This window comes from Oscillibacter hominis (genome assembly GCF_014334055.1).
GTDB lineage: Bacteria > Bacillota > Clostridia > Oscillospirales > Oscillospiraceae > Oscillibacter > Oscillibacter hominis.
Genome location: NZ_CP060490.1, coordinates 391,946 through 507,288, shown reverse-complemented (window position 1 = coordinate 507,288; position 115,343 = coordinate 391,946). Strand labels below are relative to the sequence as shown.

General features: G+C 53.7%; 124 protein-coding genes and 7 tRNA genes (2 of these 131 running past the window's edge). 30 read left to right on the top strand and 101 right to left on the bottom strand.

Translation table 11 applies throughout. The features are described from left to right. The 4 genes in view from H8790_RS02655 to H8790_RS02640 are tightly spaced (at most 17 nt apart) and all read left to right on the top strand, a layout consistent with a single transcriptional unit that may run on beyond the window. A protein-coding gene (locus H8790_RS02655; protein WP_187333480.1) for an MBL fold metallo-hydrolase crosses the window boundary here: on the top strand, positions 1–146 show its final stretch. The gene continues 649 nt to the left of window position 1, outside the view; only the last 146 of its 795 coding nucleotides appear in the window; the start codon falls outside the window, past its left edge; it ends in the stop codon at positions 144–146. Then, complete coding sequence (gene rlmH, locus H8790_RS02650) at positions 134–616, top strand: 23S rRNA (pseudouridine(1915)-N(3))-methyltransferase RlmH (protein ID WP_187333479.1); 483 nt, start codon at positions 134–136, stop codon at positions 614–616. The genes H8790_RS02655 and rlmH overlap by 13 nt, the downstream gene beginning before the upstream one ends. 15 nt (positions 617–631) lie before the next feature. Next, positions 632–940 (top strand): hypothetical protein, encoded by a 309-nt coding sequence (locus H8790_RS02645; RefSeq protein WP_187333478.1) that lies wholly within the window; start codon positions 632–634, stop codon positions 938–940. A 17-nt stretch (positions 941–957) separates the two neighbouring features. Then, a complete protein-coding gene (locus H8790_RS02640; protein WP_187333477.1) occupies positions 958–2,685 on the top strand; it encodes a phospho-sugar mutase in 1,728 nt (575 codons plus the stop codon). A gap of 89 nt (positions 2,686–2,774) precedes the next feature. On the opposite strand, the gene H8790_RS02635 is transcribed toward H8790_RS02640, so the two are convergent. Further along, positions 2,775–3,452, bottom strand: coding sequence for a manganese catalase family protein (locus H8790_RS02635; RefSeq protein WP_187333476.1), 678 nt, complete (start codon positions 3,450–3,452; stop codon positions 2,775–2,777). A gap of 98 nt (positions 3,453–3,550) precedes the next feature. Between H8790_RS02635 and H8790_RS02630 the strand changes: the two genes are divergently transcribed. Continuing rightward, on the top strand, positions 3,551–4,975 hold the full coding sequence (locus H8790_RS02630) for an FAD-dependent oxidoreductase (RefSeq protein ID WP_187333475.1): 1,425 nt from the start codon (positions 3,551–3,553) through the stop codon (positions 4,973–4,975). 38 nt (positions 4,976–5,013) lie between these two features. Here the strand turns inward: H8790_RS02630 and H8790_RS02625 are convergent, their stop codons facing one another. Then, positions 5,014–5,196 carry a hypothetical protein gene (locus tag H8790_RS02625; protein ID WP_187333474.1) on the bottom strand — a complete coding sequence of 61 codons (183 nt, stop codon included), beginning with the start codon at positions 5,194–5,196 and terminating at the stop codon, positions 5,014–5,016. A 72-nt stretch (positions 5,197–5,268) separates the two neighbouring features. On the opposite strand from H8790_RS02625, the gene H8790_RS02620 reads away from it, so the two are divergent. Beyond that, positions 5,269–5,436 (top strand): hypothetical protein, encoded by a 168-nt coding sequence (locus H8790_RS02620; RefSeq protein WP_187333473.1) that lies wholly within the window; start codon positions 5,269–5,271, stop codon positions 5,434–5,436. A gap of 136 nt (positions 5,437–5,572) precedes the next feature. On the opposite strand, the gene H8790_RS02615 is transcribed toward H8790_RS02620, so the two are convergent. After that, on the bottom strand, positions 5,573–7,075 hold the full coding sequence (locus H8790_RS02615; RefSeq protein ID WP_187333472.1) for an IMP dehydrogenase: 1,503 nt from the start codon (positions 7,073–7,075) through the stop codon (positions 5,573–5,575). Positions 7,076–7,300: 225 nt separating this feature from the next. Between H8790_RS02615 and H8790_RS02610 the strand changes: the two genes are divergently transcribed. The 9 genes from H8790_RS02610 to H8790_RS02570 all read left to right on the top strand — a co-directional run bounded on the left by H8790_RS02610 (position 7,301) and on the right by H8790_RS02570 (position 14,705). After that, complete coding sequence (locus H8790_RS02610) at positions 7,301–7,945, top strand: superoxide dismutase (protein WP_187333471.1); 645 nt, start codon at positions 7,301–7,303, stop codon at positions 7,943–7,945. Positions 7,946–8,073: 128 nt separating this feature from the next. Further along, on the top strand, positions 8,074–9,336 hold the full coding sequence (locus tag H8790_RS02605) for a dihydroorotase (RefSeq protein ID WP_187333470.1): 1,263 nt from the start codon (positions 8,074–8,076) through the stop codon (positions 9,334–9,336). Then, positions 9,333–10,067, top strand: a complete 735-nt coding sequence (locus tag H8790_RS02600) for a dihydroorotate dehydrogenase electron transfer subunit (protein WP_187333469.1) — start codon at positions 9,333–9,335, stop codon at positions 10,065–10,067. Before H8790_RS02605 ends, H8790_RS02600 begins: the two co-directional genes overlap by 4 nt. Next, entirely contained in the window at positions 10,061–10,972 is a 912-nt protein-coding gene (locus tag H8790_RS02595) for a dihydroorotate dehydrogenase (RefSeq protein WP_187333468.1), read from the top strand. The genes H8790_RS02600 and H8790_RS02595 overlap by 7 nt, the downstream gene beginning before the upstream one ends. Before the next feature lie 30 nt (positions 10,973–11,002). Beyond that, positions 11,003–11,704: an orotidine-5'-phosphate decarboxylase gene (gene pyrF / locus H8790_RS02590; RefSeq protein ID WP_187333467.1), complete on the top strand. Its 702-nt coding sequence runs from the start codon at positions 11,003–11,005 to the stop codon at positions 11,702–11,704. 32 nt (positions 11,705–11,736) lie between these two features. After that, on the top strand, positions 11,737–12,372 hold the full coding sequence (gene pyrE, locus H8790_RS02585) for an orotate phosphoribosyltransferase (RefSeq protein ID WP_318646867.1): 636 nt from the start codon (positions 11,737–11,739) through the stop codon (positions 12,370–12,372). Positions 12,373–12,385: 13 nt separating this feature from the next. Then, positions 12,386–13,303 (top strand): aspartate carbamoyltransferase, encoded by a 918-nt coding sequence (gene pyrB / locus H8790_RS02580; RefSeq protein ID WP_187333466.1) that lies wholly within the window; start codon positions 12,386–12,388, stop codon positions 13,301–13,303. Between the two features lie 16 nt (positions 13,304–13,319). Beyond that, on the top strand, positions 13,320–13,745 hold the full coding sequence (locus tag H8790_RS02575; RefSeq protein ID WP_187333465.1) for an aspartate carbamoyltransferase regulatory subunit: 426 nt from the start codon (positions 13,320–13,322) through the stop codon (positions 13,743–13,745). Positions 13,746–13,790: 45 nt separating this feature from the next. Then, positions 13,791–14,705 carry a DMT family transporter gene (locus tag H8790_RS02570; protein WP_243208546.1) on the top strand — a complete coding sequence of 305 codons (915 nt, stop codon included), beginning with the start codon at positions 13,791–13,793 and terminating at the stop codon, positions 14,703–14,705. Positions 14,706–14,729: 24 nt separating this feature from the next. On the opposite strand, the gene H8790_RS02565 is transcribed toward H8790_RS02570, so the two are convergent. The 4 genes from H8790_RS02565 to H8790_RS02550 form a co-directional block, all read right to left on the bottom strand. Next, a complete protein-coding gene (locus tag H8790_RS02565) occupies positions 14,730–15,599 on the bottom strand; it encodes a radical SAM protein (protein ID WP_187333464.1) in 870 nt (289 codons plus the stop codon). A gap of 2 nt (positions 15,600–15,601) precedes the next feature. Continuing rightward, complete coding sequence (locus H8790_RS02560) at positions 15,602–16,876, bottom strand: aminotransferase class I/II-fold pyridoxal phosphate-dependent enzyme (RefSeq protein ID WP_187333463.1); 1,275 nt, start codon at positions 16,874–16,876, stop codon at positions 15,602–15,604. Between the two features lie 178 nt (positions 16,877–17,054). After that, on the bottom strand, positions 17,055–17,639 hold the full coding sequence (locus H8790_RS02555; protein ID WP_187333462.1) for an HdeD family acid-resistance protein: 585 nt from the start codon (positions 17,637–17,639) through the stop codon (positions 17,055–17,057). 111 nt (positions 17,640–17,750) lie between these two features. Then, entirely contained in the window at positions 17,751–18,311 is a 561-nt protein-coding gene (locus tag H8790_RS02550) for a TetR/AcrR family transcriptional regulator (RefSeq protein WP_187333461.1), read from the bottom strand. Between the two features lie 310 nt (positions 18,312–18,621). On the opposite strand from H8790_RS02550, the gene H8790_RS02545 reads away from it, so the two are divergent. Beyond that, positions 18,622–18,963, top strand: a complete 342-nt coding sequence (locus tag H8790_RS02545) for an Hpt domain-containing protein (RefSeq protein ID WP_187333460.1) — start codon at positions 18,622–18,624, stop codon at positions 18,961–18,963. A gap of 55 nt (positions 18,964–19,018) precedes the next feature. Here the strand turns inward: H8790_RS02545 and H8790_RS02540 are convergent, their stop codons facing one another. Further along, complete coding sequence (locus tag H8790_RS02540; RefSeq protein ID WP_187333459.1) at positions 19,019–19,366, bottom strand: arsenate reductase family protein; 348 nt, start codon at positions 19,364–19,366, stop codon at positions 19,019–19,021. Positions 19,367–19,446: 80 nt separating this feature from the next. Between H8790_RS02540 and H8790_RS02535 the strand changes: the two genes are divergently transcribed. From H8790_RS02535 to H8790_RS02525, 3 genes are all read left to right on the top strand, one after another. After that, entirely contained in the window at positions 19,447–20,253 is an 807-nt protein-coding gene (locus H8790_RS02535) for a DNA-3-methyladenine glycosylase family protein (RefSeq protein WP_187333458.1), read from the top strand. Beyond that, a complete protein-coding gene (locus H8790_RS02530) occupies positions 20,250–21,368 on the top strand; it encodes a DUF362 domain-containing protein (RefSeq protein WP_187333457.1) in 1,119 nt (372 codons plus the stop codon). The genes H8790_RS02535 and H8790_RS02530 overlap by 4 nt, the downstream gene beginning before the upstream one ends. A gap of 219 nt (positions 21,369–21,587) precedes the next feature. Continuing rightward, positions 21,588–22,469 (top strand): DUF362 domain-containing protein, encoded by an 882-nt coding sequence (locus H8790_RS02525; RefSeq protein WP_187333456.1) that lies wholly within the window; start codon positions 21,588–21,590, stop codon positions 22,467–22,469. Between the two features lie 342 nt (positions 22,470–22,811). On the opposite strand, the gene H8790_RS02520 is transcribed toward H8790_RS02525, so the two are convergent. From H8790_RS02520 to H8790_RS02470, 11 genes are all read right to left on the bottom strand, one after another. Continuing rightward, positions 22,812–23,501: a hypothetical protein gene (locus H8790_RS02520; protein WP_187333455.1), complete on the bottom strand. Its 690-nt coding sequence runs from the start codon at positions 23,499–23,501 to the stop codon at positions 22,812–22,814. A gap of 396 nt (positions 23,502–23,897) precedes the next feature. Continuing rightward, positions 23,898–24,587, bottom strand: coding sequence for a hypothetical protein (locus H8790_RS02515; RefSeq protein WP_187333454.1), 690 nt, complete (start codon positions 24,585–24,587; stop codon positions 23,898–23,900). Between the two features lie 396 nt (positions 24,588–24,983). Next, the gene (locus tag H8790_RS02510; protein WP_187333453.1) at positions 24,984–25,673 is read right to left on the bottom strand and encodes a hypothetical protein; all 690 of its coding nucleotides are present in this window, start codon (positions 25,671–25,673) and stop codon (positions 24,984–24,986) included. A 471-nt stretch (positions 25,674–26,144) separates the two neighbouring features. Further along, positions 26,145–26,903: a hypothetical protein gene (locus H8790_RS02505; protein ID WP_187333452.1), complete on the bottom strand. Its 759-nt coding sequence runs from the start codon at positions 26,901–26,903 to the stop codon at positions 26,145–26,147. A 4-nt stretch (positions 26,904–26,907) separates the two neighbouring features. Then, positions 26,908–28,536: a peptidoglycan-binding domain-containing protein gene (locus H8790_RS02500; protein WP_243208545.1), complete on the bottom strand. Its 1,629-nt coding sequence runs from the start codon at positions 28,534–28,536 to the stop codon at positions 26,908–26,910. Between the two features lie 195 nt (positions 28,537–28,731). After that, positions 28,732–28,807: transfer RNA gene (locus tag H8790_RS02495), tRNA-Lys, on the bottom strand. A gap of 39 nt (positions 28,808–28,846) precedes the next feature. Beyond that, positions 28,847–28,921: transfer RNA gene (locus tag H8790_RS02490), tRNA-Gln, on the bottom strand. Between the two features lie 52 nt (positions 28,922–28,973). Further along, positions 28,974–29,050 (bottom strand) — tRNA-His (locus tag H8790_RS02485). Positions 29,051–29,108: 58 nt separating this feature from the next. Then, positions 29,109–29,185: transfer RNA gene (locus H8790_RS02480), tRNA-Arg, on the bottom strand. A gap of 10 nt (positions 29,186–29,195) precedes the next feature. After that, positions 29,196–29,270, bottom strand: a tRNA-Gly gene (locus H8790_RS02475). A 110-nt stretch (positions 29,271–29,380) separates the two neighbouring features. Then, the gene (locus H8790_RS02470) at positions 29,381–29,725 is read right to left on the bottom strand and encodes a Smr/MutS family protein (RefSeq protein WP_187333451.1); all 345 of its coding nucleotides are present in this window, start codon (positions 29,723–29,725) and stop codon (positions 29,381–29,383) included. Positions 29,726–30,428: 703 nt separating this feature from the next. Here H8790_RS02470 and H8790_RS02465 point away from each other — a divergent pair. Then, positions 30,429–30,522: transfer RNA gene (locus tag H8790_RS02465), tRNA-Ser, on the top strand. A 40-nt stretch (positions 30,523–30,562) separates the two neighbouring features. Here the strand turns inward: H8790_RS02465 and H8790_RS02460 are convergent. From H8790_RS02460 to H8790_RS02320, 29 genes are all read right to left on the bottom strand, one after another. After that, positions 30,563–31,849 (bottom strand): tyrosine-type recombinase/integrase, encoded by a 1,287-nt coding sequence (locus tag H8790_RS02460; RefSeq protein ID WP_025543821.1) that lies wholly within the window; start codon positions 31,847–31,849, stop codon positions 30,563–30,565. A 147-nt stretch (positions 31,850–31,996) separates the two neighbouring features. Next, positions 31,997–32,239, bottom strand: a complete 243-nt coding sequence (locus H8790_RS02455; RefSeq protein WP_006354177.1) for a helix-turn-helix domain-containing protein — start codon at positions 32,237–32,239, stop codon at positions 31,997–31,999. Further along, positions 32,232–32,609: a type II toxin-antitoxin system PemK/MazF family toxin gene (locus tag H8790_RS02450; protein ID WP_006354176.1), complete on the bottom strand. Its 378-nt coding sequence runs from the start codon at positions 32,607–32,609 to the stop codon at positions 32,232–32,234. The genes H8790_RS02455 and H8790_RS02450 overlap by 8 nt, the downstream gene beginning before the upstream one ends. 580 nt (positions 32,610–33,189) lie before the next feature. Next, on the bottom strand, positions 33,190–33,699 hold the full coding sequence (locus tag H8790_RS02445; protein WP_025543820.1) for an RNA polymerase sigma factor: 510 nt from the start codon (positions 33,697–33,699) through the stop codon (positions 33,190–33,192). A gap of 467 nt (positions 33,700–34,166) precedes the next feature. Further along, positions 34,167–34,664: a helix-turn-helix domain-containing protein gene (locus H8790_RS02440; protein WP_025543819.1), complete on the bottom strand. Its 498-nt coding sequence runs from the start codon at positions 34,662–34,664 to the stop codon at positions 34,167–34,169. A 215-nt stretch (positions 34,665–34,879) separates the two neighbouring features. Then, positions 34,880–35,587, bottom strand: coding sequence for a hypothetical protein (locus H8790_RS02435; protein WP_187333450.1), 708 nt, complete (start codon positions 35,585–35,587; stop codon positions 34,880–34,882). 13 nt (positions 35,588–35,600) lie between these two features. Next, positions 35,601–40,034, bottom strand: coding sequence for a suppressor of fused domain protein (locus H8790_RS02430; protein ID WP_055180722.1), 4,434 nt, complete (start codon positions 40,032–40,034; stop codon positions 35,601–35,603). Between the two features lie 41 nt (positions 40,035–40,075). Beyond that, positions 40,076–40,645 (bottom strand): hypothetical protein, encoded by a 570-nt coding sequence (locus H8790_RS02425; protein WP_005928002.1) that lies wholly within the window; start codon positions 40,643–40,645, stop codon positions 40,076–40,078. Positions 40,646–40,659: 14 nt separating this feature from the next. Then, on the bottom strand, positions 40,660–41,619 hold the full coding sequence (locus H8790_RS02420) for an NTF2 fold immunity protein (protein WP_025543817.1): 960 nt from the start codon (positions 41,617–41,619) through the stop codon (positions 40,660–40,662). Between the two features lie 57 nt (positions 41,620–41,676). Beyond that, positions 41,677–41,925, bottom strand: coding sequence for a hypothetical protein (locus H8790_RS02415; RefSeq protein ID WP_006354168.1), 249 nt, complete (start codon positions 41,923–41,925; stop codon positions 41,677–41,679). Between the two features lie 102 nt (positions 41,926–42,027). Beyond that, a complete protein-coding gene (locus H8790_RS02410) occupies positions 42,028–42,765 on the bottom strand; it encodes an SMI1/KNR4 family protein (protein WP_008394714.1) in 738 nt (245 codons plus the stop codon). A 5-nt stretch (positions 42,766–42,770) separates the two neighbouring features. Continuing rightward, positions 42,771–43,775, bottom strand: coding sequence for a hypothetical protein (locus tag H8790_RS02405; protein WP_055180721.1), 1,005 nt, complete (start codon positions 43,773–43,775; stop codon positions 42,771–42,773). Between the two features lie 13 nt (positions 43,776–43,788). Further along, the gene (locus tag H8790_RS02400) at positions 43,789–44,064 is read right to left on the bottom strand and encodes a hypothetical protein (protein WP_025543815.1); all 276 of its coding nucleotides are present in this window, start codon (positions 44,062–44,064) and stop codon (positions 43,789–43,791) included. A gap of 14 nt (positions 44,065–44,078) precedes the next feature. Continuing rightward, the gene (locus tag H8790_RS02395; protein ID WP_025543814.1) at positions 44,079–44,780 is read right to left on the bottom strand and encodes a hypothetical protein; all 702 of its coding nucleotides are present in this window, start codon (positions 44,778–44,780) and stop codon (positions 44,079–44,081) included. A 46-nt stretch (positions 44,781–44,826) separates the two neighbouring features. Further along, positions 44,827–45,207 carry a hypothetical protein gene (locus H8790_RS02390; RefSeq protein WP_036627025.1) on the bottom strand — a complete coding sequence of 127 codons (381 nt, stop codon included), beginning with the start codon at positions 45,205–45,207 and terminating at the stop codon, positions 44,827–44,829. A gap of 6 nt (positions 45,208–45,213) precedes the next feature. Next, complete coding sequence (locus H8790_RS02385) at positions 45,214–46,074, bottom strand: NADAR family protein (protein WP_025543812.1); 861 nt, start codon at positions 46,072–46,074, stop codon at positions 45,214–45,216. A gap of 41 nt (positions 46,075–46,115) precedes the next feature. Then, entirely contained in the window at positions 46,116–46,739 is a 624-nt protein-coding gene (locus H8790_RS02380) for a hypothetical protein (RefSeq protein WP_025543811.1), read from the bottom strand. Positions 46,740–46,754: 15 nt separating this feature from the next. After that, complete coding sequence (locus tag H8790_RS02375; protein ID WP_025543810.1) at positions 46,755–47,780, bottom strand: hypothetical protein; 1,026 nt, start codon at positions 47,778–47,780, stop codon at positions 46,755–46,757. Positions 47,781–47,789: 9 nt separating this feature from the next. Beyond that, positions 47,790–50,222 (bottom strand): DUF6892 domain-containing protein, encoded by a 2,433-nt coding sequence (locus tag H8790_RS02370; RefSeq protein WP_187333449.1) that lies wholly within the window; start codon positions 50,220–50,222, stop codon positions 47,790–47,792. Positions 50,223–50,243: 21 nt separating this feature from the next. Then, positions 50,244–50,699 carry a hypothetical protein gene (locus tag H8790_RS02365; protein ID WP_087384885.1) on the bottom strand — a complete coding sequence of 152 codons (456 nt, stop codon included), beginning with the start codon at positions 50,697–50,699 and terminating at the stop codon, positions 50,244–50,246. 24 nt (positions 50,700–50,723) lie between these two features. After that, positions 50,724–51,479, bottom strand: a complete 756-nt coding sequence (locus tag H8790_RS02360; RefSeq protein WP_015544605.1) for a hypothetical protein — start codon at positions 51,477–51,479, stop codon at positions 50,724–50,726. Positions 51,480–51,500: 21 nt separating this feature from the next. After that, positions 51,501–52,157: a suppressor of fused domain protein gene (locus tag H8790_RS02355; RefSeq protein ID WP_008394719.1), complete on the bottom strand. Its 657-nt coding sequence runs from the start codon at positions 52,155–52,157 to the stop codon at positions 51,501–51,503. Between the two features lie 84 nt (positions 52,158–52,241). Then, positions 52,242–53,075: a hypothetical protein gene (locus tag H8790_RS13820; RefSeq protein ID WP_008394720.1), complete on the bottom strand. Its 834-nt coding sequence runs from the start codon at positions 53,073–53,075 to the stop codon at positions 52,242–52,244. A 17-nt stretch (positions 53,076–53,092) separates the two neighbouring features. Further along, complete coding sequence (locus tag H8790_RS02345) at positions 53,093–53,443, bottom strand: hypothetical protein (protein ID WP_242959426.1); 351 nt, start codon at positions 53,441–53,443, stop codon at positions 53,093–53,095. A 64-nt stretch (positions 53,444–53,507) separates the two neighbouring features. Next, positions 53,508–54,599, bottom strand: a complete 1,092-nt coding sequence (locus H8790_RS02340; RefSeq protein WP_055180713.1) for an ankyrin repeat domain-containing protein — start codon at positions 54,597–54,599, stop codon at positions 53,508–53,510. Between the two features lie 18 nt (positions 54,600–54,617). After that, on the bottom strand, positions 54,618–56,000 hold the full coding sequence (locus H8790_RS02335; RefSeq protein WP_187333448.1) for a DUF6138 family protein: 1,383 nt from the start codon (positions 55,998–56,000) through the stop codon (positions 54,618–54,620). Continuing rightward, positions 55,997–57,466, bottom strand: a complete 1,470-nt coding sequence (locus tag H8790_RS02330; protein WP_243208544.1) for a DUF6138 family protein — start codon at positions 57,464–57,466, stop codon at positions 55,997–55,999. The genes H8790_RS02335 and H8790_RS02330 overlap by 4 nt, the downstream gene beginning before the upstream one ends. Positions 57,467–57,659: 193 nt before the next feature. Continuing rightward, on the bottom strand, positions 57,660–58,280 hold the full coding sequence (locus H8790_RS02325; RefSeq protein WP_025543803.1) for a TetR/AcrR family transcriptional regulator: 621 nt from the start codon (positions 58,278–58,280) through the stop codon (positions 57,660–57,662). 118 nt (positions 58,281–58,398) lie between these two features. Continuing rightward, a complete protein-coding gene (locus H8790_RS02320; protein ID WP_187333447.1) occupies positions 58,399–58,941 on the bottom strand; it encodes an SLOG family protein in 543 nt (180 codons plus the stop codon). Between the two features lie 142 nt (positions 58,942–59,083). On the opposite strand from H8790_RS02320, the gene H8790_RS02315 reads away from it, so the two are divergent. After that, positions 59,084–59,398 carry a helix-turn-helix transcriptional regulator gene (locus tag H8790_RS02315; protein WP_006354155.1) on the top strand — a complete coding sequence of 105 codons (315 nt, stop codon included), beginning with the start codon at positions 59,084–59,086 and terminating at the stop codon, positions 59,396–59,398. Positions 59,399–59,494: 96 nt separating this feature from the next. Here H8790_RS02315 and H8790_RS02310 read toward each other — a convergent pair whose 3' ends face one another. From H8790_RS02310 to H8790_RS02045, 53 genes are all read right to left on the bottom strand, one after another. After that, positions 59,495–60,025, bottom strand: a complete 531-nt coding sequence (locus H8790_RS02310) for a helix-turn-helix domain-containing protein (protein ID WP_006354154.1) — start codon at positions 60,023–60,025, stop codon at positions 59,495–59,497. 29 nt (positions 60,026–60,054) lie between these two features. Then, positions 60,055–61,086 carry a hypothetical protein gene (locus H8790_RS02305; RefSeq protein ID WP_025543802.1) on the bottom strand — a complete coding sequence of 344 codons (1,032 nt, stop codon included), beginning with the start codon at positions 61,084–61,086 and terminating at the stop codon, positions 60,055–60,057. Beyond that, a complete protein-coding gene (locus H8790_RS02300) occupies positions 61,064–61,213 on the bottom strand; it encodes a hypothetical protein (protein WP_006354152.1) in 150 nt (49 codons plus the stop codon). The genes H8790_RS02305 and H8790_RS02300 overlap by 23 nt, the downstream gene beginning before the upstream one ends. Positions 61,214–61,224: 11 nt before the next feature. After that, positions 61,225–62,049, bottom strand: a complete 825-nt coding sequence (locus H8790_RS02295; protein WP_118747067.1) for a C39 family peptidase — start codon at positions 62,047–62,049, stop codon at positions 61,225–61,227. A 16-nt stretch (positions 62,050–62,065) separates the two neighbouring features. Continuing rightward, positions 62,066–62,545: a hypothetical protein gene (locus tag H8790_RS02290; protein WP_006354150.1), complete on the bottom strand. Its 480-nt coding sequence runs from the start codon at positions 62,543–62,545 to the stop codon at positions 62,066–62,068. Between the two features lie 60 nt (positions 62,546–62,605). Then, positions 62,606–64,432 (bottom strand): VirB4 family type IV secretion system protein, encoded by a 1,827-nt coding sequence (locus H8790_RS02285; RefSeq protein WP_025543800.1) that lies wholly within the window; start codon positions 64,430–64,432, stop codon positions 62,606–62,608. Continuing rightward, a complete protein-coding gene (locus H8790_RS02280; protein WP_025543799.1) occupies positions 64,426–65,391 on the bottom strand; it encodes a phosphoadenosine phosphosulfate reductase family protein in 966 nt (321 codons plus the stop codon). The genes H8790_RS02285 and H8790_RS02280 overlap by 7 nt, the downstream gene beginning before the upstream one ends. A 2-nt stretch (positions 65,392–65,393) precedes the next feature. Next, positions 65,394–66,092: a hypothetical protein gene (locus H8790_RS02275; protein ID WP_025543798.1), complete on the bottom strand. Its 699-nt coding sequence runs from the start codon at positions 66,090–66,092 to the stop codon at positions 65,394–65,396. A 60-nt stretch (positions 66,093–66,152) separates the two neighbouring features. Further along, on the bottom strand, positions 66,153–66,515 hold the full coding sequence (locus H8790_RS02270) for a hypothetical protein (protein WP_025543797.1): 363 nt from the start codon (positions 66,513–66,515) through the stop codon (positions 66,153–66,155). Next, on the bottom strand, positions 66,512–66,949 hold the full coding sequence (locus tag H8790_RS02265; protein ID WP_025543796.1) for a DUF3846 domain-containing protein: 438 nt from the start codon (positions 66,947–66,949) through the stop codon (positions 66,512–66,514). The genes H8790_RS02270 and H8790_RS02265 overlap by 4 nt, the downstream gene beginning before the upstream one ends. A gap of 17 nt (positions 66,950–66,966) precedes the next feature. Beyond that, a complete protein-coding gene (locus H8790_RS02260) occupies positions 66,967–68,664 on the bottom strand; it encodes a hypothetical protein (protein WP_187333446.1) in 1,698 nt (565 codons plus the stop codon). Between the two features lie 75 nt (positions 68,665–68,739). Next, positions 68,740–69,285: a DUF6550 family protein gene (locus tag H8790_RS02255; RefSeq protein WP_025543794.1), complete on the bottom strand. Its 546-nt coding sequence runs from the start codon at positions 69,283–69,285 to the stop codon at positions 68,740–68,742. 152 nt (positions 69,286–69,437) lie between these two features. Continuing rightward, positions 69,438–69,983, bottom strand: a complete 546-nt coding sequence (locus tag H8790_RS02250; protein WP_187334210.1) for a hypothetical protein — start codon at positions 69,981–69,983, stop codon at positions 69,438–69,440. Next, the gene (locus H8790_RS02245; protein ID WP_025543793.1) at positions 69,980–70,375 is read right to left on the bottom strand and encodes a DUF4320 family protein; all 396 of its coding nucleotides are present in this window, start codon (positions 70,373–70,375) and stop codon (positions 69,980–69,982) included. Before H8790_RS02245 ends, H8790_RS02250 begins: the two co-directional genes overlap by 4 nt. A 16-nt stretch (positions 70,376–70,391) precedes the next feature. Then, positions 70,392–71,264 (bottom strand): type II secretion system F family protein, encoded by an 873-nt coding sequence (locus tag H8790_RS02240; RefSeq protein WP_025543792.1) that lies wholly within the window; start codon positions 71,262–71,264, stop codon positions 70,392–70,394. Between the two features lie 8 nt (positions 71,265–71,272). Beyond that, positions 71,273–71,713 (bottom strand): XF1762 family protein, encoded by a 441-nt coding sequence (locus tag H8790_RS02235; RefSeq protein WP_006354138.1) that lies wholly within the window; start codon positions 71,711–71,713, stop codon positions 71,273–71,275. Between the two features lie 27 nt (positions 71,714–71,740). Beyond that, positions 71,741–72,670: a type II secretion system F family protein gene (locus H8790_RS02230; protein ID WP_087377539.1), complete on the bottom strand. Its 930-nt coding sequence runs from the start codon at positions 72,668–72,670 to the stop codon at positions 71,741–71,743. Continuing rightward, entirely contained in the window at positions 72,667–74,043 is a 1,377-nt protein-coding gene (locus H8790_RS02225) for a CpaF/VirB11 family protein (protein ID WP_006354136.1), read from the bottom strand. Before H8790_RS02225 ends, H8790_RS02230 begins: the two co-directional genes overlap by 4 nt. After that, positions 74,033–74,788 (bottom strand): AAA family ATPase, encoded by a 756-nt coding sequence (locus H8790_RS02220; RefSeq protein WP_025544398.1) that lies wholly within the window; start codon positions 74,786–74,788, stop codon positions 74,033–74,035. The genes H8790_RS02225 and H8790_RS02220 overlap by 11 nt, the downstream gene beginning before the upstream one ends. After that, a complete protein-coding gene (gene cpaB, locus H8790_RS02215) occupies positions 74,778–75,653 on the bottom strand; it encodes a Flp pilus assembly protein CpaB (protein ID WP_118747066.1) in 876 nt (291 codons plus the stop codon). Before cpaB ends, H8790_RS02220 begins: the two co-directional genes overlap by 11 nt. Positions 75,654–75,671: 18 nt before the next feature. Then, positions 75,672–76,118 (bottom strand): prepilin peptidase, encoded by a 447-nt coding sequence (locus H8790_RS02210; RefSeq protein WP_006354133.1) that lies wholly within the window; start codon positions 76,116–76,118, stop codon positions 75,672–75,674. Continuing rightward, a complete protein-coding gene (locus tag H8790_RS13815) occupies positions 76,115–76,450 on the bottom strand; it encodes a DUF3848 domain-containing protein (RefSeq protein ID WP_256404952.1) in 336 nt (111 codons plus the stop codon). The genes H8790_RS02210 and H8790_RS13815 overlap by 4 nt, the downstream gene beginning before the upstream one ends. Then, a complete protein-coding gene (locus tag H8790_RS13810; RefSeq protein WP_243208542.1) occupies positions 76,451–76,834 on the bottom strand; it encodes a hypothetical protein in 384 nt (127 codons plus the stop codon). A gap of 106 nt (positions 76,835–76,940) precedes the next feature. Beyond that, positions 76,941–78,398 (bottom strand): DNA (cytosine-5-)-methyltransferase, encoded by a 1,458-nt coding sequence (gene dcm, locus H8790_RS02200; protein ID WP_118747064.1) that lies wholly within the window; start codon positions 78,396–78,398, stop codon positions 76,941–76,943. A gap of 8 nt (positions 78,399–78,406) precedes the next feature. Beyond that, complete coding sequence (locus H8790_RS02195) at positions 78,407–78,889, bottom strand: DUF3849 domain-containing protein (protein WP_025544401.1); 483 nt, start codon at positions 78,887–78,889, stop codon at positions 78,407–78,409. Continuing rightward, the gene (locus H8790_RS02190; protein ID WP_006354129.1) at positions 78,889–79,212 is read right to left on the bottom strand and encodes a hypothetical protein; all 324 of its coding nucleotides are present in this window, start codon (positions 79,210–79,212) and stop codon (positions 78,889–78,891) included. The genes H8790_RS02195 and H8790_RS02190 overlap by 1 nt, the downstream gene beginning before the upstream one ends. 12 nt (positions 79,213–79,224) lie before the next feature. Continuing rightward, the gene (locus tag H8790_RS02185) at positions 79,225–79,434 is read right to left on the bottom strand and encodes a hypothetical protein (RefSeq protein WP_025544402.1); all 210 of its coding nucleotides are present in this window, start codon (positions 79,432–79,434) and stop codon (positions 79,225–79,227) included. A gap of 11 nt (positions 79,435–79,445) precedes the next feature. Beyond that, positions 79,446–80,282 (bottom strand): conjugal transfer protein TrbL family protein, encoded by an 837-nt coding sequence (locus H8790_RS02180; RefSeq protein ID WP_025544403.1) that lies wholly within the window; start codon positions 80,280–80,282, stop codon positions 79,446–79,448. 69 nt (positions 80,283–80,351) lie between these two features. After that, complete coding sequence (locus H8790_RS02175; protein ID WP_055180693.1) at positions 80,352–80,630, bottom strand: SpoVG family protein; 279 nt, start codon at positions 80,628–80,630, stop codon at positions 80,352–80,354. 60 nt (positions 80,631–80,690) lie between these two features. Next, positions 80,691–80,954, bottom strand: a complete 264-nt coding sequence (locus tag H8790_RS02170; protein ID WP_025544405.1) for a DUF6133 family protein — start codon at positions 80,952–80,954, stop codon at positions 80,691–80,693. Between the two features lie 77 nt (positions 80,955–81,031). Beyond that, positions 81,032–81,394, bottom strand: a complete 363-nt coding sequence (locus H8790_RS02165; protein ID WP_025544406.1) for an Mbov_0395 family pilin-like conjugal transfer protein — start codon at positions 81,392–81,394, stop codon at positions 81,032–81,034. Between the two features lie 17 nt (positions 81,395–81,411). Beyond that, complete coding sequence (locus H8790_RS02160; RefSeq protein WP_118747063.1) at positions 81,412–82,977, bottom strand: VirD4-like conjugal transfer protein, CD1115 family; 1,566 nt, start codon at positions 82,975–82,977, stop codon at positions 81,412–81,414. 12 nt (positions 82,978–82,989) lie between these two features. Then, complete coding sequence (locus H8790_RS02155) at positions 82,990–83,439, bottom strand: TRAG family protein (RefSeq protein ID WP_118747062.1); 450 nt, start codon at positions 83,437–83,439, stop codon at positions 82,990–82,992. Then, the gene (locus H8790_RS02150; protein ID WP_256404400.1) at positions 83,436–84,485 is read right to left on the bottom strand and encodes a DUF7768 domain-containing protein; all 1,050 of its coding nucleotides are present in this window, start codon (positions 84,483–84,485) and stop codon (positions 83,436–83,438) included. Before H8790_RS02150 ends, H8790_RS02155 begins: the two co-directional genes overlap by 4 nt. 110 nt (positions 84,486–84,595) lie before the next feature. Then, complete coding sequence (locus tag H8790_RS02145; protein WP_118747060.1) at positions 84,596–85,210, bottom strand: hypothetical protein; 615 nt, start codon at positions 85,208–85,210, stop codon at positions 84,596–84,598. Positions 85,211–85,219: 9 nt separating this feature from the next. Further along, complete coding sequence (locus H8790_RS02140; protein ID WP_006354119.1) at positions 85,220–85,588, bottom strand: hypothetical protein; 369 nt, start codon at positions 85,586–85,588, stop codon at positions 85,220–85,222. After that, positions 85,581–85,865, bottom strand: a complete 285-nt coding sequence (locus tag H8790_RS02135; RefSeq protein ID WP_117484268.1) for an aldo-keto reductase family protein — start codon at positions 85,863–85,865, stop codon at positions 85,581–85,583. Before H8790_RS02135 ends, H8790_RS02140 begins: the two co-directional genes overlap by 8 nt. Before the next feature lie 5 nt (positions 85,866–85,870). Beyond that, entirely contained in the window at positions 85,871–86,554 is a 684-nt protein-coding gene (locus tag H8790_RS02130) for a hypothetical protein (RefSeq protein ID WP_055180676.1), read from the bottom strand. Then, a complete protein-coding gene (locus H8790_RS02125; protein WP_118426526.1) occupies positions 86,544–86,894 on the bottom strand; it encodes a hypothetical protein in 351 nt (116 codons plus the stop codon). Before H8790_RS02125 ends, H8790_RS02130 begins: the two co-directional genes overlap by 11 nt. Positions 86,895–87,091: 197 nt before the next feature. Beyond that, a complete protein-coding gene (gene mobP3, locus H8790_RS02120) occupies positions 87,092–88,327 on the bottom strand; it encodes a MobP3 family relaxase (RefSeq protein ID WP_243208541.1) in 1,236 nt (411 codons plus the stop codon). Continuing rightward, positions 88,308–88,790: a ribbon-helix-helix domain-containing protein gene (locus tag H8790_RS02115; protein ID WP_006354114.1), complete on the bottom strand. Its 483-nt coding sequence runs from the start codon at positions 88,788–88,790 to the stop codon at positions 88,308–88,310. The genes mobP3 and H8790_RS02115 overlap by 20 nt, the downstream gene beginning before the upstream one ends. Before the next feature lie 328 nt (positions 88,791–89,118). Beyond that, positions 89,119–90,015, bottom strand: a complete 897-nt coding sequence (locus tag H8790_RS02110; protein WP_055180672.1) for a hypothetical protein — start codon at positions 90,013–90,015, stop codon at positions 89,119–89,121. A 2-nt stretch (positions 90,016–90,017) separates the two neighbouring features. After that, a complete protein-coding gene (locus H8790_RS02105; RefSeq protein ID WP_025544417.1) occupies positions 90,018–91,076 on the bottom strand; it encodes a DUF3991 domain-containing protein in 1,059 nt (352 codons plus the stop codon). A gap of 11 nt (positions 91,077–91,087) precedes the next feature. After that, positions 91,088–91,678 (bottom strand): DUF4314 domain-containing protein, encoded by a 591-nt coding sequence (locus tag H8790_RS13805; protein WP_058963986.1) that lies wholly within the window; start codon positions 91,676–91,678, stop codon positions 91,088–91,090. Continuing rightward, positions 91,662–92,180, bottom strand: a complete 519-nt coding sequence (locus tag H8790_RS02095) for a hypothetical protein (protein ID WP_058964233.1) — start codon at positions 92,178–92,180, stop codon at positions 91,662–91,664. Before H8790_RS02095 ends, H8790_RS13805 begins: the two co-directional genes overlap by 17 nt. 55 nt (positions 92,181–92,235) lie before the next feature. Further along, a complete protein-coding gene (locus H8790_RS02090) occupies positions 92,236–93,129 on the bottom strand; it encodes a hypothetical protein (RefSeq protein ID WP_055180670.1) in 894 nt (297 codons plus the stop codon). Between the two features lie 154 nt (positions 93,130–93,283). Then, on the bottom strand, positions 93,284–94,378 hold the full coding sequence (locus tag H8790_RS02085) for a hypothetical protein (protein WP_187333444.1): 1,095 nt from the start codon (positions 94,376–94,378) through the stop codon (positions 93,284–93,286). Between the two features lie 16 nt (positions 94,379–94,394). Further along, on the bottom strand, positions 94,395–94,664 hold the full coding sequence (locus H8790_RS02080) for a hypothetical protein (protein ID WP_154024564.1): 270 nt from the start codon (positions 94,662–94,664) through the stop codon (positions 94,395–94,397). After that, the gene (locus H8790_RS02075; protein WP_449866953.1) at positions 94,606–103,050 is read right to left on the bottom strand and encodes a GNAT family N-acetyltransferase; all 8,445 of its coding nucleotides are present in this window, start codon (positions 103,048–103,050) and stop codon (positions 94,606–94,608) included. The genes H8790_RS02080 and H8790_RS02075 overlap by 59 nt, the downstream gene beginning before the upstream one ends. Before the next feature lie 40 nt (positions 103,051–103,090). Further along, positions 103,091–104,131: a ParB N-terminal domain-containing protein gene (locus tag H8790_RS02060; RefSeq protein WP_187333442.1), complete on the bottom strand. Its 1,041-nt coding sequence runs from the start codon at positions 104,129–104,131 to the stop codon at positions 103,091–103,093. Next, positions 104,124–104,906 (bottom strand): ParA family protein, encoded by a 783-nt coding sequence (locus H8790_RS02055; protein WP_187333441.1) that lies wholly within the window; start codon positions 104,904–104,906, stop codon positions 104,124–104,126. Before H8790_RS02055 ends, H8790_RS02060 begins: the two co-directional genes overlap by 8 nt. Next, positions 104,888–105,463: a helix-turn-helix domain-containing protein gene (locus H8790_RS02050; protein ID WP_006354099.1), complete on the bottom strand. Its 576-nt coding sequence runs from the start codon at positions 105,461–105,463 to the stop codon at positions 104,888–104,890. Before H8790_RS02050 ends, H8790_RS02055 begins: the two co-directional genes overlap by 19 nt. Position 105,464: 1 nt before the next feature. After that, a complete protein-coding gene (locus tag H8790_RS02045; RefSeq protein ID WP_025544194.1) occupies positions 105,465–105,995 on the bottom strand; it encodes a helix-turn-helix domain-containing protein in 531 nt (176 codons plus the stop codon). Between the two features lie 286 nt (positions 105,996–106,281). On the opposite strand from H8790_RS02045, the gene H8790_RS02040 reads away from it, so the two are divergent. From H8790_RS02040 to H8790_RS02000, 9 genes are all read left to right on the top strand, one after another. Further along, positions 106,282–106,409 (top strand) — tRNA-Ser (locus H8790_RS02040). Positions 106,410–106,606: 197 nt separating this feature from the next. Beyond that, a complete protein-coding gene (locus tag H8790_RS02035) occupies positions 106,607–107,524 on the top strand; it encodes a helix-turn-helix transcriptional regulator (RefSeq protein ID WP_187333440.1) in 918 nt (305 codons plus the stop codon). Between the two features lie 58 nt (positions 107,525–107,582). Then, on the top strand, positions 107,583–107,843 hold the full coding sequence (locus tag H8790_RS02030; RefSeq protein WP_187333439.1) for a zinc ribbon domain-containing protein: 261 nt from the start codon (positions 107,583–107,585) through the stop codon (positions 107,841–107,843). A gap of 31 nt (positions 107,844–107,874) precedes the next feature. Further along, on the top strand, positions 107,875–108,300 hold the full coding sequence (locus tag H8790_RS02025) for a DUF3788 domain-containing protein (protein ID WP_187333438.1): 426 nt from the start codon (positions 107,875–107,877) through the stop codon (positions 108,298–108,300). Between the two features lie 91 nt (positions 108,301–108,391). Continuing rightward, entirely contained in the window at positions 108,392–109,045 is a 654-nt protein-coding gene (locus tag H8790_RS02020) for a superoxide dismutase (protein ID WP_187333437.1), read from the top strand. A 252-nt stretch (positions 109,046–109,297) separates the two neighbouring features. Then, positions 109,298–111,220, top strand: a complete 1,923-nt coding sequence (locus H8790_RS02015) for a site-specific DNA-methyltransferase (RefSeq protein WP_187333436.1) — start codon at positions 109,298–109,300, stop codon at positions 111,218–111,220. A 12-nt stretch (positions 111,221–111,232) separates the two neighbouring features. After that, positions 111,233–113,845, top strand: a complete 2,613-nt coding sequence (locus tag H8790_RS02010; RefSeq protein ID WP_187333435.1) for a DEAD/DEAH box helicase family protein — start codon at positions 111,233–111,235, stop codon at positions 113,843–113,845. Positions 113,846–114,208: 363 nt separating this feature from the next. Further along, positions 114,209–114,847, top strand: coding sequence for a nucleotidyltransferase domain-containing protein (locus H8790_RS02005; RefSeq protein WP_187333434.1), 639 nt, complete (start codon positions 114,209–114,211; stop codon positions 114,845–114,847). Positions 114,848–114,887: 40 nt separating this feature from the next. Then, on the top strand, positions 114,888–115,343 hold the 5' portion of the coding sequence (locus H8790_RS02000) for a VOC family protein (protein WP_187333433.1). It continues 24 nt past the right edge of the window; the window shows 456 of its 480 coding nt (coding positions 1–456); the start codon lies at positions 114,888–114,890; the stop codon falls past the right edge of the window.

The window sequence follows — 115,343 nt, the reverse complement described above, 5'->3', positions numbered from 1 at the left end:
TGAGTGAGGAGAATAACACGCCCGCCATGGCCCGCAGCGCCGTGGAACGCAGCCTGGCCGCCGCCGGGTTTTCGCCCCGCCTCACCGTGGCGCCCCGCAGCGCCCTGAGCGAGTGCCATGTGGTCGGTGCGGGATGCAGAAGATAACGCTGCTGTGCGTGGGCAAGCTGAAGGAGAAATTTTACGCCGAGGCGGCGGCGGAGTATGTCAAGCGGCTGCGGCGGTACTGTGATTTGACCATCCTGGAGCTGCCGGAGGAACGGCTGCCGGAGAATCCCTCCCAGGCCCAGATCGACGCGGCCCTTTTGAAGGAGGCAGGAGCCATCCGGGAGAAGCTGCCCCCCTCCTCCAGCGTCATCGCGCTGTGCATTGAGGGCCGGATGCGCTCCAGCGAAGAGCTTGCACAGCTGATGGCCACCTGGGCCAACCGGGGGGAAAAGCAGCTGGTCTTCCTGATCGGCGGCTCCTTTGGACTGCACCCCTCCATCAAAGCCCAGGCCTGGGCGCAGCTTTCCATGTCGCCCATGACCTTTCCCCACCACCTGGCCCGGGTCATGCTCCTGGAGCAGATCTATCGGGCCTATCAGATCCAAGCCAAGACAAAATACCATAAGTAAAGGAGTTGACACGCCATGAACGATCCCAGCACCTGGGGCCGCGCCGAGGGCGGCCTCTATGACCGCTGGCCCAAAGAGGAGGGCGGTCTGCCGGAACAGGCGGCTTTCCTTGTCGATCTGCCGGACAGCGGAGGCATTGCGGATATGACGGTGGCTCAGCTGGAGGCCTACGGCATCCCCGTGATGAAGCGCTACGAAAAAGACGGCGGCCTGGGCCGTGTCATCCTGGGCTTTTCCGGCTATGGCGCCAGTTTGTATGTGCCCGCCTCCCGGTTGGAGGAAGCAAAGGGCCTGTTGGAGGCGGCGGACCCTGAGGAAGAGTAAAAAAGGAGGAAGCTCAAATGGACTTCATGAAAGAGTATGAAAAATGGCTGGGCAGCGGTGCGCTGAGTGAGGCAGAGACCGAAGAGCTCCAGTCCATCGCCGGCAACCCCAAAGAGATCGAGTCCCGGTTCTACGGCCCCCTGGAGTTCGGCACCGCAGGGCTGCGGGGCACCATGGCCGTGGGACTGCACAACATGAACATCTACGTGATCCGCTGGGCCACCCAGGGCTTTGCCAACGTCATCGCCGCCGAGGGCGAGGACGCAAAACGCCGGGGCGTGGCCATCTGCATGGACTGCCGCCTTCACTCCATGGAGTTTGCCCGGGCGGCGGCGGAGGTCTGTGCAGGCAACCACATCCACGTGCGCATCTTCGAGTCCCTGCGTCCCACGCCGGAGCTGAGCTTCGCCGTCCGGGAGTACCGCTGCCAGGCGGGCATCAACGTCACCGCCAGCCACAATCCCAAGGAGTACAACGGCTACAAAGTCTATTGGGAGGACGGCGCCCAGCTTCCCCCCCACCACGCCGACGCCATAGCGAGGGAACTGGAGAAGATCGACATCTTCACCGGCGTCCGCCGCATGGACTATGATGAGGCGGTCAGCGCCGGGCTCATCGAGGTGCTGGGCGAGGAGACGGACCAGAAGTTCATGGCCAACGTCACCTCTATGATCAACGACCGTGAGACCGTGGCCAAGGTGGCGGACACCTTCAAGATGGTCTATACGCCCTTCCACGGCTGCGGCTACAAGCTGGTTCCCGAGGCGCTGAAGGCCCTGGGGATCAAGCATCTGCTCTGTGAGCCCAGGCAGATGGTCATTGACGGCTCCTTCCCCACTGTGGTCTCCCCCAACCCGGAAAACCCGGAGGGGTTCTACCTGGCCATTGACCTGGCCCGGGAAAACGACGTGGACTTCATCCTGGGCACCGACCCGGACAGCGACCGGGTGGGCATCATGATCCGGGACCGCGGCGGCGAATACCGCCCCGTCACCGGCAATCAGACCGGCGTGCTGCTGCTGGACTATCTGATCGGCGCCATGCGCCGCTCCGGGAAGCTGCCGGAGCACCCGGTGGCCCTGAAGACCATCGTCACCACGGAGATGGCCCGAAAGGTGGCCGAATCCAACGGCGTGGCCTGCTACGACACGTTTACCGGCTTCAAGTTCATGGCTGAGAAAAAAGGCCAGCTGGAGTCCAGCGGACAGGGCAAGGTAATCTTCTCCTATGAGGAATCCTACGGCTACATGTTGGGCGACTATGTCCGGGATAAGGACGCCGTCACCGCCTCCATGCTCCTCACGGAGATGGCGGCCTGGTACGCCGCCCAGGGCATGACGCTTTTCGATGCCCTGGAGGCCCTTTACAAGAAGTACGGCTACTATGCGGAAAAGACCCACAACCTGGTGATGCCCGGCCTGGACGGCCTGACCAGGATGGCGGCGCTGATGAAGCGCCTCCGGGAAGCGCCTCCGGAGGAGATTTCCGGCGTGCGTGTGGCGGTCCGCAAGGACTACGCCGACGGCACGGTCACCGACTGCGCAAGCGGTGCAAAAAGCACCATGGAGCTCTCTGGCTCCAACGTGCTGCGTTTTGAACTGACCGACGGCACCACCATCCTGGTGCGCCCCTCCGGCACGGAGCCCAAGATCAAGGTTTACATCCTGACTCAGGGCGCGGACGCGGAGGACTGTGCCGCCAACCTGGAGCGGTACGGCCGGTGGGTGGCCTCCCTTCAGGACTAAGGGACAAAGCGGGACGGATACTCCGTCCCGCTTGTTTTATGCATGGAGAAAAGCCGGACAGCCCTTTCTAAGGGCTGTCCGGCTTTTTCTTACTTGTTGGGGTTGTTGAAGCTGGGCGCGTCGGCTTTTGTGTCCCCAAAGCCGTTTTTGGGCGAAGGGGTGGACAGGTCAAAATAAATGCGGGAATCCTTTGTCACGCCAAAATCCTTGTTGGAGCCGGTGTCCTGCACCCGGTTGAAGGCCTCCCGGAACATGGCGTTGTGGGCCTCTTCCCGGTTGAGCAGGAAGTCGATGGTCTCCTGCACCTTCTTGTCCTTGATCTGGCGGTACAGGTATTCGTACACCACCTTGGCCCGCTGCTCCGAGGCAATGTTGGACAAAAGGTCCGCGCAGAGGTCGCCGGTGACGGTGACATAGTCCGCGGTCCAGGAATAGCCGGAGGCGTTGATCAGGCCGGGGTTCAGGCCCAGAAGCACGTGGGTCTCCACCTCTCCCGCGCCCACCTTCTCATAGTCCACGTCGTGGCCGTTGAGCAGATTGATGGTGGTGGCCACCATCTCCATGTGGCTCAGCTCCTCCGCGGCAATATCCATGAACAAGTCCTTGATGGCCGGGTCCTTAATGCGGAAGCTCTGGGACATATACTGCATGGCCGCTTTCAGCTCGCCGTTTCCACCGCCTAACTGCTCCTGCAGCAGCGCGGCATACTGGGGGTTGGGCTGTTCCACCTGCACGGGGTGAAACAGCAGTTTTTCATGTTTGAACATAGCGCTCCTCCTTTTTCATTGTATCCGTAGTTTCTCCCGCCTGCTGTGGATGATACGGCGTGGGAGGGACAAACTACAAAAAAAGGAGGCGTTTTTCAATGTCATCTCTCTGGGAACAGACCTCGTCGCTCCCCTCCTTCCCCGCCCTGACAGGAGAGGTCCACGCCGAGGCCGCCGTCATTGGCGGCGGCATGGCCGGGCTCCTCACAGCCTGTCTTTTGCAGCGCGCCGGAGTGCGGGTGGTCGTGTTGGAGCGGGGCCGCATCGGCCGTGGCCAGACCGCAGGCACCACAGCTAAAATCACGGCCCAGCACGGGCTGATCTACCACCGCCTGCTGGATCAGTTGGGCGAGGAACGGGCCCGCCAGTATGCCCAGGCCAACCTCCGCTCCATTGAGGCCTATGCTTCCATGGTGGGAAAACGGCACATAGACTGCGACTTCACCCCATGCACCGCCTTTTTGTTCACGCAGGAGGATCCCAGCCCGCTCCAGGAGGAGTATGAGGCGGCCAAACGTCTGGGCATCGACGCTTTTCTCACCCAGGAGACCGAACTTCCCTTCCCCGTCAACGCCCTGGGGTTCCGGGACCAGGCCCGGTTCCACCCGCTCCGCTTCCTGGGCGCCCTTACACAGGGCCTGACCATCTATGAGAACTCGCCTGTCCTGGAGGTGTCCTCCGATCAGGTGCGCACCCCCCAGGGGCTGGTGCGGGCGGAAAAGCTCATCTTTGCCTGCCACTTCCCCTTTGTGAATGTGCCGGGCTACTATTTCGCCCGCCAGCATCAGGAGCGGAGCTATGTATTGGCCCTGGAGCAGGCCGCCGTCCTTCAGGATGTCTACCTGGGCGTCCCCGGCCTCTCATTCCGCAGCTGGGACAAGTACCTGCTCATCGGCGGCGGCAGCCACCGCACCGGTGAAAACCGGGAGGGCGGGCAATACGCCGCCCTCCGCCAGGCCGCGCGGCGGTACTGGCCTCACTGCCGGGAGGCGGCCTCCTGGTCTGCCCAGGACTGTATGCCCATCGACGGCGTCCCCTATATCGGCCCCTTCTCCTCCGCGGAGCCCAACTGGTTTGTGGCCACAGGGTTCCAAAAGTGGGGCATGACCTCCTCCATGACTGCCGCACGCATTCTCTCCTCCCTGGTGCAGGGCCACAGCGCCGAGGAGGAGGTCTTTTCCCCCGACCGGTTCCGCCCCACCGCCTCAGCGAAGAGGCTTGCCGGGGAGATGGGCCATGCCGTGGGCGGGCTGGGCCGCTTTCTGCTGGAGCCCGGACGGATTCCCGTGGAAAACCTGCCCGCCGGCCACGGCGCCATCGTGGAAGTGGATGGGAAGAAAGCAGGCGTCTTCCGGGATGACCGGGGCCAGGTCTTCGCGGTGGACATCCGCTGTCCCCACCTGGGCTGCCAGCTGGAGTGGAACCCGGAGGAGAAGAGCTGGGACTGCCCCTGCCACGGTTCCCGGTTCGACTATCAGGGCGCTCTTTTGAGTGGGCCGGCCCAGAAGGGCCTCAAGAAGTAGCACCCTTACCGGACATTAAAAAAAGAACGGCCGCCTGTTCAGCGGTCGTTTTCCATCTGTTTGGAAAGGTCCTGCGCCCGGTCCAAAATCCGCTCCAAAAGCGCCTCGGCCCGCTCCGTTTCATTCTCCCTGATCAGCTCGACCGCATCGGAAACCGCGGCGCATAATATCTCATAATTCTGCTGGTAATCCTGCATGGCCGTCTCCATTCTATGCGTCAAAACTGCGTCATTCTTACAAAACATCATAGCATGACACTATGATGATGTCAATATTGAGTCAGAGGTGATGCTGTGAAGGATCCTATGTCCCGCTTTACCCTGCGCGTCAGCAGGGAACTGTTGGAAAAACTTGGATATATTGCCGAATTTGAAGGGCGCACCAAAAACCGGGAGCTGGAACACATGATTCGGCTGCGCATCTCCGCGTTTGAGAAAGAATATGGAAAGATCGAGCTGTAACTCCTTTCTATTTATAAGCTGCTTGATGCGAGAAATCCGTCGAATCCGCGGCTGAATGAGAAAAGGAGGGCCGTCCCAAAAGTGGCGGCCCTCCTTTTTTGAATATGGTTGGCGCAATTGTAACCCCCTCGCCTGCTCAGCGGTTGGTATTCTGATCCTTCACGATCACATCGTGGGCACCGCCCTCCACGATGGAGGTGGCGGAGACCAGCGTCAGCTTTGCCTTGCGCTGGAGTTCCGGGATGCTCAGCGCGCCGCAGTTGCACATGGTGGAGCGGACCTTTGACAAAGTGGTAGTCACGTTGTCGTGCAGGGGCCCGGCGTAGGGCACATAGCAGTCCACACCCTCCACGAAGGAGAGCTTGCGGTCGCCGCCCAGATCATAGCGCTGCCAGTTCCGGGCCCTGGCGCTGCCCTCGCCCCAATACTCCTTCATATAGCTGCCGCCCACCAGCACCTTATCCGTGGGGCTCTCGTCAAAGCGGGAGAAATAGCGCCCCAGCATGCAGAAGTCGCACCCCATGGCCAGAGCCAGGGTGATGTGGTAATCCAGCACAATGCCGCCGTCGGAGCAGACGGGGACATAGATGCCCGTCTCTTCGAAGTACTCGTCCCTGGCCCGGGCCACCTCGATGACTGCCGTAGCCTGTCCCCGGCCGATGCCCTTGGTCTCCCGGGTAATGCAGATGGAGCCTCCGCCGATGCCCACCTTCACAAAGTCGGCCCCGGCCTCGGCCAGGAAACGGAACCCGTCCCGGTCCACCACGTTTCCGGCGCCGATCTTCACCTCATCCCCATACCGGCCGCGCACCCAGGCAAGGGTCCTGCTCTGCCACTGCGTAAACCCTTCAGAGGAATCGATGCAAAGCACATCGGCCCCGGCCTCCACCAGGGCGGGGATGCGCTCTTCATAGTCCCGGGTGCCCACGCCGGCGCCCACCACATACCGCTTTTGGCTGTCCAGCAGCTCGTTGGGGTTCTCTTTGTGCTGGTCATAGTCCTTGCGGAAGACAAAGGAGGAGAGCCGGCCCTCCCCGGTGACAATGGGCAGGGCGTTGAGCTTATGGTCCCAGATGATGTCGTTGGCGTCCTTCAATGAGGTGCCCTCCGGCGCGGTAATCAGCTTTTCCATGGGCGTCATGAACTCCGAAACCCGCTCCTCGCCGCTCATGCGGCTGACCCGGTAGTCCCGGCTGGTCACCAGGCCCAGGAGCTTTCCGGTGCCGGTGCCGTCGTCGGTGACGGCGATGGTGGAATGGCCCAGCCGCTCCTTCAGATTCAGGATGTCCCGCAGGGTCTGATCCGGGCGGATGTTGGAGTCGGACGGCACAAACCCCGCCTTATAGCGCTTGACCCGGCGGACCATCTCCGCCTGCTGGCCGATGGGCTGGGAGCCGTAGAGGAAGGAGACGCCGCCCTCCCGGGCCAGGGCGATGGCCATGCGGTCGTCAGAGACGGACTGCATGACAGCGGAGACCAGGGGGATGTTCATGGACAGCGGCGGCTCTTCCCCCCGGCGGTATTTCACCAACGGCGTCCGCAGCGACACGTTGGATGGGATACACTCCGCGTCCGAATAGCCGGGGATCAGCAGGTATTCACTGAAGGTATGGGACGGTTCCGGATAGTAGTAAGCCATGGCACGCACTCCTTTTGTATCGTCCGAAGCAGTCGGCTCCGGCCAGGATTTTATGAGTCAGTATAGCACAACAGCGGTCAAAATCAACCTATTCACCCGATGTTCCGGATATTGGCCTCATGTTCGCTTGGTTGCTTATCGCATCACCGGAGAATTGGGGTTCTTCCTGAGTCCTATTCTGCCCAAGCGCGCATAAACTGATAACAAACCATAAGGAGGCTGATTATGAACCGACACTATCCCTTTTCTCTTCCTCCCCTTCCCTATGCTTACGACGCGCTGGTCCCCCATCTGGACTCCCGGACCCTGGCCTTCCACCATGACCGCCACTTTGCCGCATACGTGGACAACTTGAACCGACTGCTGACCCCCTATCCCGCCTACCACAACTGGCCGCTGGCCAAGCTCATCATGGACTGGGAATCCCTGCCCGACACCATCCGCCAGGGAGTGCGCAAAAACGCGGGAGGGGTCTATAACCACGAGCTGTATTTCAACATGCTTGCGCCCCTGCCGATCTCCAGTCCCGATGAGCTGCTGGGCGGGTCCATCGTCCGCAGCTTCAGCGGATTTGAACCCTTCCGCGCGGCCATGAAAAAGGCGGCGGCCGATGTGTTCGGCTCCGGCTATGTCTGGCTTTGTGTCAACGCGGACGCGCAGCTCAGCCTGGTGAAGACGCCCAACCAGGATACGCCCCTGCCCCTGTTCCCGCTGCTGTGCACAGACCTTTGGGAACACGCCTACTACTTACAGTACCAAAACCGAAGGGGCGAATACTTCGACAATTGGTTTATGCTGGTCAACTGGCCCGCCGTGTCTGCCCGCATGGCAGCCTACCTGACGGGCAGGCCGCCCTATCCCATGCCGTGACGGACGCGGCCACGGCCGCGCCGTCTCGGACCAGGAAAACTTTTTATACTTTGGCAAAAGTTTCAGTTGACAACACACCTCCTATCCGTTAGAATTTAGATTTAGAAAAAATCTCAGGAGGTGCAAAAATGGGACTCACCCTGAAGGGCGCAAACGTATATTCCGGCTCCTCTTTTCATCCTTTGGACATTGCCATTTCCCACGGCCGTATTGTTTCTGTTTCCGGCAGCGGGGAGGAAGTCCTTCAACTGAATGACCGGTTCCTTGTTCCAGGTTTCGTTGATGTACACGTTCATCTTCGGGAGCCTGGTTTTTCTTATAAGGAGACCATTTCCACCGGGTCAGCGGCAGCCGCGGCGGGCGGCTACACCACCGTGTGCCCCATGCCCAACTTAGACCCTGTGCCGGACTCCCTGGCCAATCTGCGCAGGGAGCTGAGCGCCATCGAACGCGGCGCCGCCATCCATGTGGTCCCCTATGGCGCCATCACCCGGGGCCAGCAGGGCGAAGAGCTGTCGGACATGGAGGACATGGCGCCCTATGTGGTAGCCTTTTCCGACGACGGCCGGGGCGTGCAGTCCGACGAGCGGATGGAGGCGGCCATGCGCTGCGCCAAATCCCTGGACAAGCCCATCGTGGCCCACTGTGAGGTCAACAGCCTGCTCCGGGGCGGCTGCATCCACGACGGGCGCTGGGCTCGGGAGCACGGCTTTCCCGGCATCTCGTCGGAGAGCGAATGGCGCCAGGTGGAGCGGGACATCGGCCTCGTGCGCAGGACAAACTGCCGCTACCACGTGTGCCACATCTCCACCAAAGAGTCAGTGGAGCTCATCCGCCGGGCCAAGGCGGAGGGGCTGCCCGTCACCTGTGAGACGGCGCCTCACTACCTGGTGCTGTGCGAGGACGATTTGCAGGATGAGGGCCGGTTCAAGATGAACCCGCCCCTGCGTTCCGCCGCCGACCGGGAGGCGCTGCGCCAGGGCCTCCTGGACGGCACCATTGACTGCATCGCCACGGACCATGCCCCCCACAGCGCGGAGGAGAAGTCCAGGGGGCTGCGGGGAAGCGCCATGGGCATCGTGGGGCTGGAGACCGCCTTCCCTGTGCTCTACAGCGCCCTGGTGGAGACGGGCGTGATGAAGCTGGAACAGCTCATCGACAAGATGACCGCCGCTCCCCGGCGTATTTTCGGACTGCCGGAGGTGGATTTGAAGCCCGGCAGCGCCGCCGATCTGACCGTTTTGAACCTGAACGCCCCCCATGCCATCGACAGCCGCCGCTTCCGCTCCCTGGGCCGCGCCACGCCCTTTGAAGGCCGGCAGGTCAGCGCGGCGGTGGAAATGACCATCTGCGGCGGGAAAATCGTATACGACGGGAGGAACCAGCTGTGATCCAGACGCCTTTGACCCTCATTCACAAAAAACAGCTGAATCGGGACGTGTGGGAGCTGGCCCTGGCCGGGGACACCTCCGCCATCACAGCGCCGGGCCAGTTCGTCAATCTGCTGTTGGAGGGCCGGTTCCTCCGCCGCCCCATCTCCGTGTGCGACTGGGACAAGGATATTCTGCTCCTCCTGGTCCGGGTGGCCGGCAAGGGCACACAGCAGCTGTGCCGATCCGAGGTGGGCACGTCTTTTGATACCCTGATGGGCCTTGGCAACGGCTTTGACATCTCCCGCTCCGCGGGAAAGAGCGTGCTGGTGGGCGGCGGCATCGGCAGCGCGCCCCTCTACGGCCTTGCAAAGCGCATGGCAAAGGCAGGGAACGCCCCCGCCGTCGCCCTGGGGTTCAACTCGGGGGACGACACCTTCTATCTGAAGGAATTTGCGGAGTTAGGCTGCCAGATTTCCCTGGCCACGGTGGACGGTTCCCTGGGCCGCAAGGGCCTGGTGACGGACCTGCTGCCCCAAACCGGCTGCGACTACGGTTTTGTCTGCGGCCCGGAACCCATGCTCAAGGCAGTCTGGGGCTGTGAGCAGCTGACGGGCGGACAGTTCAGCTTTGAAGAGCGGATGGGCTGCGGCTTCGGCGCCTGCATGGGCTGCACCTGTAAGACCAGGTATGGCTCCAAGCGCATCTGCAAGGACGGCCCCGTCCTAAGTAAGGAGGAGATCGTATGGTAGATCTGAGCGTCTCCCTTGCCGGCGTTTCGCTGAAAAACCCCGTCATTCCCGCCTCCGGCACCTTCGGCTACGGCCGGGAGTTTGCCGAGTGCTATGATCTGAACCTCCTTGGCAGCTTTTCCTTCAAGGGCACCACCGCTGATCCCCGGTTCGGAAACCCCACGCCCCGCATCGCCGAGACACCCTCCGGCATGCTCAACGCGGTTGGTCTTCAAAACCCCGGCATCGACGCGGTGATCGCCCAGGAGCTGCCCAATATGGCAGAGCTGTTTCACGGCCCGCTGATCGCCAACATCGGCGGCTTCTCCGTGGAGGAATACGTGGAAAACTGCCGCAAGATCGACCAGTGCCCTCAGGTGGGCATCATTGAGGTGAACATCAGCTGCCCCAACCTCCACTGCGGAGGAAAGAACTTCGGCTCCGACCCCAAGAGCGCCGCTGAGGTCACGGCGGCTGTCAAGGACGTGACCCACAAGCCGGTATTCATGAAGCTGAGCCCCAACGTGACCGACATTGCGGAGATCGCCAGGGCCTGCGAGGATGCGGGGGCCGACGGGGTCAGCCTCATCAACACCCTGCTTGGCATGCGGATCGACTTAAAGCGCCGCAAGCCCCTGCTGGCCAACAAAACCGGCGGCCTCTCCGGCCCCGCGCTGCTCCCTGTGGCAGTGCGGATGGTCTACGAGGTCTATGAGGCGGTGTCCATCCCCATCATCGGCATGGGCGGCGTCAGCTGCGCCGAGGATGTGTGCGAGCTGATGCTTGCCGGCGCCACCGCTGTGGAGGTGGGCGCGGCCAACCTGCGGGACCCTATGGCCTGCAAAAAGATCGTGGAGGAACTGGGCGGTGTCTGCGAACGGCTCGGCGTCTCCCACATCCGCGCTCTGACCGGCGGCGCCCACTGAATTTAAACAAGAGAGAAAGGTGTTTTTGCCATGCAGAAGGATGTTATCATTGCCCTGGACTTCCCCGGCCGTAAGGAGGCCCTTGCGTTTCTGGATCAGTTCCCCGCCGGGGAAAAGCCCTTTGTGAAGATCGGCATGGAGCTCTTTTACGCCGAGGGGCCGGACATGGTCCGGGAGATCAAGGCCCGGGGCCATCGGATTTTTCTGGATCTAAAGCTTCATGATATCCCCAACACGGTGCGCCGGGCCATGGCCGTGCTCAGCCGCTTGGACGTGGACATGGTGAACCTCCACGCCGCCGGAGCCTCCGAGATGATGAAGGGAGCCCTGGAGGGCCTGACCCGGCCCGACGGGACCCGGCCGATACTTATCGCCGTCACACAGCTGACCTCCACCGACGAATCGGCGCTGAAAAACGAACTGCTCATCGACGTGCCCATGGCGGAAACCGTCATGCGCTATGCCAAAAACGCCGCCGACAGCGGTTTGGACGGCGTGGTCTGCTCTCCCCTGGAGGCCGCGGCGGTGAAGGAATGCTGCGGCGCCGGCTTTATCACCGTCACTCCGGGCATCCGCTTTGCGGACAGCGAGGCAGGCGACCAGAAGCGGATCATGACGCCGGAGCGGGCCGCGCGCAGCGGCTGCGACTTCATCGTGGTGGGCCGCCCCATCACCAAGGCATCCGACCCCGTGGCCGCCTACCGGCGGGCCGTGGCCGATTTTCTGGGATAACTGCTGATTTTACATGAGGAGGAGATCATTTGATGAATATGGAACGTGAAATTGCCAAGGGACTGCTGCGCATCGGCGCGGTGTTCCTCCGCCCCGACGAGCCCTTTACCTGGGCCAGCGGCATCAAAAGCCCCATCTACTGCGACAACCGGCTGACCCTCACCGCCCCCGATGTGCGCACGGCGGTGGAAAACGGCCTGGTGGAGCTGATCCGCACCCACTATCCCGACGTGGAAGTGCTGATGGGCACCTCCACCGCCGGCATCGCCCATGCCGCCATCTGCGGCCATCTGATGGGCCTGCCCATGGGCTATGTCCGCAGCGGGCACAAAGACCACGGCCGGGGCAACCAGATCGAGGGACGGCTGGAGAAGGGCCAGAAAGTGGTGGTGGTGGAAGACCTGATCTCCACCGGAGGCAGCTGCATCGAGGTGGTGGAAGTCCTCCGGGAAGCCGGTGCCCAGGTTTTGGGCATCGTGTCCATCTTCACCTACGGGCTGCAAAAGGGCTTGGACCGCCTGGCCGCAGCCGATGTCACCAACTACAGCCTGAGCAACTTCGACGCCGTGTGCGAGGTGGCCGCGGAGGAAGGCCGCATCCAGCCCTCCGACATCGCACGGCTGAAGAAGTTCCGGGCCAACCCCTCCGACGAAAGCTGGAGAAACTGAGGAAGGAGCCATTATGAGAAACCTGATCGACATCACCGACCTGACCACAGAGGAAATTGACCAGCTGATCGCCACTGCCGAGGACATCATCGACCGGCCGGAAGCATACGCCCAGGTGTGCCGGGGCAAACAGTTGGCAACGCTGTTCTTTGAGCCCTCCACCCGGACCCGCCTCAGCTTTGAATCCGCCATGCTGGCCCTGGGCGGCCAGACCCTGGGCTTTTCCGAGGCAATGAGCTCCTCCACCGCCAAGGGTGAAACCGTGGCCGACACCATCCACACCGTCAGCTGCTATGCCGACATCATCGCCATGCGCCATCCCAAGGAGGGCGCGCCCTTCGCCGCCTCTTTGCGCAGCGAGGTACCCATCATCAACGCCGGTGACGGCGGCCACAACCATCCCACCCAGACCCTGACGGACCTTTTGACCATCCACCGGGAAAAGGGGAGGCTGAACGGCTTTACCATCGGCTTTTGCGGTGACCTGAAGTTCGGCCGTACCGTCCACTCCCTGGTCAATGCCCTCAGCCGGGAAACGGGCATCAAGTTCGTCTTCATCTCCCCGGAGGAGCTGAAGCTGCCGGACTACCTGAAGGAAAACGTCCTGGAGCGCAACGGCCTCCTCTACGAGGAGACCGCCAGCCTGGAAGAGGCCATGCCCCAGCTGGACATCCTCTACATGACCCGCGTCCAGAAGGAGCGCTTCTTCAATGAGGCAGACTACATCCGTTTGAAGGACACCTATGTCCTGGATCCGGAGAAGTTAGTGCCCGCCAAAGAGGACCTGTGCATCCTGCACCCCCTGCCCCGGGTCAATGAGATCACCGTGTCCGTGGACGACGATCCCCGGGCCTGCTATTGGAAGCAGGTGAAAAACGGCAAGTACATCCGCATGGCCCTCATCATGAAGCTGTTGGGCCTGAAGGCATAAGGAAGGGAGCGAGCTAATGAATATCGACAGCATCCAAAACGGCGTTGTGCTGGATCACATCAAGGCCGGCAAAAGCATGGACATCTACAAATACCTGCACCTGGACGAGCTGGACTGCTCCGTGGCCATCATCAAGAATGTCCGCAGCGCCCGGATGGGGAAAAAGGACATCATCAAGATCGACTCCCCCATGGAGGTGGATCTGGACGTATTGGGCTACATCGACCCGGACATCACCGTCAACATCATCCGCGACGGAGTGCGGGTGGAGAAAAAGCACCTGGCCCTGCCTCAGAGGCTGGTCAACGTGATCCACTGCAAGAACCCCCGCTGCATCACCATGGCAGAGCCCCAGCTGGACGCCATTTTCCTCCTCAACGACCCGGACAAGCGGACCTACCGCTGCGCGTACTGCGACGCGGAGAAGCCCCGCAAGATTTGACGGCGCTCAAACGAACCTGATAGAGAAAGAAGAAGGGATCGTCTCTTGAAGAAACTCGACCGGGTCACCCGCGGCATCCTCTGCACCACCCTTGGCGGCGTGTGCTGGGGCATTTCCGGCACCTGCGGGCAGTACCTTTTTTCCACCTACCACGTGTCTTCCCAGTGGTTTACCGCCGTGCGCATGCTGGTATCGGGCCTGTGCTTTTTGCTGTTGGCCCTGAAGAGCAGCCGGCCGGCTCTCTCCGGCATCTGGCGCGACCGCAGGGATGTGCTCCAGCTGGTCGTCTACGGCATCTTTGGCCTCATGCTCTGCCAATATGCCTACATGACCTCCATCTCCTATTCCAACGCCGCCACCACCACGGTGCTCCAGAACCTGAGCCTGGTCATCATCATGGTGCTCTCCTGCCTGCAATTGCGGCGCTGGCCGGGCCGCCGGCAGGTGCTGGCCCTGGCGCTGGCTGCGGCAGGAACCTATCTGGTGGCCACCGGCGGCGACCCCCGGCACATGGTGCTTTCCCGACAGGGGCTCATCTGGGGCCTGCTCACCGCCGCCTCCGTGGCAGCCTACACCCTGATCCCCTCCCGGATCCTGCCCAAGTGGGGCAAAGAGGTGATCTCCGGCTACGGCATGCTCATCGGCGGCGCGGTGCTGTGCCTGGCGAGTCGGCCCTGGCGGCTCTATGTCCCCATCCCTATCCAGGGCTGGCTGGCCGTGGCAGCCGTGATTGTGGTGGGCACCATCTTGTCCTTCTCCCTGTTCATGCAGGGTATCGCGGACATCGGGCCCGTCCGCTCGGCCATGCTGGCCACCACCGAGCCGGTCAGCGCCACCCTCTTTTCCTTCCTCTGCCTTGGAACCCGGTTTTCTGTCACGGACCTCATTGGCTTTGCCTGCATCATCGCCATGATCTTGGTCCTGGCAAAGACCAATGAAGAAAAAACGCCTGCGGCATAAAGCCGCAGGCGTTCTCTTTTCTTGTCACAAGGCGCGGAACCACTCGGGGCGCAGCCTGGATGCATCCGACTTGGCCCGGCGGATTTCCGCAAGCATGGCCTCTTTGTCCTGATTCAGCGTTCCCCGCAGCATCAGATAATTGGAGGCGTGGTTCATCCGGAACACGCTGCCCGGGCTGTCCAAGTGCTCCACCAGCAGCTCCGTCTCCTTCAGGACCTGCTCCGTGGTCAGAAGATGGAAACTGCCCTCATTCACCCACTGCTGGAGAGGCGTCCCCTCCTCCACCATCAGCGTCAGAAGGCCGATATACTCTGGATTCATGGCGCTGAGCGCCTTTGCCGTCTCCACCGCGTGAGGCTCCAAAAGCTCGGGGCCGCCCAGGCCGGAGATGGCCGTCACCGACAGTGCGATGCCGCAGCGGCGCACCTTCTTCCCCGCCTCGATGATCTCCGCGGCAGTGTGGCCCTTGCACATCTTCGTCAGCACCTGGTCGCTGCCGGATTCCAGCCCCATATAGACCATGGCCAGCCCCTTCCGGCGCAGACTGCACAACTCCTCCTCCGTCCGGATTTGGATGCTGGAGGGAGAGGCGTAGCAGGTGACCCGCTCGCACTCTGGGAACAATTCCGCGATCCGGTCCAATATAGCCTCCAGGTCCGCGGCCCGGCGTACCAGCGCATCCCCGTCGGCCAGGAAAATCCGCTTGACCTCCTGATAGGAGCGGCGGGCCATGTCGAAGTCCTCCAGGACCTCCTTTAAGGGCCGCAGGGCAAAGCGCTTTTCCCGGTACATGTCGCAGAAGGCGCAGGTGTTGTGGCTGCATCCATAGGTGACCTGGACGATCAGGCTGTAGGCCTCGGAGGGCGGGCGAAAAACTTTACCGTAATAACGCATGCTTATGCCATCAGCTTTTCCAGCGTGGCCATGCGCAGGCACACGCAAAATACCTCAAGGGCCTGCTCCAGTTCGGAGACCGGGGGCAAGGAGGGCGCGATGCGGATGTTGCTGTCCTCCGGGTCCTTGCCATAGGGGTAGGTGGCGCCGGCGCCGGTCATGGTGACTCCCGCCTGCTTACAGAGCTCCAGCGTCCGCCGGGCGGTGCCGGGCATGGCGTAAAAGCTGACAAAGTAGCCGCCCTTGGGGCGCTTCCACTGGGCGATCTCCAGCGGGGCGATCTTCTCATCCAGGGTATCCAGCACGGCCTTGAACTTGGGGCCCATGATGGCGGCGTGGCGCTTCATCAGCTCCAGCGTATGCTCCTTGTCCTTGAGATACTTCACGTGGCGCAGCTGGTTCACCTTGTCATAGCTGATGATCTGGATGCCGATCAGCTTGGAGAGATAGCTGATGTTGGCCTCGCTGGCCGCCATGACGGACATACCCGCGCCGGGCAGGGTGATCTTGGAGGTGGAGGCAAATTCAAACACCATATCGGCGTTGCCCGCTTTTTCGCACTCCTCCAAAATGTTCAGGAAGGGGACAAACTCCCCGAAGAACTCGTGGACGCAGTAGGCGTTGTCCCACATGAGAAGGAAGTCGGGGGCCGCGGGCTTCAGCGCGGCAATGCGGCGGACGGTGGCGTCGGAGTAGATGACGCCGTCGGGGTTGGAGTACTTGGGCACGTTCCACATGCCCTTGACAGCCGGATCCTTCACCAGTTCCTCCACCCGGTCCATATCGGGGCCTTCGTCGGTCATGGGGACGGAGATCATCTCAAAGCCGAAGGACTCGGTGACCTTGAAGTGGCGGTCATAACCGGGCACGGGGCACAGCCACTTGATCTTCTCCTCCCGGCACCAGGGGCGCTGGGAATGCAGCAGGCCGTGGGTATACGCCTTGGAAATCAGGTCGTACATCAGCTGCAGGCTGGCGTTGCCGCCCACAAAGGTCTGCTCCGGCCGCACGCCCAGCATATCTGCCCAGTAGCTTCGGGCGGCGCTCAAGCCCTCCAGATTCCCGTAGTTGCGGGCGTCCACGCCGTCGATGATGAAGTCCTCGGGCTTGCGCACCACGTCGAAAATATCGCTGACCATATCCAACTGGGCCTTGCTGGGTTTGCCCCGGGCCATATTCAGCTTCAGGCCTTTTTCGCACAGGACGGAAAATTCAGAGCTGACCGCCTCGTATTCCCTCTTCAGCTCTTCCTTACTCAATTTTTTGTATGCAGTCACAGAAAAACTCCCTTTCTTGCCCGGCACCGCGCCGGTTTTTCTATGTTTTTCAGCTGCACTCAGTATAGCGAATTCCCGTTCAACTTGCAACCGTCTCTTCTCTCCGCATTGCTGGAAATTCTCTTCATTTAGCCGCGGATTCGGTCATTTTCCCGAAAAACGTCACAAAAAGCACGGTTCAAAACAGGTGATACCCCTCCTGGTCTTCTTCGTTGATGGGGGAAAACCGTTTGACCAGCCGGATGGTGTACATCGCCACCAGGAGGTTTTGAAGCCCGTCGGCCATCAGGGCCAGGCCCAGAAGGGCTGTCAGTGCCAGTGCACCGTTCAGCGGGTTGCAGATCAGAAGGATGCCCAGGATGGCCGTCACGGTGCCCAGGATCAGGATCGCCCACCAGCGCTCCAGGCCGAACTGCCTGGCCTCCTTGGCCGTCTGGAGCTTGAAGGTGGATTCCGCCAGCAGGAAAAGGCCGAAGATCACATTGACAAACGCCAGCAGACGCTGGGGCCGCATCAGCAGGATGATTCCCACCGCCACAGCAAAAATCCCCAGGGCAAAATCAAACTGGAACGCCAGCCCGTAGGTATCATTGACAAAATAGCCGCACAGCTTCACCACACCGCAGACCACCGTCACCGCCCCGGCCAGGGAGCACATGGTCACGGCGGAGAGCTCCGGCGCAAACAAAAGCGCCGCGCCCAGCAGAATCAGAGCAATGGAGTAAAACATATAGACCCGCTTGATCCGTTTTACGGATTGCATCTTATCGCCTCCTTATCCAGTTCACAGCTTACTCCCCCGGCCTCTTCTTTTCCATGGACAAAAAGGATGGGATGTGCAAAGTTTGCACATCCCATCCTTTTTGTTTGAACTTTATCGTTCCTCCACCGTCTTGGAAAGGACGGCGCGGATGTTTCCGTCCAGGAGCTTCCCCAACCGCTGGATTTTCTCTGTGGGATCCTCCTTCATGCCCCGCTGGAGCCAGTTCAGAATCATCCCCACCAGCGCGTATTTGTAGAGGTCCACCACCATGCACACGTCCTCCTCCTGAACCGGCAGGTCCGCCGTGAGGCCCCGGACAATCTTGTCCATCAGGTCTCCGGTGATGTCATAGAGATACTGCTCCAACTGCTCCCGGCTCAGGGAGTGGTAGACGTGGAAAATGGCCCGCCGGTTCTCCAGAGCAAAAGACACCGTGTCCAGAAAGCCCTCTTCCCAGCTGGTATAGGCCTTGCCGCTGTTCAGCCGTTTGTCCGTCTCCTGGCGGAACACTTCTTCCAGCAGGGCGTAAATATCCTCAAAGTAATAGTAGAAGGTGCTCCTGGTGACGCCGCAGTCGTCCACAATATCCCGGACCGTAATCTTATCCAGAGGAGACTGGTTCAGCAGCTTCAAAAACGACTGGATGATGGCGCGTCTGGTGATTTGAGACATGGCAGTTCCTCACTCAACAACTGATTTCGATACATTATATCATTTTTTTCGACAAAAAGCAACTTTTTCACCCGAAGGGGCTGCCTTCCTCCCTGTACGATGATTCTATTCAGCCGCCGCCTGTAAATTCACAGGCCCTGACGCCGAAGGCGCTTTATTTCCCCTTGAACCTGCCGTAAACGGAATAGAGCAGCTGTAAGGCCGCCCAAGTCAAAAAGGCCGCCGCTTGCCAAAATGGGCGGGAGATGGTATACTTACATGGAAAAAGGCCGCGAAGGGCGGTCATTCTGCTTGGATCGGGGAGGGTCTCATGGATCGGAAGAGATTGGCCGCCGGGGGAATCGATTACGACTCTGGTGCGGCGCGCTGCGGCAGCGAATCGCTGTATGAAAGCCTGTTGTCCCAATATGGATCCTGCGTCGCCTCACCGGAAGCCATCCGCTCCCTCTGGGAAGCCGCGGATTATGAGCAGCTGAAAATGGTGGTGCACAACCTGAAGGGCACCAGCGGCAACCTGAGCATCCAAACGGTGTTCCGCCTCTCCGCCCGGGCCATGGAACTGCTCCGCGCGCAGGACTATACCGCCCTTTCCCAGGTGATCCCAGACCTGGAACAGGCTCAGGCCGCGGCGTTGAGCGCCATTGGGGGATAAAACAGCGCGCCGGTTCCGCGTCGTGCGGAACCGGCGCTATCGTTTATCCGCCAGCTCAGATCACGCTTTCCCACTCTTTTGGGCGAAAACCCGCCATCACAAAACTGTCTCCCACCAGCAGAGGGCGTTTGACCAGCATGCCGTCCTGAGACAGCAGCTCCAGCTGCTCTTCCTCGCTCATGTCCGGCAGAGTGTCCTTCAGGTTTTTGGCCTTGTACACAAGACCGCTGGTGTTGAAAAAGCGCTTGAGGGGCATGCCGCTGCGGGCATACCAGGCGCGCAGCTCCTCTTTGGAGGGCCGCTCCTCCCGAATGTCGCGCAGCTCGTAGGAAACGCCCCGCTCATCCAGCCACGCCTTGGCGCGCTGGCAGGTGGTGCACTTGGGATACCAAAGAAACAGCATATGCTCTCTCCTTTCTTTTTCTCAATATATACCATTATTTCGACATACGCAAGTCTTTCCGGACTTACTTTAGGAGCGCCATGATCGAACGTACGCTGACACAATTGAATCTGGCCCAGATCGCCGACAGCGGGCAGTGCTTCCGCCTGCTCCAACGCGGCCCCGGCCGGTTCCGCCTCATCGCGGCCGGCCGGGTGCTGGACCTTGCCCAGGAGGGCCGCCGGGTCTCTTTCCACTGTACGGAGGAGGAGTTTCAGACGATATGGGTCCCCTACTTTGACCTGGACACCGACTACGGGGCTTTTCTGCGCAGCATCCCGGCGGACGACGTCTTTTTGACTCAGGCGGCCCGGTTCGGCGAAGGCGTCCGCATTCTGCGCCAGGACCCCTGGGAGATGCTCATCACCTTCCTCATCTCCCAGCAAAAGCAGATTCCCGCCATCCGCGGCTGCGTGGAGACGCTCTCCCGGCGCTACGGCACGCCCATCGGAGAGACCGGCGAATACGCCTTCCCCAGCCCGGAGGCCCTGGCCTCGTGCTCCCTGGAGGAGCTCAGGTCCTGCGCTTTGGGCTACCGCGCCCCCTATCTTTACGCTGCCGCCCGCTCGGCGGGGGACCTCAGCCAGTGGTCGTCCCTTTCCGACCAGGACCTCCTGGACCATCTCACCGGGCTTTCCGGCGTGGGGCCAAAGGTAGCCAACTGCATCATGCTGTTCGGTTTTCACCGCATTGCCGCCTTTCCCCGGGACGTGTGGATCAACCGGGTCATTGACCGGCACTATGGCGGGAACTTCCCCCTTGAGCGCTACGACGGCTTTGCCGGTGTCATCCAGCAGTATCTGTTTTACTACGCCCGCAGCGGGCCGAAAGGAGGAGATGCGGAATGAGGCAGGTTTATGCCGTGCGCTGCCCCTCTTACGACCAGGCCCGCCAGCAGATGGAACGGCTCCTCTCCCTGTGCGGCGGCATGGCGCAATTCGCCCAGCCCGGCGAGGATATAGTGGTGAAGGTCAATCTGCTGCGCCCGGCGCCCCCGGAAAAGGCCGTCAGCACCCACCCGGCGGTGGCCGGGGCCGTGTCCGCCCTGATCGCGGCACAGGGTGCCAGGGCGGTCCTGTGCGACAGCCCCGGCTCGGGCTACCCCTATACCGAATCCACGCTGCGCAGCCTCTACCGCCAGTGCGGTATGGAGGAGGCGGCGGAGCGCTCCGGTGCCTCGCTGAACTTTGACCTCTCCTCCCGGGAGGTCGCTCTCCCCCAGGGCCGGCTGATCCGCCGGGCCGAGGTGATTTCCCCGGTTTTGGACGCCGACGGGGTTATCAACGTCTGCAAGCTGAAGACCCATGTCTTTATGGGCATGACCGGCGCGGTAAAAAACCACTTCGGCATCATCCCCGGCCTGGGCAAGGTGGGCTTCCACGCCAAGCTCCGGGACCGGGAGCTGTTCGCCCGGATGCTGCTGGACCTGTGCGGCTTTGTCTCGGCGCGGCTGCATGTTATGGACGCCGTTGTGGCCATGGAGGGCGACGGCCCAGGGGAATCCGGCCGGCCGCGCCCCGTGGGCTGGCTGCTGGCCTCGGAGGATGCCGTGGCGCTGGATTACGTGGCCTGCCGGATGATCGGCCAGGAGGACAGCCCCGTGCTCCGCGCCGCCGAATCGTTTTGGGGGTTCGATCCCCTAAAGGTGGAGTTAGTGGGTGCATCCATGGAGGAGCTCTTTGTCCCCAATTTTCTCCTGCCCTGCCGGCGGGAGGGGATGCTGGGCAAAGCCACGGGCCTGGGCGCGCCGGTGCAGCGGCTGCTGGCCTCCGCCCTGAGCAGTGCGCCGCGAATCGACCACCGGCGCTGCGTGGGCTGCGGCATCTGTGAAAGGTCTTGCCCCCAGGGCGCCATTTCCCTTGCCGGCGGCAGGGCGGCGGTCGACCGCTCCCGCTGTATCCGATGCTACTGCTGCCACGAGCTCTGTCCCCAGGCGGCGGTGCTCCTGCGCCACGAAAAATAAACAGCGAGCCGCAGGACGAAAATTTCGTCCTGCGGCTCTTTGCTGTGGAGATGGGCCAGATCAACGCCCAGTGCAGACGGAGGCCCGCCGTCGCCCGGGACCATCTCCGAAACGTTTATTTTCCTCTTGACATGGAGTTCACTCCAGGTGATAAGGTTGAAAAAACAGCCAGGCTCTCTCGCAGCCTGACGCGCTTTCCAAACAACAAGGAGGATCACTATGGAACGTTCAACCGTTTACTTTACCAGAGACATCAGCCCAGCGGGCCTCTTGAGGGCTTACGAAGCCTTAGGCGCTGCGCTCAAGGGCAAGGTGGCCGTCAAGCTCTCCACCGGAGAACCCGGAGGCCACAACTTTTTGTCCCCGGACCTGATCCGCGGCCTGGTGTCCCGGCTGCACGGCACCATCGTGGAGTGCAACACCGCCTACCCCGGACGTCGGGACACCACCCAGGCCCACTGGCAGACCATGGAGGAGCACGGCTTCCGGGCCATCGCCCCCTGCGACATCATGGATGAGGAGGGCGACATGGCCATCCCAGTCCGTGAAGGACGCCACCTGAAGGAAAACTATGTGGGCGCCCATTTGGCCAACTACGACTCCATGCTGATCCTTTCCCACTTTAAGGGTCACGCCATGGGCGGTTTCGGCGGCGCGCTGAAAAATATGTCCATCGGCGTCGCCTCCTCCCGGGGCAAGGGCCACATCCACTGCTCCGGCGGCTCCTTTGCGCACTTTGAGGACATGTTCACCGCAGACCACGACTCCTTCCTGGAGTCCATGGCTGAGGCGGACAGCGCCGTCATGGACTATTTGGGCAGGGAAAACATCGTCTATGTCAGCGTGGCCAACAAGCTCAGCGTGGACTGCGACTGCGACGCCCATCCCCATGACCCGGAGATGGCGGACCTTGGCATCTTTGCCTCCTTAGACCCGGTGGCTCTGGACCAGGCCTGTGTGGACGCCGTCTACCGCTCCCCGGACCCGGGCAAGGCGGCTCTGATCGAGCGGATGGAAAGCCGAAACGGCATCCACACCGTGGAGACCGCCGCCCAAATGGGGCTGGGCAGCCGGGACTATACTTTGGTGAATCTGGATTGAGCACACATAAATGTGGGCGCAATGCTGAGCTTTACAACTCTGACGTCCTCGCCCACATTATCTCTTATTTTGTATTGGACATAAGTGTCTGTTCACAATGAAAAAAATGCAGGCTTCCATCCGGCGGCCATTCCATCCCCGGTGCTGGCAGCGAACGATTCGATTCCCGTACGTCGGCTTGTGGAACCCACGACGGATTTACTGTGATAGCCAACTTCACATGAAAATCAAGATAGGAAATCACATAGTCCGCTAAGGGGTGTACTACACTTAAATGCGCAATGACAGCCTGAGGCCTTTTTCAATGGAAAGCCCAAACACCTCAGATATTTTCCGAAGGGGTTAGAACCCGGGCGGATTTTGGAATAAAATGTTGTGTTCCTTACAAACCGCTGCGACAATTTCCTGCAGCGCCGTCACATCCACTGTTTTGGGGTTCAGCGTTACATATAAGGCGCAGGGACCCCACTCGCTCAAGTCAAACCAGACATCATATTGCCCGCTGGCCACGATCTCCGCAGCACTTTTTGCATCAGAAAAACAAAGGCTCTCTGAAAGAACGTAGAAGTCAAAGAAGCAGCCATCAACGGTGCTGATATCCTGACTGGCCCAAAAAGCAGCGGGGTCAAAGCCTGTTTCCAGAAGCAGAAGCGTTCTTTCATTCGGTGCGTCAATAGAAAAAGAAGCGCCGATGTGTTCCAGAAAACGACGGTACCGAACCGGAAAACATTCTGGCCAATGCTTCTCTTTTTTTGACGGTTCTTCGCTGGAATAGATCCGCGTCAGAACCTGTCTGGAACCACAAAAGCGTTTCATAATCTCCATACTCAATGGTATGATCCGACGGTCATCCTCGCCTATGTTGGAGAAAAACTCATATTGTATACACGGCGCTGGAACGCGTGATTGTGCCTCTTCTGTGCATTTTATAAAATGCAGACTGCCGTCCGGCGGCCAGTCGTCCGGCGCCGGCGTAGATTCGTGATGTCGATGGAAATAATAACTATCCCATAACGATTTAATCAGCCCCATGTCCAATCCTCCTCACAAGTAATATCTACAACCCACTTTCCCAACGCATCGCCGCCAAAGGCGCCGCCGATTCCGACCACAAAGCCTAACACCGGGACAGCAATCGGCGCACAGGTTCAACAGGGATTCACACTCGCGGCTGTGACGGCAGGATGTGCCTGCCATCCTGCTGACATCATATAGAACCCGCACCTGTTTTGCAAGAGCAGTTCGTGCGCTGGCTTCGATTTTCTGAATCCGCTTTTCATTTTTCCGCAGGTCCTTATAAATTCCTTCCACCGCTCCGGCGGCACGATCTCCAATTTCCTTCCAATAAAAAGGCCTCAGGCTGTCCAATGATAACCTGAGGCCTTTTTCGATGGAAAGCCCAAACACCTTAGACATTTTCCGAAGGGATTAGAACCCGGGCGGATTTTGGAATAAAATGTTGTGTTCCTTACAAACCGCTGCGACAATTTCCTGCAGCGCCGTCACATCCACTGTTTTGGGGTTCAGCGTAACATATAAGGCGCAGGGACCCCACTCGCTCAAGTCAAACCAGACATCATATTGCCCGCTGGCCACGATCTCCGCAGCACTTTTTGCATCAGAAAAACAAAGGCTCTCTGAAAGAACGTAGAAGTCAAAGAAACATCCATCAACGGTACTGATATCCTGACTGGCCCAAAAAGCAGCGGGGTTAAAGCCTGTTTCCAGAAGCAGAAGCGTTCTTTCATTCGGTGCGTCAATAGAAAAAGAAGCGCCGATGTGTTCCAGAAAACGACGGTACCGAACCGGAAAACATTCTGGCCAATGCTTCTCTTTTTTTGACGGTTCTTCGCTGGAATAGATCCGCGTCAGAACCTGTCTGGAACCACAAAAGCGTTTCATAATCTCCATACTCAATGGTATGATCCGACGGTCATCCTCGCCTATGTTGGAGAAAAACTCATATTGAATACACGGCGCTGGAACGCGTGATTGTGCCTCTTCTGTGCATTTTATAAAATGCAGACTGCCGTCCGGCGGCCAGTCGTCCGGCGCCGGCGTAGATTCGTGATGTCGATGGAAATAATAAATATCCCATAACGATTTAATCAGCCCCATGTCCAATCCTCCTCACAAGTAATATCTACAACCCACTCTCCCAACGCATCGCCGCCAAAGGCGCCGCCGATTCCGACCACAAAGCCTAACACCGGGACAGCAATCGGCGCACAGGTTCAACAGGGATTCACACTCGCGGCTGTGACGGCAGGATGTGCCTGCCATCCTGCTGATATCATATAGAACCCGCACCTGTTTTGCAAGAGCAGTTCGTGCGCTGGATTCGATTTTCTGAATCCGCTTTTCATTTTTCCGCAGGTCCTTATAAACTTTTTTCACCGCTCCGGCGGCACGATCTCCAATTTCCTTCCAATAAAAAGGCCTCAGGCTGTCCAATGACAACCTGAGGCCTTTTTCGATGGAACGCCCAAACACCTTAGACATTTTCCGAAGGGATTAGAACCCGGGCGGATTTTGGAATAAAATGTTGTGTTCCTTACAAACCGCTGCGACAATTTCCTGCAGCGCCGTCACATCCACTGTTTTGGGGTTCAGCGTTACATATAAGGCGCAGGGACCACATTCACTCAAGACAAACCAGACATCGTATTGCCCGCTGGCCGCGATCTCCGCAGCACTTTTTGCATCAGAAAAACAAAGGCTCTCTGAAAGAACGTAGAAGTCAAAGAAACATCCATCAACGGTACTGATATCCTGACTGGCCCAAAAAGCAGCGGGGTTAAAGCCTGTTTCCAGAAGCAGAAGCGTTCTTTCATTCGGTGCGTCAATAGAGACCGAAGCGCCGATGTGTTCCAGAAATCGACAGTACCGAACCGGAAAGTGTTCCGGTGGATACTTCTCTTTTTTTGACGTCTCTCCGTTGGAATATATCCGCGTCAAAACCTGTCTGGAACCACAAAAACGTTCTATAATCTCCATACTCAATGGAATGATCCGACTGTCATCCTCACCCACGTTGGAGGAAAACTCATATTGAACAAAGGAATCTGGAATATGCCATTGTGTGTATTTTGTATAGTCAATGAGGTGCAGACTGCCGTCCGGCGGCCAGTCGTCCGGCGCCAGCGTAGATTCGTGATGTCGATGGAAATAATAACTATCCCATAGCGATTTAATCAGCCCCATGTCCAATCCTCCTCACAAGTAATATCTACAATCCACTTTCCCAACGCATCGCCGCCAAAGGCGCCGCCGATTCCGACCACAAGGCCTAACACCGGGACAGCAATCGACGCACAGGTTCAATAGGGATTCACGCTCGCCGCTGTGACGGCAAGATGTGCCTGCCATCCTACTGATATCATATAAAGCCCGCACCTGTTTTGCAAGGGCAGTTCGTGCGCTGGATTCGATTTTCTGAATCCGTTTTTCGTTTTTCCGCAGGTCCTCATAAATCTCTTCCACCGCTCCGGCGGCACGATCTCCAATTTCCTTCCAATAAAAAGGCCTCAGGCTGTCCAATGATAACCTGAGGCCTTTTCGATGTTGACGGAGACTCAACCTCCGGAAACGCCACCCTATAATCCTCGTACCCCATCAAACATAAAAAGAGCCGGATTTCATCGTCTCTCTTTCTATGATGCGGGCTTGGTACTCCTATCTCAGCGCCGGATCCTCCGGCCACATCACACAGAGCCGTTTCCCGTTTGCCTCGCAAAATGCACGCAGCTTGCTCAACATCTGTTCTTCGCTGAATTGGCCGTGTTCAAGAATCATATGCAACGTTTTCATGTTGTAATTTAATGTAAAAAAGCAGTCTGAGCTTTCACAGTATTTCTCTATATCCGCATAGTCAGACGGCGAAGTTCCCAGCAACTCCTTACTATATGCGGTTTGGGATAAGCAAATGCTTCCACAATTTCCCGGCGTGGTGCAAAATGGCTCCACTACTCCTCGATTCATACCATCCGTTAGCGTCAGCATGGCCTCCTTTCCATCGTAATATACCCGCTCTCCCTCTCTTGGGCTACTATTGGAAAATCGCACATACGCCGGCACAAACCTCTGAGGCACCAGACGATAGTTTGCCATCTCCTCAATTAACAGGGGGTCTATCGGCCTGTCCTGAACGGATGTAACCACAGCGAATCCTTCCAGCAAATATTGCATCAACCGAAATATAAACATAGGCGTATGGAGACTGTAGTCGTCCTTAAATTCTTTTTTCGCCTCCAGGAAATACGCATCAGCGCCAGCTATAGGAAAATGCGTTTCCTCCAGAATATAAAGGTCTTCGAATTCATCGTCTTCCTCCAACTCCGTTTGGTAGAGATGGGACGTCAAGTATGACAAAAATGTATTGTTGCGGTTCCCATGCCGCTGATTCTCTTTCAGTTCCTTTTTCCTGTTCCACATAATGTCAGTCCTCTACATATGTGATGTCCACGATTTCCCGTGCAAGCCAATCCCCGGCTGCGGACCCGATCATACCGCCCAGCAAACTGAGTACCGGAACCGCTACAGGCGCTGCGGGGCCGGTCATTCCACCGGCAATCGCGCCAATCTTTGCCCACAGTGCCGCGCCGGCCCAGCTCCCGCCTATGCTGGCCGCCGCGGACAGTGTCTTTTTGCCGATCTTCCGGTCCGCGTCCTTCAAGTCTGCATCAATGGTTGTCCCCAATTCCAGCGCATCCAACGCAATTCCCGCAACCAACAGCACCTTTCCTGCAACGCGAACTTTTTTACCAGTTGCTTTCAGATCTTTTAACGCGTTATATGCGTCACCAGACAGCTCATGATGATTGAATCTACTTTGGAGCTGATTGTAAATCCAATTGCTGTTGGGAACCTTGTCAAGATTAATGTGAGGATAGTTAATCGTCGTTTTTACTCCACGTATCCACACTGTTTCTGTCCCGGTCGGTTTCGGATCGATTCTGATATATGGATGCGTACCCGCCATCAACGCATCATGAAAACCATATTTTTTCCCATATTTTGCACTGCCAATTTTAATCCCTGTCAGTTTGCTTTGCAGCGGGTCAATCCAAGTGAGAGTCGGCACGGTGCCGTGTTCCAGTCTACTTAAAAACTTTTCCCACGCTGCCAGCGTTTTCTTCCCATAGACTCCATCCTCGGTGAGATGTTCCCCCACACCTAACTGGTTCAGCTTTTGTTGCAGCTGCCGGATTTTTGCCGGGTCGCCGCCCACGAACCACGCAAGCCTCTCGATCTTGCCGCCCAGTGAACCGATCCCCGCGCCGCAGCGCCCCAGTTCGACCGCAGCAAGCTTCAGCGCCTGTTCGGTTTCATCGGTGATGTAATTGTTCTCACGCTCATTGCGCTCCAAATCCCGCTCCAGCTGGCGGGCGATGGATTCCAGCTCATCTTTCAGTAAGCCGGCGTAATCAGGGCTTCCCCAGCGGGCGCTGTGCGCCGCCGGAAGTTCCTTCACAAATACCTCCCGCTCCATGTGGGTCAGGCACTCGCTCCCGCCTATGGCATGACCGCAGCTGCCCCGCGCCTCCGGCTCTTCGCCGCTTTCATATGCCTCGATCACCTCTTCAAAAAAGCCCGTCTCCTGTCCCTGGGATATCTCCTCTAAGAACGCACGCTTTTTCCCGCTTCCGCCCGCGGCATAGCCAATCCCCCACTCCGCCGCGCGTTTGATGAGGTCCATGCACTCGCCGGTGGAAAACTCCGGATGGTTCCTGGCCCTCCAGACGGCCGCCTGTACCGCGCGCTCATTGCCAAAGGGATTGCTCCACACAAGAAAACCGGACAGGTTCAATAGGGATTCGCACTCGCCGCTGTGACTGCAGGATGTGCCAGCCATCCTACTGACATCATATAAAGCCCGCACCTGTTTTGCAAGGGCAGTTCGTGCGCTGGCTTCGATTTTCTGAATCCGTTTTTCGTTTTTCCGCAGATCCTCATAAATTTCTTCCACCGCTCCAGCGGCACGATCTCCAATTTCCTTCAGCGTCTCCCAATAAGCTGTCTCCGATGGCTGCCGCATCAGGCCGCCGAACCATGTGTCCCGGTTCACCCGGCTCCAATATTCCCCGCTGCCTAAAATTGCCCCGTTCCCGCCTATGGCCTCCCTGCTCATCCGCACTCCTCCTAAGAGTAATCTCATAAAAGGCATACTATGGATGGAAGTTGAACGTTTTCGCGCAATCATCCGCTAAAATCACGCAAAAAGGCCTCAGGCTGTACAGTGACAACCTGAGGCCTTTTTCGATGGTGACCCAGCGGAGACTCGAACTCCGGACCCATTGCTTAAAAGGCAATTGCTCTGCCAACTGAGCTACTGGGTCATCTCTTATGCTTCTGTAAACGCTTCCTGAAAAAGGTATTGGCTGGGATGGCTGGATTCGAACCAGCGAGTGAGGGAGTCAAAGTCCCTTGCCTTACCACTTGGCTACACCCCAATATGAGGAGTGAGCAGGGGATCGGGATTTCTCCCGATCCCCATTCTCGGTCTGGGGTGGGTAAAGGGACTCGAACCCTCGACACCCGGAACCACAATCCGGTGCTCTAACCAACTGAGCTACACCCACCACATATACGGAATTTCACACGGGAAGCGGCTGATTGATCTATATTCCAGAGAGGAGTTGGTACGCCAGAAGGGATTCGAACCCCTGGCCTACTGCTTAGAAGGCAGTTGCTCTATCCAACTGAGCTACTGGCGCAAATGGAATTTGGAGCAGGTGACGAGAATCGAACTCGCATCCCCAGCTTGGAAGGCTGGTGCCCTGACCATTGTGCTACACCTGCATGCGCCCTCCGAAGAAATCGTCAGCTTTGTAAGAATACCACGAAACATCTATCCTGTCAAGGAGAAATCCGATTTTTTCAGGGGTAAATTGGGAAAATATCACGCCGCGCTACAGGACAATGAAGGTCACGCCGTTGTTGTAGCGGTCCAGGTCCCGGTCCTGCCGCAGTTCCGCGCAGCGGAGAAACGCTTCCCGCGTCACCGGGTCAAAAATGGAGAACGTTTCGCCGGGGATGTAGGCGCGGATTTCCCCTCTCCCATGCATCTCCTCCAGCCGCCGGCGGACCGCCGTGCGGATCTTTCCGCCGGTCCCGGAGGACCCATATCCGTGAATCACCTTCAAAACCGACGCATGGATGGTCCGGGCCGTCTGAATCTCCAGCGCCAGCTTACGAATGGCCTGATCCACATAGGGCATCCCAATCTCCAGATTGGTCTGGCGCATTGACGCCATACCGCCCACCTCCTCTTTGATTTTCTCCAAACTTCATCTGACCATAATGCCGTCTGTGATTCACCTGCGTTTCTATGGGCAGGCAGGGTCCGCATCATCAGAAATTCAACTTGCCAGAAGGGAAAAAATGTGGCATAATACTTAAGTCAGTTCTGCTCAGAGGTGCATGATTTATTGTAACAGCTCTTCTATCCTTTTTCCAGTTTTTTTGCACTCCCTTCTTGAGCAGGCAAAAATCCATGCAGCGGTATCGAAGTGGTCATAACGGGGCTGACTCGAAATCATGTTTCCACTTTGGAAGTCCAAACTGCCGAAAAGCCAGTAACCATGCGGGTTTGCGGGCAAGTTCAAATTGTGAATTGGGGTCTGTTCTATCCTGTTGTTCTTCCCAATTTCCACGGCTTGAATTTTGCGGGAAAATGGCTATAATGAGAGCAGCCATCTGACAGCCACTTTGAGAGGTATGTTTTGGGGTTCCGTAGTTACCGCTATCGTCCCTGATTTACCGTCATCATCCAAGTTGGTGTAATGATTCGAAATCAGGTTTCCTATGCGGAGTGCCAAACGGCTGAAACCCTTGGAACCATGCGGGTTCCAGCCGAGTTCAAATTGAATAATGTTGCTTGTTCTATCCTGTTGTTCTTCCCGATTTCCACCGGCTGAATTGGTCGGCGGGTCGGGACCAGGGATATAACATAAATTTGGAGATGTACCCAAGCGGTTGAAGGGTCCGCACTCGAAATGCGGTAGGTCGGCTCAAAACCGGCGCGAGAGTTCGAATCTCTCCATCTCCGCCATGAGGTCTGCCAGCGAAAAGCTGGTAGACCTCTTTCCTTTTTATGGAGAAACCGCCGATAGGTTTTGCAGCATGGGCGCCACAATGTCCTGCTCAATGGCTGCGGCGGATTGTTTTTTCGTGGCATATTGCAGATGCCCGTAAATATCCACCGTTGTTGAAATCTCACTGTGTCCCAGCCATTCTTTTACCTGTTCCATCGGAACACCGTTGGCCAGCAAAAGCGAGGCACAGGTATGGCGAAGATCGTGGAAACGAATGTGCCGTAAATTGTTCTTGGCAAGCAACTTCCCAAAGGTCGAGGACACATAGTTGGGTTTAATGAGATTGCCAATCACATCGACACAGACATATCCCAGATATTCTTTGTTGTAGGCGCGCCCGCACAGCTTGCGATTTTCTTCCTGCTGTTTCTTGGCCTCCAGCAACCGTTCTTTCAAAAAAGGAATCAATGGATAAGTCCGCAGACTGGATTTGTTCTTTGCCTTGTCCTTCTTAATCGTGACCCGCTCTCCCTTTACATTGCAGGTTGTTACCGTATGCCGAATGGAGAAGCAGTTATGGTTGAAGTCAAAGGCACTCCATTTCAAACCGATAACCTCACTGCGGCGCAGGCCGTAAAAAGCAGTCAGTAGAACTACCAGCTCGATCTTATGCCCCTTGATAACTTCAAACAGATTCAGGACTTCCGAATCCAGGTAGTAGTCACCCTTGAAGGGTTCAGGCTTGGAAATGATAATCCGGTCAGCCGGATTGCTTGGAATCAGATTTTTGTCAACCGCATAATTCAACGCCCCATGAATCAGAGCGTGGTAATGTTTAACGGTGGTCGGCTTGACCCGTTCCAATTCTTTCTCATAAAAAGCGAGAATATCTTGTTTGGTAAGGTCACAAAGGGCGACAGGATGCTCTCGGAAATACGGGGCGATGGGGTTGTTAAGCTGTTGTTCGTATCCCGAATAGGTCGAGAGTTCAATGGGCTTGCTGTCCATCACCCGTCCGGTAGCAGACTTGTACTTGTACTCAAGCCACTGGTACAGGAAATCCACAAAGGAAATCGCTGCGGATGACGGGCCAGACGGAGAAGCCGACTGCTGTGAGGCCGTAGCCTCCTGAAGCAGCTTTTCCGTCCATTCTTTTCGGATGGTGGGAAGCATATTGTTTGCCCAGGTCTTATTGCCCTTGACTTTCTTATGGGTGGGAATCCATTTGGGCTTTCTCTTACCGTTCTCATCGGTAAGGTTTAGAACCCAATAGAGATACCCTTTTTTCTCGGCCACATGGCCGGAGATTAGTTTGCTGTTTTCTTGCAGGTGTACCGCTGGCATACTGATCTGTTCCTCCTTTTGCGGTATTGAGTTCACCTACCAATGACACCTTTATTGTATCATCGGACAGAACAAAACTCCAGGTAAATCCGCGTCAGAATTGTTAACTTTCTGCGTCTATCCGGTGAAGATCGACACCATAGCCTGCTACTCCGCAAAAGTGGAGCAGGTGATTTTCAAATAACGAAGAATGTGGGCTTTGGGGATGCGGTAAGCCCGTCCAATTTTAAGGTACTCAATTTTCCCATCTTTAAGTAACTTGTACCCGGTTTTTGTACTGACGCCAAGCGCCTCACACATTTGACCAATGTCCATCACATCCGGGTAGTCTTTTAACATCAATCGGTAGGCATCTCTGGGAGAGAGTAGGCCGCCGTCATTTTCATACATTGTGAGTCCTCCTTTCGTTGGGGTATCCTATGCCGATGCTGATTGCCAGGGCTGCATCTACCTCCAGCATTTTTTCTTTACTGATACGCCCAATGTAACCACGGAGCCGCTTCCGGTCTATTGTCCGCAGTTGTTCCAACAGAAGCAGAGAGGTAGGCGCAAGCCCCGGCACATTCTCAAGTAGGATATGGGTAGGCAGACTGTTCTTCGCTTTTCTGCTGGTGATGGCTGCTGCAACAACGGTAGGACTAAAGTGATTCCCCACATCATTTTGGATAACAAGGACAGGGCGGATGCCGCCTTGCTCGGAGCCGACCACCGGGTTCAGGTCTGCATAGAACAGATCGCCACGCCGGATAGCCTTTCGCATAAACTGACCTCCTGAATATTAAGTAAGCCGGAAAACGGGGCAGGCCATAAGACCTGCCCCATTTCCGGCGAAATACAAAATCCGATTTGTTTTCTTGTTATGTGCCATTTGTCCTTGACACCCCGCACATATTGGGAAGTCATCAGTGACCGGCAGCGAACCGGCCCACGGGAATCTCACCCCTCCGAGGATCTCTCCGAGCTGCCCCCATTGCGTGATCCTGCAACCAGATGGTTTCCAAATGTTATGGACTACTCTGATCTTAAGCAGGGCTGTGGCTGGACAGGAGTACCATTATGCCCCTTTCCGGTCATGGCCGCGCCGGGTGCTGCCCGGTTTTTACAGGCTGCCGTTACTCGCTCATACAGGACAGGATTGTATGCAAGACCAATTATGATAATCAGGTGGGATCTGCTCATCATGTCCGTATATCATGGCGCGGCCCCTGAATCGGCTTTAGCTCTTCGAGCTGGAAAGGGGGGATGTTACTGATGAATGAGTATGCGGTTGTCAAGGTACAGGTGAAAGAAGAACACTCGAAAGAATGCCTTTCACCTATCGTCCTGAAACCGCAGGGGTGTCAACCCTGTGCCGCAAAATATTTTTTAAGTTTGGCAATCGCCAGGTTTATGGACTTGGCAACGGCTTGATGGCTTGTCCCTTCCATGCGACCGATCTGCCGGGTAGAGAGTCCCTGAAAAACATGAAGCCGGAATCGCCGTTTCTGAACCTCGGTCAAAGCGCCCACTGTAAAAAGCTGCTCCAGGGCTTTCCAGGCATACTTGCGGTTCTGTATGTCAACAACTCGTTCTTCCCATTCTTCATCCAGAGCGCGAGTGGCACAATGCTCCGTTTCCTCCAAACCGTGGATCGAAACATCCTTGCGGGTCTGGGCGCTCTCTGCCCGATCCTGCTCATAGTAAATTTGATCGGACAGGGCTTTCAGCTCTGCAAAGTCATGTTCCGTTTTGTCAGGATTCTCCTTCAGATAATCCTCCAGTGTGATTTCTATGATTTCGTTATGAAAGCGATAAACGATATTTGGGCTGTTTTTGTTTATCGCATAGTCGCTTTTGCGATAATTTTGCACCTCTGTTACCTCCGATTTGTTTTTTGTGGAAAACAAATCGGAAGTGGTGGTGCTCGACACCAGTGACCAAGTAGTCGAGAACAAATCAAAAAGCGGCCGAATCTGTAACTCAGTACAAATTCGACCGCTCCAAGTCGTTTATTAAAAAGTCCGCAGAAAAAGCATCTTTTGGCAGGTGGAGGCTTTTCGCTTTTAGAACAATACTCCCGGCCACCATACTTCCATATAAAGATGATTTTCTTTGTCTTGTAAGCCGTGTGTCGTGGTGCGTAAAGACAGCGGAACAGCATAATGCGCTTCTTGAGGTATTGCATAGTGCATCAGACTCCTGTCCATACAAACGGACGGCACACCGGCAGCATCACTCCCTTTCTTAATTCAAATATATGTATTTCTACCGACAGGTCAATGCTGCCGAGCCGAAATAAACCTATTCAGTTTAAGATCAACTCTGCATTGTCCGGTCATCAGCGATTATTCTTTTTTATGCGGATAAAGTCAGTAATCAGAAGTATCAAACCGATTATTCCAATCGCAACTATTACATAGCTTTCATGTAAAATTCCATGAAAGCCAAGAAAGCCACTAAATCCGGTTAAATGGACACCGTTTCCGGTCATTCCCGAAATAGGAAAACGAACAGAAAGTCGCCATAATACAAATATAATCAGCGCCGATATTCCAAACAAACTTCCTCCAAGCCACGTTCTCCATGACATTCGCTTGTTTCCTTTCAATGCAGATTCTTGTGGTGGGGTCGGCTCGGTAATATTGTCCTTTAACAAATAGTCAGTAGATACCTTAAAACATTCACTTAATGAGACGATTTTTTCCAGTTCAGGGGATGCCAAGCCGTTCTCCCATTTTGTGATGGCCTGCCTTGATACTCCTATTTTTTCTGCGAGTTTCTCCTGGGACAGTCCCATCTTTTTTCGTTCCCTTTGAATCTTTTCGGGTAACTTCATAGTGAACCTCCTCACTTTCATTCTATTTTTTCTGTGGTAGCCACTCTACCACCCCACCTATGTCAATTCGGCAACCAGTGGTAGCAATAAAAAAATTATGAAATATTGCAGAAAAGCTCACCGAAACGGTGAGCTTTTCTGCGATAATCAATATTGTGGGTAGCTGCCTATTTTGGTTCTTCCCACAGATGCCCACACATTTTCATAGAGAGAATCTATCCTTCGTTTTTCCCAATCGCATCCGCTAATTGACCACTGACGGCATCTATGTAGAGATATACCCCGTCCCGATCACAGTGGTACAGGTTAGAGTAGCTTGTGCTCTCATTCGGGCTGATGGGGTTGGGCTCTACCACTTCAGTGGCCTCCAACAGACCGACTCCTGACTTTGCAGCAGCAGAAAGTGCTTTTTTCAGCACAGCAATCTGTCCATTGCTCCAAAGCCCCTCCAGATCTTCAAGGACTTTTGGGTCCTGCTCCATGTCTTTGAGAAGTTGTATAACTTGATCTGGAGACAGATATACACCGGAGCAATAGTTTTCGATGATTCGGTTCTGCATGGGGTTTGGAAAGGAAACAGGAGTGATTTGTTCCCATGAGGTGAAGTACCGCGCATATTCTGGCTTTTGTTCCACCAGGAACGAAAAGGCACTACCTCTGGTGTAATAATAATCTCGGAAAAAACCTTGGATTACTGCAATATAGAAGCCGTGGCTTTTGTCAAACAGCTCGTTAGATTCCGTTTCAGTCCCAACGCGCAAGGTATTCAGATATTTTTCGGCATAGAAATCCTCCATTCCATGCTGCGCGGCAAGGGCCAGCACTTTTTCCTCCTGTCCCTGCTGTATCCAGGTTAAGGGAGTAAAATACCATTCCCGCATTTCCTCTGGTGAAATCGGGTGAAAACTCACATCGTATCCCACAAAAATCCTCCTTTCAATCCCACCAGAAGTACCAAACAGTGGACTGCCGCAGCACATCGGCCAGAGCGCCCACGGTGGCGTCCTCCGGCCCCTGGTCAATCACATCGGGACAGAAGCCATACAGTTCCACTGCTGCATCCATAGCCTTCTCCTCGGGAACGGGAGCCGGGAGCAGGAACTCCAACTCGTCGTGGCTCATGGCAGCGGGCACCGCCCCATGCTGTTCAAACCAGTATTTCGCAACTGCCATTAACTCTGGCGTGTTAGGACATTCATTCCAGCCACCAAAGGGCAGATAGGCAAAAATCTCCCAAGGATTCTTCACGGGGATTTTAGCCAGAATGAGAGGATAGGTCATATTATTATCGGAATTCCAGTAGCTTGAAAAACGACGGTTATCATATCCGCCCTCCATCTCGCCCAGGATCTCCTCATCCCAGTCCATATCGTCATCCTCGGCTTCTTCCTTGCGCTGCCCAATCATTTCCTCCAGGACTGCCTTACTGTTCTCGACAGGGGCGGAGAGCATTTTCTTCCGGTATTCGGCAACTTTGTCCGGGTCGAAAGCAAAGTCGTCCTCGCCATCGCTGTCCGGGTCAGAATTCATAATCAGGCATTCCCACAGGATTTCGTCATCCGCCTTAATCAGAACCGGCACAAAGCCCTCTTTGACACTTTCCCGTTTGGCATAGTTATATGCCGACATGATGGGGTCATCATCCGTCATTGAGGGGAAATAGGTACATTCACAGTCCAGATATTCCATCATGGCTTCCGCAAGGTCTGAAGGCTCCAGAGTGGCCTCATCGAAACTCTGTCCCTGCCAGTTGGCGAACCGCTTTTCCATGACTTTTGCCATAGCCTGATAATAGTTTTCATCAAATGGGATGAACAGATAGGCTTCATCCTGGAACTTATCGGAATAATATTGCTCTGAACCGAAATACTCCAAAGCATAGTTATCAATGTCACTGGGGAAGTACGGGCTATCCGCCTCGCCGTAGTAATATCCAGCAAAGGCTGCGCCCTCCTTGTTGAACAGCGCCCCAAAGAGCTGTCCTTTCAGCTGGTCCCGGATAAAGCCACGCAGATCGGCGCGGCTCAGATCTGCCATAAACGGCTGCACCTGCTCCCAGTACCGCTCCATAAATTCCGCGCTCATCAGATCATGCTCTATGCACCAGCGCAGATAGATTGCCATGTGGTTGTAGGCATTGATCTCATTCACCGGCAAGCCCTTTTCCTGAATGGATTCCAGGTGCCATGCGGCATCGTCCATATCGCCGGTGAATTCTTCCTCTGCAAGCGTTCCTCTGGTGATGGCATTCTGGCGGGTGGGATTAACCACAAAACTGATGCCTGCCATTTTTTTAAGCAGAGCGTCCGCATCATGCTCCATCTTATACTCCATCTCATTCCGATAGAGCGGGATCACCTGATAGAAGTTGACCTCCTCGCCGCTCGGCAAAGTGCAGACTTCACCTCCGTTCCAGACAACATCCTGCGGACCTACCAGAAGTGCGGCGCAGAGTTCCGTATCCTCTGCAAACGGCGATTGCTTATCCATTGTGTGGCCAAAGCCCAGCCAGGTATCGTTGGAAATAGGCAGGCGTGCCAACACTTTCAAGAGACCAATCGGCCAGTACCACCGCTCATCCTTCAGGGATTCCTCATCCAGTTTCCAATCCGGTGGCAGAGCGATAGCCAGCTCTGCTCGCTCCAGCTTGTATTCCGCCAGTTCCTCCGGCACATTCATCCGGTGAGCACCCATGCCCATCGTTACCAGTGTGTAATAGTCCCGCTCATCAGAGGGAGGAACAACGCAGATGTCCACATGGATGTCAGGGGAAACCAGCTCATGGAACACATTCTCAAACTCACCAAAGGTGTTTTTGATGTGCTGCTCTATCGCAGACATCTCATCCTCCGAATAAACCTCCGGCTCGCTGTTTTTTCTTGAGGACCAGAAGGCATCCGCCTTCGTGCCGTCCGGGTTCAGGAAAATCTGAAAATACTGATCGTCTCCCGGCTGTTGATAGACAAGACCAATGCGGCGGGTCTGGTCCACAAACACACCTGTTAGAATGCCCTCTGGTTCTCCTTCAGGGGTGTGGGTTAGCCATTCACCGCTGTCCAGCCGTTCCTTGAGCTGCCGCAGCCAGTCGGTTCCCATCTTGGAGAGTCCAGCTTCGTTCATACGGAAGGAAAGCTCCACAAGATGTTCCTTCACCGGGTATTGGAATTCACAGCAGGGGGAATTTTTCTTATAGCTATACCGCTCTGGGTGGAACAGTTCATAAAATTCGGCAAGTCCCGCTTCGTCCACCCGAATGCAGGCTATGGCGCATTGTTTATCATCCGCATTCTCGTCCAGTCCCCGCTGGAGCGTTTGGTCAGCATCGGGATTGATCCAATGATATTCCATCTGTTCCAGGGTGGCTCCGGCTTTGATCTCTTTTTTTAAGGTCAGGAACTCATAATCTCCCGGTTCCAGTTTTAATCCTTGCTTGACGGCATCCAGCGCACCGGATTTATCGCCAAAATGCGCCCGTAGCTTGCCCAGATGGAGCCAGATCCAGGGGTAGTCCGGCTCCTCCAGAGCGCCCCGCTCCGCATATTCCAGTGCTTCTTCCAGCCTGCCGCAATACATCAACGCCACAGAATACCGGTAGTACCAGGTAGCGCAGCCCGTGGCGTTTTTCTCCGAATCCTTCATCCATTCCGCAGCGCGGTAGTAGTGGATGTAATCGTCCAGGTTAAGGCAGGCAAAGGCATACCAGAGGGCAATCTGTAAATCCTGGTGAGCCTGTTTTTCGCTGAATCGTCCTTCTTCTACGCCGCTTTTGATAAAATTCTCCAGCCAGTCGAGCATTTTCCCAAAGTAAGCGGCAGTTCCTTCGTCAAAGGACTCCAGTATTTCAATATCCTCTGTCGAGAGCAGGGAGCCAGTTTCCTCATGAATATCAGGCTCCGGTTCTTTCTCGTCCAGTAGCGGCACACCGCCCACATCCCGCCGAAATGCGTGGAAGTGAGCATAGGGCAGGTCGCTTCCCTCAAAGAATGCCTGTGCCGCTGTTAGTACAGCGGGCAGATCCCAGGCGATAAAATCCAGATACCCACAATACAGACCAGTGGCCCCACCCAGGAAGGTCACGGCTTCCTCTCCTGCATCCCGTAGGATGGCATCCCGCAGGTTATCCCGGAAATCCAGAATAGCTTTCACTCGTTCCTCACCGGTAAAACCGGACAGCGGGTACAGGAGGAATCCAGCGGCAATGCCATCCTTGTGGTACTCATCCACCATATCACTGCGGGCAGTCAGGTAGTCGTTGATGAGCACCGGCAGGCGGCAGCTTCCAGTATAAACATCCAGCCGCCAGTCAGCCTCCGGGTCCTCCACCGGTTCCAGTTCATAGGCAAGATAACTGTTTTCCAAGTAGTCGCTGCCATCCCGCCAGAGAGAAAGCCCCATGCTTTGCAGCAACTCCGGCAGTTCGGAAAGCAGCTTGGCCGGTTCGTCTTTCGGTTGAGCATAAACATCAAACCCAGCAACAAAGGCGATAGCGGAAACTTCTCCGATGGTTTGATCCACCAGCATAGAGAGTGCCCACCAGACCTTGTCTGTGTCCTCTTTCAAGATCGGGGTCAGCTTTTCACAGTAAAGGACCAGACTTACCTGATGATCCTCTGTTTCCTCTGCCCACATCTGCACATCCTCAGCCCGAACTTCAATCTCTCCAGCTCGCAGCTCGAACCCCTCACAGGGCTGGCGGCCTACCCAGATATTCCAATGCTCAAGCACCGATTCTGGGGCCTGCTTCTGGAAGTACACCAACGGGAACAGGCGGGAGCGAAGCCCCTCTGGACTGAGGATCAATTCATGCTTTTCGCCATTGAAGCCCAGCTCGAAGGAAGTATCACGCAGGGCCGTCTTGAGTGCATTCCCGCATTTTTCAACCAGTTCTTCGCCGCGCTGGTGTGTTTCGTCCGTATCTATGATTTGACGCAGTTCTGCCTCAATCTGAGAAAAGGCTGCCCATGCTTCCTGCGTCCTTTCACGGAAGTTCTTTTCAAAGCGGGGCAGGGACAAACGACGGCGGCAATCGTTTATGTACTCCTGAGTATCTTTGTCTCCGGGGCGGGCTTTCAGGGCCTTTTCAAAGTAACGCAGGGCGGGGCCTTCCTCATCCAGACAGTAATAGGCCAAAGCGATTCGATAATTCCAGCAGTGATCTTCGGCAAAATACTCCTCATGGGGAGCCAGAAGTTCCAGCGCCTTTTCAAAAGGCTCCCGTTCTCCTATATGTGCAACGGCAATATATGCCTTGGCCAATTCGCTGTCCAGTTCCGGGGTGCGCTCCTCGGCAGGAATCGCTTCCAGGGTGTCGATTACCTTCTGCGCTTCATCCTGTTCAAACCATTGCTGGCATTGTTTCAATAAATCCATATCATGATCTCCTTTTCCATCTTCGGTAGGGATAGGTTTCACTAATAAGCAGAGCTTGTAATTTCAAAGCTAAAATTCATATCTGCATTTATGGTGGCTTCTTCATTTGTGGCTGGTTGTATCACAAACTCAAATGTAGGTTCATAGTCCCCGTCCTGCAAGGTTTCTCCACCCAAAATCTCGATATGATACCAGCCATTTGCAAGCTCAATCATCGGCTTCTTATGCACTCTATAGTAAGAAATCAGATCTTTCACCTTTTCAGGCGTAAACTGTTCCAATATTGGCCATGTAAAAAGCATCAGCATATTATGATCTACTTTGAGGGAATAGCCACTTTTTCTAAGCTGCAATCGGTTTCTTTCTTTGCACAGCTCCGGTCTATCACCAGAGAGATTGAACAATATGGTATAGGGATAGTTTTCAATACCGGTCATTGGGATTACAATTCCTTCGGCAAATATCCTGTCGCCGCTTTCGTTTGTGGTAAACTCCATCGCTAAATCATCTGAAAGATGATTTGCCTGCTTCCAGTCCTCCAGCAACAAAATGTCACCAAGGAGAAAATAATTAACAAGATCGTTTAATACTTCCGTAAACCTATATATCATCCATTATGCCTCCCTTACAATCCTGTCCGTTGCCAGCCGTCCAGCCGCTCCTGCACCGCGTCAATCATCCAACCCTCGCCCACGCGCTTCATGAGAAAGCGGCGGTCAAAGCTGGTATTTTTCTCTCTGGTGTAGATGTAGAGCTTGTTCTTAGTGATCTGTTCCGCGTCAAGGAATTCTTCCCCGTTGTAGGTGCCCTGGGCGCTGTATGAGAGGGCCAGAGGCCGGTAGCCCAGACGGGGCTTTTCGCTCACATACTTCTCCCAGATCGCCAGCAGGCGGGGCACAGCCTCGGCATCTTCAAACCCAACCTGCTCCATGTACTGCTCCCATTCTGTCATTTCGGCAAAGAAAGCGGACAACACATTGCGGCATTCCGACGCTGCCTGCTCATCCAGCTGGACGGGCTTTTTGGCCTTTTCCCGCTGGAGCTGGGAGAAGTGTTCCATCTGCTCCTTGGTAAATTGCACATGGGCCACCGGATGGATGTAGTTGTTGCCGGCGACAGCCAGTAGTCCATCATAAGTAACAGCAGTGTGGTCGATCCAGATGTGGGAGAGTTTGGGGATGGAGGCTGCTCGAAGCAGACCGGCATCCTCCAGCCTGGTGTGGTCAAGGGCCAGTAGATCCAGCTTACAGCTTTGCAGGGCGGACAAGCCGCTTCCGTCGATCCCGGCATTCCCGGTCAGCAGCAGATAGCGCAGCTTGGGCATGGCGGAAAAAAAGGGGAAACAGGCGTCGGTGAGGGCGCCGTTCTCCACGCCGAAGTTGACCATACTTTTATGCCCGGCAAAGGGGGCAAGCAGTTCATCCGTCACCGGATACCCTTTCACATGGAAGCCCACCAGGGTGTAACCGGCCAACCGCTCCATGATCTCTGCGGTCAGCTTCGGGACTTCAAATTGTTTCTCTCTATCTAAGGCCAGGACACCATTTTCCCAATCCGCTGTCCGCGCCCGTTTTGGCCATTCCATAGCTTTCCTCCTTACTCCTGTGCTCAATCTGCTAACATTTCATGGGGAAATCTCTTTTCAAATATCCCAGTCTATGAAATCTTCACGGTTCAATACAAAGTGCTGATACAGGCACTTCAAATTTTCCTGTTCATCCCGTGAGAGCTTCGCCCCGTTTTCATACTGTAAAGTGTCGGCATACAGGATAAAGCCATCCACTTTTCCTGATGAAGCCCGAAACTCACCGTTTCCAATAATAGCAACATCGCCACATACAAATGTAACCGAAGAAGAAGTGGTATGGATTTTCATAATTGCTTTGATCATGACTTCCTCCAAAAATCACATCATTGTGTACTTTGCTCATTTGGATTGTCTTTAGCGGGCTCCAATGCCGATGAATCGCACCTGCACAACGCAGCTTCGACCTTACAGATTGCGGATATATGCTTGATCTTCCAGAAACTTTTCCAACGAAATCTGCTGCTTTTCGTACATCAATCCCCAGCGGTCAAGAGAGTTTTCCAGCGGGGCGGTTCCGGTATCAAGACCGGAATAGATCAAGAGCGGCAGTTCTTTCAGCCTGTCTTTTGTCTGCTGAAAGCTGCTGTCGCCAAAATGCTGTTTTAGAAACACCAGAGCCTTTTTGGTGTCGGAAATCCCGGTTACAATCAGGCGGATGTAGTGATAGGGATATGCTGTTTCATATTCCTGCGTTTTGGGTACATCCAAAACGCTTTCGAGAAAATCTTCCAAACAATCAAAGGCAGGCTGAAAGTCCCAAGTTCCGGCGCCATGTTCTGCCCAGAACACGGCTGTATCGTTCCGTCGCAGGTCCAGGCAGTATGGATCACCAGCATCAGACGCAATCACCACAAGATGCTCGTCCCAATCTTTAATTACCTTTTGTTCCACAGGATTATAGGCGTATCCCTCCTGGCCCTTCACAAGGGTATCCAGTCCCCACAGTTCCAGGGCCTCATAGGTATCATTGCTCCACACGGTTCGCAGTCCACAGCAGCGCTCCAACAGCATCCAATAGTCTGCCGGAAGTTCCCAGCGTCTGCGGATCTGGCTCTTATACTGCTTGGACATGGCTTGCTCCATCGCAGGTATATCAATTTGTCTTAATAGCTCGTCCAATAATTGCTCCAATCGGCTTTTCATCAATATCACCTCTCATTTTCGGGTGATACTATTCTCCACCCGGATGTCTGCACCCGGATAACAGGACGGAAAAAGTCATAGTCATTGTGAATCTCATTATCCTCCCGAACCTCCGGTTTACAGTGAGGGGAACAGGGTAAATATCCAAGCAAAGGACCCATGCCACCGCAGACATTGCAGCCGCCGTCGCCGCCGCAGGTGGTCAATGTTTTCCCGTCTACCAACTCCCGCTTATAGGGGTCGTAGGCGATAGACAGGCCAAAGAAGTTGGGCTGCTCCATGTCGTATGGCTTACCCTGATCTTCCCCGTTTTCAAAGTGGTGCAGTTTCATCTTGTGGTCCAGTCCATCCCCCCAGGGAAACAGGGTGCGGCATCCGCCCCCGCACAGATAGGCCCACTCATCCGGCGTGGGAAGGCTGGCTGCCAGCTCCCACAACAGGGACCGCTGAAATTCCGGGTAGGTCATTGGATGGCACAGCCACGCTCGCCAGCTATCACCATTGCGTTCAAAGCGGACAGTTTCGTGTATTTCAAAGCTCTGGCTGTTCTGGCCCGCCCACTTCTGCAAGTTCTCCAGCCAGTCGGGGTGGGCGGTGATGCGTGGATCGTTCATGGGTACGCTTTCCCAGCCAATTTCCTCCAGTTTTCTGCCCACGAACATGGGGGCGATGGTCACCTGGCGTACTGGGGTCATGCCCTGCCTGAGAAATTCCTCCGCAGAGCCCTCATATTCGATTTCCGCAAAAATATCCGCCAGTTCCTCTTGGTTGGCCTTGTCCATTCCTTGGACAAAGCTCTCCCAGCCAAGAATCACGGTATCGCCCGGGACAAAGACAAACTCCCGGCCACCTTTTTCAAATAGGCCGGTGGTGCAGCTTTGTCCCCAGCGGGAAAAGGCGTATAGTTCCTTGAATGTCAAATGATAACGAGTCGCCAGCGTCTGCATCAGCCAGAGCTTATCGGACAGTTTCAATGTATCAAATTGTGGTCGAAATAAATTCTCGTTCATAACAAGACCTCTTTCAATTTGCTCCGGCAGACTGTGATTCCTTTTCCACAAGGCGAACCGCCTCCGTCAACAGCTTGGGAAGCTGATTCCTTTCTGCTGTTTCATACTGCTGGACTGGATGCGTCCAATCAAAATTTTGAATGATAGAAATGATGTATCTGTCCTGATACCAGCCCATATCCAGCAGAAAGCAGTTCGGATATTCTACTTGCAGCATATCTTCTTTTTGCGTGATATCCAAAAAGATAATCTCTCCAGTGCCAAAATCCATCTTTGACCAGACTTGCACGGCAAAATTCCTCCTCACGATTCTCCGAAATGCTCCAGGTACAACTTCCGCACGGAATAGGGACCAACAAGGGTCGTTTCCTTTCGGCCATCCCAAGAATACACATGAATTTCGCCTTCATCCCCAATGTACCGCTGTTCCTCAAAGGGTGCGGGAAAGGGGAAGCTTTCTACAATGCTCCAATCAATCTTGGGCTTCAGCCCATCAAACTCCTCGCGCTTGAGCCTTTTGAAATTGAACACCAAGGCCGCTCCAATTCCATCGAAAAGCAAATCTGCGTATTCTCTGGGGGTAATATTCTCGCTCACATTGGCAGCTTTGATGTCCACATTCAGAACCTTGTCGCCGCAGTTTGTCCATATTTTATTGGGAGAGAACCAGGTAGTCCGATCTTTGCCGCCTGCAAAGTCCTCGCGGAAATAGCTTCTGTTGGCGCTGTCCATCTCGACCCCTTCCCGAAGCAAGCCGTTGTATGAGGAAAGCGGAAAATATCGGTGTTTTGCCGGGTCAAACTGGTCAAACGAAATGTCCAACAGATACCCATGCTTCTCACTACGCATAAGCTTGTGTGGCTTCACAATGTTTTCTTCGATGAAACTCCAAATGTACTCGTCCACATGAATAGATACACGAGGGCGACTGAATAATGTGATTTTGTAGTGATCCTCTCTGTCCATTCTCTCCGTATTGAACCAAATACGATGAATTTTAACCATAGTTATCCCCTCGCGTGATTTCTGCCAACGACACTTCTGTTTCCGCCTAAAAAAGTAGTTCACCGAAAAACAGCCTGAGAGTTACGGCAGATAATGATTCAAGCTGTGGCTTGCTGAGAGGAGTGTAGTGAAGGACGATTTCTCCATACAACTCCGTGTTGATGTGGTGTTCTTCCAGATACCGCAGAACCTTTCGGTTGTTCCGCACGATATTTAGACGAAACCTGGTATTATCAAGGGCATATTCAAAACAGTCCGGGTCAATCAACTGACCATTGGCTGGATCATTCATTTCCAAGCGGAGTGCTTCCGCGCCGGTCTTGCGGGAGAGTGTAAAGTAACCATCCTCCAGTTCAAAGAACAGGCAGGACAGCCCTTCCTCATTGTCCAGCTCCCAAGTCATTCTTTTTGCAAATAATTCCATCATTTTACCTCAGACTGCGTTCCAGTCGCACAACATTTCATTCTGCGTGACCCGGCGCAGTTCGTCCCGTACCTCCATTAGAGCAAAACCCAGCAGGTTTTGCCCCCGCCACTTCATCGGGTCCTGCGCCTCCAGGGAGTTGGCTGAAAGCCGAATGCCCCAGATGTTATCGTAGGGACTGGCCTCCGCCAGCACACTATCTCCGGTGGAGAGGAGAAATTCCCGCAGGTTGCGGTTCTGGCTGAATTTGCACCAGTTGCCATTCAATACAATGGCGTATTTGAACTTGTCCCATACCTTCTGGTCAAACCTCCGCACCTTGCGGCCCAGGGCCTTGATCTGTTTCGGGTCGCTGCATTTCAAAATTTGCTCCCGAATCTCCTGATCGCTGAACAGTTCCGCCTTGCCTGCCATCATATACTGCTCCATACAAAGATAGGTATTGGCAACGGACCAGAAATCCTCCATCCACCACTGGCTGAGACAGCTTTTTGTCAGCTGGCCGTCCTCGGCAGGCTGATGGCCCCAGAACAGACACAGTTCCCGCTTTCTCCCCATGGAAAATTCCTGCTGGAGCCACTGGCGAGTGTACTTAGGGCTTCCTTCCGGCTGCCACGCATTCACCCAGAAGTCCCCATGTTCCAGCACTTCGCTGCTATCTTCGTCATCCCACCAGCCCTTCCAGGTTACCGGCTCGGGAAAGAGGGTGCGGTATTCTGTCTGCTCATCCGGGGAGAGGGTGTCCAGCCAATCGCCAAATCGGTATATGTAATCCTCCCCATAGCCCATGCGCCAGCCAATAGAGTATCTCTCGATCTCCCGGTGGGCCAGCCAAGGGGGAGGCATTATTTTCTTTTCCTGTAATGCCATATCATTTTCCCTCGTCTCACAGCAATTAAGTTCTTGTTTTCCTACCATATAATCAAACTTCCGTCTGTTGGTAAGATTGGAACTCCGTTTTCATTTTCCAGATTCGTTTCATGCGATGCAAATCTTCCACTCCAGCCAAGCACGATATGACCATCCTTGTAAATATCAATGATCCGGCTGAAAAATAGAGGGAACTGAGGAAACCTTTCAAGGAAGTATTGTTCAACCAGCAAATATTGCACCATTCGGCACAACTGAAGATCTATACTGTCAGGAAAGCCATAATCACGAAGGAATCTTTTTTCCACCGAGTTTAGATCGAGGCCATTTGCCTTCAATGCTCTTTTTTCATAAGTGCGCCAACTGGCCTCCACACATGGCATGAATTCATTCTGGTAAAACTTCCACCCAGCCGTTTGCAGAATAAAGGTATCTGCACGACAAATGCCTTCTTTGAACAAATTCGTAAGGCAGACGGTTCCTGAGTAGTTCTTTGTATGCAGCAGTAGTTTTTCTGCTCGTTTTGGGTCCTTTTCCTGAAGATATGGGTAATACGATGGTTTATCATACGGAACTCCACAACAGGAAAACCAGGGTATTTCATCGAAAGAACAAAGGGTTTCATTCATTCCTTCCGTAAATACAATCTTTTTCTTGAAAAGCATACTCAGCCCTCATAACTACTCCAAGGTCATTTCACAAAGAACCAGCTTGTCTTTCTCATCGCTGAGAAATGCCCGATTTCCCCATACATCCAGCACATGGAAGGAAGCGTATCCACGGGGCATGGCAAGGTCGATCAGCACCAAATCCGAAAGGCGCAGCACCTTTTGTTTACCCTTCCAGTCATCATTCTTAAAAATGGGAGATAGGATCAGGCAAGTCCTGTCACCGGAGAATTTTCCGCGCATCCCGTGTTTTCCGGGCAGGCGGCTTAAATTATCTTTGCCCCACAGTTTCTTTTTGAATAGTCCGTTTTCCTCCAGTTCCAGATACCAATAGTAGCCCATGAGAGAAAGACCCGCCGGATTGATGGTGCTGCTTTCCAAAAAGGCATAAAACTGTCCGTTCTGTTCCAGTATGGAGCCAATCATAGGATAGTTGTAGTGAAAGTCTGCCTGGGCAAAATTGCCGCCAGCTCGCTCTACCGCCGCCAAATGGGTCTGTCGGGTTCCTGCTTTGCTGTATACGCAAGAGCCGCTTTCTGCCCAGTGTGCAGTCATGGTTTCAAAGTCTACCGTCAGGCTGGTAAAACTGTTGGTCGCATCAGCGGAGTTGTCCACTCGGCACACAATAGGGAAAACGCCCTGGCTTCCGGTGACTGCCACCGGCTTGGGAATACCCTGGGCACACCAGTTATCCATGGGGATCGGAATCCACTCTCCATCCATCTGCGGCATCCACCAAAGGGATTTACTGGCCGGGCAAACCAACAGTATTCCTCTGTCGCATGAGAGCAAGACAGGATCTTCCCAAACATCTTGCTGCTCTTTCGGCTCCGGGCTGGGAATCCACCTGGAAACTTCGCCTTTGACCCACAAAACGCCGCTGCACTTTTGCACGAGATGATAGGTCCAAAACACAATTTCATCCTCGCTGCGGGCTACCATACCTTTGCATCCAGTCGGGCTGTATTTGAAGGAAGTTCCCGTCAGTTCAAATTCCTCGAACTCCCAGTTCTTTATCACTTTTAGTTTCGCTTTCATGCTTTCACCTCACAGCAAGTCTACCTTGATACCGCACCGTTCCAGAACGGGCAGCACCTGTTCCGGCTTGGAGGACATGAGGGTAATATGTTTGAGATTGGGGAACTGGCGCAGTTCCGCCTCCGTAATGGTATTAAGATCAAAGGCTCCATCCTCGCCATCCCAGAACGGACAGAGCTGGGTATAAATCTCGCTGCCGCCATCCATCTCGATTTCTGTGACCTCCGGGGCCAACCGCTCCGGGACAGGGTATTTCTCCAGCCACTTCCGAATCTCTGGGATGGGTTCATACCCTTCCGCGTCAATGTCGATCTTGCGTCGGCTATACTCTCTGGCAAACTCATGGGCATCCAGTTTAGGAGCCAGTAAGCCTTTCTCGTACATCAGGACTTCCATGACCGCCAGCTTGAAGTTGAAGCTGGTAAAGGTGAGCACTGGTTCAGTCGGCTTGGATAACTTGTATTTCTGCGCTTTCGCTGCCTTTTGCTCTGGCTCTTTCCAGCTGATCTGCACCATGGCGGAGAGGGCCTCCAGCTTTGCTTTCTGCGCTGACTGCTCCTCTGAAACAGGACCCGGCAAGCGGGTATAAACGGTAAAGCCGCCTAATTTGAGGGTATGGGCAAATCCGGCGAAATCCTTCCAACTGGCCTCCCGGTAGTCCTTGGACCCGATCCAAACCGTTCCGTCAAATGTCTGCCGAACCGCATACTCTCCCTGTGCCGCTACCCGGACACCAAGGGTTTTGATGGTCTGCTCATCTTCATCTAACCAGCCCTGGAGTCCAAGCTCGTCCCACAAAGCAAGTGCCTGGGTATAGGGACTCTCTCGGCCTGTAATGGGGCTTTTCCGTGTTCCATTTTGCAGGACAATGCGGGCAGGCCCCAATTTTTCCGCCAGCTGCGACAGGGTAAACGGCGGCGTAAATACCGCCCCCAGGATGGTCAGGCTGTCTTTTTTGAGAATGATTTTTTGCTCTGTGGCCTTGGGCGGTAGGAAGATGGGCAAATTCGGGTACACTTCTTTGTACTCTCGCCATTCCAGCTTTTTGGGCTTGTTTGCCGTCCGCAGGAAGCCCCAGAAGTCGATGGGATAACGAAATACCGGCCCAACCCTATCCCGCCGGGTGACGATGACCACCGTGCCATCGGTGAGTATTCCAATGTGCTGCATGTTCTCCCCGCCGAACATTCCCGGACGGATACGCAGCACTTCACGGGTGTTCCTATTGATGAGCTGGGCAAAGTCATCGGAGAGGATCTCGCCGTTTCCCTGCACCAGCAGCCAGTCCCCGGTAAACCAGCGAAGTTTCAGCCCCTCGCCCATTCCAGGCAGGGGGGCAATTCGGCACCGCCCGGTGTCCATATCCAGTTCCAGCAGGCATTCTTCCATCCGCCCCTTGCCACTGACTGCGTGGATCATGGTAATGCGGCCTGTGCCGGGAACGGGAACGGCCTTGGAGAGATGGTCGTATCCATCCAGTGAGAAGGTGTGTTTTGTTACCTTGCCGTTTTCCCAGCGGTAAATCTGCCCCTTGTACCACTCGTTGGAAAAGTAGACCCGGCCCAGACCGTCTGTCGTAATGCCGCAATGGTATTTGGTGCTCCATCCATCTTCCGGCAGAGTCCAGTTTTTCACATCCTGACAGGTGCCCCGGTCTGTCAGTTCAATCCGTGTAGCGTTGGTGGGATCACCCACCCAGAGGGAATGGTCAGCCCAGCACAGGGTCTGGGGTGGACCGTCATATCCAATGGGGGACGGTTCGGCCCAGTTAAGCGTGGCTGGATTCTTGCTCAATAATGCTCGGCCAATAGTCCCGCTGCCAGCGGCCCTGGACGCGGCATAGAGTCCATTTTCTGCGGAATAAGTGAGGCACCCAAGGTGCGGCAAGCTGTGGGCGCGGGTCACCTGGGGCGGACGCTGGCGCAGATCGGCCACACAGCCGTTTTTCCATTCTTCTGCATCCTGGTTTTTCCATTCGCCCGCCGCAAAATCACCCGCCAGGGAGTTGAAGAAATAATCGTACTCATCCTGAAGTATGTATTCCTCGCAGGGCATTAGCTTTCCAGGGTCCTGCTCCTTGGCATGGTCGCCCCATTTTCGTCCTTGCTGTTTCATCAGGTGACAATATTGCCCCTGCTTTTTGCAGTAGCGTTCCCATTCGCTGCGTTCTTCCTCTGGGATCAAGGCAAACAGATACTCGTCCTCATCGTCCAGGTTATACAGTGCCCAGCCGAAGGCAGACAGCTCCTGCCCCAACGCCGCCGCCCCTTTTTCATGGGATAGTTTCATATATTGAACGCCAACGGCATCAAAGCGTTCATCCAGCAGCGCCGGGACCTGTGCGCCCCATTTCCCTCGAAGTTCCGCCAGAGTGTCCTGTACGGCTCCGTCAAATTTCAAAATGTCCAATGCGTCTGCGATTTGTTCTGCAAAGTTCAACACCAACTGCCCCCCTTATTCCGTTTATTCTTCTATTTCTTCCGCTTCCGACAAGCCATATACATCCGTTGGCGTATCCCCTGAAAACTCAACCATAAGTCCAAATGGCTCCCCCACAGGAAGGGTACAAATCTCAAAGTGCAGGCCCCATTCTGTCTCATCATAAAACAGAAATTGCGGCTGCTCGGCGGGAATCTCCGTTTCAGGGAATGGAGCGCGCTGCAATCCAAACTTCTCAGGGCTTTTACCAATCTGCGCCTGAATCTCATGCTCCGCTTTTGAAAGATACTCCCGCCAGTTTTGAAGCACAGAACGGATAAAATCCAGGTTTGCCGACTGAAGTTCAGATGTGTTCAAAATAATGGAAAACAGGATCTCTGTGTCTGCGATTCTTCCAGTCCAGCAGTGGATGGTCCCTGGTCCTTTCTGAAAGGTCAGTGCTCCCAATCCCAAATCGGAATGTTCAAAAAACTGTTCCATATCATTCTTGCCCCAATCCCCAGGTTACAGCGACAGCCATGTGGTCAAAGCACTAATTTCCTCCCGCAGCAATCCGGATTTCCCAGCGGCGGCAAAGGCTTTTTGGATACTGCCATAGCGCCGCCCGGAGCGGTCTACCAGCTGGAGCGCGGCTGCCTCCAGACCGGGAATTGCCAGCACAGCATCTGCCAGCGCCTGGGCGGAGAGTTTATCCCCGATCAGAGAGGCGGCAAAGTAGCGCAAATGGCTGTGAGAGAGGGCGGACAAATCGCTGAGTTTATGCAGTTCATAGAGTTTCAGGGCATAAAGGGAAGGAAGCCCATCCAGAGCCGGTAGTTTCTGCACAGCTGGTAGTGACTGGAGATAGAGTTTCTGAAGCCGGGTCGCCGGAGTCAGGAAAGGGGTGAGATCTTCCGTTTTCCGCATTTCCTCCAAATGGAGATTGGTAATGCTGGAGAGAAGCGGGGTGATGTCGCCATTCTTTTCCCCACGCAGGTGGAGAACACGCAGGCCGGGGAGAGAAACATTGTCCCAGGAAACAGGGGCCGACAGCCATAGGGACAGTGTATGAAGCTGCTTTAGCTCGGAGAGAACTTCTACACCCTCACATTTTTCCATTAGGGTCAGTTCCTCCAGATTGGGATAATCTCGCAGGAAGGACAGATTCACCTTCCGCTCTCCCGTCACAGACAGACACCGTACCGCATCTGGTTTTAGTCCATTCAGATCAATCTTTTCTCCGCCGCGCCAGAAAACTGCGGTGCAGTATGCCTGTTCCATTTTGCTTCTCTCCTTATTCTGCTAATGTGATTCAAAATTAGTATCCGGTCTTTGGAAATATACAACATGGTCTACATCTTCCATGTATTCCAGCATTTCATCTGTACTATGCTGAATCTTGTATTCCAGTTCATTCTCTGTCAGAGGAATCACCTGATAAAAACCGACCCAACTTCCATCTGAGAGCTTACAGACGGCAGCACCCTCCGGCGCATCCTGTACGCCTAAAAGAACACACCCTGCCAGCAATGTATTGTCTGCGTATGGTGTTCCGTTTTGAATAGAATGCCCATAGCCCAGCCAAGTGCTTTCTATGATTGGAAACCTCGCTAAATAGCGAAGCAACTCTACTGGCCAATTTTCTTGGCTTTCCTTACTTTCAGGGTTCCACTCAGGCGGAAGGCACATCATCAGTTCTATCCGAGAGGGAAGGCCATCCTCTTGGTATTCACTTGGGATCTTCATCGAAAACGCACCCATGCCTGTGGTTACCAAAGTATAATAGTTATGTTCCTCATGGGGCGGAATGATGGAGACATCAACATGAATATCTTCGCTGAAAAACTCATGAACCACTGTTGTGGCTTTTCCAAAATATTTTTCGATATGGTTGTCCAATCGTTCGAGTTCATCGGGACTATATAATGCTGGATTCTCCAAATACTTTCCAGTAATCATTGATCACACACCTTACTTCTTTTCTCGGCTTACATCATCAACACCAGTAATCATCAAATTCTTACCAAAACAGTCCTATTGTACTCATGCCAGTTCCGCATCCAGAATCTGCAACTGTTTTCCTTTATCATTCACATAGTAAAGTGCAATGTAGTCAATGCCGTCCCGTTTGACCTGCTCCCAGGGCATCCGCTCACCGTTAACCAGTTCCACGGTATCAGCCTCGTCTACCTCGAAGCTCTCTTTTTCATCCTCATAGTCGATATTGTAGCCCAGTTCCAGCACCAACTTGGAGGCAGGGATCTCATACCGCTGGAGGGGGCGATGCGCCAGCTGGGCTGGATTGTGTTCATCGCAGAACATATTATCATAACCATGCTGCCCACCGTCGAAGATGACGAACTCCTCGCCGCTCTCTGGGTCGCGGGCTGCCACCAGTCCGGGGGTCTCGCCTCTATCTATGATATAGGATTGGGACTCTCCCTTCACTGTGAGCAATTCTCCGTAATACCACACTTCCAGCAGTTCATTTCCGGCAGAGGAGCAGAGGGTCACGGTGGGCAGGCGCTTTTGTTTTCGTTCTTTGACATGGCCCTCCAGCCAGGTAGGGATTTGGGGAAAGGAATCCCGTTTCTTCTTTTTTCGTGGTGATGCCTGTGTATCGTTCCACGGCTCCATATCCAGAATGATGATCCATCCGCTATAATCGCTGTACTTCATTGTGGTGTGCGCCCGGATATAATCCTCCCCCCAGAGGGCCACATCCGCCTTACTATACCAGGTAGTCTGCGTTACACCATCCTCATTGGTAACATCGCAGCAGAGGTAATCTTCTGCTTTCCCGTTTCTCAACGCTATCATACGAAGAATTTCGGTATCTTCCGGGGTGACTTCACGAAAGTTCATTTTTAATGCCATAGGGGAGCCTCCCTGTATTAAAAGGTGTCGTAGCCAACCTTCGGACTTGGCACGAACTGCTCGTCAAAGGACACATTGAGATAGAGTTCCCCAGCCGGAGAGTCCCCAGTATCGTAGCAGAGGGAAAATGTCCCGTAGCAGCCGGACTTGTCTATCGTGATGTCGGTCAGGGGCAGATCGGGGATGTCCTCATCATCAGGGAATTCTTTCTGTAAGATCTCGTGGGCCTGCCGGTCCAGCTCATCCAGTTCCTGAGCTAATCGCTCCCAGAAGGGCATTGCCAGAATCTCTGCCTCGGTATAATCATTGCAGTTGATATGCAGTTCCTTATCTGCCCGGTGAGCCGTAAAGTAGACCCCGCAACTCATTACCTCCCAGTTATCCGCATTCCATAAAGATAAGAGTTGATCTTTTGTCATTTGTGTTCTCTCCTTATTCCTCAAACTCGCCCTCAATCATTCCATTAAGATATTTTCCGGGATCAGCAATAAATTCCTCCCATTTGGCTAACGGATGAAACTCCTTATGCTCAATGTCCAGATACCAGAGTTTCTTATCTCTGGGACTCCACAGCAGCAAATAGTCGCTGTAATTGTCCATTTTCGCCATAAGGGAGAGCAACTTTTTCCGTTTCCAGGTCATCTCCTGTAAATCCATGTAGGGGTACAGTTCCGCCCATTTCACCAGTTCCCGCTCTGGAAATTCCAGACGCAAGGGGCCGGTCTTTAAGTATTCCACCAGCTTGGCAGGCAGCTTGTAAGGCATGAGTTGACGCGCCTTTTCCTGTTCGTTATGCCATTCCTCCGGCTCCAGAGCTTTTAAGTAGGCGGCCATTTCCTGATTTTTGTTCTGTACTGCCACGGTGTAGGGCCGGTCACCATATTTATCCGGGATGGTGATGTCTGCACCCTGTTCCACAAGCCAGCGCACCATAGAAAAATCGTTGTGCCGTGCAGCTTCAGTGACAGGAGTCGAAGCGTAGGGAAACACCATATCTGGCTTGTGATAGTTGATGTCCGCCCCGTTTTGAATCAGATACTCCACCAGCAGCTGATTTCCATGGCTCGCCATACTGCGCAGGGCTTCACCGCCGTATTGTTTCAAATCCATGCCCATCCTTTTCAAAATGGGGAGTACATTAGGCTCATCCCGATCCACCAAGTGGAGAAACAGCCTGCATATATCCCTTTGCGTTGCGGGGATTCTGACTCCCACATCTACCAAAAAGGAAAACAGGGTCAGGTCTTGACTGCGCAGGGAACCACAAAGCAATTCTTCCGGGTTATGGGTCAAATCTGCTCCGCATTCGATCAGGAGCTGTACCATGTCCATCCGATTTTCCAGTACAGCCAATTCCAGCGGAGAGGCTTCGTCATCCCGCGGCCAATCTCCAATCATTACCTGATAGCATTGTGGCTCATTGGGAGAATGCCCTGCGTGAAGCAGGGAACGAATCGCCTCTATGTCACCACTTTTGATGGCAGCCATCATGGGAGGTACATTTGAATAGCTTACTTCACTCATCCGAGTCCTCCTTATAGTCTATTGAAAAATTTCCTGATACCTTTCTCTCAGTTCCTTCGGAGCCGTCTTAATGACCTTGCTGCCGCCGTTTTCAGAGGCTTGCCCCCAGATGGCCCAGAGTAGGCTCTGCCAAGCGATGGCCCGGAATTTCGGGTCTTCGTTTTCTTCCGGCAGGAGATAAGCGGAAAAGCGTCGCTTGACTTCCAGCAGTGCATCCAGGCTTTCCCCATTGGCTATCAGGCTGCGGAATTCTCTGGCAGGCTCCAGCCACTGCATAGATAATGCGCCCCGCACCAATACCCCCAGCGTCCATGGTTGGAACCCAAACTTTCGGATCAAGGCATGAAGGAATTTCCCTTGCAGGGAGGAGTGCTCGTCATCGCAGAGATCCAGATACTCCGTCACCAGCGGTGCCCACGGTTCTCCCTCCAGCCCCAGGGCAAACACGGCGAAGGTGCCGGGCATCGCACAGGCTTCATCTGAGAGGTTTTGGTACCACTCAAATTCCCGCATAGCCAGACGAGCGTATCGCGCCATAGCCGGATGCAGATTGGGGTGTTGCACAGCACAGGCAAAGAGCTGATTGACGCCCTTTTTGGGCAGACCGGGAATGGGCAGATAGAGTTTTTCCTTCCCACGGAACTCCACCGAGTAACTGCGGGGAAATCCCTCCTGCTCCAACACCGCACACAGGTAATCCAGAATTTCAGCATAGCACTCCTCCGTGGAGTCCCTGGCGGTGATGCGGATGGTAGCAAACACATCATTGGCCGATGCGGTGAAATGCTCCGTCTTACGCCGCTGGATGTCCTTTGGCAATTTGCCGCTGCCAGCTGTTTTCAGCTGCTTCACCATATCCGGGCGAAGCTGGGAAACCAGATCAAGGTAGTGTTCGGTTATAATCGTATTATCGCTGGCCCCATACACCGTATAACAGACCGCCACATAGCAAGTAAAGCGCAGCAGATTCTCGTCCACATCCTCCGGTCGCAGCTCCGGCCATGCGGTACAGAGCGGGAAAGGCGAAAAGTAGTCCTCATTCTCTCCAATCTCAAAAAACCTCTCCTGCACCTGGTGTTTGATGTATTTTCCCAAGGTGTGGCCAATCTCCCTCCAGCCCACCAGCCGCCGCAGGGCATCGCAGAATGTAACAGCTTCCTCATAGGGGAATCCCTTCAAAGGCAGTTTGGACAGATACCGCTCCAGGAGCTGGCTGGGAAGAAAGGGCGTTCCGCTTTGGTTCCGAACGACCACCGGATAGCCGGAATGGTTTTCTTTTGCAGTTCCATCCAACACATCCTGGATGCACTGATCGGCGTGTTCCAGCACTTCGGGGTTCGTATCTGGTTTCTGGATCAAATAATAACGACCTTGTACGCCGTCGCGTTTCGGCAAACTCATAGCAGGCCACCACTTCCTTCCAGGTTCTCCGTTATCGGAATAAAAATCTGTCGGTAAAGTTCCTTCAGTTCCTCCGAAGCTGCTTCCACCACTTTCTGACCACCCTTGGCGCTGGCTTTGCCCCAGATCACATAGCAGACCGTTTCCCATGCGTATTGCAGCACTTCCTCCGGGCTGGCTTCTGTTTCCTCAGCGGGTTCCTCGTCCTCGTCATCATCCTCGTCGGAGGAAAAACCGCTTGGAACGATCTCGGACAGGTGGATTTTTGCCTCCAGCAGAGCGCCCAGGCTTTCTGCATTTGCCATCCACGCGGTATAGTCCTTGGAATACTTCATGTTCTGCATGGACAGCACCCCACGGACAAATACAGGGACGGTATCGGCGGTAAATCCGAACTGTTTCACATACTCCCGGAGGAATTTTTCCTGTAAGTGGGAGTGCTCATCATCGCAGAGATCGAGATAATCCCATACCAGCTGCTGCCACTCTTGCCCCAGCATTCCCAGGGCGAACACGGCAAAACTTCCGGGGAGCGCGCACTGCTCATCGCTGAGATTGGTGTACTGCTCATATTGCCGCATGGCAAGCCGGGCGTACCGTTCCATCAGGGGGTGGAGGCCGGGGTACTGCACGGCACAGGCAAAGAGCTGGTTTACTCCCTTTTTGGGCAGTCCTGTGATGGGAAGATACCTCTTTTCCGGCCCTTTGAACTCCACCGCATAGCTGCGGGGAAAATCCTCCTGCTCCAGAAGCTCACACAGGTAGTTCAGTACTTCATGGCAGCACTCCTCCGTGCTGTTCCTGGCAGTAATACGGATCACAGCAAAGGCATCGTTGGCCGATGCGGTGAAGTGCTCTGTTTTCCGCTTTTGCAGGTTGAGCGGCAACCTGCCGGTCCCATGTTCTTTCAGCTTTTTCACCATATCCGGACGGACTTTCTCCACCAATCCAAAGAGGTAATTGGCGTCCAGATACTGAAAGTCCATACCATATACCTTATAGCTCACCGCCACATAGCAGGCGAAACGCAGCAGCGGCTCCGGGACCTGCTCTGCACGGATACCTGGTTTTAGGGAATACTCCCGATCCCAGAAGTGGTCATCTTCATTGCCTGTCACGATAAAATATTTCTCCTGTAGCTCCCGTTGCAGCATATCAAGTAGATGGTGGTCAATTTCACCCCACCGGCTCTGGCGGCGCAGGTTTTCGCTGAAGGCGATGGCCTTTTCCGCGTCAAGGGTCTCAGCCCGCTGCGCTTCGGTCCATGTCCGAAGCAGTTGCCACACCTCAAAGGGCGCGCCTTCGCTGCTGACCACTACCGGAGGCCAGAGAGAATCAAGCCGCGTGATTCTCCCGTCAATGGCATCCTGGATGCACTGGTCAAAGAGCGGTTGCAGTTCCTCCTGCACCTCGGGCTTCATCCAGTAACAGCGCCCGTCCGCACTATTTCGTTTTGGTAAACTCATATCAGGCCACCTCTTTCCGAACAATAAAAAATGCCCTGCGCCGCACTGCCACAAGGGCAGACGAACGCAGGACATAAAAAGGCCGCGCAAATCTAAAGCCGGTTGCAAAAATCCGACTTGTTCTGGTCTTTGAATGTATTTGTTTGCTCTGTAATCCCACAGAACATGGAAGTTTATCTCTGTGCATCTCGCGTCACCTTATCGCTTCCTTTTTTGCTCGCTGCATTTCATCCAGCAGGGCGTTGATTTGAAATTCTACCATATCATCTGCTACTTCGGGAAACAGGAAAGGCATAGTATCAGGAATAGCTTTATAACTCATCATCATTGTTAAGGACAGATTACCAAATAACCGTGGATCAATGTTGTCCATCGGAACGCCAAAAATTGTAAGTAAGTTGCGATATAAATACAACTGGTCGTTACGAAACGCTTGAAAATTTTCGTTGGAAAGGCAGCGATATACTTGCTGTTCTTCCTCTATTGATAAGACTGCAAACCCAACTTTTTCTCCATAACAACAATTTTTCAAGAAGGTTTTGACGCTTTCTCTCCAACTGAGTTTGGGGTCATTCATCAGTTCTTGTGCATAGCGTAGCAATTTAGGCTGCTGATATCGAAGTGCCTGCATTACAAGTTCTTCTTTTGAAGAAAAAAAGCTGTAAAAGAAAGTTTTAGAAATTCCAACTTTTTCACAAAGAATAGCAATGCTACTATGAACAAGTCCCTGATTTACAATACTTTCAAGAACAGTTATCAGGAGAGCTTCTTTCACTTGTTCGCGTTCCTTATCTGAATAGGATTTTCGTGCCATCGTTCACTGCCACCCTTTCAATAAAATACAAAACAAGGAAATGGTATTTATATTATAAAAGGCAACCAAAAACGATGCAATAGTATATGTGAAAATTTTTTATGAACTAACTAAACCATTAACTTATTTCTACTGTATCAGGATGGAGAAAAATTATACGAAGATTTTGTTTCAAAGCATAATTTACTGTTTGGCCTGTCCCAGATCGTAGTTTACGATTGTTATCATAGACTGCCAGCAAGAAATCTGCATGATCTACCATATAATAATTTCTCTTTTTATAATCGGATGTAGTTCCACTTTGTCCTATAACAATACATTTTGTGGCATTATGAATAATTATCTGCAACCGCTGTTTGCTCATTGCATCCCATTTCGAATCATGCCCTTCAAATGGAAGTGCAACAATTAACTCAATATCTTGATATCCCGGTTGTTCTTTGAGATATAAGAGTTGTTCGGCTGCCCACATATCTACCCCTAATGCACCTCCAACATAAAAGCGGAAAATACCTTCTTCATCATGCAAATGACAAAATGTTTTTAGCATTGCTTTTTTTATCTTTTTGCACAACGAATACCCTTCATTATACTTGAACTTAAATCGAGTTGGACGGTGCCCAGTAATGGCACAAGCGTATGTTTTTTCCAAAAACTTCACCCCACTTCAAATCTCACGCATACAAAAATGAAATAACGCAAATAAAACGGCGTAAATAGGCATATATTCAATATTATAACACATACTATGTTTATAATCCAGGCATTTCATCTGTTATCCTTGTATATAGCGAGGTGAGGATATGGATGAAGAATTTATCCGCAATCGGATCACCGAATTGCGTTTGAAAAAAGGCGCATCAGAATATCAAATGAGTTTGGCTTTAGGACAGAACCGGAGCTATATTCAGGGGATTTCATCCGGTCGATCTCTTCCGTCAATGGCTCAGTTCTTAAAAATTTGTGATTACTTTGAGATTACCCCTTTGCAGTTTTTTGATGCAGAAGCGGTCAATCCACAGTTAATCCGTAAAGCGATGGACGGAATGCGAAAACTCAAGGACGAAGATCTGATTATGCTAATTGGCTTTATTAACCGACTGCAATCCAAGGACTGACGGCGGGGGTTTCGACCCCTGGCCGTCTATTTTTGCAATTTTTGGATTAACTATTACTTTTTTCTTCATCCGTAAGTATCTGTTCACCTGTACGGTTCAAGGGGGTATAAAAATGGACTGCCCCCCAGTCCACATACGAATCGGGCGGCAGAATTGCCGCCCGATTTTGGTTTCAAAGCCATCTGCAAAGGAGTAGGAATCCGCTGTTGGCAAAGTGGCAGACTGTTCCCCAGGTGTGGGATCAGAGGCATTACAGGCATCCGCAGGGGCGCTTTCCGGCTGCACTGCCGGGGATTCATCAGACGCATCATCTTCCAGCACAGGGGCGTTTTCCGGCTCGTCAGGGCAGAGTAAGTCAGAGCATAAAGTATAGAGGTTGCTGGTCTGGCCGCCGTTCTTACGCTCGTCAAACCGGGCCTGTTTGACGATATATCCCGCCTTCACCAGCTCATCCAGCGCTCGCTTTACGGTGGACACCCCATAGCCACACTTGGCGGCTATGGTCTTGATAGAGGGGAAGCACTCGCCCTCTTTGTTGCAATGCAGAACCAGGACTTGCAGCACAAGCCGTGCTCTGGGCTTCAGTTCAGAAGAAAATGCCCGCTGCATATACTCAAACTTTGCCATATTCCAATCCTCCCAATCATGTCATACTGTTACAGGCGCTTTTCTCCTGCAATATACTTCTCCACAAGCGGCCGGTAGATCTGCCCATTGACCCGTTTCGCAAACAGGTCGTGGGATGCCGCCGCAATCTGCACATTTTCCCCAAAGAGTTCCATACAGTATTCCTGAATTTCCTGCGGCACACAGATCGCTACCGGGCGCACCTCCAATGAGCCGCACTCGGACAATGCCTTGTGGAACACCGGAATCTCATAGGGCAGGACACTCCCGCACAGGAGCCGGTGATCCGCGTCACGGAAAATAGAGGTGGGCGTCTGCATCACGCCGCAATCATAGATGATAAACTGATACGCCTTATCCGGCTCGTTGGTCAGGTAGCAGTCGATCCCATCAATGGTGTAATGCTCCCCATCCGGCGCCGCTTCGTAGATGTTCAGCAGGAGCTGCAGGTGGCGGTTCTGATTGACTTCGATATACGCCACCTCCGCACCTCTGGCCGCCAGCCAAGATGCCAGGTTAAAGGCCGTCACTGTCACGCCGCTCCTGCGCTGCGAACCGGCCACGGCAATACGGATATTCCGGGCGTTCCAGCGGTACGGAATAATCTCATCCGGCTCCGGTGCCTTCTCACGCTGAGTAGCTGGCTGTTCGTAGACGGGAGCCTTTACCACATACCGCTGCATCCCATCTTCGGAAAGCGCTTCTGTCAGCTCGTCCAGGGCGTCCTCCATCGTTTCACCCGTAACCAGATTCACAACGCCGATGGACAGTAGCCGTTGTACCTCGCCGTTCACATCCTCGTAGCCGGAGAGGATGACGATGATCCGGGCGGAGAACATCATCTGAAAGGATTGCAGGGCAAGGGTGAAATCATTGCCGCTTTCCTCGATACACGCCGCATCCACCACAAAGAATTTGGCGTTGGCATAATTGCGCATATCTTTGGTAACGAAACTTTTCAGGCTGAACCGGCCGACCAGCTTCTTGGCGGGCAGAGTCATATTCCGCACGGCGGGGTCGATCAGGTTGCTTTTCTGGTTACTCGTCAAGTACAACAGCATAGGATTCACCTCCCATATTTTCAGCACTGGTTTTGTCATCCGCCCCACCGGTCAGCAAGAGGACGATGCCCACCACTACGATCACGATGTAGATAAACAGTTCAATCAGCTTGTTTCGGTTATTCATATCGCACCCCTTTAGTAGATCGCCCACAAGGGACCGCCTGCTGCGGCGCCCTTTCTGGCCTCATCCAGAATGATTGATATATCCCATTCCTGTTCGCTTCGTTTTTTACTGGCAGGATCGGCCACCAGGATTTTTCCTTCAGAGGTCACTCCACGCAGCACCATAAAGTGACCGCTGGATGTGAAGTGGCCTTTTGACATAAGTGCCACAATCAATTTCCCGGATGCCAAAGTATCCACCACGGCCTGCGGGTCATCGGTGCTGATGCTTTCCCATTGAAGCCCAAAGCCCTCCGCAGCCCCCGGTATCAACGAGTGATAGGAACCGTTGCCGGAACACCAATAGCCATTCTGATACGCCCATTCTGCCATTGTGGGGGGATCAACAGTCTGGTCTGTCAGGCTGGATACCACAATCGCCATAGAGGTCGGGCCACATCCATAACCGCCGATATTATCGGTTCCATACGGAAGATCGGCCCAACGCTCATCCAACTGATTGTAGTAGACGACTTCGGTCACCCCATCCGTAAAGATGATGCCCTCATAGCTCTGACCACTACCATCTATATAGTCTTTCTCATAAATGCCGAGCTGCTGGTTGTAACCATATTGCTTCTGAAAATCCTCCACCACGTTTACCTCATCACCAATCAACCATTGGGACAGTACGGAAAAGGGGCTGGTAATGAGGTACAGGATGAAGGCAATTAAAAGCAAAAGCCCCAGAACCGGGGCCAGGATCATAAACAGGATTCTTTTCCGGCTCTCGGAGTCGGTAGCCGCCTGCACAGCTACCTTTGCCAGAATTTTTGCAGTCAACGGATCAACAGCCAAAAAATCACCTCCATAATCAGTCCGGTTCCATACCGGGGGCTTCCATCATCTGCTCCATTTGCAGATTGAACGCCTCCCGCCGTTTACCGGCGCTGTCGTCAATTTCAAACACCTTTTCTCCTTTGTCATTTTTCCGGACAGATACCATGTAGTCCCCATTGGCGATGAAGCAGGCCGTAAAGAGCGCCCGAATCGCCGGGGCAGGCATCCGCGAAATCTCAAAAGGAGTAGCAGCACACTTGCTGTTCCAGGAAAAGAGGTTGCGGGCGGCATCCGCCGTAATCTTCATCCAGTCATATTCAAACTCCTCTTTCCGCATCATCTTGGTAAAGTCGATTCCCTCCGGGCAGAGGTAACGATCCATCTTCTGAAAGAGAGCCGGATGGGAAGCCATCAGGAAAAGGGCGGCATGGTAGGAAGCGTCCAAATCACTGCCCCTCCAACGTATGGCAGCCATCTTGTTGACCAGGTATTCGTATCGTTCCGCATGATTCATCTGAAAACCTCCTGTGTGGAATAAGTAAGGCGACCGGGATTGCTCCCGGCCGCCACCGAATTACCGGCCGCCAGCCTTGCCCATATAGGAAAACTTGTAAGCCGGAATCTCAAAGTTTACATGAAGCCGCTTGGACCCAATGATAAAGAGCGCGTGTCCACGCCGCTTGCTCTCCAACAATTCCTGCTCCGCGTCCGTCAGGTTGTAGAGGTCTTTGGTTTCCTGAAGGTTTTTGCCGTCGCAGCCCATCAGGATTTTATAGCACGGAATATCCAAAAGGGCCTGCCCGTACATTTTGACCTCCGGGGCCAGGAAATCCACCACGGAATGAGAAATGATTGCCAGTCCAGCTTCATACTTTCTTGCCCGCTTCTCCACATTACGCAGGAACACCAGGGATTGCGGGACCTGCGGGTCAATCATCAGATATGCCTCGTCACATACCAGCAGGCAACGCTCATTCCGGTCGCGGCTCATTTCCTCCCAGCACCAGCTCAACAGGTTCAGATACTGCGTGCGTTTGACATTATCCGACGCATTTTGCAGGTCGTGGGTATCCAGGCAAATAAACCGGGAATTAGCCTCCAGCGTGGTGTGGCCGTTCCACAGAAAGCTGTCGCTGCCCGCTGCGGCGTCGTACAGCAGCATTGCCAGATCACGATATACCGGATTCTCCTTGTTGGCCTCCGCTTTCTTTTCCAGCAGGGCGTGAAGGTCGGACAGAATGGGAAAATCCGTGGCCTTGAGCTGCCGAATATCCGTTTCCCAGAAGATGCCGAACTGATTGTAGAGTTCAATGATCGTCTGCTTGAGGATTGCTTTCTGCATATCCGTCAGGCTGGGCAGATACAGGGAAAATTCAATCTCCAGTGTTTTCATGTGCAGCGCCATATCAGACATTCCGTTTCCTTCATCGGTATAGAGTTTGTCGGTTTCATCGTCATCGTCACGGGGCGCCGGTCTGATCTGCAAAAGGTTGGAGCGGCCGTTTTTTCCGCCGCCAGCATTGAGCCAGCTTCCGTTCAGGTTCCGGCACATATCCTTATATTCGGATTCCGGGTCGATGCACAGGATTTTCGTCCCCTTCATGTATTCCGAAAGCATGATGTGCTTCACAACGGTACTCTTGCCGATACCGGCCACACCCATAATCACGAAGCTACTATTGGTGCGGTCGTTTCCGCGCTCCCAGGTATCCAGAATCACCAGGCCGCCGTTGCTGTCCTTTGCAAAATAATAGCCCCGACCATCGTTGTAACCGGAGCTGGCAAACGGGAATCCGCCCACAAAGGTACTCATGGGAATAATACGGGACACAATGCTGTCCACCGTGGAGTTGGCCGGATAGGTGGGAGAAATGCTCTGGAACCCTTCCTTTTGGAGATTGGCGAGGGTGCGCACCTTGCACTTCTGGATGTTGAAGGCGCTCTCCACACGGCGGCAGACCTTTGTGAAGTTGACCTCATCCTGTGCAATCGGCATCACGGTCAGCGACATCATGGCAACCGTTTCGCCCTCTTGGTCGATCCGCTGCATGATTTTCTCGCCGTCCTCGGCGGCTTTCTCGGCGCGCTGCCGGGTCAGCGGGTCTTTGGCACTGTCAGCGGCGCCGCGCTGTTGGACAATGCTTTTGGAGATTGCGGAAATGAGCGAACCATTGTCAATGGGGGTAATCCCCACCGAAACAATGGTGCTGGGGATGTTGGTGATCTTGGAAAGCCACCCCATATCCACCTTCTGCGGATAGCGGACGGCGCCGTACACCTTACCCAGATTTTCACCGATGACCAAACTATTTCGCTTGATTTCCAGCCCCATCGGGGTAATGACATTTAGCAGCGCTTCATTGACGGGAAACGCTTCTTCTTTTTTCTTAGAACCTAACAATGATCCACCTCCAACTGTTGATTGCGGTAAGGCACCCCAATGTAGTCCAGCACAGCGCCGCACCCCAATTTATTGATGCAGTAATCATACTGCTGGGGATGCGTCACCTGCATAAGCTGAAATCGGTTCGGCTCATGCTCCAGATGAACGCCGTACATACAATACATACACCCCGATCTGGAAACACCGGTGGTTTTCAGAATCGGGGTGCCGTTCTTCTTGCGGCTTTCAACAATGTCCCCATAGATGGGGGCATAGGGAATGCCGGTCATTTTCAGATACCGCAAAATATCTTCTTCCAGCCAGAACGCAAGGGGCTGGCTGAGAGGCCGCTGGCGCTCGAAGCCGTTGCAGCCAAACTTGATCCAGGATTGCTCCCGCAGCTTGCTTTCGCAGGCCAGGACACCCGTAATCGGGTGCCGCCCGGACTGCCTTTCAAATTTGTTCAGCGGCGCTTTTTTCATGTGGTAACAACACCTTGCCGAAATCTTGAAGGGAGCGTCCAGAAGGTATTTGTAATTCTCGCAGTTGTAAATCGACTTCTTTCCGTTCTTGTCCAGCAGTTCTCCATTGAGTCGTGCCAGACGGTAAGGTTGTCCCTTTCTTGCGCCGTTGATAACATCCGAAACCTCTTTGGAGATGATCGGATAGCCGTACTTCTCAAGAATCTGAGTGAACGGATAGCGCGGGCGAAGCCAAATAACATTGTCCTTCGTTTTTACGAAATCGCGCAGTTCGGGGTATTCCAACCCCGTGTCAACATACACAGCAGGAATATCAGGGTAGACCCGCCGTGCCAGATCAAGCAGCACGGTGGAGTCTTTACCGCCCGAAAAGCTGATAAAGACCTGCCCATCGTACCGCATATACCATTCCATGATTCTCGTCTGCGTAACTCTGATTTTTCTTTCGAGGCTCCAACCCTGCATGATTTTCAAATCCTGCCGGGTGTGCTTCATACTTAGGCAACACCTACACTTTCCAAAATCGGGATCGCAGCATTGATGCCGGAATCCTCCAAATGCACATAGGCGGGGTTGTTGACCAGGTTGCACAGCCGGACAATATCCTGCTGCTCTAAAATCTCGGTCTGAATGCCGCTGTCCGAAAAATATCCGCCGAGCAGCTTGAGCTTCTGAAGCAGATCGCGCTCAACGCCATCGCTTACCCTATCCCAAATCTTGATGTAGAATTGCCGTTCCACAACCTCGCCGGAAAGAGCAAAGGCGCCCATTTCCACGATTTCCTGCTTCAGCAGTTCCTTTTGCTTCACATCGGAAGAAGAAGTGAGTGTGGCAGATAGCTCCGACAACAGCGGAGAAATATCTACCGGGCGGGATACAGCAAGAAGCTGAAACGGGTACTGTGCGCTGGACAGGCTCACCGTAAGCTGCTTGGCAATCAGCCGCTTTTCGTTTTTGCTGAACAGTTCTGTGCTGATCGGGTAGATCTTCAGATACGCCAGAGCCAGATTGTCACGGGTATAGAGGAAGTTCCCCCGAATATCTTTCACATTCACAAACTCATTGGCGGTGATCTGGGCCAGTTCTTCCTTGTCCTTGTTCTTCGATTTTTTGTGTTTGGCCGACAACTTCAGAAAAATCAGCGTCCCACCGCCCAGCAGCGCACAGACGCAGATCATAATAATCGGCAAAAGCAATTTATCGACCTCGCTTTCTTTGCCATAAAAATAGGCCCTGCTTTTCAGCAGAGCCGTGTCTTATAGTTCCAAATCTTCTTCATCTTCGCTTTCTTCGCCGTACCCAAAATCCAACTCGTCCGATTCAAAAGAAAAGCTGTGGTCTGAGATGCAGTCCAGGGCATCGCTGGCGTCCAGCTCGTCAAAATGCTCTCGGAAGAAAGCCAAATCCTCCTCGTCAGCGCGCACGGTTTCGCCATCTCCATAGAGATAGGTCTGAATTTTCGCTTCGATGGTATCCCCCAGGGGCCATTCGGCAAGAACCTCAGAGATTTCATCACAGTCCAGCAGTTCATCCAGCCCATCAGGGCTACCGGGGACAAAATGCTCCGTCATCAGAGAGTGGGAGGCATCCAGAGTCACCACCGAAAACATTTTGCTCATCGGCTTGCCTCCATATCCTCTCCGGCTCCGGTGTCCATGTCCCATCCCTTGCCGAACATGAGGTTCATAAACTCTTTCATGTCGGCGGCGGACCGTACTTCAAAGGATACCGCTGCGGGGACCGGCTGCGGAAAATACTCCTGATACATGGCAATCTGTTCATCGGTCAAAGAAACGCCCCGTCCTTCCGGGGTATCGCAATAGAGGAAAAAAGTTCCGTGAAGGATATCCGGCCCGTACTGTCGGTTCTCCGGCAGACCTGTCAGTTTCCCGGACGCATTGCAGCAGAGAACCGTTTCGCAGGGCAGAGGAATACACTCAATGTCCCCGCCCACAAGTTCCTGCCGGTGTTCCAGAGAATCCTCCAGCATGGTCGTATAAGGCGCCCGCCCAGGTTCAAACACCATAATCCGAATCATTCTGTTGTCGTTCATATCCATTCTCCTTTTCTTTACGGATTGCCCGGTGCGATATGCCAATCATCATAGAGGGAGCCGCTGATCGTTACATCATCGGTGAGATTCATGGCAAGCATCCCCGCAGGCGTCCAAATATCCATCACATGAGTATTGACTGTGTAGCTCCCGTCCGGGAACCAAACCGGCGAAAAATGCACCCGCTGGTTATAGGTGCTGTAAATGTTTTTGGCAAACTGGAACCGCGCCGTTGTTCCGCTGGTGAGCCGCTCCAACAGCCGCCAGTAGGTTCCATAGCCAAACTCCGGGAAGTAGGATACGGCTGTCTGCCCGTAGGTATAGTGCGATAGCAGGGCAGAGGTGCTGACGGTTGCCGTTACAGTGTTTGTTACGCCATAGCCTGATTTCATCAAATCGCCCGAAGCGGTGGGAACCTTTTCGTCCGGCTCGATTCGGGTGGTGGCGGTCATGCTGGCCGAGTAATTGTCCCGGAAGTAATCATACCATCCATCGTCTACCCAATATCCTGTGTTTTTCCCTGTGCTGTGCCACACCCAATAGGGGTGCCATTTCGCCCACCAGACACTCCATGCTGCATAGGTCTTGGTTTCTCGGCTGGGAATGCTGCTGGCCGACCAGCTTCCCATTGTATCGGTGGCTTTCGGATCGGGCGGGTCGTTGCCGGAGAGATCTACCACCTTTGCGTGAATGGTGCTTTGGCTTAACGAACCTTTGTTAGTGCTGACATAGATGGTAATATCCTGCGGCTCCGACGGTGTATGCCACTTTACCCAGGCAATCTGACTATCTCCCGATGGAATCACAATATTGTTCATCCGGTAGGTGCTGCCGTTGATACTAAAGGATACCGTAGCAGGGCTATCAGGATTGATCTCCGATCCCGCATAAAGCGTTACCGGCGTGATGACATCTGTATCCACACGATACTCGTAGTCATAGTCGGTTGGCTCCGGCTGTTCGGGCGGGTCGGTAAACCATACAATACCCATACCCAGATAGGTGATAATAGTATCGTTGGAACAGGTCTTATTGGTAGCCCCTGTATAGGCCGGAAATCCCATATCCGCATATTCCAGGAACATAGCCAGCGGCAGGTTTTTATGGGTCAAACTCGTCATTGTCTTACGCAAGGACCCGCCTGCCTGATTATCATAGAGCGCGGCTTCATGGGCAGTCATGGCCATCATAATTCCGTTGTGCTTAAAATAGGCGATTGGCTCCAAAAACAGCTTGTACTGTCCGCCAATCAGTTCCTCGTATGCGATTCCGGTCTGCTGCGCCACCAGTTTTACCGCATACTCGGAGCAGAAGTATTTCTTGATTGCTTCAATGCTGGCATTCTGGCTGCCACTGCTGACGATCCTCGGCATAGGGGTTGCGGGGGTGTAGTAGTCGTAATTCCCCGTGGTAGGAGAAATACTTGCCCCATTTGCATATTGAATTTTACTGACTTTCCCAAAATGAATCTTGATAGATGGAGTTTTATTAGTCAGATCAAAAGAGGACGACACAGGCTGACCGGATTCTGCATCAACCACAGTAATTCGTACACCATCCATACCAGGGTTCCAGGAGTTCTGCGAGGTTCCTTGCCCCATATCGCCGCCACCGCCATCCACGTTTCCGCTTCCTCCGGTTTCTGCCAGGGCGCTCATAGGACAGATACCCAACAGCAGCACAAATGTGAGCAGTATCACAAATATCCGCTTCAAAAACGCACCTCCAATCAAATTAGTTGAGAACAAAAAAAGAGTACGGTATCGCTACCGTACTCTCCGGGCTTGTTATCAGCCCATGTTGCCGACCTGTTTATTTATATCTCCATCAGAGTCAATGTTGTGCTGGACGGAGCCGCCGCCCTCGTCGGTGATCCAGCCAAAGCCCTCCAGATAGATGGAACCGCCCTGTGTGTCGCCGGTCTGGGGTTGGTTGCTGTCCGGCTCATGCACAATCGGCTCATCCTTTTCGCTGGCCGCCTGCTGTTCCTCCTGAGAAGGCGCCGGGGGCGGAGTGGTTTCGGGTTTCTTTTCACTGTCGGTCAGGTTAACGTCTACCTGATCTTCTTCCTCCACATTCAAAACAGCATCGGTCTGGTTCTGGCTGTCAGTCGCTTCGGGTTTAGAGGTGTCCGGCACCACTACCAGCGGTTCGCTGGAGCTGCTGTCCGGGGTATTGCTGCTATCCACATCCTCGGCAGATACATCCGAGGGGGTGGATGCCGGATCAACGGTTGTGGTCTGCCCGCCCTTGCCCAGCAGCACTGCGGCAATCACAATTACCACAACGGCGGCTGCGCCAAGAACGGCCAACAGCTTCTTGTTTTTTGCACTCATTTGAAAACCTCCTTGTACGGTGATTTTATATTAAAATTATGGTGATATTTCTCGCCATCATTATACCATTTGCACAAATACGGCGTCCAGGTGTGATTCCTGCCAAATATTTTTTTGCGCTATGGAAAAGCGGCAGGGCGAAATACACAAAATTAAAACCTGGGAACATATTTGGCGTTGAGTTTCATGGTGATCTGCATGGGGGGCAGATGCCCGAACCCAAAGGAAAGCGGCACATCAACAGTGATTGTCCCTGTGACATTGAGCTGCGTAATGCCATCCGGCACAGACGGGGCCAGCGGAGCATTTTCTACATCCAGGTGCAGGTCGTACAGTCGATACTCCAAATTCTCGCCGCTGTACTTTACATACTGCCCGCCCTCGTATTCAATGCCCAAAACATCTTGCAGGCGGGCGTATACATTGCCGCTGGTAACATTCTGTGACCAGGACGAACCGGCAAGTTGATAGCCACCGGAGTAACCCTCACGCAAACCGGCATAGGCTTCATCCCAATTCTCGGTGGCCACATCTACAATGGCGGACTGGACAGAATCACGCACCCCCTGCGCAACGATTATCAAGCGCATATACTCAAAGGTCACACAGGCCAGAATCAGGCAGCAGAGGACAACGGCCAAAATCATCGGTACGCCTTGCCCGGATTTGTTTTTCAGGACTTCTTGAATTTTCTTCACTTCCAATACACCTCCGAAGTCCCGCTGGCCTTTGCCGTCAGAGTGACAGGAAAGGATGCAAACTCACCGAACAGCCCAATATTGACGGTGGTTGTGAGGGTCACTTCCACCTCGTTGCCGAGCTGGATTTTTCCGGTGTCGCTCCATGAGATATTGGGGTCGAGTCCGGTTTGCTCCCGCAAATCCGCTGCTTTTGCGTTTGTGGCAGAGCCAACCTGCCCATTGATTTCTGCTGTCCGAACTAATTCGTCTGCAAAGACATCAAGGTTCTGCTTTGCCACGAATACCGGTGCAATGCGGACCACCAAAGCCAGAACCATTGCAATCGCCAGAACCAGGACACACACATCCACAAAGCCCTCGCCCCGTTTGTCCTTCAGAAGTCGTTTCACGGTTTCTCCACCTCCTTTAGAACAGTTCGCCAAAGGCTTCCAACACCACATAGCCCAGGACACCCAGATACATCAGCAGGAAACAGCCCAGCAGCATAAAGGAATACTTACGCATTTTTCCCGGCTGCTTCATGGCTTCCAGTTTCAGTTTTTGAAGTTCCAACTGCTTAAAGGTCATAGAAAGCATCTGGAAATACATGATACCGTTGTCACCGCGCTTGACCGAGATCAAGCCGCGCACCACATCGGACAGCATGGTACTTCCAATCCGGCTCTCCATGCGGGTGAGTGCGTTTTCCTCGTTGCCGGATGCCATATCCGCAATCGTGATTTCCAGTTCCCGCTTCATGGCATGACCAGCGTTTCTCTGGTAGGATTTCAGGATGTTCAGCACATCACGGGATGCCCTGAGTTCCTGTTCAATGGTGTTTACAAATCTGGGCAGCTCGGCTTCGATTTCTTCCCGGCGCTGTTGAACGATCTCGTCCGCTCGTTTCTGCTCTTTGAAGTAAACTGCCACCGCCAGAAACACAATGACCGGCGCAAGGATCGGGAAAATCAGAAGGGCCGGAATTATCAGCAGAGCAATCAGACCAGCCTTTACCCAGGCCGCCGCAATATAGGTTTCCGGGGACATTTTAATTTCGGCGGATTTCAACTGTGCCTCCAGCTTCTTCCGCTTATAGCCGTCCAGATGTACCAGCGGAGAGAGCCGTGCGGCCATATCGAACAGGACAGCATTGATGCTGCCTTTCTGTGACTTTCCACGGCTCGTCACGGTCAGAACCGCCTTTGTGCTTGCGGAAGTCGGCAGCCGGAGCAGTCCGGCCAACAAAAAGAACGCTCCCAGGCCAAAGAGCGTCCCAAAGCATAGCAAAATGAGATACAAAACTCGCGTCACCTCAATTCTTTGTAATAGAGCCGTTTGGGGCCGGTGTTGCGGCTGTCGGCTCTGGGGCGCCCCGGCACATTCCAGTTCCCGCCGCCTCGCAGTCCCGGCGCACATTGCCAGCCGGAAGCTCGCAGGCTGGCTCCGTTTTCGGTTGCCAGGGTGTAGGTGATGATTTTCTGATAACCCATCAGTTTCGCAATCCGGGCGCACCGGCTGTAAAGGAAGCTGCACCCATTGGCAATACCATCGGTGCAAAGCCGGGTCACTTCCGCTGTTTTCCCATCATCCAGTCGGCGGGCAACGGGGCGCCCAACAATCGCAACTCCATGAACGGCGTCCAAATCATCTACGACAGCCACACAGAATTTGCAGCCGCGCACCTGTCCACTGTGCCGGTGATGCGCCAGAACAAACGCATTGGCGTCCCGCAGGGAGATCGGTAGCACTCTCGATGGTATCACCTCCTAACGGGATCAACGCTTGTATTCTACGGGCTTGGTGAGCCGGATCACCGCCGCAAACGAGATCAGCAGCACCAGCAGACACACCGCCAGAATCCCTTTGCCAAAGCCCGTATTTACAAGCACATCGTACCAGTCTTTATTCAGGAAGTATAACAATGGGATATTGCCAATGAGCAGGAACGCCATTGTGATAAATTCCTTGAAAGGCTCATAAAGCAGGTAGTCCAGTTCCGCCGCAACAATCCGCATATCCGAGAGTTTCCCGATGATCGGGGTGAGCGTGCTTTTCAGGCTCTTATCGTCCTGACAGGCGATAGCGGCATCCACCCATTCCCGAAACACATAGTTGTCCAGCTTGGGCTTCATGTTGGAGAGTGCCTGTTTCACATCGGCGCTTATCATATTGGTTTCGGCCAAGAAGCCCCGGAACACATCTGCCACAGGCGGGTTCAGGTAATGAATGTTTTCTTCCACAGCGGTTATCATGCTCTCGCTGCGCAGATAGGAACTTGTGATGATAGATAGTCCGGTTTCAATCTCGTTGTTCATCAGCTTTTTATAGCTGTGAGAGGTGAACAGGACATACCAGAACGGGAGCAAGCCCATCCCGGCCGCCAAAACCGGCAGCATAAAGTAGTTCTGAATCACAATACAGATCACAGCCCCCATTGCCGCCAGGAACAGAGAGAAAGCACAAATGGCGGCAAACTTCCCACCCTTTCCGGTGAGAATCAACATCTCCCGTGCTTCCAACACGGTTTTACGGATGCCCTTCGGCTCTTTGGGGTGGTTGACCTGCTGGATTCGCTTGGAAATCGGCTGTCGCCGCCCAGAAAGCGGCTTGGTCAGTTCCTCCGCAAATGTAAAGGGGGTCATGCCCAGAATCAAGAAGATGCCGGTCAGCATCCCGACAAAGGCCAGCAAAATCAATACAATCACGCAGTTTCCTCCTTTCCAGTATCCAGTTTTACACCGCCACCAGCGATACGCTCCAGCAGACGGGGCGGCATACCGTTTTCCAAAAGCCGCTTTTGCAGGCTGGCCGAGATCGTGGATACCTTTTGAAACTCGCCATGCACCTTTACCTTGCCATCTTGGATAGAGGTTTCCGACACATGATAGCGGTAGAGGGTGTGGAGCTGCCGGGTGCCGTCCTCCAGAATCTCACATTCAGTGATCTCCATGACGCGGCGGCTGTTGTCCTCCAGCTTCTTCACAAACAGAACGATAGGAAACGCTTCTGTCACCAGGTTATACAGGGTTTTATCGCCCATGTCGTATTTCTGGGTACACAGCGTCACCATACGGTAATAGGTTGCTTTGCAGCTATTGGCATGGGTGGTGGTGATAACTGCGTGGCCGGTGCGGGCCGCCTCCTGTGCGGCGAAAGCCTCGGCCGATTTCATCTCACCGACACACACAATGTCCGGGTTACAGGTCAGGGCAAACTCCAAAAGGCGCTCCTGATCGTAGTTCTGCTTGGGATCGTCAGAAAAACGGGTAACGGTATGGACTACATTGTTGATGACATTTCCTTCGGCGTCCTCTTTCACAAGGTCAAATTCGCGGCACCCATTTTCAATGGTGAAGATTCTCTTTTCGTTGGGAATGGTGGAGAGAATCCAGCTCATCAGCGTGGTTTTACCGCTGCCGGTGGAACCAGTCACACAGATGGACAAACCGAACCGGAGAACTTCGGCCAGAAAGTCCAGCATTTCGGCGGTGGCTGTCCCGTAGCCAATGAAATCATCACGGCTCAACTTCTTGGGATTCACGATACGAATGGATGCAGCCACACCTTTTTCTTTGTCCGTGAGCGGATTGCCCAGAACCGTGATACGGATTTTATTGGAGAGATGGCCCACCACACCCGGCTGACTGTTATCCAGAATCATGCCGGACTTATGAAGGAGTCTGCGGATTACATCAACAGCGTGCTGTGGGGTCTGGAACCGATCTTTGGTGGGAACCACACGCCCGTCCGCATAAGTGATTTTCACATCTTTCCACGAATTGATGTTAATTTCCTCCACATCATTTGCGAAAAGATAGGGCGTCAAGAAGGAGAACTCAGCCATTTCCGTATAGAGTTTGTCGATCAGTTCCTCATGGCTCATGCCCTCAACGCCCAGACTGTAATCGTTGAGATACTTTGCGATGTATGCGGTGATCTGCTGGTGCTGCTCCTCCGGGTTATCGGTAATTAGGGTCGAATACTTGCTGGCGAGATATTCCTGAATCTCCGCAAGCACTTCGGGAAATGTCCGCTTGTTTCTGCTGGTATTGAAGAACAGGTCAATATTACTTGCCATCTCCGAACACCTCCCCGGCAATAGCGGCAATGACCGGCTCATAGGTCTTGGCCTCTTTACCGGAAAGCGGTTCCAGCAGTTTCAGCGTCGCCGCCTGTTCCTCCAACGAAGGAAGATACGGCAGCCGGTATTTCACACCGCCAAAGGAGTTCTCGTATTCGCTGCCACCCTGATAAGGGCGCGTGTTGGACAGCACCTTGATGTGCTGTTCCGGTTTGAACTTTCTGTCGGCAACCAGCGACAGATAGGACGAGAAGTAGGAGATGGCCTTCAGGTCACAGCTGCACACCCGCAGCACATCATCCGCCACCTCCAGTGCGGTGGTCGCCAGCACATTGCCGGTCAAAAGGCTGGTGCAGTCCACAATCACATAGTCTGCGATGTGCCGCAGCAGAACCAGCATATCCACCGCCTTTTCCTTGCTGTACTCCGCATGGGTAAAGACATTTTCACCGGCCTTGTAGCCCAGAAAGCTGATATAGGGGTTTTTCTCACAGGGAACACAGGTCTTGAGAACCTGTTCCTGCGTCATTCCGGGAGCCGCCAGCAGTTCGCCTACGGACACATCCGGCAGTTTCTTCTCGCTGACCACAGCCGGAAGCGTGGGCGCCGTCACATCGGTAAACACCAGCACCACATTTTTCTTCCGCTTGGACAATTCCAGGGCCAGTTTGACCGCAGTTACGGTTTTCCCGCCCCCAGGGCTGCCCCACACGGCAAGCATCTGTTTCTGCTTATTCGCCATCGGTATTCTCAACCTCCTGTTCCTCTGCGGGTTCATTGCCGGCCGCATTATCACTGGTGTTGTCGGCCGCATTGTTATCATCGGATACCTCACCCTGTTCGCCATCCTGAGCTGCGGTATCTTCCTCCGGCTCCACAAAGAACTGATCCTGAGCTGCCAGGAACTTTTCGGCGTTCTCACGGGTTCCACGGTACACAAACGCCAGGTGCAGACTGTTGGATTCCTCCAAATGCGCAAGGAGTTGTGCCTGTTCGGTATTTACCAGCAGGGTAATGGTGGACGGGAGCGATTCTTCGGGATTTTCTTCCTCGTCATCCTGGGGCGCCTGATATTCCTTGTCGGCGCCGGAACTCTGTGTTGCGGCCAGGACCTCTACATACTTGAGTTCCGGGGGCTGGGTGGTTTCCCCTGTGTCCTTATCGGTTGCAAAGAGCATGATGATGTCACCAGCTTCCACCTTGCCGGAACCGCCTTTGGCAAAGGTGGGAATGGTAACGGAGATCGCCACTTTGGAACCGTCCAGCTTGGTCAGGTACTCGTACTGAGTCAGCGGTTCAGAAGAAAGCCAGCCGGTGTTTACATCTGTGTTTTTGCGAAGCTCTACATCGGTATATCGGCCTACTACCTCGTCAAGTGATGTGGCAATGGCGTCAGACATACCGGACGCGCCTCTGGTGTAGACCTCAACCATATCCGCCGTGATATAGGTGCCACGGGGAATCACCTCGGCTTTCACCCGTACCGCTTCGGTCTGGGCCTTCAAACCCGCATTGAAAAGGGGCGTGATGCCAAAGCAAACCAGGACGGCCAGCAGGATACAAACCGCACCGATAATCGTCCGGTTTCTGAAAATATTCTTGTTCAAGTTGATACCTCCATTTGTTCAGATTACAGCGGCCGCAGCCGCCAGCCAATAAGCAGTTACGCCGCCAATGCAGAAGAATGGGGCAAGTGGCAGCCGGATGGAAGAAAAGTCCTGTCTGCGTACTCCAAACAGCATCACTCCTGTAAGCACGGCCAGGATCAGAGATAAAATGCTGTGCAGCAAACCAGGCCACACTCCCAGAACAAAGCCACAAGCCCCCATCAGCTTAATGTCCCCACCGCCAATGGCAAGGGTTTTCCCATGTGTCAGTAATGCAGCCAACAGGTACGGACCTCCCGTAACAAGAAGCCCCGCCACAGAAGCGGCGGGGCGCAGCTCTATCAAGCCACAAACTAAAATCATGGCCGGAATCAGATTGGGAATCTCTCGTTCTTTCATATCCCATAGCGCAGCACAAGCCAACAGCAGGCCAAATACCACGCCTTTTACAATCAGAGGATTCATGGCTCCATATCACCGACCCACTCCAGATCCGGGTTGTCCAGTATCTCGCTATGCAAATCATAGAAATACCGCAGTTCCGCAGGCGGCTCACCATTGACGTCAAACTCATGGTGGCGAAGTTCATTTAACCGTTTTCCCGCTGCTTGCTTTGCCGTGCTTTGGATTCTGTCTATATCCAGATAGGAGTAATCAACTCCCATCCATTCCGTGTAGAGAGCCGCCAAAGGCTGCGGATAAGACAACAGAGCGTCCGTTTCCCACTCGTCCAACCCTTCCTCCAGATGGCAGAGGAAATCTTCTTTGATGATCTTCTCGTAGGCGTGGTCAAGAATTTATTTAGGCGGCAGGGCGGCGAGTTCTTCCATACGGGCATCAAACTCGGCTTTGGCCCGTTCATAGAGCAGATCGCCCCGATACTCGGCGCCTTTGTCCTGAAGGAAGTAGTACACCACTTCGCTGATATTGTTCGGATTCATGCAGAGATCCGGGACGGGGGTATTACGGAATAACCATGCCGATTCCAATACATTTTCCATCGCAAGCAGCATATCCCGCTGAATATCGCACAGCGGTATATTTTCCAGCTCTTCTCGGATTGCGAGCATGGTCTGAAGCTGCTCAAAATACGGATCACCGGAAGAAAGTTCCTCCGGCGGTCGGGCAAAGCGATGGATTTCCATTTCCAGCTTTTCTTTTAATGCGTCAGTTTCCAGCATGAATCACCTCCATCACATGATTTGTCGATAGAATACGGCGATGGCGGTCATTGCGACCGCCATGCCGATAAAAATGGGCCACGGGTTCCAATTTTTCTGAAACATCTTATTCTCCACATTCCAATGCCTTCTGTGCGGCAAGGATTTGTTTCCCAATGGCGTAGATTACAGGAACCGTCACGGAATTACCGGCTTGCCGGTATAGCTGATTGTCGCTATTAACTGCCCGTGCCTTATCAAACATCTCGTCCGTAAAGCCTTGCAGTCGCCAGCACTCACGGGGCGTCAACCTGCGGATCAGGCCGCACCCGGCAAAAGCTGTGCCTTGATTACAAGAGGTTTCCAGCGTCGTGGCAAGGTCTTTGCCGACCCGTCCGCGCCGCGTCTTGCTCTCCGGGAAAGAAAGGTTGATACTGTCGCCGCAGCGGGCAATATCATATCCTTTCTTTGTCGCTTCTCGAATCTGCATCCCGTAGGGACACTCATCGCAGTCTTGAAATAGCACTCCATGCCGATCCTGCGCCGTAATGGTGAAAGACGGCTCCCCGCAGTTCTTGATTCTCCGTCCGTTTTGCCGTTTTTCTTCCCGATCTGGGGTCACGACAGCACGGCAACCATAGAACACCCCGGAACTGCCGCCCCAATTACTGATGGTGCGGTTATAGGCGGAGAGGATGCAACGGGCTTCTCTGGTGAGTTTCGCCTTCCCGGTGCAAATGTCCACAAAGGACAGAACCGCATCCTTGTCCATCCCTGCGGGAGAGATCAGAACACCGGAATTGTCCCCGCCACGGTTGGTAATGCCGCTGTTATACTTGGCCTTGATGCAGCGGGCGTGATCGGTCAGCTTAGGATTACCATTGCAAAGGTCAACGAAATACAGGCCGGTCTTTCCTCCCCAGCCACCAGACTGCGCAGCCATTGTTACGCTGATGCCTGCCGGGTCATAGACGCGCTGCCCCTGCATACCACCTATGAGTTGGATAAGAGCTTTGCCACTGCCTGCGGGGACAGGAAATATTTTGGGTCCGCGTCCGGCTCCAGGATGTCGGCAAGCGACAATGAACACTCGCTCTCGATTTTGAGGGGGGCCGAAATACTTTGTATTGAGCAGTCCGTATTCGATATGGTAGCCGAGTGAGGCCAGCGTATCGAGAACGGTCGCAAAGTCCCATCCTCCATGAATGGATAGGAGATTCTTAACATTTTCAAGGACAATCCATGTGGGTCGATTTTCAGGACTTTGGCCTTTGACGAGTTGAGCAAGTGTAAAAAAGAGTCCACTTCTTGCTCCGTCAAGCCCTCGCTGGCGGCCAGCGACCGAAATATCCTGACACGGGAATCCTCCTGCCCACAGGTCTGCTCTGGGGAGATCTGCGGGGGCGACTTTTGTGATGTCGGCTGCATACCATTCATCCTCCTTTACATCGTGAATGGCTCTGTAACTGCGGTCGGCATACTTATCAATCTCACAATGCCCCACACAGCGCATCCCGCATAGCTCAAAGCCCTTGCGGAAACCGCCGATGCCTGCGAAGAAATCCAGAAATGTCATCTGCTCCATCGGCAGCCTCACAGTTCTGCCGTCATATCCTCGTCAAGCTCATCCTGCTCGATTTCATTCATGTGGTTGGTTTCTTCCTGTTCGTCCTCAAGCTCCATCAGCTTCACAAAGACGGCGTTAACAACGCACGGATCAATCTCCGTGACATATCGGGTGGTCGGGTCTACCTGATGTGCCTCCCTCGGCTCTCTTGTGTCAGGGAAGTCCGTTTTGCCCGCTCGGTCAAGCACGGCCTGATCGAACCGTGCGTCCCAATCGGAAAACTGGATAGTACGGGACAGCACATACATCGCCCGTTCTGTTCCATAACAGCGCACCAATTCTTCGATAAAGGCGTCCAGTTCACGGGTATTGAAGGCAGTCATGGCCTTATCCTGAATGAAGTTGCGGCAGGACATATTGATGTTGTAGCTGTCACACCAGAGAGCCGCTTCATCCTTTCGGGCGGCTTCCTCCAGCGAGGGGTAGTAGACCGGAATGGTTGCGTACATTATTCAAGCCCCCATTCATCCCCGTAACGATACGGGTAGATTTTCTGTCCGCGTAAAAAGCGAATCAGGTTTTGCACCTGATCTACCACGGACAAATTGCTCTGGTCTTTGGTAGTCATCATCACAGAGCCAAAGATACCGGCCAGGGCCAGGATAACGGTGGTTGTCACATTCCCGGTAAAGAGCCAGGCCAGCGCCGCTATGCCGCCCATCACCAGGGACCCCACAATGGATTGAAAAAGCTGTTTTTTCCCAAAGCCAGTAAACAGTTCGGCCTCCGGCTTCACGCCCAGAGGGATGTAGAGTTTCAAATCTTCGTCCATTTGCACCTCCTGTCAGGAATAGTAGTACAGAATCAGATCTTTGATTTGCCAGATGGATTCTGCGATGATGTAGAAGATCACTGTGTTACGGGCGCGCTTTTTATACTGCGCCGCCTGTTCCTCGGCTGCGGTCAAGCGCACCAAGCAGTAGACGAAACGGGCTACCGCACCAACGCGCACAAGCAGGATGATGGCATTTGAAATATCGTCCATTGTCACCATCAGCCATCACCTCACTTTCCCATGCCCTTGACCATCTGCACCAGCCGTACAGAATGGTATGCGTTGTTGACAATGGCGCCGCCGCCACCGCCACCGGTCGTAATGAGGAAGTCCTGAAGGAACTTCGGTGTCCGCACCGCAAGAATCATACAGGCCACGCCCCAGAAAATGTGCATATTCATCATCAGGCCAACCCCCAATTTCGCAAGTGAAACCTGAATTACCACAGAGAGCGCAGACTGGAAGAACTTACTCATGTAGGGCTTGAACACGCCTTTGTCATTGTCAATCAGACCTACGCAGGCCAACGGAATACCTACTCGCAAAATCAGGATTTCAAGCCCGCGCATCAGGAATTGGAAATATAGGATGAAATAGACGATGACAAATACCAAGCCAAAGATGGCTGTCACAAGCCCCATTGATGAAATGCCGGATACCCAGCCCGCCCAATCGTAAGCGGTGGCAAGGCCGATGGCCTCCAGCATTTTATTGCTCATTTCTTCTACAATCGTGGCAAGCCAGTCATACATGGTGGGAAAGCAGATTGCCACAGCCATAGCCTTGAAAAAGTTTGTGAGAATGGCAATAGGCTCCTCGTCGGCGTCCCCGTCTGACCACAGAACATAGGTTTCAAAGCCTTTTTTCAGGAACTTCAGCACAATCAGGGATACGCCAAAGCCGAATACAATGTCGAACAAGGACTGAAACAAATCGACCCCGGCCAAGGTGGACATATACTGCTCTGCGTACAGGGTAAGAGGGATAATCCCTTCCATCAGCCCATCAATATAGGCGATTGCTCCATTCAGCAGGGCCACGATCAGCAGCACTAAGATATATTCCAATCAGCAACCACCTCCTTTCTGGGGGCGGCGCTCGGCCGCCCCCGATAGGGATTGGAATATGGCGGACGATCAGGACACGGCAGCTTCTTCGTTCTGTACGGCGGCCTCATACGCTTCCAGTACAGCGGCGGAGAGCTTTGCCCGCAGTTCCTTCGTCATGGGGAAGCAATGCTCCACCCACTCGCCCTTGACATTCCGGCGGCTGGGCAGGGACACAAACAGCCCCTTTTCGCCCTCGACGACCCGCACATTCTTCACCAGAAAGCAGTCATCCAGGACCACGCTGCACACCGCCCGCAGCTTGTCAGGACCGGTAAAAGTCTTTTTGATTTCCGCTTTGAACTCCATTGAAAAACCTCCTGTCAAAAATTAGGGCGGGGCCGATGGCCCCGCCGCTGCTTGTTCCGATCAGCCGCCGTAGTTGAACATATCCTTGATGCGCTGGGTGATGGTGGGCAGCACGGTGTCGTCCACGATCAGGTACAGACCGGCCAGGATCAGGGCGCCCAGGACAATGGAGATCAGCACAGTAATCGCCACATCCAGCGTACCCTGACCGGTGCGGTCGGTCAGCGCCTCCGCCGTGCGGTCAGCCAGCTCACGGGCCTTCTGCTTGGCAGTCCAGATAGAAGTCATAGCCTTAACCTGAGTGTTGCGGATGAAGTTAGCCATAGTTTTTTCCTCCTGTTAATAAAATGATTTATTTAGTAAGGCGCGGAAATCGCCTGTACTACGGAATGTATCCCGGCTTACTGGTAGTAGCCGAGAATCAGGTTCAGGGTGGCGGAACCGAGTACGGCGCCAATGCAGGACACCACCGCCACCACAATGCGGTTGTTCCACTTTTTCTGATCCATCTCGTCAGCCATGCCGCGCCGGATGCAGAAATAGATGATAAGCAGACCGGCTACCACCGGCGCCAGCACCATCAGCCAGGTTGTCACATCACCGACCAGTTTCTCGGTTCCCTTGACAATCTGACTGTCCTGCACACCAGCGGCATAAGCCGGTGCGGACATAAAAAAAGAGGCGGTAAGTGTGGCAATACCAACACCCACCGCCCGGACAGTCTGTTTCAGCCTGCCCGCCGTCTGGTTGATTTTCTCTTTCATTCAAAACCTCCTATGAGTTAATCATCATCAAGGCCACCGCCCATAGCGCCCTTTTGCTGCGAAAGGCGGCGCATGATGTCCTTCTGGTAGTAAATCCAGATGTTCCACAATGCGATTTCTTGCTTCGTGTCGGTGATGATTGGCCGTTTCTGTTCCCGTTCTTCCCGCAGCCTGCGGTTATGCTCCATATCTCCCAACCCCAACATCTTGTTGAACATCCACTGAGAAAGGTCGGGTGCATACATCATAGCGGGGTGGTCGCGGCTGGTGATGATTTGATGGGGACGCTTGACGCGCCGGACCTCATCCGTATTGAGCAACTTTCTCTCGGTCAGGCTGACGCTCTGGGAGTTAGACGGGGTTGTGTATTTTCCGTTGCTGGCCGAAAGCTGGTAACTGGATGTGGTATAGCTGCCGAGTTTATCGGACATCTCCCGTAGCGTTTCCGGGTCATCGCTTTGCAGGTACGCCCAAACCTGACAGTTGCCCTTGATCGTGTTGGCGATGTTGTCGCTGTACTTTTCTTTCAGTTGGTCAAAGCCCTGCACAAACAGGGCATATCGCATCCCACGGCCAGCCGCCACGGTCAGTTTGTTTGTCATGTCGCTGATGGGAGTAAAGTTGCCATACTCGTCAAGGATGAAGTTGACACGGCGTTCCAAACGCCCGCCGCGCCTGTCTGCCGCCTCTGCCAGAAGCTCATATTGCTGCGACACAATGAGAGAAGCAATGGGATAAAAGGTGGTTTTCTCGTCGGGCAGGATTACAAACAACGCTTGCTTTTTACTGCCCATATCTGCAAGGGTAAAATCGCTGGTATGAGTAATAGCATAGATGGACTTCGAGGTGAACAGCCGCAGGGTGGTCAGGGCAGAGGTGTAGAAGCTGCCTCTGGTACGGGACGGCGCCACATCAGAAATAGACAGAAGCGCCCGTGCCGGGTGGGACGGAGAGAGTTTCTTGACATACTCCAACAGCGGCATCTTATTTCCGATGGTACGGCACATTTCCGAAATGAACCAATACACATTGGTCATGTTCTGAAATTCCGGCCGTTTTTGGTTGTCGCACACCACGCAAAGAATGGCAGCCGCTATGATGGAACATTCACCGTTCGTCCAAATCTTTTCGCCCTCCGGCTTACCAACCAGATTGTTCGTCAAGTCCCAGGCCAGCATTTCTGCACGGTCGGTGTCTCCCTCACTGATGGCGTCAATGATGGGCTGGAGCAGATTGTAGCGCATACTCTTTTCGGGGTTCTTGAAGTCCAGCACCAAAACCTCATAACCCAACTTTTTCAGGAAATCAGCGGTGTAGTGGAACAATTCGGCTTTGGGGTCGGAGCAGAAGATGGATTCTCCGGCGAGTCCCAAAAGACAGATACTTTCCAGAACCAGACATCTTGATTTACCGGAACGAGTGGCGCCAACGCAGAGCAGGTGGCAGTCATCACCGACAAAATAGATTTTTTCTTTATCACCCTCCTTTCGCATACCTACCACCACGCCGCCTTTTTTCAGCGGAGTATCCGCTCCCAAAGGTTTCTGCTTGGGAATACCTTTGGGGTGAAGGTTCAACTTCAATTTATCGCCTCCTTATTTTTCTTTGAGAAAATCCAAACCATCGTATCCGGTATCTAAGAGCTGCCGGATCGTTGGGTTGTGCGGGTCAAGAATATAGCTGTCAAATGCTTTGTCTTTCTCGGAATCGGTCATCCACCGGGCTGAACCATGCTGGTATTGGCCCACGGCTCTGGGTGTCTGAATTTCCGGGGTGATCGTGTCCAGGTCTGATTCATACGGCCTCATGTTGGTCAGGAAGAACATAACCGCCAACACGCTTACAAACCCTTGCAGACACAGATACAACATCATGTGCTGGCGGTTGGAAAACAGGCTGACAAGGCAGTCCCCGATGGGGAGAAGTGAAAGCCGGGTGATCTCTCTTGTCAGCAGACCGTGAACCGCTGTTGAGAAAAACAGGTTGAGAATCGCGCCGGAAACGAAGATCAGCGCACAAACCATCAATTTAGGCTTTGTTTTCATAATTCCATATCATCCTCAACAGCAAAATCATCCAGAAACGCTTCATTGTCTTGATCCTCGGTCAGCTTGATTGCCTGCGGCTCCGTTTCGCCCATCTGCATGGGAACCAGGACCGGCAATAGATGCTTTTGCAAAAAGTCCTGATCCGCGCAGCGGTCAATGAATGTCCCGAAGGTGTTCAAAAACGGGGTATCCAACGGAGTACAAATCATCAGGTCGCCGCGCTCTTTCCCCATCTTCACAATAAAAGATGCAAGATTGACCGGATCGTGGTCCAGGCAGAACGCTTCATGCAGACCGCCCTCCGCAGGGGCATACCCGATTAGAAAAGGATAGCCGCAAGCAGTATGGTTTTGCTTGGCTGCGCTGATAAGTTCAGGAGTGACAAACTTGGTGAGTTCTTCGGCAGCCTCATTCCTGACCGGCTTATCCAGAAGCCATTCTTTCAAACTTTCCGGTTTGACGATGCCACAGAAGTCATGTCGTTCCCAATGAATGTATTTGCCGGTCAACAGGCTTTCTGCATACACAGCCTGACCTCTGGCTCCATAAATACATCCAAAACCGTTACGGGCATACCAGATGGAGTCGTCGGCAGTCATGTCCTTGCCCTTGCTGCTCACCCCAGGTTTGAGAACCAGAAATTGATTTTCGTAGTTGTACTGGCTACTATCGGGGATGCAGTCATTGATGTCCAGAGGGCGATCCGACTGGCGGATCATTTTCTGATTCTTCACCATATCATCGGATACATAGAGAATCGGGAGTTGCAGAAAAGTAGCCAGGCCAATTTCGTCCTTCATTCCCTGAGAGATGGTGTCGCCCATAACCCAGAGTTCATCGCAGCGTTCCAGCAGTTCGTGACCCATTCGCAGACCCTGTTCCCGCTGCTCCGGCACTGCGTCATTCAGATATTGCGTGAAAATCGTGTGCGGCGCCAAGGGAATCACGCCGCAGGATGCCGCATAAGCACAGTAGTCCTTTGCCTTTTCCTTGTTCTTTTCCATATCTCCCCGCAGAGGGGAAGAAATATAGACCAGCCTCAAAATAACACCTACCTTTCTAAATTAAGCCCATCCACCCAACAGATGGACGGTGCAAAAGTCGATGAAAACTGCCCACCGGCCACGGAACATAGCCCGCAAACCTCTGAGTTTCAAATTTCCAGATCTTCCTCGTCCTCTAAATCACAGGCGCTTTCCACATCGGAACCGTAATCTGTGAACGGCAAAATGTGTTCTGTGCCGTTCTCGACATTTTCCTCGGATTCATACAGCCCCATATCGGCAAATTCATTGTCGGAAACAAGAGTTCCGTCAATGGTACGGAACATCAGCGGCATATAGTTACTGTCCTCGTAATACAGAAACTCATTGGTCGCATACGCCAGTTTTGCAATATCGCCGCCGTGAAAAATGAAGTACGGAATCGTTCGTTCCCCGCTGATAGCCGGATATTTTTTGAGTTCATCGAAAAACTCTTGAAGCTCTGGACAAACATAATGAACGGTCAGCTTGCCGGTTTCATTGCGGGAAATACGTCCGATCACATCTTTCAACGCATGATCGGCAGTCAGTTGATAGCCAGCCCAGGCAACGGCTGTAATTTGGAACGGCGAAACAGCGCCGTCCGTTTCCTTATAAACCTGCGTGTTATCAAAGTCGTACCGGAGCCATTGACACTCCATATCATCATCCGCCTCTTGGCGCGGCGAAATGTCTGCTTCGATGATGAAGTGACTTCCTTCCAGGTCGAAATCCAGGATTTTCATTGTAAACTCCTATCTTTCCAAGTCCAGCCCGTCCAGCTCATAGTCTGAAACAGGAGGTTCAAAGGCCGTATCATAGGCCACATCATCAAGCTGCCGGATTGCGTCCAGACGGGCCGCTGCCTGCGGATCAGTAACAAGTTCCTGTTCCAGCAGGGCGTCCGCAACGATGGCGTTGGAAACCGGATCGGTAAAACAAAGGTTCTCACCGTCCTGTGCCGCCTGTTCCATCACAGATTCCGGCAGGATTTCTTCGGCAAGGGCCTTCGGCACTTCCAGCCCACGTTTCTTTGTGCCGACGATCTCGTAAATGCCCACGGCGATCTCCCCGCAGGTGATGATGTTTCCCCAAATATCAGGATTCGGGCGTCCATCACGCATACTTTGTCCCTCCATCTTCCTCATAAGGCATATAGGCTATGACGGTGAGGTAATCCGTACCAAGGCGCCGCAAAAGAGCATCCTGATGTTCCATGACCTGATCGACGATATGCTCCGGGCAGTATTTCATCAGGTCAGCTACATATTGCCCCACATCCAAGCCAATAGGATGCGCCATGTATTCTTCGTCCGTCATGCCCTCAAGCTGCTGGTTCAGCCCGTATTTATACATCAGGAAACGGGCGATAGCGATGGTCTGATTTCTCTTGCTGCTCATTCTTGCTATCCTCCAATCTCCATTTCTTCCTGCTGGCCGAACTCCATATCAAAGTCAAACTCCATTTCCTGCTCCCGCAGCTCCGGGATAATGTCCTCGATTTTGTCAAGAATCCGTTCCACAGATTCACGGGCCTCGTTGGAAACATCCTGATCGAGTATGCTCATCTTGACCAAGCCCGCATGAAGGACCCGGAGTTCTTCTTCGGTGAACAGCGCACGTTCATCCACCAAACCGCTCCGTTTGGCGAAATCCTGTCCTGCAAATTCCTTGTTGTAAAAAATCTGGCGGGCCATCATTTCGCCGGAATCCGGGGCGGTGCGGTAGGTGGAGAACACATAGCCAAACAGATGATGCTCCTTGCAGGCGAGAGTCACGCCATTGTATTCTGCCAGCTTATAAGAGCCATTGGGAAGTTTCTCATTGGCGTCAGTATAAGGACAGTCGCGGCAGATACCCGCTTTGTTCGCTGTGTCCTGGGCCGTATCGTTGATAAGGCGAATGAGTTTGTCCTTAACTGTGACAAAGGGGTTCTGGATCACCGTATCGGCTTTGGAGAAATAGGCCACAAGCTGGTTCTTGAAATAAATATCAGCGATGTAATCGGAAGATTGGGACCGCTTCACATCAAAGCCGCGCCGGGCAAGCTGTTCAAAGAACAGCCTGTAAAAATCGGTTTTACTTCGCAATCGGTTTCCTCCTTTCCTGATAACCTTTTCGCTTCATTACATCTTTGAGAACTTCAACGAAAGCAAAAATGCGCTCTGCCGCCGCCTGATTTTTGGGGTAAACCGCAGGCAGCGGAGGGCGCCGCTGTTTTTTCAGATCGTACCATAGACAGCCGCCATCCCTTCGTTCAGGGAACATACAGGACGGGACAGAGGTGCGCAGAGTGTAAGGGCAGTTATGGCAGGGATGTCCTTTGGGGTATTCATATTGGTGAACCGTCAAATGGGCAATGCCATACGAACCGCTCGGAATCGACACCGGCACACCATTTTGCTTATAGGAAGTGTTCGCTGCTATCATCCTTTCTCCTTTCTGGAACCGGGCGGCCGGTCACTTTTTGCTTTTCACAATCATTTGAAAACAGAAAAAGCAGCCCCGCAGGACTGCTTTCTGTATGGCAATATCAACTTTTTCAAGGGACTTTTTCCGATAAGCCCTCATCAGTTTTGCGGTTACAAACCGCAAAACTACTTAAAATTGTCTTTAGTTGCGGATTACTATGGTTCCAATCCCTTGTCCTTATGTCGCAGATACCACTCTTTTCGGGCTGCCTTTGACAGATCGGTACTCATGGCCTTTTGCCGGTCGTCATACTCCATGTCAAAACTCATAGCAGTCTGCTCCAGCGCCATTAAAATTTCGCAAATCATCTGTTCGGTGAAGTAGGCTTTGCGGGCCTCTGTATATTCAAAAGACTGGACCTCACGGTCTTTGCACAGCATGGTGCGGATCACGTCGAGAATTTTATTGGCAATCAGCTTATCGGCCTCCGCCACAGCCTTTTCCTGCTGTTCTTTGATGTGCGCCGGGTCGGTGTCATAGAGCATGGCAAGACGGGTCTTGCTCTCTGCATAGTCCTGTACCAAATTGCGGATGTACTCGTTGTTTTCCTTCAAGAAGGCAACAAAGGCATCTAATTCGGCCTTCACATCCTCTGGAAGCAATTTGTAATACAGTCGCCCCTTTTTCGGCATTTTCTCCTTCAGCGCGAACAGGCGTGAGATAAAGGGGGCAATCTTCATTGCACCAACAACGCTATCCAAGGGGGAAGTCCCCAGCTCATCATCCGTGATACGCCCAAACGCTTCACGCAGGCGACGATATTCCTGCGGGTGAAGATGCTCCATGTACTTCTCAAACTCGTCAATCATTTCGTCTGTGATGGCCGACAGGTGTTCCTTTGCCCGCTGTTTGGCCTCGCAATACTCTTTGATACGCTCGGCAAAGGTATCTCGAATGAGTTGTTTTCGGATTTTATCCGGGATGCTTGGATGGACAAAAGGGACCATTGTTCGCTGATGTTTATTCCAGAACACCACATGGATGTGGGGATGACCTTTTTCGTTATGGTGGGCAGCCACCCATTGCAAGTCCTGCACCCGGATTCCATTGAACTTTGCCAGGGTCAAAATGTGGCGGTCGATATAGTCCTCCCACGCTTTGTGATCGGACAGCCCCAATTCGGCGGCCGTTTCAGGTGAAAAAGAGATAATACCACGATACATATTGACCCGACGATAGGAAAGCTCCCGAACCAGGCGGGCGGCTTCCTGCCAAGTGTCAAACTCTTTGACCACCCCCGGCTCCAGCTTGCCAAACAGTCCGTGGCGCATCCCCTCATTCTTCACGGCACCGGGACGAGTTGCAATGTAACCGATATGTGCATAGTTGCCTTTTGGAGTTTTCTTATAGTTGGGGTGCCGGTGGCGCTGCTTATAAATCAGAATCGACACGGGAACCTCCTTGTACGGCATGGATGGCTTTCTGCATTTCCTCGTCATCCATGAAAGTACGCAGCGCATCCGCGTTTTTCTGATTGGCAAATGCCAATGCCCGTTTTCGGGCCGCCGACTCAATTTTTTCAAAAGACGAATAGCGATCTTGGTCAATGAGGTCTGCGATAATGGCAATGTTGGCATAATAGCCCGCAGCCGATATGATCGTCAGGCGATTTATCAGTCCGGCCAACCGGTTTCCCAGGGCTTTGAGCTGCCCGCTGAGTTCCTGCCGGATGACCCCGTTTATCATGTCAATATTTTCGGCGGTGGTTTCCAAATCCAGATATTCGTCAATCGCCCTGCGCACTTCTTTGGAAAAGTCCGTCCCATTCTTGGCTGCCAGTTTATTGAGCGCCCGAACTGTATCTTCCGGCAGATGGAGCGTCTTGCGCTCTGTTTTAATGGGCGATTCCTTCAAATCAATCCTCCTTTCAAATGAGTGAGTACCAGACAACAGGCCCCAACCAATACTTCTCACATTCTCGGCGTTAGAATGGTTAGAATCGGCGGGTAGAATGGCTGAAAAGAGAGGTGTGACAAAAATCACACCGGAACTTGAAAGTCATACCGATTCAAAAACCCGCAAACCCGTTGAAAGCACTGCTTTCAAGCTGTCAGCCCGCCGTCAGGTATGACGGCTATTCCTGCCTTAACCGAGAACCGCAGGGCGTGGCCTGCGGATTCCGGTTGCGGGGCGCCCCCGCAGGGGGGCGGGCAGGTACAGATGAAAAGAAAAGTGCGGGCTGTCACAGTTCAAAGTCATCTTCCAGATCTTCTTGGGCGGGCGCCCACTCGGTAAAAATCTCCGCCATGATTTCGTCCTTTGTTCCTCGGACAGAGCAGCCCTCATTGGCGTAGTCCTCCAGATTGGAGAGCCGTTCAGGGATACGGTAGAACGCAAACTGCCGTCCCGGTGTCTGAATGAACAGCCGCATTTCATACCCGTCCTTCGGGTTCATTGCGTCCATCAGTTCATCCAGGGTTCCAACCCGTTCGCAGGCTTCGTGCAGGATGGAGTGCAGCATATCTTTGGGGATTTCCGCAGACCAGAGAGAGTAATCGTCTTTCCCGTGACAGGTGATGGTCTGGACTTTTGCAAAGGCAATCCGGTCGATCTTCTCCAGCGCAGAGTTCAAAATTGCCTCGGCCTCCGGCGGATGGTGGCCGCAGAGTTCCATATCCACCACAGTCCCCACGGCCTCTGCTTCTTGCTCGGTCAGAACGATGTCCACTTTTTTCTGTTCATAGGTATTTCCACGGCCATTGAGCATCAGGGAACATTCGGCAGCAATGCGGAACATCCTGTAATAGTCGTCCGCAGTTTCTCCCAATGTCTTGCCGGTAGCAAAGTTTTGAAAATAGCGCTTGCCATCTTTGTCGCGGCAGGCCAGGGAAATGTCCAGATAGATACCTTCGCTGGCCCCAAAATTGGGAATACAGAGCGCCTGGTCAAATTCAGGCAGCTCGCCCGTCAGTTCATCGGAGAACAGGAAATACTCATCCGGGAGCAGACCTTTCAGTTCCAGGTGCGTTTGCAGTCTGTCAAAGGTTTCTTTTGCGTCGGCCATGCCGATGTGCCGGACACGCCGCTTTTCATCCGGCTCACTCCAGCGATCCAATTCAAAGGTTTTGATTTTTGCCAATTTTACACCTCCATACCTTGTTCCGGTTCTTCCTCGGCGCTCTGTTCAAATGCGGTTTCCAGCTCCGCCATACGCTGACGGTCTAAATCCTCCACAGAACGCCCCTTCCGCATTTCCACCAGGTCGGTGTTAAAGTCATTCAAATGCGGCACATGAACCGCGCAGGCATATCCCTTTTCGGTGTATGCCTTCATCCATTTTGCCGCTGTAAGCTGCCCCCAATTTCGCAGTTGCCCATTCTTGTCACGGGCCAGATAGTCATTGTCCACTGCAAACACCAGTCGCTTGATCTGCGGATGGCCTTCCAGATAACGGTCAATGGCTCCATTCCAAAGGCAACCGGTAGAGATACGGTGATCTTGCATCCAGTCACGCCCATAAAAGTCAGCGGCAATAGAAGCATGGCTCATCAGGTCGATGGGCGCCTCGGTGACAATCAGCAGATCGGTTTTGCCCTCGTGGAAGAAGGGGTAGCTTTTATCAGAGCCGGTCGCATCCATTTTGAAGGAGCTGTTATCTCTGGCCGCCCGCATGGAGCAGTACCGGGCGGTTCCTTCCGCATCGTAGCCTACAAACACGCAGTTGCCATACTTCTTTTCCTGATAAATCATCTTCCGATTCATAAAGTGGCTTACGATTTTAGGGCTGATACCTCGGACAGAAACCAGATACCAATAGGCCCGCTTCATGTTGTCTGCCTTTTCGGGCAGCACCAGCGGCTCCCGTTCTTTTTTCTCATAGGGAACCACCTGCTTTACGGATGGAGAGAACTCCTTGCCGATCAGCTTGCCCACCGCTTCGGGGAAGGACAGGTTTTCTTCCCGCATGACAAAATCAATGGCGCCGCCTTTGACTCCATCATCAGGACCCGTCCATTGGAAAAAGCGATTGTTTTCGGGGAAGATGTAAAGCCCGCCGCTGTGCTTCATGTGGACAGCTTTGCGGCCTGCCTTTTCCGGCTCATATCCATAGCCACGGGCCAGGGACAGAATATCCACGCTGTTTGCCTTCCTAATCTCATCCTCGGTAAATTTCTGATACGCAGCGGCGCTTCTGCTCATATCACATCACCTCACAATTCCAAATCAGGCTCCTGTTCTTCGCTGCTCTCAATCACAGGCTCCTGAGTCATATCCTGATGAAAATGGTCAACGCCCGGAATAAGCGCCAGCGAAGAACCATTCTCCCAATGGCAATGAATTTGCCCCAGATCGTCAACGGAATCTACGATGCCGGTCAGTCCCGCAGGCATTTCACGGTAGGGATCTTCCATCTTTTCATCCAGCACAACCTTGGTTCCGGGCTGGTAGTTCTGCCGGATGAGCTTTGCCTGCTCGTACTGATATTCCGGCGATCTGGTGGGCGCTTTCTTTTCTCCCGGTTGGATCGGGATGCCCTCTGCATCGTAACAGGCAGGATCGGCAGCAGGAACATTCCAGCCAAACATGGAACCGGCCAACATAGCTGCCGCCTGTGCCTTTGAAATGCCCTCATGGGCATTGAAGTAATTTGCCAGAACCTTGTTATACTCACGGTCGCTGGTGGAGTAGGCACAGGGATAGTAGCCCTTTTCGCCGCGCCTGACCTCTATGAGCTGCCCGGAACCGGGAAGAACTGCATAGCAATGTTCCGGCAGAGCAGAAGAATTAAAGTTCTTCGCCATAGTCAGCCTCCACTTCATACTCCGCAGAGTCCGCCGCTTCGACCTCATAGAACTCATCCAGGTCAAATCCGGCTTTTCCGATTTCCTCGTTGCTCATGCCGAGTTCATCTCTCAAATGGCGGTATAAGTCCCATCCGGCATAGTTCTGTGCCGCCCATGACAGCGCCTTATCCAGAATCAAACGGGTGCGATCTTCGCCCAGGCTCTCCAGAGAACCATTGCGGATGGCATTGAACTCATGGTCGGACAGGTTCAGCAGCCGATATGCTTTCTCAAACTGCGGCTCCTTTGCACAGTCCGGGAGCATCAGATTTTCCGTCTGCTCCACAAAGCCATAGTCCAGATTGCTATACTGAACATCACCGGCACGGCAGGCCGCCCGGAACTGTTCAAAGCCCTTCATATTGCTGAAGCCCCGGTAGTCCATTGTGCCGCCGAGGATTTGGGCGCCGATGATGGTATGCAGCATTTCTTCATCCGTAGTGGCGGCCACGATTCGCATGGAACTTCGCTCCTTGCTCAAGGTGCAGCCATACAGGATGAAAACATTCACTGTGTTATCCAGGCTCACAGTCTAATCCCTCCGTTTCTTCCTGCAATCGCTCCAAATACTCGTCGATGTCCAGTTCCTCATACTGAAATTGGAGCGATTCAACGATTGCCGGATTGCAGTCCTCCGGCAGATGCTCCTTTACAGCATCCTGAACATCCCGGATTTCCCCCAGGAATCCCCAGCAGCTATCCACCTCCACATCTTCCTTGAAAAGCTGGAATCCATAGCACTGGTTGGTCAGGTAGTAATCGTACTCCTTGACTTCAGCTTCCAGGGTTTGACGAACCTTCTCCAATATTTCAGGGGTGATTTTCCCGTGTTCCTGCTCGATCATCGCTTTATCTGCGTAGATCCAGCCAACCTGACCGGAATCCCACGGGCAAGAAAAGCCGCAGGTGTTCATGGTGATCCCGCTGTGATCGTACAGGTAAAGCGGAAGAATCACCATGCCATCCATTTGTTCTACCAGCGAAAACAGTTCGCCGGTAGTGAGGGCAGAAAGGCAATCATCCAAAAACCAGTCCGGGACTTCATCTTTCAACGAGGCCGCATAGCTGGAGGACACATACCAATCGCTGTCTGAACTCCAGTGCTGATTCTCCCGCAATTCCCACTCCCGCGTGGAGCGGTTGTATTCCAATCGGGCATCTTTGGCCTTGCCAGATTTGAGAAATGCAAAAACCGGATTGTTCCGGTCATGGCCGCTGGAGTATTCAGAAAACAGCAGGTTCCGCAGGAAATCGCTTGGCTCATCATAATCGTGCTTCTCGCCCAGGCTGTATCTGCTATGCCAGCAGACCATTTTTCCCAGGCAGTCGTGATCCTCACGAGGGTTCAGAGGGGTATCATCATCCAGTATGAAAAGGGTGTAGGGCGCCATTGTCGCTGTCATCGGCATATCGCTTCACCTCCCTCCAGACAGGTCGATTCGCTTAGTTGGCGCCGTGGCGGTTGCGATACCAGCCAAAATAGAAAAGGCCGCCAATCATGGCGGCGGCAGCGGATACGCTCAAAATTGCTTTTTTCATATTGGCTCCTTTCAAAAACCAGATTTACAGTTCCATATCCTGTTCTTCCTCACAGTCCAATACAGAGCTGTCCGGCGGGGACGCCCCATGTTCTTCAAACTGCTGTCGGGTCTGAATCGCAGCGGACAGTTTGGAAAGCAGGTCAAACATTTTGGTGCTGTTCCGGCTGCCTTTGAAATAGCGGTAGTTCCATTCTCCAATTTGGGGGTCGTACCGGATACTGTGAAGCGAATTGATGATCCAGCCCTGTGTTTTGAGAGGAACAGGAATTTCATGCTCACGAAAGAGCTGCATAATGAGAGATTTGCCGTTGATCTCCCGGTTTATCACCTCCTTTCCCGCCATAATATTTCCTTCGGCCTCACGGATGGCGGAATCGTAACGGGCCTGTCGTTCTTGTGCCAACTGCTGTTCACGGGCGTCTTGCTGCGCCCGCCTTTCATTAGCTTGCCGCTGCCGTTCCGCAGCAATGGGGGCATTGTGGGCTTTTGCTTCCTCATACCGTCCAAGCAGATTGGCAAATCCCAGATCAGCCCACCGGTCCGGGGCTTCCATACTCTGATTGAAAACCCTCTCGATCTCACCCCGGATGCCATGCTCCAGCGTGGGCAGCCATTTCAGGACTTCCTCAAGCCGGTGCCGCTGGTCAATGCCCACCATAAACCCGTCACATGGAATATAAACTGTTTGGAAGAACTCCCGTTTCTTCTCCATTGTGTAGAGTTCAATGCCGTTTTCGTTGTAGAAGCGGTAGTAGTAGTGCTTGTTGCCCATCAGGTCTTTGGCAAAGACCCGGTTCTCGTCTTTTTCCTTGGGCGGAAAGATGTCCTTTTTCTTTTCATCCGGTCGGGTATAGCGTGGAGAAAGACCGGTGCGCTCCAAACTGTCTGCAATCAGCTTTTGGACTTTTTCAATACCGCCATGCTTCTCAACGAAACCGGCCAAGTCCTCCGCCTGCTGGAGAGAACAGAATTGCAGTCCGGTTTTTCCTTCATAAACGGAGCCTCTATGCTGAAACAGGTCCAGGCCAAACTCATTGCGGACCGGCTTTGTTTCTTGGGCTGGCAAAAAAGCACCTTCTCGAAAGAGATAGCCGACAGCCGAATGTTTCTCGCCCATATATCACCACCTCACATCACTGCTCCAGCTCATGCTCGTTGTCATCGTCCAGGCGCAGAGCAAGGAACTCTTTGATACAGTGTTCTGCCGCCTCGTCGGTGGGGTACAGCAGTTCCAGCGTCAGGTCGTCCAAGTTCTGATCTTCCAGACGGGGATAGCCCGCCAGAGTGTTTTTGATATACGCCGTGAGAAGATCGTGGGGGCTGAATGCCTCCAGCAGCATGATCTTATACTTCGGCAGAAGCGCAGGCAGGAACTCTTTCAGAATCCCAATCTTCCTCGCCATCAGATCGTTGTCCGTTTTCATCCAAAATCACCTCGCTTTCCTGTAATGATTCAAACTCCAACTTAGTGTTGATTTCCGTGAGTTGGGCAACCTTTTCCGACAATTCTTCCTCATAAAGAAACGGCTGTCCAACCTGCTGTTGGGCAACCGCCAGTTGTTTTTGTGTTTCTTTCAATTCGCGCCGTGCATCTTCAAGATAGTTGGGAATCCGTTCAGCAAGATTCTCGATACGGGTAATCGTTCCCTGACCGGAATTGCCTATATCCGTCCCATACAGCAAAGCGCCCCGCAGAATAATATCCCTTTCAAACGGATTGAAGTTCACGAAAAGAGAAAAGCCACGATACGAACCAATTTCAAACTCATATTCATCTTTTCCACGGCCTTCACTTATCATCCGATAAAGAAGGGCAAATGCTTCGCCCGCTGCCGGTCGCTCCGTATAATGCTTTCCATCCAGCACGATGGAGAAATCCTTGCCTTCGGTCTGACCCAACAGAGAAATGTCCTGCGTGACTCGCTCAATTTTCTGCTCATATTCCCGGATGCGGGATGGATATGTCAAGTTAACCTTGTGTTCCAAAGCAAGCTGTTCATTGCTCCACGCACCACGCAGAATTTTCAATTCCGTGACCCGGTTTTCCAATTCCATCTTCTGTGCGACCATCGGATTGTCGGTAGCGGCCGCCTTGAACTGTGCGGCAGACAGGACGGTTTCATCCACATCCTCACAAGAGCGGGCAATGTGTTTTCCGGTGAGAATCTGCGTGATATAGCGCAATTTCTGCTCCTGAATCTGCCAGAGATACGCATCAAATGTTCCTTTGGCTACGAATTGCTTTATCATAATTTCAGGGTTTTCGTTGCCCTGCCGTACCCCACGTCCATTTCGCTGTGTAATGTCAGAGGGCTTCCACGGACAGTCCAGATGGTCAATGGAGATTACCTTATTCTGAACATTCACGCCGGTTCCCAGCTTGCTGGTGCTGCCGATTAAGATACGGACTTTTCCTTGGCGGGTACGCTCGAACAGTTCCTGCCGCTGTGCTTCAGAAGTGGCGTCGTGAACAAAGGCTATCTCCGATTCCGGCACACCCTTTGCCAGCAGCACATTTCTTATTTCATCATATACATTGAATTTCCCGGCTTTGGGAGTGCCAACATCACAAAAGACAAGCTGCGTGGAAGCAGAGGCGGCGGTGTCCTTCCAAACCTGATAAACATCCTCAATGCAGACACTCAACTTACTTCCTGTACCATCCGCATCCGGTCGAATCAGGCGCGGGTCAATCGCCATCAGGCGGGCCTCACCGGTCAGCTTCAGCATATTATCTTCTTCCGGCTTCACTCGGCCGGTTCGGATTGCTTCCGCCCGCAGAATAAAATCGGCCATGATCGCCTGCTGTGCGGGTGTGGCTTCCACCGAAACAATCTCCGCTTTACCAGTGCGAACAGCCGGGAGTCCGGGAATATCCAACATATCCGCTGTTTTGATGTCAGCGACCTCACGAAAGACAGCCATCAGTTCAGGGAGATTGTAGAAACGGACGAAGCGATCACGCATCCGATAGCCGCCGCCCTCCGGCTTCAATTCCAGCACAGAGGCTTTCTTTGCAAAATGGGCGATCCAGGTATCGAAGTAGGACCAGCCGAAGCGTTCCAACTCCTGCGGCTGCAAATACCGTTGCATGACGAACAGTTCGGAAATCGAGTTACTGATTGGCGTTCCGGTCGCAAATACTACGCCGCGCCCCTGATTCGTTTCCTGTAAATACTGGCATTTGAGCAGCATATCAAAAGCGCGTTGACTGCTTGAGGTTGTAATACCAGCCACATTCCGCAGCTTCGTAAAGACAAAGCAGTTTTTGAAAAAGTGCGCCTCGTCCACCATCATCATATCTACGCCGAGCTGCTCAAAGGTCAGCAGATCGTCTTTCTTTTCCTCGGCAGACAGCTTTTTCAGCCGCTCATCCAGATTTTTGCGGAAAATGACCATCTGCTTGACAGACCAATTCTCGCCGTTTTCGCTCTTGATTTCATGGATTGCATTTTCAATATCGTTGATCTGCCGTTCCAGCATAGCAATCTGCCGCTCTGTGGAGATTGGGATTTTCTCAAATTGGCTGTGCGCCAGAATCACTGCGTCATATTCTCCGGTGGCGATTTTAGAAATGTAGCGGTTGCGGTTTTTGGGAGTAAAATCCTCTGCGGTGGATACCAAAAGGTTCGCATTGGGGAAAAAGCGGTAGAACTCTGTTGCCCACTGGCCCACCAGGGGATTGGGAACCACAAACACCGTCTTGTGGATCGCTCCCAGGTTCTTGAGGTACATCCCGGCGGCAATTAAAGCAGCAGTCTTTCCGGCGCCTACCTCATGTGCGGCAAGCCCCGTCCCGGTATAGATGACACGGGCAGCAAAATCAAGCTGGTGCTTCCGCAGTTTCATCTCCGTGTTCATGCCGGGAAATACGAGATGGCTCCCATCAAACTCACGGGGGCGAACTGTGTTGAAGGTTTCATTGTAGATACGCAGAAGCCTATCTCGGCGCTCCGGTTCTTTCCAAACCCAGGACGCAAATGCTTCCTGAATCTGTTGCTGCTTGGCACGGGCAATCATGGTTTCCTGTGCGTTGACTACATATTTAACCGACTTGTTGCCCTTTTCGTTGATGTATTCCTGCCGGTCACGGACAGTAGTGGACTGCATATTAAGGCAATCCTCAAAAATCTCATAAGCATTTTTCCGCTTGGTTCCGAAAGTCTGGTTGACCATTACGGAATCCGGTTCCGCATTTTTATTGGTGACACGCCAGGTCGTGGTATAGGAGAAATACTCAATGTCAATGCGGTGTCGGTTGTCGCCGCCCTCGATGACCTTTTCATATCCGCTGGTCTGGAAGGTTTCATACATGAATTGGCGGTAATACTCAATGGGAACCCAGATGGCACCCATATTCACTTCGATGTCAGCAGGAGTCAGCGGCTCCGGCTGTACTTCCTCCAAAGCCTCTACATTCCGGGCAAAGAGTTCCGGTTCTTCTGCTGCCTTCTGACGTGCGTAGAGCAGTTTATCCCGCACATGACCACTGAGATATTCTTCTGCAAGTTCCCATCCTTCCAGCGGATTACCGTAGTATTTCTGGGGATTGAGGTAGATGCGAGTATCCAGCTCTTGCACCAACTCCTGTGGGGCTTTTCCTGTCAGGAAGGACATATAGGGCAGATCCACCCGCAGCTTGTGATTCAGGCAGATTTGAAGGGCGTCCTCGGCGGTGTCTGCATGGTTGACCTGACGGAAAGGACGGATGGTGGCTTTGGTGAAGATCGCTGATTTATCCCAACCGGTCTTGTCTTTCCGCTCATCCTCGATAGAGCGCAGCAAGGGGAATTGGTCATCATCAGAAAAAGCGAGGATGTTTCCTTTGCTGTTGATGGCTCCATACTTTGCAACGAAGCGGTCATATACCTGATTGAGTGTGTCCTGTACTTTCTGGAGATCAACCGGGTCATACTCATGGGACTGGATGTTGATAACCTCCAGCAGCGCAGTACGGATTTCGCACAATCCCTTGATTCTTTCGGCCTTCATGCCGGTGTAAGGCTGCGGGATCAGCTTATCTTTTTCACAGAAGAAGATCTCGCCATTCCGCACAACATAGGTGAAGTTTTTGGTTCCGGCCGGAGCGTCCTCATACTCTGTATTGCTTTCTTCCGGTTCGTCTGCCTCAATTTCTTCATCTGGCTCTGCTGTGAAACGGGCGTACAGGGAGTCAACCGCTTGGGTAAGATGCTGGTTCAGGTCAAAATCTTCCGGGGCAACACAGGCCGTCCCATCTTCGTTGCCGTACATATTCCGGCTGCTCACCATCTCGCCCATGAGCATTTCGGGATTATCTTTGAAATAGCGGTTATAGGCGATCCATTTACTGCGGTCCAGGTCAGTTTCAATCCAGGACGGAAGATTCGCGCGATCAAGTTCTATGGGCTGCACTCTCTTTTTCAAGAAAACAACATCCGCTGTTACATCGGTTCCCGCCAAAGCCTTGAACGCTGTGTTGGGTAGGCGAATGGCGCCGATGAACTCTGCCCGCCGTGCGATATATTCCCGAAGGCTCTCGTCCTTGCGATCCATAATTCCTTTGCTGGTGATAAAGGCAATGATGCCGCCCGGTTTCGCAAGGTCCAGGGACTTGATGAAGAAATAGTCATGGATGTACGGGTTCAGGTCATTGTAGCGCCGGTCATAGATTTTAACGGAGTTGAACGGGATATTGCCCAGAATCACATCAAAGCTGTTGTCCTCAAATTTGGTGGCTTCATATCCCATGATGGAAATATCCGCATCAGGATAAAGCTGCTTTGCGATTCTGCCGGTGATGGAATCCAACTCTACGCCAAACAGCTTGCTCCCTTGAAACTGCTCCGGCAGCACAGAATAGAAGTTGCCGGTTCCCATACCGGGGTCCAGGATTTTTCGGTCAGGGCCGCCCTCGAAGCCAAAGCGTTCCAGGGCGCGGTAAATGTGCCGTATCAGGTCAGGCTCGGTGTAGTAGGCTGTGATGGTGGAGTTCATGGCCGCCTTGTATTCCACATCAGTCAGCAGGGACTTCAATTCCTGATATTCGTTCTCCCAACCAGAGGCCGTACTGGAGAAAGCATTGGCAAGCCCGCCCCATCCGACATAACGGGCAAGGATGATTTGTTCTTCCGGTGTCGCTGTCCGCTTTTCCAGCTCAATCTGCTTGAGCAGCTTGATTGCCATGACATTGTTTTTATATTTGGTTTTTGCTCCACTTGGATACAGGTCATAGTCCTCAGAAAAACGGAAGTTGTGTGTGGCGACCTGCGGCGCCGCAGGTGGCTCACGAAGGGGCGCCAGATCAGTGGAGGTGGCTTCATCCATAACAGCGGGCGCCTCTGCTGCTGTACCATCGCCCATTCGTACAAAGGCGCGAATGGGGCGCAGTTCTTCCAGCTCTTTTTCCAGCCGGTATTGCGTGTCCTCCAGATCGTCCATGTCGGCAGCTTCTTGGGGGGAGAGAATAGCCCCACCGTCCAGGCGCCGCACATAAGCGTCAAATTCCCGCGTAATATCTTCAAGGTCATTTTGTACCCGGAGATAGTCGGGATTGGGCTGTTCATCCACCACGGCTTGGTACAGGGCCGAGCCATCCTCGGTCAAATACCCCCATACAATTTCCTCATTGGGATATTGCCCTTGCAGATAGCGGAGCATCTGGGTTGCGATACCTTGGCGGCGGTAGTCCTCCAAGACTTCAATCATGCTGATATGGGGCCGCCCCTCAAAAATGCTGTACCGGATGGTTCCAACCGTCAGCTCACCTCGGACCGCCTGCATCAGCATATCAATCTGCCCATGATGGGCGTCCAGGGCTTCGTCTAAAATCTGTGTTTCCTCTGCTTCATCGTGTTCCCAGGGAGCCATACGGGTTTCATAATCGTCAATTATTTCTTTGGTTATCCCTTCCGGCTTTTCCGGGAGCAGATCATACAGCTCTCGCATTTTAGCTATCTGTGCATGGATGCTACCCGCCCACAAATGCTTTTCGTGCTGATGGCCTTCACTTAGAAAATACTCGCAGTCCGCTTTAAGGCGCCCTAAAAGGCCATATTCAAAACTGTAATCATACGGTTCTGTTTCTCCCTCAAGCGGCTCATCGGTTTCCGGCTCCGGCAGACTGACAACAGGGGTTTCCAGATAGCGGCCTTCATCCACCAGGCGTTGCACGACACCGGCAGCCCGCGCCCAGGACAGCTTTGTTTCCTGTGTTTCGCCCTGCTCATCCTGCCATTCGATAGTGACACCTTCACTATTGAACATGGCGTATTTCACGCCCATTTCATCACCGGAGAACCCTTCATATCCATATAGCTTTTTTAGAAAAGCAGTAAATTCTGATCCGGTGGGGTGGGTCTGAGCAAACTCGTAGATTTGTTCTTTTTTCCCTGCGGTAAGGGGGCCTCTTTGCATGACACGCTCAACAAGCAGATCTTCCGTACTCTTTTCCAAGGACAGAAGGGAGAGCTGCTCCGGCTGTTCTTCTTCCACGACCGGAACAGCTTCGGCAGCCGGGCGCAGATCCACATCGACTTCTTCATCGTTGACCATCATAGAGGCCCGCACCGGCTCATAGCCTTGGCTGCGGATATTGTTCAGCCAGGTGGCAAAGAAACTGTTGAACCCGTTGATTGCTTTCTCGTATGCGGGGTCGTCGGGATTAGCCTCGTTATATACACCAATGCCGCTGTTCTCATAACTGAAAGCCCGAAGTGTCCCAGCCTCTTTGTCGATTTGGAAGTCCATATAAGGGTCATACATCCGGTCGCCGTTCTGCATATAGTAATGCTCCATGCAGTAATGGGAACCGTATTTATGGTGAATGACCAGAGGATAGTAGGCTTCTCCGGCCTCCAGCCGCAGATACTCATATTGACCGGACACAATCTCCGGGAACAACTCTTGAAAGCGGCGGAAATTCTTGTGCGCCGTTGTGTTTCCTTTGACGGGCGGCGGTGTAGGCTGCTCCGCTGTATCTGTGGGGAGAGCCGTTTCGGGGGCCTCCACAACAACAGGGGGATTTTCGTCAGGAACGGATGCAGGCTCGTCACCGGCTGCTGGCGTGTCGTTTTCCATTTGAACAATCGCCTGCGGCTTGACCGGTTCCACTACGGTTTCTCCGGCTTCATAGGCAACAGCATCCAGAACATAATCAAAATCCGCTTCTCCAATGGTCATTTGCCGGTGAGGACCGCCCATTTCATCAACTTCATCAGGGATGTTATAATCCCCGATGGGGTCAGGCTGCTCCTCTACAACAGGATTGGGATAGTCGCCATCCTCGATCATGGCATCCAGTAAAAACGCCAGCCCGTTCCAGGGAATGTAGGTATAGCCTTCATCAAAGAAAAATGAAATGCCATCTTCACCATGCAACCGGGTACGATAGAGAAAATCGCCCTGATATTCACGGTCGCCGTAGGGAGTAAAGAGAGCCGCAATCTGCCGCCCTTTGTCTGACCAGTCAGGATTGAGCGGCGGTTCTGACAATACGCTGCGAACCGCGCTGTGCAGCTCTGGGGGGTATAGATTGGTGCTGGTCAGGATGTACTCATAATTGCGCCGGACTTCTGCATCGGTAAAATGGCGTGTCGGTTGTTCCGCAGGAACAGAAAAAGAGCCGTCCTTTTCAGACGGCTCTCCCACAGGTGCGGCGCTCGGCGCCACTTCTGTATTTGGCTGTTCTTCGGTCAGCGGGGAATCAGGACTACGCTCTGGAGTACGGTTTCCTCCGCCATCAGTTTCAGACTGTTCAGGTGTCGCGTCCGCTCCATGATGTCCTCGGTCTGCGGAAGCGGCTCCTGCTGGAGCATTTGCTGCGTCAGGGCTTCGATCTTCTCGGTCGCCTCGTCCTGTACCCGGTGCATGATCTCCATCAGACTGCCATCCATTTTCAAAGTCGTAAATCGCTCCGGGTGATTCTCTCTGAGGTATTCCAGGGCCATCCGGCCGTACCTGCCCAGAGGTTGATCTGCTTCGCTGCTGTTGGAGATTTGCAGATCGGGAAGCATCATCCCGTCCTGCTCCCTGTATTTCAGATTGATATTCGGTTTGCTCATGTTGTGCCATCCTTTCACGATTGATAATCTTGATGTTCCGTTCTACTTCTAACAGGATACCTTTGGAAAGGGCGGTTACTGCCGTACCCAGATGTGCAACCAGCGGGAGTGTATTAAAATGGCTGACCGTCGCCATGCCGTCACTCAACTGGATTTCTTCATCCGGCAGGTGACACTTTTTGCCGATGAAATAAGAAATGCTGTCGGTCAAAAGCTGGATGTATTGGGCTTCAAAACCACCGGCCGGGATCTCGGTGAACAAATGGCCTTTGGTTTCCTGCTTGAGTTCCTGCAAAAAGTGGTTGTAATTCTCTGCGACAGATTCGCTTGCCATCGCATACAGCGCTTGGGGAAAATCCTGCTTGGGGAAACCGTGTGCATACGACAGGCGCTCGGTCAGGGCCTTTTTCATTTCATCGGAAAGCTGCCAGTCCGTAGGATGAATCTCTTTGCCAGTAGTTTGGCTTACATCAAAGAGATAGTCAAGAGTGAGTTTGGCATTCCGGTAGACGCAAACGGCTACGCCCTTTGCACGGGGAATCAAATTTCTGCCTATGGTGGCCCATTGCTTTCGTGTTGCCAGAATCGAAACATCCTCGTCCTGTGCGTACACAAGAAGTATGTTGTCAAAACTGTGCTTATGGAACTGCGATGCAAATGCCAGATAATCCCGCCAGTTGTGTTCATTTCGGACAATATAGGGAGCCATGACTTCATATATCGTCCGCAGGCGTTCATCATTTCTCAACGGTATCTGACCTCCTTCCTGTATTGGTGATTATGGCCGGTTATCCGGCCTCTTGCTCGGACTCATGTCCTTTCTGAGCAAAGTAGAGGGCAAGCGCCTCGTCCACAATGCTGTCGAACTCTTTCTGGCTAATGCTGGCGGTAAAGTATTTCTTGTAAATCGCCGGTTTGACCTTGAACGCCGTAGCCGTGGATTTCTTGGGTTTCCGGTTAAACTCGCCGGACAAAATCTGTTCGGTACGCTCCGGGGTCAGCTTTCCGGTATATTCCCGCAGCAGGACAACCTTTCCCTCATTGACCTTGTACTCGCTTTCCGAAAGCACATCGTCAACCATCTGCTGTTCCTGCTCGGTCAGATAAGAGAGCTGCACAGCTACCACAATCGGGAACTCGGCATCATCAATTCGCCTTTTCAGCGGAGTAATCAACTCATTGATGCGGAGATAGTTTGCAACAGCACGGCCTTTCAGGTCATATTCTGCGCCCACAACATCACGGCTTTTCGACTTGTGGCACTCGATGCCACAAGTCCCGTTTTCCCTGATTTCATCAGGGTTTTCAAGCCGTTTCAACTCCTCGACAATATCGTTCCGGCGCCCCTGACAGATCATTTTGGAATAGCGCAGAGTCAGCACCGCCGCTTTTTCAGAGGGCAGCATTTCGGAGAAGGAGCGTTGCAGGACATTGGTTTCGATCACATAAATCCAAGCATCTTCATCGGAGAGATTTTCCTTGACGATACAGGGAAGTTCACGGTTTGCAATGGCTGCGGCGTTCTGCCGGTTATGACCGGCCAGCATTTCATACTCAAAGCCATCTTCATCCCGTTCGATCTTGCGGATGATGGCGGGATTCAGGACCCCATGTTCCGAAATGCTTTCTACCAGATCATTGAGCCGGTCGCCCTCATACAGCCGGAACGGATGGCCTCGGAAAGCACGAATGGCCTGCGGGGGAAGGGTGATGATGGTGTTCTTGGTCGGCAAGGATACGGAAGGGGTGGGTTCAATAGGTCTTTCTTCTGCGGCATCCAAGCCCAGAAGATCGTCAATGGACTTGATGCGCGGATTGATTTTAGGCATTTGCCAGCACCTCCTTTGCAAGTTCCAGATAGGCAAGAGAGGCGGGGTTTGCCTGCTCCAGTTCCATGACGCTCATTCCGTAGCTGTTTGCGTCCCCCACCTTGACCGTGTAGGGAATCTGACAGTTGAAGATGGGGAGCGATTGGAACGCCTTTGTGACCTGACCGTATGTACGGCGATACAGGTTCGTCCGCTTGTTGCATTTGGTGAACAGGATACCGCCGATCTCAATGCTGGGATTTAATTTCCGCTTGATTTTCTGGATGGTGTCCACCAACGCCTGTAAACCGGTCAGAGCGAACAGTTCCGGGTCAATCGGGATGATTACCTCGTCGGCAGCCGTTAAAGCGTTGATAGTCAACGAGCCGAGAGAGGGGTTGGTGTCCACGATAATGTAATCGTAGGACAGCCGCAGAGGGTTCAGCAGAGCGGCCAGGTAGTCATTGCTGTCCGGTGTCATCAGCAGATTTGCCTCCGCAACGGTGAGAGATCGGCTGGAAGGGATCAAGTCCACAGAGCCGATTTTCTGGATGAACTCGTTGGTATCCGGCAGAGATTCGTCCAGAAGCAGATTGGTGATAAGAGTCCCGGTATTATAGGGCGCCTGGGTCGGCAGGACACCGAAACTGGTGGTGAGGTTATACTGGGGGTCAAAGTCAACTACCAAGACCTTCTTGCCCATCTCGGCCAGCGCATAGGACAGATTTCGGACCGTGCTGGTCTTGGCTACCCCACCTTTCTGGTTGGCTACAACAATTATTTTCCCGCTTTCCATGATAGAAAACCTCCTATATTTTCGTGGAATTTTTGTGATTTCAAGCGTTTGTTCAAGTATGCGTCACTGGCCATAAAGTCGATCAGATTGACCTTCGGGATGATAAATGCCGGACCATGTGAAAGAGCTTTTAGCTTTTTCGTTCTGATCCATTTTGCGACCGTAGATGCCGTGGCGCCTGTTAATTCCGCGGCCTCTCTCGTGGAAACTATGTCGGGAATGTCCCGGAAACTCTCTATGTAGTATTTTCGCAGTTCCTCCGTTGTCACAGATTCGGGAAGCAGGGGCTTGACTGCGTATGTCCCGCTATATGAGCCGGGGGGAAGTTTGTATTTTTCGGGGTGGATTTCCCTGCGCTCAAGGTAGCGAACTATGTCTTTCATCTTTATGGTGTAATTCCGGGTCTTTTTCCCACTCTGTACGCAGGGAACCAGACCGGATTGCAGCAGATAACGAGCTGTGCGTTTGCTGATATGACAGATAATGCGGAATTGCTCTTTTTGGACTGTTTCTGGGTACTGATTCAGCAAATAGCGATACTTGGATACCTGTGCCACATCACTCGCCTCCTTTTTCCTGCCACAGACGCTCAAATGTATCCATCAATTCCTTTTGGAGAGGGGTCTTTCGGCGGATACGGCGGTAATATGGGCTTATCAGAAAGTCCAGCATAAAATCCTTTGGGACGGTGTACTGCTTTCCGGGCTGGAAAGCCTTCAGAATCCCTGTGCTGATCCACCGCACGATTGCCGAGGACGAAAAGCCTGTAATCTGCTGAATATCCTTTACGGAAAGCAGGTCTGAGTAGGGAGAGAGGTGTTCGTCATAGAATGTTCTCATAGCACAGATATAGGGACTGTCTGCTTCCTGTCTGCACTCACGCCGATAGAGATAGGCAAGAATGTCCGTCAGCTTGATTTTGTGGCTACGGATCAGGTGGTTTTGCTCAATGGTGTAGGGAATCTCACCTTGTTGCTCCAAATTGTAGGCGGTCTTGGGACAGATGTGGCAGATCTCGCATAGTTCCCGTTTGGTTACATAGGCGGGATACTTTGCGACGATGTCGGGGTAATACTTAGTCAAATCCATGTGCAGCACTCACTTTCTTGTTCATCTGTCATTGGTAGGTGAGGTACTTCACTGGTGTGTAAAATATTGGATTTTGAAGTGGGTTCAAATAAGATCAAGTTGTCTAATCAAAATGGTGATTTGCATTTTCGTGAAATGGTATGGGTGTGAATACCCCCAATCTGGCGTCCAGTTCTATCCTTGTTCTATCCTCCGGTCATAATTCGGGGCAAAAATGGGAAGAACTCGGAAAGCCCTGTGGGTTCAAATAAAAACGAAAAACGGAAGCCAAAATCCGCAGTATACCGCAGCTTTTGGGCTTCCGTTGTGTACTTCCATCTTCGCTTAATTTCCACCAAAAATCACAAGGGGGAAATGACTCGAAATCAGTTTGGGAGCAATCCCACGTGGGTTCGAATCCCACCCGCTGCGCCACGTCGGAGCAAACGTCGTTTCGTTTGCTCCGACTTTTTTTCAAAAGTCGGAGCGGCCCATTTTGTTGCTCCTTCTTTCCAAATCACACCCGCATTGCAGTTCGATTCCAATGCAAACGGGCACGGGTTGAAAACTTCTTTTAAGGCCCGGCCCTCCTGTGGTATACTGTAGCCATTTCGGACATTGGAGGGATTCTTGTGAAAAATGACCGGCTCTTCCAAATCCTATATCTGCTGCTGAACCAGGGCGCGCTGAGCGCACCGGAACTTGCCCGCGCGCTGGAGGTCTCCGTGCGCACGGTTTACCGGGACGTGGAGGCCCTCTCCATGGCGGGGGTGCCGGTGTACGCTTCCCCCGGCAAGGGCGGCGGCATCTCACTTCTGCCAGGGTATACGTTTGACAAGCGCCTCCTTTCCAACGAGGAACAGGACCAGCTCCTGTTTGCCGTCCAGAGCCTGCAGGCAGCGGATCAAACAGTGAACACGCTGTTGGACAAGTTGGGCTCCGCCTTCCAGTTGGGCTCCGCCTTCCAAAAGAGCAGTCAGAACTGGATTGAAGTGGACTTCTCCCGCTGGGGGCTGCGCCGGAAGGATACAGCCCGGTTTGAACTGCTGAAAAACGCCATATTGGGCAGGCGGGTGCTGGATCTGACCTATTGCGGCGCCTCCGGCCGGATCACCCGGCGCAGTGTCCATCCCCTGAGGCTGATCTACAAGGACAAGCACTGGTATTTGCAGGCTTTCTGTCTCCAAGCCGACGATTTCCGGCTGTTCAAGGTCGGGCGCATCCTGGAACTCACCCTTTCAGATGAGGTATTTGCCCACGAGTATACGCCCCCGCCTCTTGAGATGGAGCCATTGCCCGCTTCCTCCGTCCCTCTCAGGCTCCGCTTTTCTCAAAGTGTTGCCTTTCGGGTGTACGACGAGTTTGACCGGGAGAGCATTGAGGTCCATCCCGACGGCACTTTATTGGTGGATGTCAGTTATCCCCTTGACAGCTGGGTCGTGAGCTATCTCTTATCCTTTGGAACCGATGTGGATGTCCTGGAACCGCCGCGGCTGAGGGAGCAGCTGGCGGGCTACGCGGAAAAAATCGCCGCACACCATAAAACATGACAGACAGTTGTCAGCTTTCGCGTGATAGGATAGAGGCATCAAACGAAAGGAGAAAATTATGAATCAGAAATTTTGCCAGAGCTGCGGGATGCCCATGGAGGACGCGCTGTACGGCACGGAGGCCGACGGCGCAAAGAGCACGGAGTACTGCAAATACTGTTATGAGAACGGCCGCTTTACCTTTGAGGGCAGCATGGAGGAGATGATTGATATCTGCGTGCGGCCCATGCTGGAAAGCAATCCCGGCATGAGCGACCAGCAGGCCCGGCAGATGATGGGACAGTTTCTGCCCACCCTGAAGCGCTGGCAGGGCAGGTAAACCGCCTCCAAACAACGAACAGGAGTTGCACATGGATTGGAACACACTCTACCCCAAAAATGCTCAGCCGACCCTCGCGGAGTTCTCCGCCTATGTGGACAGCCCTCTGTGGGAGCAGCTGCACGGCCATCTGAAAACCACCTATGGAGTCGTCCCAAAGCTGGAGCACAGCGTCTGTTCCGGCGCTCCGGGATGGAACCTCAAATATAAGAAAGGAGGCCGCGCCCTCTGCACCCTCTACCCGGCACAGGGCCGCTTTACCTGCCTGGTTTCCATTGGGGGCAGGGAGGCCCCGGAGGCGGAGGAGCTGCTGTGCACCTGCACGGAGGATGTACGGACGCTCTATGAACAAGCCAAGCCCTTTCAGGGCGGGCGCTGGCTTATGATCGATGTCACCACTCCGGAGATTCTGGAGGACGTCATGGCCCTGATCGCCCTGCGCATGAAAAAGAGGTAGAGCACCTCCCCCATGCGGCACAGTGCACGCAAACAACCTCCTTTGGCATAGAATGAGGTGTCTGTGGCCCTTGTACCAAAGGAGGTGAACAATGGACCAGTACTATCCCTTTGAAGTAACCCCCCTTCCCTATAGCTATGACTCCATGCTGCCATGCTGTGACTCGAACAACCTTCACTTTCACCACGGTCAATTCTATGCCAATGAGGTCTACCGTCTCAACCGGCTGGTGGAGCGGCACCGCCTGACCCATCTCTCTTTGGTGGATCTGCTCACCCAGGACATCAACCTGCCCACCGCCCACGCGAACCGTGTGAGAGACGCGGCCGGCTCAGTTTACAACCATCAGCTTTATTTTGACGGATTGGGCGATGCGGGCTCGGCGTCTCCCACCGGGCGTTTGACCCAGCAGCTTGCCGACTCCTATGGTACCGTGCCGAATTTCGTACGGCTGCTGACCGAGGCGGCCCAGAGCATTCCCGGTGCCGGCTGGGTGTGGCTTGTGACCGAGTCCAACGGCAATCTGCACATCGCCATCACACGGGACAATGAGACCGTGGACCTTAATTTCATCAGCCCCATCTTTGTGCTGGATCTTTGGGAACACGCCTATCTCCCAGTCCATCAGTTCGATATTGCCCAGTATGTCCGCTCCTATCTCTCCCGTCTCAATTGGGAAAAGGCGGAGCAGCGCTATGCCCACGCACAGGAAAGAGGCCAGCCGCGGCAGAGCTTTTTCCACTAACCAACGGCTCCGGGGCCAATCCCCGGAGCCGTTTTGCGTCTTCCGTCCATCCGGCCCGGATAAGGTTTGAGTTGAAGCCCGGCCGATTTTGTAGTATAGTGAAGAGGAATATTTCCCGCTGCTTTTCCCACTGGGCATTTACGGCCGGATGCCAGCCGGTCAAGACACTGGCCAGGCGGGACGGACTTGACAGGGTATATTTAGAAGCAAAATTGGCAGAGGGTTCGGATAAGGAACCATGGAGGATTGTGCATGCTGAGTAAAGCGGAAAAGGATTACATAATCGACCTGATCGAATCCGGGGCGGAGATTCCCGAGGACTTCCGCTATAAGCTTTTTCCGGTGGAGCAAAAGGAGTACGAGCTGGCCTATGCCGGCAAAATGCGCAAGGAGGACCTGCTGGCAAATGACGACGGCTCCTTCCCTGTCCCGCTTCAGGTGGAAAAGGTCTTCAGCGCCCCCGGCCATCCCGAGCCCCGGGACGGCTGGAACAATCTGATCGTGTTCGGCGACAACCTCCAGCTTTTGAAGACCATCTACAAAAATGAGGACCCCCTCATCAAAGACAGGCTCAAGGGCCGGGTCAAGCTGATCTACATCGACCCGCCGTTTGCCACCTCTGACGACTTCCAAAGCCGGGATGGGGCCAAGGCCTATACGGACAAGAAAAAAGGGTCCGAGTTCATCGAATATATCCGCAAGCGCCTGATCCTGATGCGGGAGATTCTTTCAGACGAGGGCAGCATCTTCGTCCATCTGGACTGGAAAAAGGCGCACTACATCAAGGTCGTGTTGGATGAGGTGTTCGGCGAGGCCAACTTCGTCAACGAGATCGTATGGCACTATCCCGATAATTTCCAGGGCAATGTGCGGGGCTTTGCCAACAATCACAATGTGATCTTTTGGTATTCCAAAACCTCCCGCTACACCTCCAACAAGGTGATGATCCCCCTGGACAAGACCACCAAGCGGGATAAGCGCATCTGGTCCGCGGAGGAGAAAAAGCTGGTCTCCGCCCGGGACGATTCCGGGAAACTGATCTACGAGGACTTTTCGGAAAAGAAGGCCGATGACGTCTGGGACATCGGCCAGAGCTCCACCACCAAACAGAGCAGCTTGGAGTTCATCGACTACCCCACCCAGAAACCGGAGGAACTGCTGCGCCGCATCGTGCTGGCCGCCTCCAACGAAGGCGACATTGTGCTGGACTGCTTTGCCGGCTCAGGCACCTTGGCGGCGGTGGCGGAAAAGCTGAACCGCCGGTGGGTGCTGTGCGACATCGGCAAGCTCTCCCACTTCACCTGCCAGCGGCGGATCCTGGAGATCGGGAAGTCCAGGAGCCTGACCAGCCAGGCCAAGGTTACGCCGCCCTACAAGCATCCGGCCCGCAGCTTCCTCACCTGCTCCCTGGGTGCCTATGACCTGAAGGCGGCGCTGGACATGGAGTTCGGAAAGTACAAGGAATTTGTGTCAGGCCTTTTCAACATCGACTTGAAGCCCCACCGGATCGGCGGATATGCCTTTGACGGGAAAAAAGACGGCGACCCGGTAGTCATCTTTAATTATAGCCAGTACAGCGACGCCAACATCGACGACGCCTTCCTGGAAAATATCAGCAGCCACTTGGGCGGCAGGATGAGCGGAAGCCGGGTCTACATTGTCACCCCCTCCACCCACCTGGACTACATCACCGACTACGAGGAGCTGGACGGCATCCGGTACTACTTCCTCAAAATCCCCTACCAGACCATCCGGGAGCTGCACCAGAAGGAGTTCAGGAAGTTCCGCCAGCCCCGGTCCAAGACCGCCGTCAATGCCGTGGACGAGTCCATCGGCTTTTCCTTCAACCGCACGCCCTCCGTGGAGCGCGACATCGCGGTGACGGAGGACCAGATCACCATCGCCATCCGCTCCTTTGCCTCCGATGAGCCCCGCTCCGCCAAAACCGACGAGGAAAAGGCCCTCTCCGGCTTTGATCTGCTCTCGGCCGTGTTCATTGACAAGCACTATAACGGCAACGAGTTCATCATGACGGACTCCGTCTTCCCCGACGAGATGGAGCGCGGCGGCGATCAGCTGCTGATCCGCCTCAGCAGGTCCGGCGCCGGGGCACACATGATGATCGTTTACACGGATATCTTCGGCAACGATCTTTCCGAGAGCGTTGCGCTGTAAGGAAGGGACGCAATGAAAGAAGTGAAATCCTTTAAGCAGTCGGAGCTGGTCCTGCGGGTCCGCACCGTCTACGATACCACCAAGATAGACCTGGATGCCTGGCTCCCCTTCATCCGGCGGCTGTGCAGCAACCGCCCCTATCAGGAGGAGGCCATACGGCTGGCCATCCTCTATCTGGCCGCCGGCAACTACGGCTCCTTAAGTGATCTGGCCCGGGAGAACTTCCGCGCCAACACCTGCCTTCAGGAAAAGTATCTCTCCCTGGATGACTTCCTAAATTCGCTCCAGATGCGGGACAAGCTTTACGCCACCATCGACCTGGCCACGGGCACCGGAAAGTCCTATGTGATGTACGGGATCGCCCAGATCGCCCTGGGACTTGGGCTGGTGGACCGGGTGCTGGTGCTGTGCCCTTCCCTGACCATTGAGTCCGGGCTGAAGGAGAAGTTTGAATCCCTCAGCGGCGACGAAGGGCTCAAGGCATTGATCCCCGAGGAGGCTGTCATCAAAAACCCCAGCATCGTGTCGGCAAATGAGACCGTCAAAAAGGGGGCCCTCTGCGTGGAGAACATCCACGCGGTCTATGAGAACACCGGCTCCTCCATCCGCGACAGCTTTGCCGGAAAGGGCCGGCGCACCTTGGTCCTAAACGACGAGGCCCACCATCTCTTCAACAAGCCCTCCGGCAAGAGCGCGGAAACCACGGCCGTCAAAAAGTGGAAGGGGTTCCTGCTGGACCCTCAGTACGACTTCCGCTGCCTCCTCGGCTTCACCGGCACCGCTTACATCGACGACGAATACTTCCCCGACGTCATCTACCGCTACTCCCTGCGCCAGGCCATGGAAGACCGCGTCATCAAAAATGTGGACTATGTGAAGGAGGATGACAGCAAAGGGGACTACGAGCGGTTCCAGAAGATCTACCAGAACCACCGGGACAATGTCCAGCTCTACCCCCTGGTCAAGCCCATCTCCATCCTGGTGACACGGGACATCGCCCACGCCAAACGGCTTTACGAGGACTTTGTCACCTTCCTTGCCAAGCAGGAAAACCAGCCCAGGGAGGCGGAGGAGGGCAAGGTGCTGATCGTTACCTCCGCCCGGGAGCACAAGGCCAATGTGCAAAAGCTGAACTACGTGGACCAGCGCACGGACCAGACCGAGTGGATCATCTCCGTATCCATGCTGACCGAGGGCTGGGATGTGAAAAACGTCTTCCAGATCGTCCCCTGGGAGGACCGGGCCTTTAACTCCAGGCTCCTCATCGCCCAGGTGCTGGGCCGCGGCCTGCGGGTGCCTCCGGAGCAATTCCAGGCCTGGCCCAGGGTCATCGTCTTCAACCACAAGGCCTGGAGCGGCAAGATCAAAAAGCTGGTGAACGAGGTGCTGGAGGTGGAGGCCCGGGTCAGCAGCGACGTGCTGGCCTCCGGCGAGCGGAGCAAGTACCACTTCACCGTCCGGAACATCGACTACTCCACCGAGCAGGTCGAGGTGCCAAAAAAGAGCGAGTCGGACTCCGTGGATTTTACCCGGCTCCTGAGCGAAGGCATTGTCCTGGAGTCCCAGTCCGTGGTGGTGGAGAAGGGCACCACGTATGAGACCGTATACAGCGGCAGTTCCCATGAGCGCAACTATGCCATCCAGAGCGTCACCTGGACCATCGACGAGGTGGTGGACAAGCTTTACGATGAATTCAGGATGCGGGAGTGGGAGGGCAAGACGCTGCGTTTAGGCGACGAGGAATATACTCAAAACCACCTTCCGCCCCGGGAGGTCATAGAGCGGATCATCCGGCTTTCCATGGATAAGCGGGGCAACCAAGGCAATGTGTTGGTGGAGAAAAACGCCCATAAGATTCTCTCCGCCTTTACGCCGCTGCTGCGCAAGAAGTCAAAATCCGTGATCTCCAAGTCCGTGGCCGGCAGCATCCGGGACATCTCCACCACCAGCCTGCGCAAGCAGTCCACCAGCGTGGGCATGCTGCGCCAGGATAGGACCGTCTACCTGACAAACAACTGGGAAAATGAGATCACCGACGAGGAGCAGCGCGCTGTGATCGAAGAGGTCTTAGACGACGAGACCTTCCCCGTGTCCGCCTACCGCAGGGACATCGACTACTGCCTCTTCAAAACACCCGTCACCACCGTGCTGGCCTATTCCAAGCCGGAGCGGCAGTTTATAGACCGGCTGTTGAAGCGGGAAAACGCGGCCCTTCTCACCGCGTGGGTCAAGTCCCGGGACCGGAACTTCTATGAGATCGAGTACAGCTGCCGCTACGGCTCCGGGAAGTCCAAGACCAGGAAGTACTACCATGGCCAGTTCAACCCGGACTTCTTCCTGAAGGCGGAGCGGGACGGCATGACCTATTACCTGGTGGTGGAAACCAAAATGGACCGGGACGACAGTGCAGAGAACAAGGCCAAATACCGCTATGCCCTCCAGCACTTTGAGGAACTGAACCGGCGCATGGAGGAGATGGGAGAGCCGGAGCGCTATATTTTCCACTTCCTCTCCCCCAACGGATATGCCACCTTCTTCGACCACCTGCGCAGCGGCAGCCTTCTGGATGGCCGTTTCCGCTGTGAATTGGAGACCCTGCTGGAGGTCTCCGACGAATCGGACTGATCCAATTTTGTGGGTTTTTCTGCAGCTCTTCCGCCGCGCTGATCTGCGCCTTTACCAGGGAGGCAGCACAAGTGGCGGAATCGAGCGGCCGCAAGACGCCCAAGAAATCCGCGGTACTGCGAATGGCCGCCCAGGCGGCGGGTCCGAGGAGCCCATCCACTGGCATAAGCATTTGATAGCGTGCCTGGTACCCGCTTGGGGAAAGTGCTCTGCAGCCGCGTCATTTTCCCGGCAGCCTAACGGGAACCCTGCCCAGTAGGAGGCGGAGCACCTGGGGCCTCCTTCTGATGTATTGGAAAGAACGCGTCTCCTCTCGGCGGCGCGTTCTCTCTTTTTCCACTCTATTTTACAAAGGAGGTCCCTATGGAACAGTGGATCGACCAATACTGCATCGCCGTGAAAGGCGCATTTTCCCAGAGGATCGTCTGCGTCGGCCTCCAGGGCAGCCGGGGGCGGGGCGAGGCCACCGCGTCAAGCGACATCGACATGGTGCTGATTTTGGACCGCATGGATGCCGCGGACATGCTCCGCTACCGCAAGGCCGTGGCCGCACTCCCCCACCGGGAGCTGCTGTGCGGCTTTGTTGGAGGAAAGGAGGAGCTTCTTGGCTGGGAGGCCGGGGATCTCTGTTCCCTCTATCTGGACACCACTCCGCTCTTAGGGGATTTGGAGTTCCTCCGCAGCCGGATCGACGCCGACGCCCTGCAGCGCGGTGTCCTGTCCGGAGCCTGCACCATCTACCACGCCTGCGCCCACAACCTCATACATGAGCAGAGCACACAGGAGTTGGCTGCGTTGCAGAAATCCGCTTTTTTTACCCTCCGCCTCTGCCATTACCTGCGATCCGGGCATCCGGCCCGCCGCCGGAGTGAATTGCTGGCGCTGCTCCCACAAGAGGAGCGGCTATTGCTGGAGACCCCGCCGGACCGGCTGGAGGAGCTGTCCGCCAGGATGATCGCGTGGAGCGGCAGCCTGATTCGCTCCGCGGCCCAAATGCGGTAAAGACCGTACTGAAAATTTTGAGAGAAAGGAATGACATTCCATGAACTATCAATGCACCCTCCTTGCCGTGGAAGACCTGGAGCGCTCCAAGGAGTTTTACTGCGGCCTGTTGGGGATGACGGTCACCGCCGATTTCGGTGCCAATGTGACGCTTTCCGACTGCCTGGCCCTCCAGACAATGGATACGTGGCGTGAGTTCATCCAGGGCCGGGATGTCCGGACCGGGCACAACGCCGGAGAGCTCTATTTTGAAGAGGAGGAGTTCGACCGCTTTCTGCTCCGCCTCCAGTCCTATGCCGACTATGTGCATCCGCCCCACGAACACGCATGGGGCCAACGGGTGGTGCGCATCTATGACCCGGACCGGAACATTGTGGAGGTGGGAGAGCCCATATCCGCTGTGGCCCGCCGCTTTTTGGACTCCGGCATGAGCGCCGGCCAGATCGCAAAGCGGATGGACGTACCGATGGAGTACGTCCTCCACCTGATCGCGCCG

Coding starts and splice junctions, on each gene's coding strand:
- H8790_RS02595 (WP_187333468.1), top strand. CDS start 10,061: ATGGTAGATCTGAGCGTCTCCCTTGCCGGCGTTTCGCTGAAAAACCCC.
- H8790_RS02290 (WP_006354150.1), bottom strand. CDS start 62,545: ATGAATCATGCGGAACGATACGAATACCTGGTCAACAAGATGGCTGCC.
- H8790_RS02415 (WP_006354168.1), bottom strand. CDS start 41,925: ATGATCAAAGCAATTATGAAAATCCATACCACTTCTTCTTCGGTTACA.
- H8790_RS02335 (WP_187333448.1), bottom strand. CDS start 56,000: ATGAGTTTGCCGAAACGCGACGGCGTACAAGGTCGTTATTATTTGATC.
- H8790_RS02170 (WP_025544405.1), bottom strand. CDS start 80,954: ATGGCTAACTTCATCCGCAACACTCAGGTTAAGGCTATGACTTCTATC.
- H8790_RS02545 (WP_187333460.1), top strand. CDS start 18,622: ATGGATCGGAAGAGATTGGCCGCCGGGGGAATCGATTACGACTCTGGT.
- H8790_RS02395 (WP_025543814.1), bottom strand. CDS start 44,780: ATGGTTAAAATTCATCGTATTTGGTTCAATACGGAGAGAATGGACAGA.
- H8790_RS02085 (WP_187333444.1), bottom strand. CDS start 94,378: ATGGGCGAGAAACATTCGGCTGTCGGCTATCTCTTTCGAGAAGGTGCT.
- H8790_RS02360 (WP_015544605.1), bottom strand. CDS start 51,479: ATGGAACAGGCATACTGCACCGCAGTTTTCTGGCGCGGCGGAGAAAAG.
- H8790_RS02340 (WP_055180713.1), bottom strand. CDS start 54,599: ATGAGTGAAGTAAGCTATTCAAATGTACCTCCCATGATGGCTGCCATC.
- H8790_RS02055 (WP_187333441.1), bottom strand. CDS start 104,906: ATGGAAAGCGGGAAAATAATTGTTGTAGCCAACCAGAAAGGTGGGGTA.
- H8790_RS02565 (WP_187333464.1), bottom strand. CDS start 15,599: ATGCGTTATTACGGTAAAGTTTTTCGCCCGCCCTCCGAGGCCTACAGC.
- H8790_RS02175 (WP_055180693.1), bottom strand. CDS start 80,630: ATGGAGTTCAAAGCGGAAATCAAAAAGACTTTTACCGGTCCTGACAAG.
- H8790_RS02155 (WP_118747062.1), bottom strand. CDS start 83,439: ATGAAAACAAAGCCTAAATTGATGGTTTGTGCGCTGATCTTCGTTTCC.
- H8790_RS02190 (WP_006354129.1), bottom strand. CDS start 79,212: ATGGACGAAGATTTGAAACTCTACATCCCTCTGGGCGTGAAGCCGGAG.
- H8790_RS02630 (WP_187333475.1), top strand. CDS start 3,551: ATGTCATCTCTCTGGGAACAGACCTCGTCGCTCCCCTCCTTCCCCGCC.
- H8790_RS02635 (WP_187333476.1), bottom strand. CDS start 3,452: ATGTTCAAACATGAAAAACTGCTGTTTCACCCCGTGCAGGTGGAACAG.
- H8790_RS02375 (WP_025543810.1), bottom strand. CDS start 47,780: ATGAAAGCGAAACTAAAAGTGATAAAGAACTGGGAGTTCGAGGAATTT.
- H8790_RS02385 (WP_025543812.1), bottom strand. CDS start 46,074: ATGGCATTACAGGAAAAGAAAATAATGCCTCCCCCTTGGCTGGCCCAC.
- H8790_RS02405 (WP_055180721.1), bottom strand. CDS start 43,775: ATGAACGAGAATTTATTTCGACCACAATTTGATACATTGAAACTGTCC.
- H8790_RS02355 (WP_008394719.1), bottom strand. CDS start 52,157: ATGATTACTGGAAAGTATTTGGAGAATCCAGCATTATATAGTCCCGAT.
- H8790_RS02555 (WP_187333462.1), bottom strand. CDS start 17,639: ATGCAATCCGTAAAACGGATCAAGCGGGTCTATATGTTTTACTCCATT.
- H8790_RS02520 (WP_187333455.1), bottom strand. CDS start 23,501: ATGGGGCTGATTAAATCGTTATGGGATAGTTATTATTTCCATCGACAT.
- rlmH (WP_187333479.1), top strand. CDS start 134: ATGCAGAAGATAACGCTGCTGTGCGTGGGCAAGCTGAAGGAGAAATTT.
- H8790_RS02505 (WP_187333452.1), bottom strand. CDS start 26,903: ATGTGGAACAGGAAAAAGGAACTGAAAGAGAATCAGCGGCATGGGAAC.
- H8790_RS02310 (WP_006354154.1), bottom strand. CDS start 60,025: ATGGCAAAGTTTGAGTATATGCAGCGGGCATTTTCTTCTGAACTGAAG.
- H8790_RS02615 (WP_187333472.1), bottom strand. CDS start 7,075: ATGGCTTACTACTATCCGGAACCGTCCCATACCTTCAGTGAATACCTG.
- H8790_RS02410 (WP_008394714.1), bottom strand. CDS start 42,765: ATGAAAAGCCGATTGGAGCAATTATTGGACGAGCTATTAAGACAAATT.
- pyrE (WP_318646867.1), top strand. CDS start 11,737: ATGAATATGGAACGTGAAATTGCCAAGGGACTGCTGCGCATCGGCGCG.
- H8790_RS02020 (WP_187333437.1), top strand. CDS start 108,392: ATGGACCAGTACTATCCCTTTGAAGTAACCCCCCTTCCCTATAGCTAT.
- H8790_RS02195 (WP_025544401.1), bottom strand. CDS start 78,889: ATGTACGCAACCATTCCGGTCTACTACCCCTCGCTGGAGGAAGCCGCC.
- H8790_RS02455 (WP_006354177.1), bottom strand. CDS start 32,239: ATGTATGAAAATGACGGCGGCCTACTCTCTCCCAGAGATGCCTACCGA.
- H8790_RS02325 (WP_025543803.1), bottom strand. CDS start 58,280: ATGGCACGAAAATCCTATTCAGATAAGGAACGCGAACAAGTGAAAGAA.
- H8790_RS02080 (WP_154024564.1), bottom strand. CDS start 94,664: ATGGCGAGGAAGATTGGGATTCTGAAAGAGTTCCTGCCTGCGCTTCTG.
- H8790_RS02575 (WP_187333465.1), top strand. CDS start 13,320: ATGAATATCGACAGCATCCAAAACGGCGTTGTGCTGGATCACATCAAG.
- H8790_RS02305 (WP_025543802.1), bottom strand. CDS start 61,086: ATGCTGTTGTACTTGACGAGTAACCAGAAAAGCAACCTGATCGACCCC.
- H8790_RS02425 (WP_005928002.1), bottom strand. CDS start 40,645: ATGATATATAGGTTTACGGAAGTATTAAACGATCTTGTTAATTATTTT.
- H8790_RS02300 (WP_006354152.1), bottom strand. CDS start 61,213: ATGAATAACCGAAACAAGCTGATTGAACTGTTTATCTACATCGTGATC.
- H8790_RS02380 (WP_025543811.1), bottom strand. CDS start 46,739: ATGCTTTTCAAGAAAAAGATTGTATTTACGGAAGGAATGAATGAAACC.
- H8790_RS02255 (WP_025543794.1), bottom strand. CDS start 69,285: ATGAGTGCAAAAAACAAGAAGCTGTTGGCCGTTCTTGGCGCAGCCGCC.
- H8790_RS02225 (WP_006354136.1), bottom strand. CDS start 74,043: ATGGCAAGTAATATTGACCTGTTCTTCAATACCAGCAGAAACAAGCGG.
- pyrB (WP_187333466.1), top strand. CDS start 12,386: ATGAGAAACCTGATCGACATCACCGACCTGACCACAGAGGAAATTGAC.
- H8790_RS02365 (WP_087384885.1), bottom strand. CDS start 50,699: ATGGAACAGTTTTTTGAACATTCCGATTTGGGATTGGGAGCACTGACC.
- H8790_RS02270 (WP_025543797.1), bottom strand. CDS start 66,515: ATGAGCAAAATGTTTTCGGTGGTGACTCTGGATGCCTCCCACTCTCTG.
- H8790_RS02140 (WP_006354119.1), bottom strand. CDS start 85,588: ATGCGTGATGGACGCCCGAATCCTGATATTTGGGGAAACATCATCACC.
- H8790_RS02220 (WP_025544398.1), bottom strand. CDS start 74,788: ATGGCGAATAAGCAGAAACAGATGCTTGCCGTGTGGGGCAGCCCTGGG.
- H8790_RS02470 (WP_187333451.1), bottom strand. CDS start 29,725: ATGGCGTCAATGCGCCAGACCAATCTGGAGATTGGGATGCCCTATGTG.
- H8790_RS02015 (WP_187333436.1), top strand. CDS start 109,298: ATGCTGAGTAAAGCGGAAAAGGATTACATAATCGACCTGATCGAATCC.
- H8790_RS02280 (WP_025543799.1), bottom strand. CDS start 65,391: ATGAAGCACACCCGGCAGGATTTGAAAATCATGCAGGGTTGGAGCCTC.
- H8790_RS02045 (WP_025544194.1), bottom strand. CDS start 105,995: ATGGATTTGACTAAGTATTACCCCGACATCGTCGCAAAGTATCCCGCC.
- H8790_RS02345 (WP_242959426.1), bottom strand. CDS start 53,443: ATGAGTTGCGGGGTCTACTTTACGGCTCACCGGGCAGATAAGGAACTG.
- H8790_RS13810 (WP_243208542.1), bottom strand. CDS start 76,834: ATGCTGGAAACTGACGCATTAAAAGAAAAGCTGGAAATGGAAATCCAT.
- H8790_RS02090 (WP_055180670.1), bottom strand. CDS start 93,129: ATGCCGATGACAGCGACAATGGCGCCCTACACCCTTTTCATACTGGAT.
- H8790_RS02510 (WP_187333453.1), bottom strand. CDS start 25,673: ATGGGGCTGATTAAATCGCTATGGGATAGTTATTATTTCCATCGACAT.
- H8790_RS02025 (WP_187333438.1), top strand. CDS start 107,875: ATGGATTGGAACACACTCTACCCCAAAAATGCTCAGCCGACCCTCGCG.
- H8790_RS02645 (WP_187333478.1), top strand. CDS start 632: ATGAACGATCCCAGCACCTGGGGCCGCGCCGAGGGCGGCCTCTATGAC.
- H8790_RS02390 (WP_036627025.1), bottom strand. CDS start 45,207: ATGATGGAATTATTTGCAAAAAGAATGACTTGGGAGCTGGACAATGAG.
- H8790_RS02005 (WP_187333434.1), top strand. CDS start 114,209: ATGGAACAGTGGATCGACCAATACTGCATCGCCGTGAAAGGCGCATTT.
- H8790_RS02185 (WP_025544402.1), bottom strand. CDS start 79,434: ATGGTGACAATGGACGATATTTCAAATGCCATCATCCTGCTTGTGCGC.
- H8790_RS02450 (WP_006354176.1), bottom strand. CDS start 32,609: ATGCGAAAGGCTATCCGGCGTGGCGATCTGTTCTATGCAGACCTGAAC.
- H8790_RS02210 (WP_006354133.1), bottom strand. CDS start 76,118: ATGAATCCTCTGATTGTAAAAGGCGTGGTATTTGGCCTGCTGTTGGCT.
- H8790_RS02460 (WP_025543821.1), bottom strand. CDS start 31,849: ATGCCAGCGGTACACCTGCAAGAAAACAGCAAACTAATCTCCGGCCAT.
- H8790_RS02145 (WP_118747060.1), bottom strand. CDS start 85,210: ATGAAAATCCTGGATTTCGACCTGGAAGGAAGTCACTTCATCATCGAA.
- H8790_RS02060 (WP_187333442.1), bottom strand. CDS start 104,131: ATGCCTAAAATCAATCCGCGCATCAAGTCCATTGACGATCTTCTGGGC.
- H8790_RS02105 (WP_025544417.1), bottom strand. CDS start 91,076: ATGAGCAGAAGCGCCGCTGCGTATCAGAAATTTACCGAGGATGAGATT.
- H8790_RS02430 (WP_055180722.1), bottom strand. CDS start 40,034: ATGGATTTATTGAAACAATGCCAGCAATGGTTTGAACAGGATGAAGCG.
- H8790_RS02515 (WP_187333454.1), bottom strand. CDS start 24,587: ATGGGGCTGATTAAATCGTTATGGGATATTTATTATTTCCATCGACAT.
- H8790_RS02265 (WP_025543796.1), bottom strand. CDS start 66,949: ATGAACGACAACAGAATGATTCGGATTATGGTGTTTGAACCTGGGCGG.
- H8790_RS02530 (WP_187333457.1), top strand. CDS start 20,250: ATGAGGCAGGTTTATGCCGTGCGCTGCCCCTCTTACGACCAGGCCCGC.
- H8790_RS02315 (WP_006354155.1), top strand. CDS start 59,084: ATGGATGAAGAATTTATCCGCAATCGGATCACCGAATTGCGTTTGAAA.
- H8790_RS02605 (WP_187333470.1), top strand. CDS start 8,074: ATGGGACTCACCCTGAAGGGCGCAAACGTATATTCCGGCTCCTCTTTT.
- H8790_RS02610 (WP_187333471.1), top strand. CDS start 7,301: ATGAACCGACACTATCCCTTTTCTCTTCCTCCCCTTCCCTATGCTTAC.
- H8790_RS02095 (WP_058964233.1), bottom strand. CDS start 92,180: ATGCGAATCGTGGCCGCCACTACGGATGAAGAAATGCTGCATACCATC.
- H8790_RS02525 (WP_187333456.1), top strand. CDS start 21,588: ATGGAACGTTCAACCGTTTACTTTACCAGAGACATCAGCCCAGCGGGC.
- H8790_RS02640 (WP_187333477.1), top strand. CDS start 958: ATGGACTTCATGAAAGAGTATGAAAAATGGCTGGGCAGCGGTGCGCTG.
- dcm (WP_118747064.1), bottom strand. CDS start 78,398: ATGGAGCAGATGACATTTCTGGATTTCTTCGCAGGCATCGGCGGTTTC.
- H8790_RS02330 (WP_243208544.1), bottom strand. CDS start 57,466: ATGAGTTTACCAAAACGAAATAGTGCGGACGGGCGCTGTTACTGGATG.
- pyrF (WP_187333467.1), top strand. CDS start 11,003: ATGCAGAAGGATGTTATCATTGCCCTGGACTTCCCCGGCCGTAAGGAG.
- H8790_RS02535 (WP_187333458.1), top strand. CDS start 19,447: ATGATCGAACGTACGCTGACACAATTGAATCTGGCCCAGATCGCCGAC.
- H8790_RS02440 (WP_025543819.1), bottom strand. CDS start 34,664: ATGAAGTTACCCGAAAAGATTCAAAGGGAACGAAAAAAGATGGGACTG.
- H8790_RS13805 (WP_058963986.1), bottom strand. CDS start 91,678: ATGGCGAAGAACTTTAATTCTTCTGCTCTGCCGGAACATTGCTATGCA.
- H8790_RS02165 (WP_025544406.1), bottom strand. CDS start 81,394: ATGAAAGAGAAAATCAACCAGACGGCGGGCAGGCTGAAACAGACTGTC.
- H8790_RS02550 (WP_187333461.1), bottom strand. CDS start 18,311: ATGTCTCAAATCACCAGACGCGCCATCATCCAGTCGTTTTTGAAGCTG.
- H8790_RS02420 (WP_025543817.1), bottom strand. CDS start 41,619: ATGGAATGGCCAAAACGGGCGCGGACAGCGGATTGGGAAAATGGTGTC.
- H8790_RS02125 (WP_118426526.1), bottom strand. CDS start 86,894: ATGATAGCAGCGAACACTTCCTATAAGCAAAATGGTGTGCCGGTGTCG.
- H8790_RS02540 (WP_187333459.1), bottom strand. CDS start 19,366: ATGCTGTTTCTTTGGTATCCCAAGTGCACCACCTGCCAGCGCGCCAAG.
- H8790_RS02135 (WP_117484268.1), bottom strand. CDS start 85,865: ATGAGCAGCAAGAGAAATCAGACCATCGCTATCGCCCGTTTCCTGATG.
- H8790_RS02010 (WP_187333435.1), top strand. CDS start 111,233: ATGAAAGAAGTGAAATCCTTTAAGCAGTCGGAGCTGGTCCTGCGGGTC.
- H8790_RS02030 (WP_187333439.1), top strand. CDS start 107,583: ATGAATCAGAAATTTTGCCAGAGCTGCGGGATGCCCATGGAGGACGCG.
- H8790_RS13820 (WP_008394720.1), bottom strand. CDS start 53,075: ATGGCATTAAAAATGAACTTTCGTGAAGTCACCCCGGAAGATACCGAA.